The sequence below is a fragment of the Amycolatopsis sp. NPDC059657 genome, from assembly GCF_042734395.1.
Classification (GTDB): Bacteria; Actinomycetota; Actinomycetes; order Mycobacteriales; family Pseudonocardiaceae; genus Amycolatopsis.
Genome location: NZ_JBHWEB010000005.1, coordinates 1 through 111043 on the forward strand (window position 1 = coordinate 1; position 111043 = coordinate 111043).

A 111043-nucleotide genomic window follows, 5' to 3' on the forward strand; every position below is an offset into this window, starting at 1 on the left:
ACCACCAAGCGCATCAAGGCCGCGACCGCGAACTGCTCACTGGAAAACCACCAGCAGAGCGGGGAATGCCACGTGCCCGCGCCCGCGATCCCGGCGGGCGAGGCCCTGGCGGCGATCGCCGCCTGGTGGGGCACGGACAGGACGGCGACGGCACCCGCACCTGACGCGCGGCTGGTCGCCGACGCGCAGGCCGCCGCCGCGACGCGGCGTCGCAACGGAGGTGAGCGACGATGAGCTGGTTCGCCCGCAGAAGGCAGGCTCGCCAGGCCGCCGCACGGCCCGCGTACGCGCGAGCCAGCGAGATCGCCGAGACCGCGATCGGCCGATACCTGGAGTTGCTCGTGTCCGGAATGGACCGAGACGCGGTTGTCGACTTCAGTGACGAGGACGCGGACCCGGCGATCGCGCGCAGCGCGGTGGCTTCGTTCGACGACGCGCTCAACGCCGGGGTGCCGCTGGAGACCGCCCGCGTGGGCGCCGTCGCCGAGGCGATCGCTACCGCCGCGCTGGAGGAGTTCCAGCGGGTGCGCGGCACACTCGGCGACGCCGCAGCCATCGAGGCCGTGAGCGGCTCGTCCTCGGTCGCTCGGAACGCGGTGACCAGTTTCGTGTCGGCGACCAGCGAGGACGTGCCGCCCGCACTGGCTGCCGTTACCGCGAGGACGACCGCGGCGATCACCGCCTTCGAGGAGTGGGACGCGCACCGCGAGGACGGTTCCGCACCGTATTCGTTCGACGATGAGCACGTCGGCGAGCCCGACGTCGACGACGGCGTGAACTGGGATGTCCGCTCCAGGACCGACATTCCCGAACGCGCGCCGGAGGCGGGCAGCTGGATCGACCGCAACCTCGGTCATGTCGCCGACACGTCCGAAGTCGCGGCACCGGGCCAGCCGCAGCACGTGCTCGCCGACGAGATTGCGTACGCGGCTATCGGCCGGTATCTGGAGCTGCGCGCGGACGGCGTGAGCGCCGACGACGCCGCGCACGCACCCGACGTGGTTGCGCATTCCCCGATCGCACGGCAGGCGGTGAGCCGGTTCGACTGGGCGGTTGAGAGCGGCATGCCCGTCGAAGCCGCTCGGGTCAACATCGTCGCCGGGATCGTCGCGCAGACCGCCATGAACGAATACCAGGCACTGCGCGACGGAGGCCTCGACGCCGAGGAGGCCGCGCAAGCGGCGGCGGGTGACTCACCGATCGCCCGCGACGCGGTCGAAACCCTGCTGGCACGTCTCGACATCGGCTGGCCGCTGGCCGAGGCGGAGGAAGCGGCGGCGAACAACGCGGTCTACAACGCGATGGCGCTGCCGGACCGCGAGCCTGTCGTCGAGCCGCTGCGGCTGTCCGACTTCACCGACGCCGATCTGGGCGCCGACGCGTGGGACCCGAACGCGACCGAGGTCGTCACCGAAGCCGCCGAGGCAAGCCACGCCGAGTGGTGGGCCGCCGTGCACGACCGGTACGAGCAGCTGGTCGACACCAGGATTGATGAGGCAGCGGCAGCCGACGACGCGTGGGAGCAGATCACCGCCGAGCGCGGGCCCGAGCCGCCGCGTCGTCCTTTCGGCGTGCACACCGACGACGACCTGGTCGGCGAGGCCGACGTCGACGACGCCGACTGGGCTTCCACGCCGCCGCCCTTTCCTGAGGTTCCCGAACGCGCCCCGGAGGCGGGCAGTTGGATCGCCCGCAATCTCCCCGACGCGCCGTCGCTGGCGGTGCCGGAGGACTACGAACCCGACGTGCTTTCCGCCGAGGACGACGAGTCAGAGCAGCTTGCCTACGACCGCGGTGACGACGATGCGGGTCTGTACATCGGCGGGGCCGACGCCATGACGGTGCGGGCGAGCAGGTCCGAGGCCGCGTTCGAGGTAGGCGACATCGTGCGCAACCGGCACACCGGCGAGGAGATGCGGATCAATTTCCGGCCGCAGGACTTCGAGCCGTTCTATTACGAGCGGGTCAGCCACGGCAGCAACGACGAACCCTTGCGCGAGCGCGACGCGGGCGATCGCTTGCAGGACATGATCGAAGCGGCCGATGACGAGGAGTCCGATTCCGACGATGACGCGGACAGCGATCCCGCTGGGCCAACGACTTCTGTGCCCGACGCCGACACGACGGAGGCGCTGCTCGGCCGGATCGACGAGTTGCTCAGCTCGCCGGAAGCGGAAGCCGCGAGCGGCATCGATGTGGAGCAGTTCGTGCCTGCCGCCGTCGGCGAGTCGAGCGGTGCACAGGCCTCTGCTGGCGCACTGGCGGCTGCTCGGCGGCTGCGTAGCGCCGAAGCCACGTTTTGGGCCGACGTCGACGGGCGCGAGCAGGCGCTGGTCGCCGAAGGTGCCGGGAAGGTCGATGCCGAGAACCGGGCCTGGAGCGACGCTCGCGACAACTGGCAGGCCGAGCCGTGGTCGGCAGTCCTGCCACGCAGGAACGACACCGCGGCCAAGGTTCCGCAGCCGGTCGAACGGTGCGCCCGCGCGGTCGATGACGCCGTCGTGGCGGTGTCACGCGTCGAGGTCGTCGACGACGAAGACGAGCACAGCGAACGCCTCGCGCGCTGGAGCGCCGAGGACGCCAAGGCCATCGACGCGGTCGACAGCGAGAGGGAGTGGGGGCAGTGATGGAAGCCAAGCAGGACCGTCCGGCGCGGACGGTGTGGGTGGCGGGGTTTCTGGTCGCGCTCGGCGCGGGAGTCGCCACGGCCCACGGCCTGTACGAGGTTTCGGCCGCAGCGAAGGTTCCGTCCGGGATCGCATGGCTCTACCCGCTGATCACCGACGGACTGGCACTGGTCGCCTACGTCTCGACGGCGAGGTTGTCAGGCTCAGGTCGCGCGTACGCCTGGTTCGTGGTCGTGCTCGCCGCCGGGCTGTCCGGACTCGCGCAGGCGGTGTACCTCGCTGGCGGGGTGGACGCCGCGCCCGCTGGTTTGAGGTTCGGTGTCGGCGCGTGGCCGGCGATCGCCGCCGCGATCGTGGCGCACCTTCTGTTCCTCCTCACCACCCACGGCGGCAAGGACGTCCAGGCGTCCAGTGGTACGGGAGCCGACACCGTCCAGCCGGAGCCTGTTCAGGCCGACGCCGTTCAGTCGCCGACCGTACAAGACTCGACTGTTCAAGACCTTCGGCTGGACGCGTCCGTCCAACCTTCGCGTCCAGCCGAAGGCGTCGCGGAGGTCGAGTCCGTACAACCGGAATCTGACGTCTCGGCGGAGCCGCACCCGTCAGATCCGAAGCGCGCCGCGGTGTCGCTGGCGTCGCCCGCGAAGGACCGAGCCCGTACCGCTGCCCGTCGCCACGCCGCGCACCACGGCGACCTCCCGACCGTCAGCCAGCTCATGGAGCTGGCCGAAGTGTCCCGAGGCACCGCAGGAACCGCCCTGCAGGAACTTCGCGAACAGCCCGCACAGCTCCACATCATCACCGAGAACACCCAGACCAGGAACCACCTATGAAGACCACCGACACCACCTCACGAAACGTCACTAAGAAGCCACCAATCAAGTCATCACCTCATCCACGCACCTCACGACACAGCCCCAAGACAAAGCCAAAGAAGAACGCACACCTATGCATCACGATCCGACGGGCCGGTGCGCCCTGGCGGGCGCCCGGTTCGCGACCCCCGCTGTTGATCTTGAAATCTGCCGAGTTGATCTCCGTTGGGGGTGGGACATGCTGACTGTGGCGAACGGATATTCGGTCCGGTACCTCACCGACGAGGTCGCCAAAGGCCGCGAGAGCTACTACACCGACGCGGTCACGGCGGGCGAGCCGCCGGGCCGCTGGTATGGCGGCGGCGCGGAGAAACTGGGCTTGACGGGGCTGGTCGACGAGCAGGACATGCGCGCGGTCTACGAGCAGTTCGTCGATCCGCGCGACGAGGCGTTCAAGGATCCGGCGCGGTGGGCCGAGGCGTCCACTTTGGGCCACACCGGCCGGAACTATCCAACGCAGGACGAGCTGTACACCGCCGCGTTGGACGCCGAGCCGGACGCCACCGGTGAACGCCGCGAGGAGTTGCGGTTGGACGCGGGCAAGCGCGCACGGAAAAACGTGGCCTTTTTGGACGCCACGTTCAGCGTTCAGAAGTCGGTCACGGTGTTGCACACTGCGTTCGAGGCGCAGCAGGTGAAGGCTGAACGAACGGCTGAACGCCTGGACGCGGCGCTCACGTCGGCGATGTCCGATGTGGACACCGACCCGGCGACGCTGGCGGAGTTGACGCGCCAGCGCGACGACGCGGCCACGGCGGCGGCGTCGTGGCGGGCACACCGCGACGCGGTCGAGGACGCGATCTGGGCGGGCAACCGCGCGTCGTTGGACTACCTGTCCGAGCACGCCGGGTACTCGCGCATCGGGCACCACGGCGGCGCGGCGGGCCGGTTCATCGACGCCCACGATTTGGTCGTCGCGTCGTTCTTCCAGCACGACTCGCGTAACCACGATCCGCAGCTGCACATCCACAACGCGATCCTCAACCGCGTGGAAGGCGCAGACGGCGTGTGGCGCACGCTCGACGGGCGCGCGCTGTATCTGCATCGCGGCGCCGCCGCCGCGGTGGGGGAGCGCACCACCGAGGAGCATCTCGCCAAAGCGCTCGGCGTGCGCTTCGCGACCCGCCCGGACGGCAAGTCCCGCGAGGTCGTCGGGATCGACGCGCAGGTGATGGATCTGTTCAGCTCGCGTCGCCGCGCGATCACGCGCAAGACGGCGACGCTGGTCGAGGCGTTCGAGGCGAAGTTCGGCCGCGAACCGAACAGCCTGGAGCTGGACCGCTTGCAGCGGCAGGCGACGTTCGCCACGCGCAAGGCGAAGTCGCATGACGGTGAGACGGTCGAGCAGCGGTTGCAGCGCTGGGACACGGAGTTGCGCGCGGAGGTCGCCGGCGGGCTCGCCGGGGTTGCGCGCGGCGTGCTCGATCTCGCGCACGAACCGCGCGAGGCGGCCGAGTGGTCACCGCAGGAGGTGCTCAAGACCGCGCTGGCGGACGTGCAGTCCACCAAGTCCGGGTGGACGGCGCCGGATCTGACGCGCGCGATCTCCGACGCGCTGCCCGATCACCTGGGCGACCTCGACGGTGCGCAGGTGTCGGCGCTGCTCGATTCCCTCACCGCCGAAGGCGTGAAGCTGGCGACACCGCTGGCCACCGACCGGCCCGGTGTCGCGGTGCTGCCCGAGGAATTGCAGCTGGCCAACGGCCGCTCCAGCTATGACGCGCCGGGCCGCACGCTGTACGCGACACCGGAGCATGTGCACACCGAGCGCGCGCTGGTCGCGTCCGCCGCGCGCGGCGGCGCGCCCGCGCTGGACGTGTCCGGTGTGGACGGGTTCGTCGCCGCGCTGGCCGAGGCGGGCGTGAACTTGGGCGTGGATCAGGCCGCGGCGGTGCGCGGCGTGCTCACCTCCGGCGCGGCGGTCGAGTCGCTGGTCGGCCCGGCGGGCACCGGCAAGTCGTTCGTGGTCGGTGCGCTGGCCAAGGCGTGGCAGGACCCGGAGCTGTGGGCGGGCACTCAGCGGCGGGTGGTCGGGCTGGCGGCCAGCCAGGTCGCCACCGACGTGCTCGCCGCCGAAGGGCTGACCGCGCGCAACATCACGCGCTGGCTGTCCGCGCAGGCCAAGCTCGCCGAGGGCTCCACTCACCCCGAGCACGAGGCGTGGCGGTTGAACGCGGGCGACCTGGTGGTGGTCGACGAGTCGGCGATGGCCAACACCGCCGATCTCGCGCGGATCCACCGTCATGTCGCCGACGCGGGGGCCAAGCTGCTGCTGACCGGGGACCACCGCCAGCTCGCCGCGGTCGGTGCGGGCGGTGGCATGGAACTGGTCGCCACAGCGGGCGCCGCGCACGAGCTGACCGAGGTGCGCCGGTTCACCGCCGAGTGGGAGCGGGCGGCGTCGCTGCGCCTGCGCGACGGCGACGAGGCCGTGCTCGCCGACTACCACAAGCACGGCCGGATTCTTGACGCCGGAACTCGCGAACAGGCCGAAGCCGCCGCCGGGAAGGCGTGGCTGGCCGACACGCTGGCGGGCAAGCACTCGATCCTGATCGTGGACACCAACGAGCAGGCCGCGCAGCTGTGCGCCGAGCTGCGCAACGACCTGGTCCGCCTGGGCAAGGTCGCCGACACGGGTGCGCCGCTGGCCGCGCAGGGAACCTGGGCCGGGGTCGGTGACCTGGTGCAGGCCCGCAAGAACGGCTGGGACCTGGCCGGTGTCGAGGGCAACCGGGAGGTGCCGATCAACCGCAAGCAGTACCGGGTGCTCGGCACCCGCGAGGACGGCGGCCTGGTCGTCGCTCGCGTGCAGGGACGCGAGGTCGGGAAGGAGGTACTGGGACAGCCGATCCAGCTGCCCGGCGACTACGTGGCCGAGCATGTCGCGCTCGGCTATGCCTCCACTGTCCACAGTGCACAAGGGTTGACGGTGGACACCTCGCACGCGGTGGTGACCGAGGCGACCGGGCAGGAAGCGCTCTACGTCGGCCTCACCCGAGGCCGCGACGGCAACACCGCGCACGTCACCACCGTCGCCGTGCCCGCCGACGCACCCGAGGGCGCCGCGCTCGCCGCGGTCCACCGGACCCCGGCGGCGGTGCTGGCCGGGACGTTCGAGGGCGCGGGCCCGCAGCGTTCGGCACTTCAGGAGGCCGCCGAGGACGCGGCCGACGCCGAGGCGATCCGCACGCCGGCCGAACTGCTCGCCGACGCCGCCGAGCTGGCCACCGCCGGGCGCACCGCCCGCTGGCTCGACGAGCTGGTCCGCGACGGCAAGCTCACCGACAACCAGCGGGCCTGTATCGCCGCCGAGGACGGCGCGCCGACGCTGGCGCGTCTGCTGCGCCGCGCGGAGCTGGCCGGGCACGACCCGCGACAGGTTCTCGAGGAGGCGGTCACCGCGCGCGGGTTCGACGGCGCCCGGCAGCTGACCAACGTCATCCACGGCCGCATCACGAAGGCGCACGAGTTCGACCCGGTGGGCGACACCTTCACCGAGTGGCTCCCACGCGTCGACGACGCCGCGTGGTCGACCTATCTGCGGGAGCTGGCAGCGGTCGCCGACCAGCGGCGGAGTCTGCTCGGCGAGCAGCAGGCCGACAATCCGCAGCAGTGGGCGATCGAGGCGTTCGGCCCCGTCCCCGACGACCTGGCCGAGCGCGCCGACTGGGCGCGCAGGGCCGGGATCGTGGCCGCGCACCGGGAACTGACCGGGCACGAGGACCCGGAGGCCGCGCTCGGCGCGGCACCGAAGTCCGGTCAGGTCGAGACCTACGCGTCGTGGCGCTCGGCGTGGCGCGCGCTCGGCCGCCCGGAATCCGGCCGCGACGAACTGGAGATGTCCGACGGGCAGCTCCTGGTGCGGGTGCGCGCCTGGGAACGGGAAAAGGCGTGGGGCCCGGAGTTCGTTGCCAACGAACTCGCCGGAACCCACCAGGCGCTCGACCAGCGTCGCCGGGACGCGGCGATGCGCCGCGCCGAGGCCGACGCCGCCGTCGACGACTCGGAGCGCGAGCGGCTCTTGCAGGAAGCCGACGAGGCCGACGCGCTGGCGGAGGTGCTCGCCACGCGGGCGACCGAGCTGGAGGCGGCCGACGAGGTGCGGGCCCAGTGGTACGCCCACACCGCCGAAACCCGCGCCGCCGCGGACCGCGCACGGGCGCAGCTCTCGGCCCGCGCGATCGGCGACGAGCCGGTCGAGGTGGTCACCGCCGAGGAATGGCTCACCACGCACGACGAGCACATGACCGCCGAGGACGGTTTCCGTGAGGTCACCGCCGAGCACGACCTCGCCGACGTGGCCGCCCAGCGCGACGTCGACACGAAGACCGCCGCCGAGCAGCACAAGGAGGACATCAGCGGCGAGACAGTCGAAACCGGTGTCGCTGACCTGCGTGACGTCGCCGCTTCCGAGGAGCCTGTGCTCGACTCGGAGCAGGTGCGGGTGCCCTCGGCGGCCGAGACCGCCGACACGGTCGACCGCGCACAGCGCGCGTTGCGGGAGATCGAGGCCCGCAGCGCCGCCGAGGCGGCGCAGTCCGCGGAGGAAGCGCAGGCAGGCGAGATGTATCGCCGCCAGGCCGTCGAGGCGGCCGAGGCGGCGCAGGTCGACGACCGGGTAGCGGTGCGATGACGCCGGGGTCAGCGCGTGGACTGCGCGGTGGCGTCGGCCATCGAGCGCACGTGCTGCCAGTACCGCAGGGCATCGCTTTGGGCCTGGTCGCGGTAGGACTGCTCGGCGGTCTTCCACGCCGCGGTGTCCCGCTGGTCCGGGGGCACCGCGACGTGCGCCCGCTCGCGGGGCACGCCGGCCGCGCGGTGCCACGCACCCTGCACCGGCCAGTCGTCGCGGACACCGAGCAGCCACGCCAAAGCGCGCCACGCGCCGTAGGCGAACTCCTGCTCGACCGGCAGAGCGGGCAGCGGGGACGCGCCGAGCCGCTGCCAGTCCAGCTCGGTCGGCGGCGGCATGGCCGCCGCCGCGCACAGCGCCACCCAGCTTTCCGCGCGGGCGTGCTCGAAGGTGACCGGCCAGCCGGTGCGCTCGGTCAACGGCGCGGACTCACCGAGCACCAGCCAGTCGAACACCGCGAGCGCGCCACGCTCACGCTGGTCGGCGAAACCCGCGCGGGCCAGCCGGCCCGCTACCCGGTAGCACTCCTGGATCGCGTCGACATCCGGCACAACCCAGTGCGGTAAGTCGTCGCTCGTCCCATCCATTGCCGCGGCCATGTTCTCGATGGTGACACGGACCACCGACAAAACAGCCGCTTCGGACGTGCCAAAAACCTGACAAACACCGCCCTCTGCGGGCGGAACTCGGAGCCGCCTGCGGCGGCGCTCTGCTGGACCGCTTCGCGGCCCGGCTTAGCACGGCCCATCTCACGGTAAAGGGGCGCATTCCGAAAACTTTTCGAGCGCGAAAAGCGTGCGCTCAAAAACTTTTCGGCCTGACCCCTTGACCGCGAGCCTCTCGGGCCGCGCACGGCGCCTAAGAGCGGTGACGGGGCAAGCCCGTCGCCCGCATATCGGGCCACGAAGAACAAAACCCCGACCAACCGAACCGATCACTCGCGAACGGGAGTCGACATGGCAACACCGAAGAAGACCAAAGAGCAGATCGCAGCCGAACAGTGCGGCATGACCATCGAGGAATGGCGGCGGGCCAAGCAGCTGGCGACCGCCGCCAAGGGTCGTGGCCGGCGTCCGGCGGGAACCGCTGGTGCCGAGACCAAGCTCGCGGGCTGGGGCGACGTCGATGGCCAGGCACAGCTGTTCGCGTGCGACGAGCAGGTGAACTGACCATGGGAATCTCGTATTGGGGCCCGTTCGCGGACGCTATCGGCGGTGGCGACGACCACGAAGGTTTCGCGAATCGGCAGATGCGGGACGGCCAGTGGTCCAACGGGGAGTGGTCGTCACGATTCCCGTCCGACGCGCATGTCGGGTTCCGCGCTGAGTGCACGTGTGGCTGGCACGGCGAGGAGCTGTTCCCGCCGACCGACGAAGGCGAGGAAGCCGCCGACGACGCGTGGTCCGAACAGCACCTGCAAGGCCTGATCGACGCCGAGGCACGTAAGCACTCGGTGCGTGCCGATCGGCTCCTGCGGTGGATGAAAGACGTCCGTCAGGCCGCGCTGAAGACCGAGCCTGATTCGAACGTGCTCGGCGGGGAGCGGCTGACGGAGAGGTCGCGAGGGTTCGGCGACGCACTGGAACAGCTCGGGAAGTTCCTGGAGCAGCAGGCACGGGAGCAGCGGTGAGCGCCCGTGCAGGGGAAGTGGCCGCCGTGAAAGCGACCCGCGACGACTACAACCAGGCGCTGACCGCGCGCGGTCACGCGATGCGCTGGCGGCTCGGCACGAACGCACTTCGGCGCGGACACGCCTACTTCTGGGAAGGCCGGTGCGTGCACTGCGGTGCCGAGATGAGCATCGGATCCGCCTGGAGCAGCTGCGGCGGTGTTCGCGACGCCCGCGATGTGGCGTGCAGCGGACCGGGAACCGCCGTGCTGACCGAGATCGAAACCGGCCGTTCCGCCGACTTGGTTGCGGCGGCCGTCGGCGAATTCCTGTGGGAGACCTCGCTATGACCGGACGATTTCGCGTGTTGGTCACCGGGTCACGTACCTGGACCGACACCACCGTGCACGGAACGGACTGACCTCCAACTTTCGAATTCCCAACCACAGAAAGGCTTTCCGATGTCCTTCACCAAACTCACCACCTACCGCAAGATCTTCATCCCCGGCGGCTTCGCGTTGCGTGGCGGTCTCCAAGTGACAGCGTCTGCGGGCACAAGCACGGTCACGATGGACTTGCCTCTGCTGTTCCTGTCCGACACCACGGCGATCGCACCCGTGGTCACCGGAGGTGAGGACGGGCAGAGCGTCAGCGTCCGGCTCGATGCCTGGCAGGCCGTCTACCTCCACGACACGACCATGGTGCTGCTGCCGCTCGTGGTGGCAAGCCAGGAACTCGCGGTGCGCATGCTCGTGGACTTCCAAGCTGACCAAGCCATGACGTGGACAGCGCCGACGGAACAGATCACGGCGTGGTGCCAACGCTGGGCCGACGCGCTCGCCCGCGAGCTGGCCTCGACTCCCAATCCTTCGTGCTAACCGAGAAGGACATTCGCAATCGGGCCAACGAGCAGCAAAGGAGGTGAACCCGATGATCCGCCAACTGCACCGACGTCTCGTGATCACGTTCCTGAGCGTCTGCCCGGAGGGCTGCTACAAGCATTTCCGCAATGGCAAGTGGGTCTGCTGCAAGTGCGGCGACGGCGCCTGATCGACACGGGTGTGGGGTCAGCGCCTATCTGACCCCACACCCGCCACCCAGCCTACGAGACCGCTTCGACCAGAAAGGACAGCCGATGATGTCCACCCTTACCGATCCCGAGCGGCAGTTCCTCGGCTGCCTCATGCGACTCCCGGCCGACAAAGCACGGCACCTGCTGGCGGGGATGCGCGCCGACGACCTGGCCGACCCCGTCGCGGAGTTCGTGCTCCAGCTCGCGATCGAACTGGTCGCGGCGGGCCAGCCTCCCGCCCCGGTCGCCTTGTTCGTCCACGCCGTCGACACCGGCCGCGCCGTCGGCGAGCACCGGCAGACCTGGCTCGGCGGATGGCTCGGCGAAACCTACAGCGATACCACCACACCCGCGCTCGCCCCGTGGCTCAAGACCGCCGTCCTGGAAGCTGCATGGCGCCGCGCACTCGGCACCCACGCCCGCCGCCTCGCTCACGCCGTCGACGGCAGTTCGGCCGACGTGCTGCGCGACGTCGCGGACGACACGGCCACGGTCGACGAACTCTGGGCCCGCTACCAGGCCGCGCTCGACCAGCCGACGCGACTTGAGTCCGCACCCGACCTCGACACGGAGGCCGCCTGATGAACCGCCCCACCCTGCCCGCCGAAGGCTGGCATGAACTGCGCGATCTCACTCGAACGAAAGGCATGTCATGACCGACTACAACCCGCCTGCGCAGCTGACCTGGACCCAGGAAGCAGAGCGCCTGCACGTCGCCGAGCACGACGGTGTCGTGTGGGCACTGGTCGCCCACTCCGTTCACCGCGGCAAGTCCGGCTGGTCCGGAACCGACGAATGGAATTTGCACCGCGCGCACCCCGACCCCGAAGACGTCGAGGCGACCATCGGCGACATGTCACTTGATCACGGCCGTTGGGTCGCCGGGCCACGGAAGATCGCCGCTGCGAAACGGATCGCCGCGTGGATCGCAACCAACTCCGCAGCCGCCGACCGCATGGTCCTCGACGAGATCGCCGCCGCCGCCGGAGTCGAAGGGACAGTCCGATGACCTTCACCCTCTACGACGAGTTCGCCGGGTTCGGCGGCTCCTCCCAGGGCGCGGCCGCGGTGCCCGGTGTCGAGCTGATGCTCGCAGCGAACCACAACCCGCTCGCCGTGGACGTGCATGGCATGAACTTCCCCGACGCCGACCACTACTGCGGGGACATCGCCAAGGCCGACATCGCCGGGTTCCCGCGCGCGGACCTGTTCTGGTCTTCGCCGTCCTGCCCGCCGTGGACGGACGCGCGCGGCGTGAAACGCGACTTCGACCGCTCGACCCAGGGCGTGCTGTTCGACTTCACACGCGGCCCGGTCGCCACCGACCCGAACGTCGCGCGTGCCCGCGCGCTGATGGAGGAAGTACCCCGCTACCTGCAGGCGATGCGCCGTAAGGGCAAGCCGGTGCTCGCCGGGGTCGTCGAGAACGTGGTGCAGGTCCGCAAGTGGGACGAGTTCGGCCGGTGGCGCCGCGAGATCGAGGCCGAGGGCTACCGCACCCGCCTGGTCGCCCTGAACGCGATGCACGTCCACGGCCCGGTCACCGGGCGCGTCGCTCAGTCCCGGAACCGGTTTTTCATGCCGTTCTGGCTCGCCGAACTCGGCCGCGACCCGGACTGGGATAAGTGGCTGCGCCCGCGCGCGTACTGCCCTGGCTGCGATCGCGTGGTGGACGCCATGCAGGTGTGGAAGCGGTCGGGCGTCGAGATGGGTGTCTACGGTGCCCGCAACGGCCAGTACGTGTACCGGTGCCCGAACTCCACGTGCCGTAACCACGTCGTCGAGCCCGAGGTGCTTCCCGCGGCGACCGTCATCGACTGGGCGCTGCCGCCGGGGCAGCGGATCGGGGAACGCGTCGACGGCAAAGGCCGCCCGGACCCGCTCGCCGACGCCACCCTCGCCCGCATCGAAGCAGGCCTGGCCAGGCACATGCGTCCGCTGATCGCACCGGCCGGTGGCACGTGGCGCCAGCACGCCACCGCGGTCGACGAACCCCTGCCGACCCGCACCACTACCGAAACCGACGGCCTGGTCGTGCCGCCGCTGGTGGTGCCGGTGGCCAAGCGCGCCGGAGTCGACACCGCCACCACCGTCGAGCAGCCGCTGCGTACCCAGACGTGCCGACGCGAGACCGCGATCGTCGTCCCGCCGTTCATCTCCCTCATGCGCGGCGGCGGCTCGAAAACCACCGCCTACCCCGTCGACGGGCCGCTGCCCACCGTCTCGGCGCAGGGCAACCACCACGGGCTCGTCGGCCCGCCGTCCGGGTTCGAGCACATGCTCGTCCGGCAGAACACCGCGCGCGGCAACCCCGGTCAGATGTGCACGCCGGTCACCGAACCTGTCCGCACCATCACCACGGCCGGACACCAGTCCCTCGTCGGCTGGCCCACCGACCGCGCCGTCGTCGACGACTGCACGTTCCGCATGCTCGCCACCCACGAGATCGCCGCCGGAATGGGCTTCCGCAGGGACTACAAGGTCAAAGGCTCCAAACGCGACCAGGTCCGCGGCTACGGCAACGCCGTTCCACCAGCCATGTCCGAAGTCCTCATCTCCGCACTCGTCGAAGCCATCAGCGGCGAACCGCTGAAGTAGTGAGCGTGACGCCTGGCGAAAGACAGTCAGGCGTCACGCTCAGTTCAGCTAGAAGAGCCTGAGCTGCAGCGGGTTTGGCGCCCCGTCGAGGCACCTCTTGCAGGTCACGGAGCTTTCAGTCGGCTGGATGCTACGAGGGTCCCATCCATTGAGCCCTGCGCCACAGGCGGGCAACTCTTTGTTGGTCATGAAGTGGACGGTGCCGGTGCGAGTCCGTCCCCGGGTGCTCGGCCCGACCTCGGACCCACCTGTCAGCGGCCCGGTCGGTGTCGTGGACGGGCTCGGTCGACGATGCGCGAGGTGACGGCGGAACGTCTCCAGCGGTTCCCGGTGGCTCGTGCGGGAGCTGCCAGACTGGTCGATCTCACGGGGGTGCATATGAGGAGCCTTTCCGTCGGGTACGGCAAGGCCCACCGTGACCGGTTTCACCCGATCTACCAGCATCAACCGGGTGAAACCGGTTGACATACCCCCGGCGAGGGGGATAACTTGAAGGTGACAAATCTGCAAGGCTGTACGGTGGGTTAGACTGTGTCTACAGTCCTAACCGCTCACTGTACCTGAACGTGCCTCACCCTCGCAAGGGGTTGTAGGCACGTTTTTTTGTTCCGACCTTCCGCGGCCTTGGCGCGGACTAACACCGACCACCATGCGTTAGAGATTTGGGCATGCACGGTCAGCCGATCGAAGCAGGAGCGCTGCGGTCGGCGAGCTGATACGTGATGGTCACCGTGCCTTGTCGAGGTCGACTGGGGTGAACCGCGTGCGGCTTGCTTGGTAGATGAATGGTCCGGGCACATCGAGACACTTTTCGATGTCACGCCATCGGCACATCACCACCTCAAGTTGCTCGAACTTTCCGTGGGCGTCAGCGCCGGCCAGGACAACCATCCGCACACGGTGTTCGCGGACTGCAGCAATCTCCCGGGTGTGCTGCTGGATGTTGCGATCTCGGGTGATCACAATCCACTGCCGACGGGCGATCTCAGGAAGCCACTCGACGTCCTTGGCGCCGGGTTGGATGGGGCATGGCAGCCGTCGCTTCTTGAAGCTGATGCCGCCCGGGTCGCCCGGAAAGGTGACGTCAGTGCGGAGGCTGGCCAGGACTCTGGCCAGGCCGAGCAAGTCAGCGTCGATGTAGAACCGAACCGTCGCCGCCTTAATACGCGGACTCACGCGGCAGGGGCGCTCTCGTAGCTAACCGCCCACCGGACGTCGCTGACGCTGATGCCGAAATCCTCCGCGACCTCGTTAATCGAGGCGCCCGCGTCGACCTGTTCCCACAGGACCTCAGTACTGATTCCCGCGACCGCCGGTTTGCCGAACCGGACGTCCGGCTGGATGAGAACGCTGGACTTCGGGTCGTCGTGTGGGCGCCAAGCTGAGACGATGCCGCTAACGTAGCGGAGCCGCTCGTAGTAGTCCTCGCCCGGAGCGGTCAACATCATCTGCCCGCCGACTGGCGCGACCAGGTAATACTCCAGATCTAGGTCAGCCGCTTGCTGAGCCTCTACGATCATCAGCTTGCCCTCGTGGGCGAACGCCTTTGCGTGCGCGAGGGGGTAAGGCACCCCGAGCTTTTCGCGCAGCTGCGCGATGAACTCGCGCAGTTCCTTCATCGGCACCTGGTGCTGGCGGCGGTATTGGCGGAGCCAGGCGCACTCGACGAACTCGGCCCAGGTCACGGGGAAGTGACCGCCCTTCCGGGTCTCGCGAACGATCGGCTCGTACAGCTTCCCTCGGCGTACACCGCCCTCGAGCCAGTAGTGGAGTGTGGTCGGCGGCACAGCGAGTAGCCGGGCCGCTTCAGCCTCGGCGTACATCTCCTGATCCAGAACCGTCACGCTCACATCGACAGAATCGCACAACGCGACGACCTGTGACTCTGCTATCGCTCGGATCACCCACACGGACTATGTGTCCACGACTGTCGAATAGACTAAAGCCCTGGTCAGGGCGCGGTTCGAGTGGTGTCTGCATCCGCCTGCCCATGAGCCTCAACCAGGTGCTTCCTGCCCGCCTCTTCGGCCTTGCTGACCCATCGTCCGCTGACGATTCCGCTGGCCCCGCATGTGCAGGTCCACTCACACTCCGGGTCCATCCGGTCAGCAAAGTCGTTGCCGGTCAGGTAACGGCCTGCGCTGATGGTTTGCTGCTCAGTCATGGTTGATCAGTCGCTCGAGCATGCTGGAGCGCTACGCGCCTGGGGCACGTGCCGCTAGGCGGCAGGGATGCATCGGGGTCCTCTGGTTAAGTTGGGCTTCTGGCTGAGGGGCGTAGGCGATCAATGGGGGCCACGATGGGTGCGAACGGCCATCGTGAATATCCAGGCAAGCCACTCCAGACACGTGCAGGGTCATGGCGACCAGGCATGGACGCTCAGAGTGGCGCCGACCAGCACTTTTGCAAGGCGGGGGTCAGGGGTTCGATTCCCCTCAGCTCCACTCGCACAACGAGCGGGATATGTCGGCACAATGCGCCGACATATCCCGCTCGTTTTGTTTGCGCAGACCTCAGCGGATGATCATGAACAACTGGTCGGCCGGGTCGACCTTGGCCATCAGGCGAGAGCCCGGTCGCAGGTCGGGTTCGGTCGCGCACTGGACCGTGGCTTCGAAGGGGACGAGGCCGGGGGCAGTCAGGCGAAGGTGGAGTTCGAGACCCTGAGATTCGGCCAACCGGATGGGGATGGCCGAGAGAATCTCGACCATTGCCGGGATCCCGGATTCGTGGAGATGGCGGACTTCGCGGGCTTGGCGAACGACCGTTTGCCGCATGACTCCTGGCGATCGGGATCGCCAGGAGTGTTGCCGCGCCGGCGACGATGGTCGTTGTCAGGTCGAGGCTGTCCGTGATGATGGCAGCGAAGAAAATACCGGGACCGATGAACAAGACCAGCGTGCCCAATGCGTAGACGACCGCTCGGGTGGCCAGGCTGTTCTGGGCACCGAGTCTTGTCGATGATTTCTGGGCGTAGCGGGGCATTCGCCGAAGCTACTGGCCGGGACCGCGGGTGCGGGACGGCAAGAGTGTCGTACCTGGCGGGCACAATGCCAGGCATGTCTCGACACCATGCCATCGACTACATCGAAATCACCGTCACCGACCTCGCCGACGCCAAGCGGTTCTATGGCGAGGCGTTCGGTTGGGAGTTCAACGACTATGGGCCCGGGTATGCCGGTATCCGCGGCGCCGAGGGTGAGGTCGGCGGGCTGCGGCAGGACGAAGAGACCAAGGCCGGTGGTCCGTTCGTGCTGCTCTACTCCGATGAACTCGACAAGTCCGCCGAAGCGGTGCGGAGTGCCGGCGGCCAGGTGGTGAATGGGCCTTACGAATTTCCCGGTGGCCGCCGGTTCCACTTCACCGACCCGAGTGGCAACGAGCTGGGCGTCTGGGCCGAGGCGTAGCCGTCACTTCGCAAACTGGGCGAGGTGGTTGTCGGAGCCGTCGAAGGTCCGGGTGCCGGTCAGGCGCAGTGAGTTGGCGGTGGTGAACGCCGGGGTGCCGCCGCCGAGTGCGATCGCGCCGATGATCAGGTGCAGCTCGTCGACGAGGTCGGCGGCGAGCAGGTCGTTCCAGAGGGTGTGGCTGCCGAAGACCAGGATGTCGCCGCCGTCGCCGCGCTTGAGGTCGGCGATGTGGGCGTGGGCTTTCGCGCGGGCGATGACCTCCGTGGTGTCGGTCCACGCTCCTGTCGGTTCCAAGCCCAGGGAGTCCGAGACGACGAGCTTGTCGATGGCGTTGTCGAGGCGGGAGATCTCTTGCTGGACCGGGCCGAAAGCCGGGTTGTCCGCGACGGCAGGCCAGAAGCCCTGGAACATCTCGAAGGTGCGGCGACCCAGCAGCAGAGTGTCGGCGGCGCGGAGGCGCTCGGCGTTGTAGGCGTCGAAGGCGCCGTCCATCGGGAGCGCCATGACGTTGCCGCCGGAGCCCTCGAAGTAGCCGTCGAGCGAGACGATGTTGGTGACGATGAGCTTGCGCATGGGGTTCTCCACTCTCTGCGGTGTGCTTACGAAGAGGTAGAGACAACGCTCATCGCGGATTCATCGGTCTCGTCGAAATCAGTCCGAAAAGATTTCTGGGAGGTCGAAGCCGGCGAGCACCTCGGGGCTGAGGAAGCTGGAGATCTCGGTGATCAGGCCGTCGCGCAGGCTCAGCACGTTGATGCCGCCGAGCGCGAACACGCCATCGGGACGGCGCATGTAGCCGGCGATCGCGAGCTGGCCGTTCGCGTGGATCGGCACCAGACGCCAGCTGTTGGCGAAGATGCGCTCGACCAGGAATCGGGTGACGTCTTCGCGTCCGTCGAACCAGACAGGAAGCGGCGGCATGGTGAAGCGGACGTCCTCGGCGAGCAGGTTGACGATCGCGTTGACGTCGGCTTTTTCCCAAGCCGCGACGAAGGCGTCGATCAGCTCGCGTTGCCCGTCTGGGCCAAGCGTGGACAGTTCGGCCTGCTGACTGCGTTCGGGGACGCGCTCTTCGACGGCTTTGCGAGCGCGTTGGAGTGCGCTGTTGACCGCGGCTGGGGTCAGCTCCAGGATTTCCGCGGTCTCGGCGGCCGAGTACTCGAGCACCTGACGCAGGATCAGCACCGCGCGCTGGGTGCTCGGCAGATGCTGGAGCGCGGCGATGAACGCCAGCTCGACACTTTCGCGTCGCAGGTAGCTCGCCGATGGGTCGTCTTCCCATGGCTCCAGCCACGGGCCGGGCTGCGGTTCGCCCAGGTCAGCGGTCTCGCGGCGGGCTGGGCTGTGGTCAGGGGACAGCACGCGGGGTGGACGTTTGGCGCTGAGCCTCAGGCAAGCGTTGGTGCAGATCCGGTACAGCCAGGTGCGCAGTGAACTCCGTCCTTCGAAGCTCGACAGTCCGCGCCAGGCGCTGAGCAGCGACTCCTGCAATGCGTCCTCGGCGTCGTGCGGTGAGCCGAGCATGCGGTAGCAGTGCGCGGTCAGCTCGCCGCGGAACTCCGCCACCAGCTGGTCGAACGCGTCACGGTCGATGTCCACGAGCGCCGATCCTAGCGAAACTATTTCGTTATCCAACCCGGGAACCTCCGTGGGGGACGGGCGTCTTTATGGGTGTTGAAGCGCTGAGGGGGAAAGCGCCGAAACCGCCAAAACTGGGGAAATCCAATTCATGCGGGGCTACCCGTATGCCTATTAACTGGGGAATTGAAATGATTCGCAAATCTGTCGTCATTGCCGGTATGGCCGCTGGCTTCGCTCTGCTTTCGCCGGTCGCGGCGTTGGCGGGCGACCAGGGCGTCGACCACAAGCTCACGATCAGCGTCAGCGGTAGCACCATCACTTTGCACGGCACCTGCGCCAAGCCCAACGAGCACGCCGAGGGCAACTACGGTGTTCCGAACGGCCACGAGCCCTTTGGCGCCGGGACCATGAAAGCGAATGGCATCAAGCAGAGCATTTCCTTCAAGGGAGTCAAGCCGGGCAAGTACATCGCGTGGATGTTCTGCGACAGCGACGGGGAAGGTTCGCAGGGCACGATCAACTCCAAGCAGGTCGCCTTTACTGTTGCCGCGCCGAAGCCGGCCGCCGAGACCAAGGCTCCGCAGGTTGCCGAAAAGCCCAAGGGTGCTCCGCAGACCGGTGGTGGCGCGGAGGCCGCCAATGACGCCGGAATCGGCACCGCCGCCTTGGGTGCCGGGGCCGCGCTGGCGCTTGGTGGCGGTGGTTTCTTCGCGCTGCGCAGGCGTGCCAGCCGTCGTTGAGTCGAAACACAGAGAAAAGCCGCCCGGAGCACGGGCGGCTTTTTCTTTTCTATCGATGCGCCGATAGCCGTTCGAAAGAGTGCTGCGCGACCCTCGGTTCCCTAAGCGCGGGAAGGAGGGAAAGGCCATGGGACTGCTGCGCATCCTCGCGGAGGACCTGCGGACGGTCGTCGAACGGGATCCGTCCGTCCGGCACCGTGGCGAGGCCTTCCTGCACCCCGCGCTGCCCGCCGTGTGGACCCACCGGGTCGCCCATCTGCTGCATCGTAAGGGCCTGCGGCTGACCGCGAGGTTCCTGATGGTGCTGGTCAGAGCCTTCACCGGGGTGGAGATCCATCCCGGCGCGGTGCTCGGGCGGCGGGTCTTCGTCGACCATGGGGCCGCTGTCGTGATCGGGGAGACCGCGCGGATCGGCGATGACGTGACGATCTATCACCAGGTGACGCTGGGCGCGGTCGGCTGGTGGCGTGACAACAAGCGTGCCGAGGGGGAGCGGCGGCATCCGGTCATCGGGGCGCGGGTGGTGCTCGGCACGAACGCGACCGTGCTCGGGCCGGTGACCGTCGGGGATGACGCCGTGATCGGGGCGCAGGCGCTGGTGGTCGATGACGTTCCCGCCCGTGCGCTCGCTCTCGCGCCCGCCGCGGTCACCCAGGCGACTCAATTACGGAGGAAGGCGTCATGACCAGTTTGCTGTCACCCCAACGTATCGCCAACGGGATCGAGGAGCTGGTCGGTGGCACCCCGCTGCTCCGGCTGCCCTCGACCGGCGCGCAGGTGCTCGCCAAGCTGGAGTCGGCGAACCCGCTCTCCAGCATCAAGGACCGCGCCGCGCTCTTCATGCTTCGCGGTGCGGAAGCCGATGGCCGGCTGAAACCCGGCGGCACGGTCATCGAGGCGACGTCCGGGAACACCGGCATCGCGCTGGCCGCGTTGAGTGCCTCGCGGGGCTACCGCTGCGTGATCGTCTTGCCGGACAACGCGACCGCTGAGCGCATCGGGCTTCTTAAGGCTTTGGGTGCCGAGGTCGTGTTGACGCCCAAGGAACTTCGCTACCAGGGCTGTATCGACAAGGCCGAGGAACTGCACCTCGCGACGCCGGACTCGTGGTTCCCGCAGCAGCACGCGAACCCCGACAACGTCCGCGCGCACCGTGAGACGACCGGGCCCGAGATCTGGGCCGATACCGCTGGCGCCGTCGACATCCTCGTCGCCGGGATCGGGACCGGCGGGACGTTGTGCGGCTCTGCCGACTTCCTCAAGACGCAGAACCCGTTGCTGCAGGCCATCGGCGTCGAGCCGGACGGTTCGCCGCTGCTTTCGCGTGGTTACGCGGGCACGCACTCGATCTTCGGGCTGAATGGCGGATTCGTCGCCGAGACCACGGATCCCGAACTGATCGACGAAGTCCTCACCGTCACCGACGACGAGGCGCTGGACACCGCACGCTGGCTCGCGCGCAGTGTCGGCGTGCTCGCCGGCGTCTCGTCCGGGGCCGCCGTGCATGGCGCGCTCCGGATCGCGAGCCGTCCGGAGAACGAGGGAAAGACCATCGTCACCATCCTGCCCGACACCGGTGAGCGCTACCTGAGCGTCTGGGACGGGCCTACCGCGAAAGGAACGGACCGATGAACCTCCTCCTGGTCGGCGCCAACGACGAGTGGGTGCGCAAGGCGAAGGACCTCGGCTTGACCGTGCTGCTGCTCCAGCACCCGAGCAAGCTGACCCCGCTGCAGGAAGAGCTCGCGGACGTCGTTCACGTGCTCGACTACACCGAGTGGGCCGAGGTCGAGCCGGTCGCCAGGCGGCTGCGGGCCGAGCCCGGCTACGAGGTCGCGCTTTCGCTGACCGAACCGGGACTGGACAACGCGGGCCGCATCAACGATCTTTTCCGGCTCGGCGGAACCGGCTTCGAGGTCACCAAACGCTTCCGCGACAAGCTGACCATGCGCAAACACCTCGCCGCGATCGACCCGAACGCGGTCGGCGCGCAGACGCTGGAGCAGCGCGAGCAGCTGGACGCTTTCGGCGCCCGCTACGGCTACCCGTTCATCGTGAAGCCGAATGACGCCACCGCCAGCATCGGCGTGCACCAGGTCAACTCGCCTGCCGACGCCGACGCGATCTGGGCCGCGGTGGAACGCCTTCGCGGCACCAGGACCGACCGCATCTCGACGCTCATGCTGCTGCAGGACTTCCTGATGGAGGAGTTCGTCGAGGGGCCCGAGTTCAGCGTGGAGACCTTCAGCTTCTCCGGCAGGCACGTGGTCGTCGCGATCACCGAGAAGTTCACCGACGACGCGCATTTCGCCGAACTCGGTCACGCCGTGCCCGCTCGGCTGGACGTGGAGACCCAGGATGAGGTCAGTGCCGCCGTCGGCAGCTTCCTTGACCTGATGGGTTTGCGCGATGGCGTGTCCCACACCGAGATCCGGATCGGCGCACGCGGTCCGCAGGTGATCGAGAGTCACAACCGCGGCGCGGGCGACGCGATCACCGATCTCGTGCAGGGTGCTTACGGCATTGATCTGATCAGCTACGCGCTCGGCTGGCCGTTCGGTCTGGTTCCCGAGCTGCCGGGCCGCCCGGTGCCGAAAGCCGGTGCCAGCACCAGATTCATCGTCGGTGTGCCGGGCAAGGTCGAGTCGATCGACGGCGCCGACGAGGCACGGGCCCAAAAAGGTGTGCTGGACGTGCGGATCAGCGCGAAGGTGGGCGACACCGTCCGCACACTGCGCGACAACTGGGACCGGCTCGGGCTGGTCGCGGTCGTCGGCGCCGACACGACCGACGCGATCCGGCGCGGCGCGGAGCTCATCGGCGAAACCATCCGCATCAAGGTCGCTGGCGACGATGGTGAGACCCGGTTCGCGCATGTGGCCGAGGTGGCGTGATGACGCTTCTCATCCTGCACCGGAATCCGCTGGAGCCGTTCCCATACGACCGCTGGCTGGCCGATTTCGACGGTGACGTCGTGATCCTCGCGGCTCGCGACAAGTTCGAGTCATTCGCCGAGGAGATACCGACGACGAACCTCGGCTACGCGCACTTCGAGACGATGGATTTCCGTGACGACGCACTGGTGCTCAAGCGGGCGCTGGAACTCGCCGCGGAATTCGGCACGAAGTACGTCATCGGGCATCACGAGGGCGACGTCGACAACGCGGCGCGTGTGCGCGAGGAGCGCGGATTGCCTGGTCCATGGACCGCAGACGTCTATCCCTTCCGCGACAAGGCGTTGATGAAGAAGCTGGTACAGAAGGTCGGCGTCGAGGTCGCGCCGCACACTGTGCCCCAGTCGCCCGCAGACGTGCGCGAGTTCGCGCGGGAGCACGGATTTCCCTTGGTGTTCAAGGACAGGGCCGGGTTCAACGCGATCGGCCTGCGCATCCTGCGCGAACAGGCCGAGCTCGACGCCTACCTCGAAGAACCGCTGGGCGACGTGCTGCTGGAGGCGTTCGTCCCCGGCAGGATGTGCCATGTGGACGGTCTCGTCGTCGGCGGTGAGACCGTGCTTTCCTGGCCTTCGCAGTACCAATACGACCTCGCGTCGTTCGGCTCGGACCCTGGCGCGCGCGTCGACGTGACGCTGGATCCGGACGACCCGTTGACCGACCGGCTGATCGCGCTCACGGACAAGACACTGGCGGCGCTGCGTACTCCCGGTCTCCAGAACCATGGCTTCCACGCGGAAATCTTCCACACCCCGGACGACCGCTTGGTGCTGTGCGAAATCGCGAGCAGGCCCGCCGGCGCGAAAGTCCGCGAGGTCTTCAAGACCTTGTTCGACGTCAACCTCGCCGAATACGCCACGCGGTTGCAGGTCGGCCTGCCGATCCCCGCGATCGATCGCACGCCGAAACGCATGTCCGGTCAGGTGCTCATGATGAAACGCCCCGGCGTGATCCACGAAGTTCCGCAGACCCCCGAAGACGCGTGGGTCGAGTACTTCTGGCTCTACGCCAAGCCGGGCCAGGTCGTTCCGCCCGCAGGCGGGTCGAGCGACTTCCTGGTGGCCGCGGTCGCTTCGGCGCCGACGAGATCGGAATGCGAGCGCAGGCTGAGGGAACTGGGCGCGAGGTTCGTCGCACAGACCAAGATCGGGGACGTGGCATGATCACCGCCCAGGTCAGGTACATGCTCGGCATCACGGTCGACGCCATGGGCAGCGGCATGTACGTGCCGCTTTCCCTGCTGTACTTCCATCACCTGACCGGCATGCCGCTCGAACAGGTCGGCGTCATCATGAGCGCGGGTGCGTTGCTCGCGCTGGTCAGCAACCCGATCGCGGGCGTGCTCGTCGACCGGTACGGCGCGCGGACGGTCGTCGTCGGCGGCTATCTCGTGCGTGCGGCCGGGTTCTTCTGCTATCCGTTCGTGGACTCGCCGGTGCCGATGTTCCTGGCCGTGGCACTGGTCGCGCTCGGCGACGGCTCGTTCCCGCCCGCGATCCAATCTTTCGTCGCGGAAATCGCGCAAGGTGACAGCCGGGACAAACTCCTTGCCGCGCAACGCAGTCTCCGCAACGCGGGGCTCGGCGCCGGCGGGCTCATCGCCGGCGCCGCGCTCGCGCTGGGCAGCGATGCCGCGTACCAGGTGATCGTGGTGGTCAGCGGGGTCGCGTTCCTCGCGGCGGCCGGGTTCATCGGCACCATCCCGAGCACGCACGTCGCGAAGCCCAAGGCGGAACGGGTGCGCGGTGGTTACCGCGAAGTGTTCCGCAACCGGACATTCCTCGCGCTGACCGTCGCGAATGTGCCGACGGCGTTCGGATACATGGTGCTCGCGGTCAGCCTGCCGGTGTACATCACGCAGGAACTCGGCGCTTCGAGTTCGCTCGTCGGTGTGCTCTACGCGGTCAACACCGTGGGGATCGCGTTGTTGCAGATCCCGGTCACCAGGATGCTCACCCGCTACCGCCGGACACGAATGGCCGCACTCGGCGCGGCCGTTTTCTCGCTGTCGTTCTTGGCGTTCGGCTTACTGGGGGTGTTCTCGACCGGCGCCGTCCTGATGACCGGGATATTCGCGGCGACGGCGTTGTTCACCGCCGGCGAGCTTTTGCACGGCGCGACCGCGTCCGCGCTCGTGGCGAGCGCGGCGCCCGAAGCCACTCGCGGTCGTCATTTGTCCGTCTATCAGCTGTCCTGGGCGATTCCGATCGCTTTGGCACCCGCTCTGCTGACCGCGTTGCTCACCTGGTCGGCGGTAGGCATGTGGGTTTTGCTCGCTACCGGTGTCGCCGGTTCGGCACTTGCGATGCTCAAGCTGGAACCGCGTTTGCCGGAAGCCGCTGTTCGTTCACGACTTTCGTTGATACCGAGTGAATAGATCTTCACGCTAGCGTTTTCGAGATGCCTTCCGAAAACGGGCTTTCCCGTCGTAAAGCGTTAGGCCTGCTCGGCGCGGGCGCGGCAACCCCACTGCTGGGAACGGACATCGCCGCCGCGGCGGCGCCCGCCTTCGTGCTGACCCCAGGCGCGGCGGGCGCACCGCCGGTCGTGGGCCTGCATCTGACCTTCGGGTCGGACCCCGCGCGGCAGATGATCGTCTCGTGGATCACCGACTCGCCGGTGCGCAATCCGCGGGTGCTGTTCGGCGGGCTGGACACCGGGTTCGGGGCGTGCGCGCAGGCGCGGACCCGCACTTATGTGGACGGTGCGTCGAATCGGACCGTCTACGTGCACCACGCCCGGCTCGAGCGGCTGCGGCCGGACACGTCCTACGTGTACGCCGCGCAGCACGACGGCGCGGGCCCGGACGCCGGGACGTTCCGGACGGCGCCGGGTGGGCGCGCGGCGTTCACGTTCACGAGTTTCGGCGACCAGTCGACGCCGCACGCCACCTGGAACGCGGAAGGCGCGCCAGCGCTGACCATCGCGGGCGCGCCGGCCGCGGCGGACATCGTGGCAGGCATCGAACGCGTGGCGCCGCTGTTCCACCTGCTCAACGGCGATCTCTGTTACGCCAACATGGAACTCGACCGCATCCGAACCTGGAACGGTTTCTTCCAGAACAACGCCAGGTCCGCGCGCTTCCGGCCGTGGATGCCCGCGGCAGGCAACCATGAGGTCGAAAAGCTGAACGGGCCGATCGGATTCCACGCGTTCCAGACGTACTTCACGGTTCCTGACGGTGACACCGATCCCGAGCTCAACGGGCTTTGGTACGCGTTCACCGCCGGTTCCGTGCGGGTCATCGTGCTGCAGAACGAGGACAACTGCTTCCAGGACGCTGCGGAGTACTACCTGCACGGCTACTCCGGCGGCCGTCAGAAGGCATTCCTGGAACGGGAACTGCAGGCCGCGCGCGCGTCGCGGGACGTCGACTGGATCGTCGTCGCGATGCACCAGGTGATGATGAGCTCGGCCGACGCCAGCGGCGGCGACATGGGACTGCGTCAGGCATATGGGCCGCTGTTCGACAAATACGGCGTCGACCTGGTCGTCTGCGGGCACGAACACCACTACGAGCGCACGCTCGCGGTGCGTGGGGTGGTCTCCGGAAGCGAGACGCTGACGCCGAATCCGTCGTCCACCGCCACCGACGTGGTCGACACCTCGCAGGGGACGGTCCACATGGTCCTCGGCGGCGGCGGGGTTTCGCGGCCGACGAACCACCTGTTCTTCCCGCAGGGCAAGGCGAAGGTGATCACCGGCGTCGGCGACCCTGGCCCGAATGGCAAGCGGCCGTCGAAGTATGCGTTCGAAAGCGCTGTCTGGTCAGCGAAACGCGACGCCGAGCATCCGTACGGCTTCGCGGCTTTCACCGTCGATCCCGGGCGACGGCCTGGCGATCTCACCCGGATGCACGTGACCTACTACAACGTGAACAAGCCCTACGGCGAGCTTTCCGTCTTCGAGCAGTTCACGCTGCAGCGGCCACGTGCGGATGGCTAGAACCTCGGGATGGCGATGACGTCGAACGTGGTGTCCGGCGTCTGAGGCGAGCTGAACCGCGCGTTCGGCAGGTAAAGCCTGCCCGCGAATGGGGCCACGGTCGTCGGCACGTCGAACCGCGGATCGGTCGCCTTCTTGAGCAGCTTCCCGGAGGAGCCGGTGCGGTCGAGCGCGAACTTCGCGACCGTGTTGAGCCGGTTCTGCACGACGTAAAGCGTGCTTCCCTGGCGCAGCAGGCCGTCGCCGTTGGTCAGCACCTCACCGCCGAGGTCGGCCACCGTGGTCGCGCCGGTCTTCGGGTTGACCTTGAGCAGCTTGCCGTCGGCGACGACCAGCAGCGACTTGCCGTCCGGGCTGGTGACGATGCCGTTGCCGAATGACGCCGTCGGCAGGCCGGTGCCGGTCAGCGGCACGGTCACAGACTGGGCGGGCAGTGAACCGTGTCGGTCGAGTGGCAGTTTGTAGAGCACCGGCGACCGTGTGTCGGTGAACCAGGCCGCGTCCTCGGTGAGGATGACGTCGTTGATGAACGTCGAAGCCGCAGTCGTGAGCTGGTAGGTCTTGATGACCGCTCCGGTGCGCGCGTCGACGATCCGGGCCTGGCCGCTGGCCGCGCCGGACACGAACAGCCGTCCGCGGTCGTCGAGCTTCATCCCCAACGAGGCCGAGCCAGGGCCCTTGCTGAAGAACTCACCTTTTCCGTTGAGCAGGTTGATGCGGTAGAGCGAGCCGTCCGCGCGCGAGCCGAGATACGCGGTGTGGCCGCCGATCTCGATGCCTTCCGGCATGAAACCGTTGGGCAGCGGGATGGTCGCCGGCAGGTCGTGAGCCTGTGCGGACGGTGTGGTGAACAAGGACAGTGCGAGTGCGGCAATTGCCGCGAAAACCCCGAATCTCCTGGTCATCTCCGCAGTCTTGTGCCGCCGGGTGCTCTTTGACCAGGAACCTCAGGGAATCGACAGGAACTCGGCGACCGCGTCCCGCCCAGCGTGACCCAGTTCGCGGTTCTGGATGGAGTGCGAGGCGCCCTTCACGATCACGACCTTGCCCTGCGGCGCGACCTTGGCCTCCTCGAACGCCCATTCCATCGGCGTCGACAGGTCGTGGTCGCCGTTGAGCAGCAGCGTCGGGACGTTGGGCAGCTTCCCTGCCGGGTTCGAGCTCGGCCGCTCCGCGGGCCAGTTCAGGCAGGTCTGGACGAAGCCCTGACCGGTCGCGACGGCCGGGCTGAACGGCCAGGTGTCGCGCGTGGTGAGCCGCTTTTCTGCGATTTTCAGCAGTGCTGGCCGAATAAAGCTCGGCGTGGCGGCATTTCCCCACGGGAAACGTTGGTCCGCGCACAAAGTCGCCGCATGGAGGCCTGCGCTGAAGTCGGCGACAGGATCGCCGCCGGACGCGAGATTCCGCAGCAGCGAGTCGAGTTTCGCGGTGTCGCCCGCGCGTGCCGAGTGCAGTGCGGTGATCAGGTCGGTGCCCATCACCGACGGGTCGCGATAGCTCGGGTCGACGAACTCGTACGTGACGATCATGTCGAACAACGCCACCCCTGCCGCGGTGTCACGGTTCTTCACGAGCCACGCGAGGTCGTCGGCCGGATCGAAGCCACAGGCGGGCGGGGCGGCGCAGGCGTCACGCAGCACGCGCGCGTGCGCTCGGAGGCTGACCAGATAAAGCGAATCCTCGGCCGTCGTGTGGTGCGGGAGCACCGAGTCGAGGATGACCTTCGAGACGTTGGCCGGATGCGCGATCGCGTACCTCGCGGCGGTCAGCGAGCCGTACGAGACGCCGTCGACCACGATCTTGCGCGCGCCGAGGGCTTCGCGGAGCCGATCGAGGTCGGCGGTCGTCGAGTCGCTGCCGTAGAACTGCGCCGTGTCGCCGAGTATCCGCGCGCACTCGGTGACCGCTTCCGGGGTGGGCGGCTCGATGTCCGAGCTGCCGACCTGCGCCTGCAGCTGCGGGCAGTCGATCGCGTTCGTGCCGGTGCCGCGCTGGTCGATCATGACCAGCCGGTAGTCCTTGAACACCTCGGGCATGCGGCCGCTGATCTTGGTCGTGAACGGCGCGCCGGGCTGACCGGGCCCGCCGGTGAGGAACAGCAGCGCACCCTTGGGCGCGTCGACGTTGTTCGCGGTCGCGACCTGGAGTTCGAGCGCGCCCGGCCGGTGGCCGCGGTAGTCGAGCGGCACGGTCAGCGTCGAGCAGGTGAACCGCGCGTCGTGTGCGCACGCGTGCGGATCTTCCAGCCGCGGGCCTGCCGCGACGGCAGGTGCGACGAGTCCGGTCGACAAAGCGACGACTCCGGCGAGTACGAGCAGCTTCGATCGCATGACCCGATTCTGCACCGGCACACCGACAAAAATCCGCGATACTGGCGAGATGGACAAGCTGCGTGCCTGGTGGGCGCATCGGCAGGGCCTCGACGGGGTGATGCAGGCTGCATCAACGGCCGACGTGCTCGCCGCGTCCGGCTGGATGCGCTCGGTCGTCGACGCCGAGGTCGCCGCGCTACGCGGCTAAGGCCAGAGCAGCTCACGAACCCAACGGCCGTCTTCGAGCCGGTATCGCAGCCGGACATGGCGCCGGTCGATCGCGCCTTGCCAGAACTCCACGACGGTCGGCACGAACATGTAGCGCTGCCAGGAAACCGGACGCAGCTCCGGGCTTTCGCGTAGCGCTCGCTCGACCTCCGCGCCCGCGCGGACGAGTTCGTCGTGGCTCTCCAGCACTTCCGACTGATGGCCGAGCAGCACTTCGGCCTTGGACAGTGGCGAGCGGTTGTCGAAGTCGTCGGCGCTGGCGTCTTCCGATGCCCGTGTGACCCGGCCGCGCAACCGGACCTGACGGCCGCGGCCCGGCCAGAAGAACGTGAGCGCCGCTCGCGGATCCCGTTCCAGCTGACCGGCTTTCGGGCTGTCCAAGCTGGTCGAGAACGCCCAGCCGTCGTCGTCGACCCCGCGCAGCACGACCACGCGCGCGTCGGGCCCGTCTTCGTCCACTGTGGACAATGTGACCGCGTGCGGGGCCAGCACGTGCTCGCCCGCTTCGGCGACCCAGTCCAAGAAGAGGGTGTGCGGCTTCTCGAGCGCGGTTTCGGTATCGAACCCCGGCAACTCGTCCGGAAAGGACGGCCAGCGGAACACGTCAGTAGCCATGTGGACGCTGGGGTGGCTGACCCTGCCAACCAGGTTGTTGTTGCTGCCACTGGAGCTGCTGATAGACCTCGGCGGGTTGCGGGAAGCAGAAGGTGAGCCTGGCGTTGACCGATCCCTGCACGGCCGCACCCCAGAACTTCCCGCCGACGAACGCGTACATCGCGCCGGCGCTGGTGTCGACGGCGACCATCCGCGTCTCACCGCCGAACTGGTTACTCGACTTCGCCATCGCCGCCTGCGCCGCGTCCGGGTACACGCGGGGGCTGACCAGCCCGGCGATCACCACCGACGCCGCCGTCCAGCCGACCGTGCCCAGCACGTTCGCGCGGGCGTGCTGGGTGGCGCGGCCGGTGAAGTCGTAGAGCGCGGCGGCACTGACCTCCGGCACCGCGGCGGCCACCACGCAGTAGTTCATCGTCGACAGCATCACCGACTCGGTGAAGAGCCCGACGACGGCGACGGCAGGCCCGATCTGCACGGTGTTGAGCCGTCCGCCGGTGCGCTGGATACGCTCGGCCACCGCACCGAGGTACTGCTCCGGGGTGAGCACGCGTGTCCTCCTCGCCGACTCGAATCTCGGCTCATCGTCGCACGCGTGCCCACCCCGAACCGGCCTAATGCGCGGTTTCAACCCTCTCCGGATGCCGCTTGAGCACGCCCTCGAGTGCCCACTTGCCGTTGCCGAGGAACGCGATCAGCAGGAACCCCCAGCAGAAGACCGCCGCCAGCTCACCGCCGTTCGCGATCGGCAGCAGGTTCACCGGCTGGTGCGCGGTGAAGTACGCGTACGCCATCGAACCCGAGCAGATGATCGCGGCGCCCCTCGTGCCGATGCCGAGCAGCACCAGCCCGCCACCGACGAACTGGATCAGCGACGCCCACCAGCCAGGCCAGGCGAAGGCCTCGGCGGCCGCTTTCGCGCCGAAGATGCCAAAGAGCTTCGCGGCGCCGTGGATGAAGAAGAGGAAGCCCAAAACGATTCTGAAGAGGCCAATGACGTGCTCACGCCCTTGGTCGAAGAGTTTCACTGTTGCCTCCATGCAGGGTGAAGGAACCAACAGGGTAAAAGTGGTGAACATCACAGCTCGACACTTTGTGTGATTGATCCGATACTCGCCGGTTGGTGAACCAACCCGCACCTTGCTTCGTGTGTCTGTTAAAGGCCACGACGTCGCATTGGGGGATTCGCGCTGGTGAGCGGCCCTTTGGTGCGCTGACGGCCGAGAGGCGGCGACTCCGGTGGAGTGTCGCGCGTCACGTCGCCTGCGCGTCGGCCAGTCGTGGTCTACTCCCGCCCTATGCGACGCCTCTTCCTTCTCGCCGCGGCCGCCGCGATGACCGCGGGCTGTTCGCCGAGCACGCCCGCCGAGACCGCGCCGGCGACGTCTTCGAGCCCCGCGCCGCCGGCTTCGGCGGCCCCGGAAATCCCGCCGGAGCCGAAGCCGTCAGCTGACGGTCCGTGTCCGTTCCTCGAAAAGTCCTTCGTCGCGCAGGCCAACGGGCAGCAGGTGTCGAAAATCCGGGTATCGGCGGACAAACCATATCCGACCTGCTTCTTTTACGCGCTGAGCGGCAAGCTCCAGCTGACCGTGCGGGTCTACACGGGCGATACCGCGGTGGCACGGGCGCTGGTCGACCAGGCGGCGCCGGTTGCCACGAGTAATCCCGCGAGTGAGCCCGCCGGCTGGAACGGCGGCTACCTGTCTACTGACAGTGGTGCCGTGTACGCCGTTTGGAAGCAGGGGTCCGCCATTGTGGTGACCACGAATCAGAAGCAAAGCGTCAAGGCGCGTACGGTGGCCGTGCAGGCTATCGGCAGCCTGAAGCTGTAAGTAGTGGCCTCCACACGTAAGAGTGAAGTTGATCTTGTACTAACCTGTGCCTCCTCCCCCGTGTACTTCGATTTATCAAGAAGGAACGTTTCGTGGCTGACACCTTGAAGGAAATCCTGCTCGACTCCGCTCGTCGCCCGCAGGTCGTGAGCGACTTCGAGACCCTGATCGACCAGGAAGTCTCGGACAAGGGCGGTGTCTCCGGCGCCGTCGTCAAGACCGGTTTCGCCGCGATCAAGAAGATCAAGCCGGGCATCATCCCCTCGGCCGTCGACAGCCTGCTGGACGACTTCTCGCAGTCGCTCGAGCCGTTCTACGCCGCGTTCAAGGCCCAGGGTGGTGGCGACTTCGGTGCCTACCTGGCCGGCCGCTCCGACGAGGCTTCGGACGCGCTGCTGACCGTCACGGACGCGCGCGCCGAGCGCAGCAGCCGCGACAGCATCAAGTCCGTCTACAAGAAGCTTCGCGGCGGCGCGAAGAAGAACGTGGAAGAGGCGCTCCCGCGCGTCGGCCAGCTGGTCGACAAGCACGCCGCCACCGCGTGAACTGATTGAGCAAAACGAAAGGCCCGGGAGTTCGACTCCCGGGCCTTTTCGTGTCTTGAGCTACTTCTTCTCCGCGCCAGACTTGGTCTCCGTCTGCTGACCGTTCCGCTGAGACGGCGGGGTGGCCGGCTTCGGCGGAGCGGGCTTCGCGGCCGGGGGAGCGGGCTTCGGAGCCTGCGGCGGAGCGGGGGCCACCGGGGGCTCCTGCTTCGACTTCAGGACGTAGGCCGTACCGGCGGCGACGACGCCCAGGCCGAGCACCCACGGCCAGCGGCGGCGCCTGCGCCCACCCTTGGCAGCGGTCTTGGCCTCGATCAGCGCGGCCTTGAAGTCCTTCTTCGCGCTCTTGAAGTCCTTCTTGCCACGACGCTTCGACTCGCCGGCGGCCTTGGCAGCCTTGATCGCGGCCTTCTTGGCCTTGCGGCCCGGCTTGCGCATCTCGGCGAGACGCGCGATCGCCTCCTTGCGGGCGGCCGCCGAGCTGCGCTTGAGCTCCTTGCGGGTCTTCTTGGTCTTGCTCGCGAGCTGCTTGCGTGCCTTGCGACCACGCACGCTGGCCTCTTCGGCGGCGGCCTCGACGACCGGCGCGATGGCCTCGGCACCTGCCTTACCAGCCTCGATGGCTTTTTCACGCAGGCCGAGCAGGCCGGTCTTCACCGACTCACTCACCGAATCCGCGGCCCGAGCCATGGCCTTCACCTCATCATCCGTTGGGTATTCGTTGTGTTGTCTGTCTGTTGTCCTCAACCTATCGTGCCCCTTTCCCCCGGATTTCGCCGCAGATGGCACCATGAAGCGCGTGACTGACTCGTTGAAGGCCACCCTGCACACCAACAAGGGTGATATCCACCTGAACCTGTTCCCAAACCACGCGCCGAAGACTGTCGAGAATTTCGTCGGTCTGGCGGAGGGAACCAAGGAGTACTCGACCGAGAACGCCACCGGCGGCTCGGCGGGCCCGTTCTACGACGGTTCGATCTTCCACCGGGTGATCGACGGCTTCATGCTGCAGGGCGGTGACCCCACCGGCACCGGCCGCGGCGGCCCCGGCTACCGCTTCGCCGACGAGTTCCACCCGGAGCTGCAGTTCAGCAAGCCGTACCTGCTGGCCATGGCGAACGCCGGGCCCGGCACCAACGGCTCGCAGTTCTTCATCACCGTCGCGAAGACGCCGCACCTGAACTTCAAGCACACCATCTTCGGTGAGGTCGTCGACGAAGCCTCGCAGGCCGTCGTGGACGCCATCGGCCGCACCGCGACCGGTCCCGGCGACAAGCCGCTCGAGGACGTCGTGATCGAGAAGGTCAGCATCACCCGCTGATCGTGAGCATCACGCGGTGATCACGGGATTACGGGTAGGTTGGTTCGTATCGTGAGCCAGCCCCCGTATCCCCAGATTCCGGAGTCTGCCGCGCTGCCTGGCTGCTGGTGGCATCCCAAGCGACAGACCGGTCTCAGTTGTGTCCGCTGTGGCCGTCCGGCCTGCCCGGACTGCCTCCGTGAGGCCGCCGTCGGCTTCCAATGTGTCGACTGTGTGCAATCCGGTCAGCGCGTCGACAAAGACCAGCGCAAGCAGTACGAAGCCGCAGGCTACGGCCAGCGCACGGTGACCGGCGCCAGGATGCCGAGACGCATCGTCGTCACGCCGGTCCTGATCGCGCTCAACGTGCTCGTCTTCCTGCTGACCGTGGTCCAGTCCGGCAGCATGACCAACAACAACGGCGGTTCCAAGATCGGGACCGGCGGCTGGCTCGATTCCGTGCTCGTCGCGCACGAGGGCGAGTACTGGCGGCTGTTCACCAGCGGTTTCCTGCATGACGGCCTGCTGCACATCGCGGTCAACATGCTCTCGCTGTGGATGCTCGGCCGCGATCTCGAGCGCGCGATGGGGCCGGTCCGCTACACGGTCGCCTACCTGGTCTCGCTCTTCGGCGGTTCGGTCGCCGTGGTGCTCTTCGCGCCCGACCGGCCCGTCGTCGGCGCCTCCGGGGCCATCTACGGCCTGCTCGGCGCGATCCTCATCGCGCTGCTCCGGCTGAAGCTCAACCCGACGTCCGCGCTGGTGATCATCGGCGTGAACCTCGTGCTGAGCGTGTCGATCCCGGGTATTTCACTGTTCGCCCACCTCGGCGGCCTGGTCGCGGGCGCGATCGTGATGGCCGCGATGGTCTACGCGCCTGAGAAGAGCAGGGCCGCTTGGCAAGCGGGCATGACCGTACTGGTCACGGTCGCGCTTATCGGCCTGTTCGCCATCGGCAACGCCAGGCTGGGCGACCAGACCTGCGGGGTGGCGCCGACGGGCGACCACTACGTCTGCTCAGCCAGCTCGTAGCGCCGAGAGCACGTCCAAGACGTCACGCGGGTCCTCGCCGAGGTCCATCCTGCCGAACACCAGCAGCCGGTCCTCGGCTTCGATTTCCAGCGTCACGCCATCGCGCCCGAGCCGCCTGGTGGTGCGCAGCCGCACCCGCGTGATGCCCCAGGGCAGCAGAACAGAGCCCGTGAGCGTCTTGGCCCTGATGCCCCGGCTGTCGGCGCTCAGTCGCGGCCTGACGAGGGTGGAGTGCAGTGCGAACGCCCCGGCGACCAGCGTGACGAGCCCGAAAAGGACCGCACCACGTGGGTCACCGCCGACCGCGATCGCGATGGTGCCGACCGCGGCCAATGCGGTGATCAGCCATTCCGCGGCGAGTACCGCAGGGGCCGGAGCCCAGCTGGCCGGTGAGTTATCCACAGGGGTTGTCCACAATGGGGATGGAGTCACACCGATGTAATTCGGCGTCAAGCCGCCATTCGGGGTAACTGTGACCGGTACGGGTCAGCGCCACTTCATGGTCATGAACAGCCCGGCGATGATGAGCGCGAACCCGATCGCGAAGTTCCAGTTGCCGAGCTCGGTCAGGAACGGGATCTTGGGTCCGGCGATGTAGTTCAGCACGAGCCAGACCAGCCCGATCACCATCAGCCCGAACATCACGATCAGGTAGAGGGGGTGCGACGGCCCGGCTGCCTTGATCTTCACCGGCGTACGCCGGTCGGCGGGCGGGGTGTACGCCGTCTTCTTGCGGACCTTGGACTTCGGCATGGGTCAATCCTCGCGTGGTGATCGTCTCGGCTGGTGGCGATGACCCGCATGCTTGTGGGTGCACCGTCGGGTGCGCAACCAGCGCCACGTGCACACGTTAACGTAAATGACCGCGTTAGAGCACCGGGGACGATCGGTTGATTTCCCGCACTGTGACAATCGAGTCACAGAGGGTTCATGGCGGTGCCTGAGAGGAGCTGTGCGTGCCTACGCGAGATGACGGAGACCGGGACTACGAGGGCCCGGACTCGGCTGGAGCCGTCGCGACCGCGGGTCGCAGGCCCGGTGGCGGTGCGACCGCCGTCCGCACGATCGGCGAGATCCTCATAACCGCTGGTCTGGTGGTGCTGCTGTTCGTCGTCTACGAGCTCTACATCACCGACATCTTCTCGGCGAACAAGCAGGCCGACGCCAACACCGTCCTCGACGACGAGTGGAAGAACGACCGCACGCTGCACCCCGACCTCGTCGAGGGCCAGGCGTTCGCGCGGATGTACATCCCCGAGTTCGGCGCCGACTACCACTTCACGATCCAGGAGGGGACCACCGAGAAATCCCTCGTGGTCGGCCCCGGGCACTACACCGGCACCCCGCTTCCGGGTGAACCTGGCAACTTCGCGGTCGCCGGGCACCGGGTCGGCAAGGGCGCGCCGTTCAACGATCTGGACGAGCTGCACTCCTGCTCGGCGATCATCATCGAGACGCACACCGACTTCTACGTCTACAAGGTGCTGCCGTACGAAGACGAGCAGAAGGGCTGGGAGACCGGCAAGGGCCAGCAGCCGGACTGCCGAGGGGTGTCCACCCTCCGCGACCCGAACCAGGCCGACGGTGGCGCGTACGGCAAGACGGTCGGCCGCAAGGTCGTCGCGCCGAACCGCGGTGACGCCACCAACCCGGTGCCGTATCGGCCGAAGGACATCCTGCCCGCCGCCGGCCAGGTTTCATTGCTCACGCTGACCACCTGCCACCCGCAGTTCTCGGCGCGGGAGCGGCTCATCATCCACTCAGTGCTGACCCGCCAGGTTGCGAAGACCGAAGTCGGCACCATCGCCGAGCTGACCGAGAAGCTCAAGACCGCCGGGGAGACGCGCTGATGTACGCCTGGATCTGGCGGGTTCTGCCAGGAAACGTGGCTGTGAAGGCCGCGCTGGCCGCCGTGCTCATCGCCGGAGTGGTGGCGCTGCTGTTCTTCGTCGTCTTCCCGTGGGCCGAGCCGCTGCTGCCGTTCAACGACGTCTCGGTTCAGTGAGGCGCTTCGGCGTCTTCCTGATCAGCGGCCGGTTCCCCGGTCAGAAGGACGCCGAGGTCCTGCGCCGGACGGTGGCGGCGATCGAGGCCGCCGAGCGCGCGGGCTTCGACGACGTCTGGCTGGCCGAGCACCACTTCATGCCGTACGGGGTGTGCCCGTCCGCGGTGACGCTGGCGGCGCACGCACTCGGCCGGACCAGGCGGATCGTCATCGGCACCGCGGTGAGCGTGCTGTCGGTGACCCATCCGGTGGCGCTGGCCGAGCAGTGGTCGACGCTGGACGCGGTGTCCGGCGGCCGGTTCCGGCTCGGCGTCGGCCGCGGCGGGCCGTGGCAGGACCTCGAGGTGTTCGGCACCGGGCTGGATCGCTACGAGCGTGGTTTCGAGGAGGCGCTCGACCTGCTGCTGCGCGCGATGCGGGGTGGCGAGGTCGAAGCGCGGGGCGAGCATTTCTCGTTCCGGCCGGTGCCGATGGTGCCCGAACCGGACCGCCGCGAGCGGCCGCCGGTGCTCGTCGCCGGTTCGCCGAGGCTGGCCGCCGAGCGTGGCCTGCCGATGCTGCTCGGGCTGGACCGTGACGACGAGGAGAAGGCCGCGCTGGTGGCCGAACACGGTTCGCCGGACGGGCACGTGTCGACCGTGCTGTGCCAGGTCGGCGAAGACGCGGGCGAGATCGTCCGCGCGAGGCTGCCGGGCTGGCTGGACATCGGGCTGGCGGCGCACGTGACCGTCGACGGCAGGGCGCGTACCAGGCGCGATCCTTGGGAGTACACGGAAAAGCTGTGCCGGATCCACCCGGTCGGCAGCCAGGACTACTGCATCGCGCGGCTCGAAGAGGGGATCCGCCGTACCGGTGTCTCCCACGTGATCATGATGGTGGAAGCCACCGGCACGACGGCCGGAACGGTGGAGAACATCGAGCGCATCGGCGCTCAGGTCTTGCCGTTCTTACGGGCTAACAGTCCCGCAGTTCCGGGCTCTGGTTGAGCAGCTGACCACGGGCGGAGATGAACGCGCGGTAGCGATCGCTGTCCACCTCGGCCAGCCGGAACGCGCCGACGCGGTGGCAGTTCTGGAACGCGAGCTTCACGCCGAAGTGCCGTTCGAGTCCGCCGCGGATGGCGTCCGAAGCCAGCGCGCGCAGTAGCTGACCACGCTCGGCCTCGCTCGGCGGTGGGGTCTCGTGGTCCGCGAAGCCTTCGGAGGAACCCTTCAGGTCCGCGATCACCGTGGTGATCACCTCCCAGGCGTAGGGCAGCGATTCCTGCACACAGGCGACGAACTCCGCGTCGTCCACTTCGCCACGCTCGGCTTTTTCCAGCAGGGCGGGGGAAACATCCAGCGACATCGAACCTCCATGATCGAAAAACCGCGGCGCGCAGCGCCTCCGTTGAGGGTGGTGGCGGGCGACGGGTGGGCAACTACCTGGCTACTCGGTGGCTGGCACACCCACAAGAGAAAACGATGATCATCACCACTTTGGCGGATGTCATTACTCCCAGCGGAAGACCTTCGCGGCGAGTGCCGCGGTGCCGATGGCCGCACCCGCCAGCGCCACCAGCTGGAGTGGCTGCGCGCCGGCACCGGTCCATGACTCTTCGAGCGCCTGGATACCCGGCGGCAGGTAGGCGCCGATCCGCTGGATGACCTCCGGCAGGAACTGCCTCGGCACGTAGACGCCGCCGAAGAACATGATCGGGATGAACGCGAGCATCGCGATCCCGCTCGCGGTCTTGGCCGTCTTCGCGAGCGCGGCCGAGAGCAGTCCCAGGCTGAACACCGAAACCGTGCCGAGCACGAGCGCGAGCAGGAAGCCGAGCGGATGACGCGGGCCGGGGATGTCGAAGACCGCCGCGCCTGCCACGATCAGCAGCCCGATCCCGAGCAGCGCGGTCGTCACGTGCACCACGAGCTGCGCGATCAGCAGATACGCCGGATGCACCGGAGTGGTCGCCATCCGGCGCAACACCCCGGTTTCACGGTAGGTCGCGACGGCGGCCGGGATCGCCTGCAGGCCGAGCATGGCGAGCGCGACCACGATCATCGACGGCGCCCAGCCATCGATGAAGCGGCGGCCGTTCTCCACCGCGCGCATGCCGGGGATCGCGCCGATCGCGAGCAGCAGTACGGCGGGGAAGAACAGGCCGAACGCCGTGTAGAGCGGGGCGCGCAGCGCCAGTTTCGCTTCGGTGGCGGTGAGTTTCGTGAGCGCGGACATCAGTTCCTCCCGGTCAGTGCGACGAACGCGTCGTCAAGAGTGGTTTCGCCGGCGGCGGCCATCAGGCCAGCCGGGGTGCCGGTGGCGACGACGCGGCCGTTGTCGAACACGGCGACGCGGTCACAGAGGCGCTGCGCCTCGTCCATGAAGTGGCTGACCAGCAGGATCGTCACGCCGCGCTCGCGCACGCCTTCGATGACCTTCCAGATGTCGCGGCGGGCGTGCGGGTCGAGTCCGGTGGTGAGCTCGTCGAGTACCGCGATCTCCGGATCGCCGATGAGCGCCAGCGCGATCGACACGCGCTGCTTCTGGCCGCCGGAGAGCTTGCCGAACTTCCGCTCGGCGAGGTCGGTCAGGCCGAGCTGGTCCAGCAAGGCCACCGGATCGGCGGGTTGTCGATAAAACGACGCGTACAGCTCGAGTGCTTCACGGACCTTGAGCTTCTCGGGCAGCTTGGCTTCCTGCAGCTGGGCGCCGATTTTTTCCTTGGCTGGCACGGAGATCGACCCGGCGTCGGGGTGGCGGAGGCCGAGCAGGCATTCGACGGTCGTCGTCTTGCCCGCACCGTTCGTGCCGAGGATCCCGAAGATCTCGCCTGGTTCCACGTGGAACGAGACGTCATCCACGGCGACAGTGCCCGAGTAGCTCTTGCGGAGGTTCTTGACTTCGACGATTGGCATGGGGAAAACGCTATTGACCAGGCGTTTCTCTTGGAATCCGCTTGTCTCCCCGACGGGGGTGGACCTAGGCCCACCCCGAATCTGAACCTGCGCCTACTGCGCCCGAGTGCCCCGCCGGGCAAGAATTCAGCGGTGACCCGCTACCTGATCGCACTCCGGCGCGGCTTCGTGCTGGCCGGACTCGCGCTCGTGGGGTTGATCCCGCTGGCGTGCGTGCTGATCGCGCTGGTCTTCATCTGCACGGGCGTGCTCATCTGGTTCGCCCCGCCGGTCATCGAATACAGCAGGCGCCACGTGAACCGGATGCGCCGGGTCGCCGCCGAGCTGACCGGCGTCGAGCTGCCCATCCCGTACAAGCCCGAACCTCCGGAGCCAGAACGCGAGGCCGACGGCTGGTACCGCGAAGGCAACTCGCTCTACCGGACATCGAAGTGGGTCCGGGTGAATCGCCGGATCGAGTGGGTCTTCGAGGACCCTGCCACGTTCCGCGATGGCATGTGGCTGGTGTTGAACCCGTTTGTCGGCCTGCTTTTGCCGCTCGCCACGCTCTTCACCGGCCCCGTCGCGGTGCGCGCGTACGGCCGCTGGCTGCACGGTCGGCTCAGCCGCACAACCACGTTCCAAGGACTGCGCTGGCTTAACAGGCACGGCGAAGCCTTTGGACACCTGATGGGCTTCTTAGCCGTCTCGATTCTTCAGTTCCTTTTCGGGCTTTGCGTGCTCTGCACGATCATCACGCCGATAGGCGCCGGGACCACGGTGGCGTACCGCAAGTTCGTCAACATGCTGCGCGACGCCACCGGCAAGTGGAGCGGCGTCGAGATCGAGGTCCCGTACCTGCCGGAGCCGCGGTTCCCGGTCGCCCGCCCGGATGGGCTGTACCAGCTGGGAAAGCAGCTCTACGAGTCGCCGTGGTGGCCGGCGCTGGTCAACCGCATGGTCTGGGTGCAGCGCGACAGGGCGACTTGGCGTGATCTCGCGGCGGGTGTGCTGATACCGCTGGTCTCGCTGGCGGCGGTGGCCGCGCCGTTCGCCTTCGTCACCGTGGCCTGGTGGCCGCCGTTCGACCCGGCCTTCCCCGTCTGGGCGCGGATCGTGCTGCCGTTCGTGCTCACAGGGCTGGGGTTCGCCTGCTCGCCGCCGTGGCTCGCCCGCGCGGTCGCCCGTTTCGCACGGCTGCTGCTCGGGCCGACGGAGGCGTCCCGGCTCGCCTTGCGGGTCGAACGCCTTGAGCGCACGCGCACCGACGCCAGTGCCGCGCAAGCCGCCGAGCTACGCCGGATCGAGCGCGATCTGCACGACGGCGTCCAGTCTCGGCTCGTCGCCATGGGGATGAAGCTCGGCGCGTTGGAGGCGCTGATCGACCGCGACCCGGAGAAGGCCAAGGAAATGGCGGCCGAGCTGCGGCGGAACTCATCGGACACGCTCACCGAGCTGCGTGATCTGGTGCGCGGGGTGCACCCGCCGGTGCTGACCGAACGCGGACTCGGCGACGCCGTGCGGGCGTTGGCGCTGGACAGCCCGCTGCGCGTGGAGGTGAGCGTCGAGCTGCCAGGACGCGCCGAGCCGCCGGTCGAGGCCTGCGCCTACTTCGCGGTGAGCGAGCTGCTGGGCAACGCCGTCAAGCATGGCCAGGCGGAGCGCGCGACGGTCTCGCTGGGCTTCGAGCGCGGCAGGCTGATCGTCGCGGTGACGGACTCCGGCCGCGGTGGTGCCAATCCCGCGCGTGGCTCCGGACTGCGGGGAATCGAGCGTCGGCTGGGTGCTTTCGACGGTAAGTTGACCGTCGAAAGCCCGCCTGGCGGCCCGACCGCGGTGAGACTGGAGATTCCGTGTCAGCTCGAACCGTCATCGCCGAGGACCAGTACCTGCTCCGAGACGGACTGACCCACCTGCTGACCGCGCACGGCTTCGACGTCGTCGCGGCCGTCGCCACCGGACCCGAGCTGCACACGGCGTTGCTGGAACACCGCCCGGACATTTCGATCGTCGACGTCCGCATGCCGCCGACCAACACCGACGAGGGCCTGCAGGTCGCGCTCGCCGTCCGCCGCGAGATCCCCGCGCTGCCGATTCTCGTGCTTTCCCAGCACGTCGAGCAGCTCTACGCGCGCGAGCTGCTCGCGGATGGCACCGGCGCGATCGGCTACCTGCTCAAGGACCGCGTGTTCAACGCCGACCAGTTCATCGACGCCGTCCGCCGCGTGGCCTCCGGCGGCACCGTGATGGACCCGGAGGTCATCGCGAAGCTGGTCGCGGGCAACAGCACCGACCCGCTGGGTTCGCTGACCCCGCGCGAGCGCGAGGTGCTGGGGCTCATGGCCGAAGGCTGTTCCAACGCGGCCATCGCGTCACGCCTGTTCTTCAGCGAAGGCGCGGTCGCCAAGCACACGGCCAACATCTTCGCCAAGCTCGGCATCAGCGCCTCGGACGACACCAACCGCCGAGTCCTCGCGGTGCTGACCTACCTAGGCGCGTGAAACCCGCAGCATCTCGTCGCGCTCGACGACCTTGACGCGCTCGCGGCCCTGCGGCTCGCCGAGCGACTTCTCGTGCGCGTCCAGCTTGCCCCAGCCCTCCCAGGTGGTGAACGGGATGCCGCGCTCGTTCAGGAAGTCGATGACCGCTTCGGGCTCGGGCCGGACCGGGCTCGCCAGTGTGTCGACGTCCGCGAGCAGGCTCGTGATGGTCTCCAGCGCGTCGCCCTTGGTGTGGCCGATGAGCCCGATCGGGCCGCGCTTGATCCAGCCGGTGACGTAAACGCCCGGCAGCTGGTTGTCGTCGAGGTCGAGCACTCGCCCTGCCTGGTTCGGCACGGTCCCGGAGGTGTGGTCGAACGGAACTTCCGGCAGGTGCGAGGACAGGTAACCGACGGCCCGGTACACGGCCTGGACGTCCCAGTCGTGGAACTCGCCGGTGCCGCGGACGTTGCCGTCGCCGGTGTACTCCGTGCGTTCGGTGCGCAGTCCGACGACCTTGCCGTCGTCACCGAGCACCTCGGCAGGCGAGTGGAAGAAGTGCAGGTGCAGCCGCTTCGGCCGGTCGCCCTGGTCGCGGATCGCCCAGTCCTGCAGCGTCTTCACGATCATGTCGACCTGCTTGGACGCGCGCAGCGCCGCGATGCTGCCCTCGTCGAACTCCATGTCCTCGGCGTGCACGATCACCTCGACGTTGGGCGAGTGGTCGAGCTCGCGCAGCTCCAGCGGGGTGAACTTGGCCTGGGCCGGGCCGCGGCGGCCGAACACGTGCACGTCGGTGACCGGGCTGGCCTTGAGTCCTTCGTAGACGTTCGGCGGGATGTCGGTGCTCAGCAGCTCGTCCGCGGTCTTCGCGAGGATGCGCGCGACGTCCAGCGCCACGTTGCCGACGCCGAGCACGGCGACGCTGGTCGCGGTCAGCGGCCAGGTGCGCGGCACGTCGGGGTGCCCGTCGTACCAGGACACGAAGTCGGCCGCGCCGTGGCTGCCGTCGAGGTCGATGCCGGGCAGGTCCAGCTCACGGTCGGACGAGGCGCCGGTGGAGAAGATGACCGCGTCGTAGAACTCGCGCAGGTCGTCGAGCTTGAGGTCGGTGCCGTAGTCGATGTTGCCGAGCAGCCGGATGTTCGGCCGGTCGAGCACCTTGTGCAGCGCGTTGACGATGCCCTTGATCCGCGGGTGGTCGGGCGCGACCCCGTAGCGGATCAGCCCGAACGGCGCCGGCATGCGCTCATACAGGTCGATCGTCACGTCGGCGTCGGACTTGTCCAGGATGTCGGCTGCGTAGATGCCGGCGGGACCGGCGCCCACGATGGCTACACGAAGAGATCGGGTCACACCCTCCAACGTAAGTTAGGTCGTCCTAACTTTCATGGTGATAAAGCGCACGGTCCACGCTCTGGGACCCGGTAAGCTCGCCTCATGCGCGTTCTGGTGGTCGACAACTACGACAGCTTCGTCTACAACCTGGTCCAGTATCTGGCCCAGCTCGGTGCCGACTGCACTGTGTGGCGCAATGACGTCGTCGACCTCGACAAGGTCACCGAGTTCGACGGCGTGCTCGTCTCGCCCGGCCCCGGTACCCCGGAACGCGCTGGTCAGAGCATGGACGTCATCCGCAAATGCGCCGAGGCGAAGGTGCCGATGCTCGGCGTCTGCCTCGGTCACCAGGCACTCGGCGTCGTCTTCGGCGCCACTGTGGACCGTGCGCCCGAGCTGCTGCACGGCAAGACGAGCCAGGTCCGCCACGTCGGCCGCGGCGTGCTCGCCGGGCTGCCGGAGGAGTTCACCGCCACTCGCTATCACTCGCTGACCGTGCTGCCGGAGACCATCCCCGCTGTGTTCGAGGTCACCGGGCGCACCGAGTCCGGCGTGGTCATGGGCATGCGTCACCGCGAGCTGCCGCTCGAAGGCGTCCAGTTCCACCCTGAGTCGGTGCTCACCGAGGGCGGCCACCGGATGCTGGCGAACTGGATGGCCTCGGCAGGCCACCCGGTCTCGGAGTCCACTGTGGAAACGCTAGAGCGCGCGACCAAGGCCTTGCAGAAGGCCGCCGTTGCGTGATCCGGCTGCTGGGGGTCGGCAAGAGCTACGTACGGGGTAGGCCCGTCCTCGACGGGGTCGACCTCGAAATCGGCCGTGGCCGCATCGTCGGCATCCGCGGCTCGAACGGCTCCGGCAAGTCGACACTGCTCCGGATCATGGCCGGTGTTTCCCGGCCGAGCACCGGCACGATCGAGGGCCGTCCCGTGGTCGGCTATCTCCCTGACAGGTTCCCCGCCGCGCAGCGGATGAGCGCGCGGGCGTACCTGCGGCACATGGGGCGGATCCGCGGCATCACCGATCTGTCCCTTGTGGACGAGCTGCTCGACCGCCTCGCGCTGGTCGGCGGCAAGAGCACTCAGCTGCGACAGCTGTCCAAGGGAAACGCCCAGAAAGTCGGCCTGGTGCAAGCGATTCTCGCTCAGCCGGACCTGCTCATCCTGGACGAGCCGTGGTCCGGTTTGGACGTCGAGGCGCACACCGTGCTCGGCGAGATCGTCGAGGAGACCAAGGCACGCGGCGCGAGCGTGGTCTTCACCGACCACCGCCCTGACGTCGTGCACGAGCACGCCGACGACGTCCACCTCATCATCGACGGCAAGCTCACCACCGAGACCAGGCGTCAGGCTTCGGTCCGCATCGTCCTGTCTGGCCCGAACGGCGAACGTGTCGAGAAGGTCGTCGACGCGCCCAGTTCCGACGCGGTGCTGCTGGCCGCGCTCAACGACGGCTGGTCGGTCCAAGAGGTGATCCAGTGCTAGCGGTCGCGCGGTACAACTTGGCTCTGCTGGGCCATTCCCAGCGCTACATCCCGGCGTCGATCCTGCTGTTCGGCGTGCTCGGCATGCAGTACACCGAGCGCAAAGCCCCGGTTCTGCCCGAGTTCGCGGTGAGTGCGGGCGCACTGCTTGTCGTCTCCTGCTGGCTGACCATCGCGCTCATCGACGTCGAAGATCCCGTCCAGCGCCTGATCACCTTGAGCCACGCCAGAAAGCTCGCACCGGTGCTGGCAGGCGCGATCTTGACCGTGCTCGTCTGCGCCGCGGCGCTCACCGCGATCTCCGAGACCTGGGCATTCGCCAGCCACCTCGGCAACGTTTCCCTCGGCCATCTGGGACTCGGCGCGCTGGCGCACCTCGCCTGCGCGTGCGCGGGCATCGCGATCGGCCTGCCCTGCTCCCGCCTGCTGGTCGGCAGGATCGGCTGGACACTGGTCGCGGCGCTCATCACGCTCATCGTCGTCATGCTGACCCACTGGCTTCCCATCGTGAACCCAATGCTCCGCGCGCTGGCGGCCGACGTTCCACCAGGTCCGGGCCCGGTCTTCGCCGGCTTCGCCGCCTCGGCGATCGCATTGCTGCTCAGTGCCGGTGCGGTAGGGATTCTGGTCTACCGCCGGGCGTAAGCTGCAATCTGCAAATTGCATCTGGCGCGAGGAGGACCTGTGGTGTCTGGAACCGTGGTGATCAGCCTGACCGGCTCCGGTCACGAACTCCTCCATCTCGCTGGGTGGTTGCGAGGCGAGGATGACCTCCGCCCCGGCGTCACGATGGCCGACGACTCGATCGAGGTGGTCGTGAACAGCGGATCGATCGCGACACTGTGCACTTCGGTCTTCGACTGGCTCGGCCACCGAAGAGAGATCGACTCGGTTTCCCTCAGCATGAGAGCCGAGAAGGCTTAGCCCTGAGAAACGACGAAGGCCCCGCGAGTGTGACTCGCGGGGCCTTCGTTCGTTCACTGCCGATCAGGGAAAGCCGGGCACGCCCGTCTTCGACGACGTGGTCGGCTGACCACCGCCGTTGTTGGTGTACACCGTCATCGTGACGTCCTGCTTCTGCGTGATCGTCGAGCCGCCGGTCGGGTCGGTCGACGCGACGGTGCCGATATCGTTCGGGTTGAAGGTGCCCTTGGTCTTCTGGATGATCTTGCCGCCCCAGCCGGACCTGCGCAGCTTGTCCAGTTCGGCGTTCGCCTGATCCACCGTCATCCCGACCAGACTCGGCATCTGGAACTGGGTCTGCGAGCCGTTGGAAACCTCGAGCACGATCTGGGTGCCGACCGCCACGTTGCCGCCGTTCGGCTTCTGCGAGACGACCTGGTCCTTCGGCTTGTCGGAGTCGACGTCCTTGCGCTGAACGTTGAACCCGGCGGCGGTGAGACCGGCCTTGGCCTCGGCGAAGGATTTGCCCGTGTAGTCGGTGACCGGCTTTTGTTCCTTGGTCTTGCCTATCTTGATGGTCACCTGGGTGCCCTGCTCGACCTGCTTGCCCGCGGCCGGATCCTGTTCCTGGACCTTGCCCGCCTGCGTCTGGTCGTCAACGTCGACCTCTTCGACGTTGGGGTTCAGGGTCAGGCCCTGCGCCGCGAGTGCGTTTTCGGCCTCGGCGCGCGTCTTGGTCGCCAGGTCGGGTACCGCCACCTTGCCGGGGGCGACGCCGACGGTCAGCTTGAGCTTGATGGTGGTCGCCACCTTGCTGCCCGCCGCCGGATCGATCGCGATGACCTTGCCGATCTGCTCGGTCGTGCAGGGGACCTTGGCGGTGCTCTGCGCACCGCAAGGGACGGGAATCCGCTCGAAGGTGAAACCCGCGGAGCGCAGCTGAGTGCCCGCTTCGGCTTCGGTCATCCCGACGACGTTGGGGATCTGGGCCTCGGTGGTCGTGTCCTTGAACGCGCCCATCAGCCACATGATCAGCAAGGCCGCGGCTGCGACGAGGACACCGGCCACGACCGCGATGATCGTGCGGCGGCGGCGCTTCGCGCGCGGGTCCTCTTCGTCCATGGCCGCGGCGAACTCGTCGTAGCGCTGCGACTGGCGGCGGTCCGAGTCCATGACCTGGGTGCGCTCGTCCTCCGACATGACCATCGGTGCGGACGGGCGCTGCCCCGACAAGGTGCGGACCAGGTCGGACCGCATTTCGGCGGAGGACTGGTACCGGTTGGCCGGGCCCTTCGACAGTGCCTTGAGCACGACAGCGTCGAGTTCCGGCGAGACCGCCGGGTTGACCGAGGACGGCGGCTTGGGGTCTTCACGGACGTGCTGGTACGCCACGGCAACGGGGGAGTCGCCGGTGAACGGGGGCTCCCCGGTGACGAGTTCGTAGAGCACGCAGCCCGCGGCGTAGACGTCGGAGCGGGCGTCGACCTGCTCGCCGCGTGCCTGCTCGGGGGAGAGGTACTGGGCGGTGCCGATCACGGCCGCGGTCTGGGTCATCGCGGACTGGCCGTCGTGCATCGCGCGGGCGATGCCGAAGTCCATCACCTTGACCGCGCCGTTCTTCGTGATCATCACGTTGGCGGGCTTGACGTCACGGTGGACGATGCTGTGCCGGTGCGAGAAGTCGAGTGCCGCGCAGACGTCGGCCATGACCTCCATGGCCCGCTTCTGCGACATCGGGCCCTCGGTCTTGACGATGTCACGCAGCGTCCGGCCTTCGACGTACTCCATGACGATGTAGGGCAGCGGGCCGAACTCGGTGTTCGCCTCGCCGGTGTCGTAGACGGCGACGATCGCCGGGTGGTTGAGCGCGGCGGCGTTCTGGGCCTCGCGGCGGAAGCGTTCCTGGAACTGGGGGTCGCGCGCCAGATCGGCGCGCAGGATCTTGATCGCCACTTCGCGGCCCAGCCGCACGTCATGGCCGTGGTGAACCTCGGACATACCGCCGTAACCGAGCGTGTCTCCCAGCTCGTACCGGTTGCTGAGCAGTCTTGGTGTGCTCATTTCTGCGTGCCGTTCCATTCCGTCCAAGGTGTGCTCATCATGCCCTGAGGGCCTTCAGCCGGCTGTGTGGGTTCATAGGCCGACCCGGTCGGCCGCACGTCCGGTTGTTCATTCGCCGGTGGCCGGTCTCCGCCGCCTGCCACCTTCACGATCACCAGCACGGCGGCCGTCACGATCAAGACCAGGACCACCACCAGCGCGACCCACAGCCCGGTGTGACTTCGTCTCTGCTGAGGCAGCCCGCCGGATGGCGGCACCGGCATCAGCGCGGGATGCGACGGCGGCCCGATCGGGGCCATCGGGTTGTGCAACGGCACTGGTGCGTAACCCGAGTTCAGCATCTGCTGGGGAACCGGCAGTGGGTGCCCGGCCTTGACCGCGGCGATGGCGGCCGCGAACTCGCCGCCGTTGTTGTACCGCTGCCTCGGGTCCTTCACGAGTGTGGCCTCGATGACGGCCCGCGCGTGCGGCGGGACGTCCGGTGGCAGCGGCGGCGGAATGTCGCGGATGTGCATCATCGCGACGGTCACCGCGTTCTCCGACAGGAACGGCCGGTGCCCGGTCAGGCATTCCCAGCCGCACACCGCCAGCGAGTAGACGTCGCTCGCCGGCTCCGCGCCGTGGCCGAGCGCCTGCTCCGGCGCGATGTAGTGGGCGGTGCCCATGACCATGCCGGATCGGGTCACCGGCGCGGCGTCGGCGGCCTTGGCGATGCCGAAGTCGGTGATCTTCACCTGCCCGTTCTTGGTGACCAATATGTTGCCCGGCTTGATGTCGCGGTGCACCAGGCCTTGCTCGTGCGCCGCCTGCAGCGCGTTTCCGGCCTGCTCCAGGATGTCCAACGTCGCGTCCGCGGTGATGCGGCCCTGTTTCGCCAGAATCCCGGCGAGCGGGTCGCCTTCGACGAGCTCCATCACCAGGTAGGCGATCGACAGCTCGTCGGCGACGGTCTCGCCATAGTCGTGTACGGCCGCGATACCCGGATGGTTCAGCGAAGCCGTCATCCTGGCCTCCGTGCGGAACCGGTGCAGGAACTCGGCGTCCCCGGACAGCTCCGCCTTCAGCACCTTCACCGCGACCGTGCGGTCCAGCCGGGTGTCACTGGCCTGCCAGACCTCGCCCATCCCGCCGACGGCGATCCGGTGCGTCAGCTTGTAGCGCTCGGCGAGCAGTTGACCCGTGGACAGCATCCGCTATCCACCCCCGAGCTTCGCGTTGATCGCGGCGCGCCCGATCTCGGCGGCGACGGTGCCGCCGGTCGCCTCCAGGCCGCGGTTACCACCGGACTCGACGATGACCGCGACGGCGATCTGCGGGTCGTTGGCGGGCGCGAACCCGGTGTACCAGGCGTGCGGCGGGGTGTTCTTGGGGTCGTTGCCGTGCTCGGCGGTGCCCGTCTTCGACGCGATCTGGATGTCGTTGCGCTTGCCGGCGCCCTTGGTGAAGCCCTCCGACGCGAGCATCATGTCGCGCAGGATGTTCGCGTTGGCGTTGCTCAGCGCCGGGGTGCCGGTCAGCTCCTGCGGGTTGATGTCCTGCAGCGTCGAGGTGTCCGGCGCCAGCAGCGCCTGCACGAGCTGCGGCTTCATGGCCATGCCGCCGTTGGCGATGGTGGCCGAGAGCATGCAGTCCTGCAGCGGGCTCAGCAGCACGTCACGCTGGCCGATGCCGCTCTGGTAGAGCGCGGCCTGCGATTCGAGCTTGCCGAGCGTCGAGGTGGCGACCTTGGTCGGGATGACCAGGTCGTTCTGCCCGATGCCGAAGTTGGCGGCGACCTTGGTCAGCTTGTCCTTGCCGAGCTTGCCTGCGAACTCCGCGAACGGGACGTTGCACGAGTGGGCGAGCGCGTCCTTGAACGTGGTGCCCGCGCACGCGGCGCCGCCGTAGTTCTCCAGCGTGGTCTGCGTCTGCGGGAGCTGCACGTTCGGCGCCGAATTGATCGGGGTGTCCGGGCCGTTGCCGTCTTCGAGCGCGGCGGCGGCGGTGACCAGCTTGAACGTCGAACCGGGCGGGTAGATCTCCTGGATCGCGCGGTTCAGCATCGGCTTCTTGGGGTCCTGGGAGTAGGACGTCCAGGCCTGCTCCTGCGCCTTGCCGTCGTGTGAGGCCAGCTTGTTCGGGTCGTACGACGGGGTCGAGACCATCGCGAGGATGCGGCCGGTCTTCGGCTCCATCGCGACGACCGAGCCGGTGTAGCCCTTCTGCATCATCAGCTCGTACGCGGCCTGCTGGACGGCGGGGTCGATGGTCAGCCGGACGTTGCCACCACGCGGGTCGCGGCCGGTGATCATGTCCGAAAGCCGCCGCACGAACAGCCGGGGGTCGGAGCCGTTGAGGATGTCGTCCTCGGCACGCTCCATGCCGCCCGCGCCGTAGCGCACCGAGTAGTAGCCGGTGACCGGCGCGTACATCGGGCCGTCGACGTAGGTCCTGGTGAAGCGGAACTTGTCGGCCGACTCGGTCACGCCCGCGACGATCTTGCCGCCGACCTGCGCGACGATCTGACCGCGCTGGCGGGCGTACTCGTCGAGCAGCACGCGCGCGTTGCGGGAGTCGGTGCGGTAGTCGTCCGCCTTCACGACCTGGATGTAGGTGGCGTTGCCCAGCAGCAGGAGCACCATGACGAGCATGGCGACGCCTACCTTGCGCAGAGGTGTGTTCACTTGGGTCGCTCCACCATCACCGTGTGTGCCTCGGCCAGCGGAGCCTGGGGCTGCTGGGGCTTGGGCCGCGCCGCCGGCCTGCGTGCGGCGTCGGAGATCCGCAGCAGCAGTGCCACGAGTACGTAGTTCGCCAGCAGCGAAGAGCCGCCCCGCGAGAGGAACGGCGCGGTGATGCCCGTCATCGGGATCAGCTTGGTGACCCCGCCGACGACCACGAAGATCTGCATCACGATGGCGAACGAGAGCCCGCCGCCGAGCAGCTTGCCGAAGGTGTCACGGACGGCCAGCGCGCTGCGCATGCCGCGCATCGCGAGCAGCAGGTACACCATCAGGATCGCGGCGAGGCCGATGAAGCCGAGCTCCTCGCCGATCGCCGCGGTGATGAAGTCGGTGCTCGCCTCGGGGACCATGTCCGGCCGCCCAGCGCCGAGCCCGGTGCCGCCGACGCCGCCGGTGCCGAGCCCGAACAGGCCCTGCGCGATCTGGTAACCGCCGCCGGGGTCGTCGTAGGTGGCCAGCGGGTCCATCCAGTTGGCGACGCGCTGCTGGACGTGCGTGAACAGGTTGTACGCGATGATGCAGCCGCCGAGGAACATGCTCACGCCCAGCACGACCCAGATCACGCGCTCGGTCGCGACGTAGAGCATCACCAGCACGACACCGAAGAACAGCAGCGACGTGCCGAGGTCTTTTTCGAACACCAGCACGCCGATGCAGGCGCCCGCGGCGATCAGGATCGGGCCGAGGTCACGGGCTCGCGGCAGTTCGACGCCGAGGAACTTCTTGCCCGCCACCATGAACAAGTCGCGTTTGGACACCAGGAACGCGGCGAAGAAGACCATCAAGAGGATCTTCGCGAACTCACCTGGCTGGATCGACATGAAGCCGAGCTTGATCCACACCTTCGCGCCGTTGACCTCGGACAGGCTCTTCGGCAACACGGCGGGAAGCGCCAGCGCGATGATCCCGATCAGCCCTGCCGTGTAGCCGTAGCGGGTCAGCGTGCGGTGGTCCTTGACGATGATCAGCACGGCGAGGAACAACGCCAGCGCGATGACCGTCCACAGGATCTGCTTGGGCGCGTCCGGCGAGAACGCCTTCCCGTTCTGGATCGCCCGCTCGGCCGACGCCAGGTCGATCCGGTAGATCATCACCAGGCCCATGCCGTTGAGCAGCGCGACGCACGGCAGGATCAGCGGATCCGCGTACGGCGCCCAGCGGCGCACCGCGCCGTGCGCGACACCGAAGACGGTCAGGTACGAGAGCCCGTACCAGAACACGGCGGCCGTGAGCTGATGGTCCTGGTTGGCCTCGACCAGCACGAAAGCCACCGTGACGATGAACGCCGCGAAGGCGAGCAACACCAGTTCGGTGCCTCGCCTCGTCGGGAGTTCACGCTGAGGATTGGTGGTGAACGCCCCCGCTGCCGGGTCTGCCAGTTGCGGACCCATCAGTTACCGCCTCCTGGCGACACGGATGTCGATGAGGTCGCCTGGCAGTCCCTCCTCGGCTGTTCCGTGCCGGACGGGGCCGAAGAAGTGGTCGTCGGGGTGCCGCTCGGTTGCTGCGACGAAGACGACGGCGGCGGCGAAGTGTTGGTGGGGCAGGGCGGCGGGGTGAGCACCTTGTTGGAGCGCAGGAAGTCGTCGATGTAGCGGCGGGCCTCGTCGAGGCTGTCCTTCTTCACGCCGTTCTTGATCGCGACCCGCGCGTCCTCCTGCAGGCTGGACAGCCGCAGCGGCTCACAGGCCTGGATCTGGCACGAACCCTGCTCCTGCGTCTGCAGGTCGATGCCGAGGATGCTGCCGGGCACACCGCGGAAGATGACGACCTCGTCGTTGGCGCCTTCGCCGACGTAGTACTGGCTGAGCACGAAATACCGGGTGGTGATCGCGGCGGCCGCGAGCACGATGAGCACCACGATCCCGCCTACCAGCCAGCGAAATCGCTTCCGGCGTTTGGCCTTCGGGTCCTCTTGCGGCTGCGGGAGCTCGGGGCGGGGCTGGGGCGGCGGCTGCGTGAGCGCGCGTGCCCTGGCCGCGGGCGAGTCCGCCTGCGGGCGTTCGTCGCTGCCGTCACCGGCAGCGCCTCCCACGATCGGATGATCGTCGCCGAAGTCGACGTCGACCACGTCGGCGATGATCACCGTGACGTTGTCGGTGCCGCCGCCGCGCAGCGCGAGCTCGATCATCCGGTCCGCGCAGTCCTGCGGGTCGCGGATGAGCATCGCGTCGGCGAGCGTCTCGTCGCTGACCATGCCGGACAGGCCATCGGAGCAGATCAGGTAGCGGTCGCCAGCCCGCGCCTCGCGCACAGTGAGCGTCGGCTCGACCTCATGCCCGGTGAGCGCCTTGAGCAGCAGCGAGCGCTGGGGGTGGACAGCGGCCTCTTCCGGCGTGATCCGGCCCTGCTCCAGCAGCTCGTTGACGAAACTGTCGTCACGGGTGATCTGCGAGAACTGGCCGTTGCGCAGCAGATAGGCGCGCGAGTCACCGACGTGGACCATGCCGAGCCTGGAGCCGGAGAACAGCACCGCGGTGAGCGTGGTCCCCATGCCTTCGAGGTCGGGGTCCTGGGAGACGAGCTCGGCGATGGCCCCGTTGCCGTTACCGACGGCTTCACGGAGCTGGGCGAGCAGGTCATCGCCCGGCTCGTCGTCGTCGAGCGGCGCGAGTGAGGCGATGACGACCTTGCTGGCGACTTCACCGGCGGCGTGACCGCCCATGCCGTCGGCGAGTGCGAGCAGGCGCGGACCCGCGTACACCGAGTCCTGGTTGCTGGAACGAACCAGGCCACGGTCGCTGCGGGCCGCGTAGCGGAGTACGAGAGTCATGGGCGAAGCTCGATCACCGTCTTGCCGATTCGGATGGGGACGCCGAGTGGGACTCGGAGGGGTGCAGTGACCTTAGCCCGGTCGAGGTACGTGCCGTTCGTCGAGCCTAGATCTTCCACGTACCAGTCCTCGCCACGCAGGGAAATCCTGGCGTGGCGGGTCGACGCGTAGTCGTCGTCGAGCACCAGTGTCGAGTCGTCGGCGCGGCCGATCAGGATCGGCCTGCCGTCCAGCGCGATCCTGGTCCCGGACAGCGCGCCGTGCGTGACGATGAGCTGCTGCGGCGACTTCCCGCCGCGTGGTCTCTTCTCCGCCTTCTTCTTCCGGCCGAACGACGGGATCGCGACGCGGAGCCCGGAGGCCGCGTACAGGTCCGAGCGGACGACTCGGAGCGCGGCGAACACGAACAGCCAGAGCAGCACGAGAAAACCTGCTCTGGTCAGTTGAACGACAAGCTCTGGCACGTGTTGTGTCCGCTCCCGACTCTTTACGCAACTCCGTCACGCCAACCTGCGACACGGCGTGCGTCGCAGGTCCCCCCGCAACGCAATTGTGCGGGAACGGCTCGAACCTCCTGAAATCAGCCCTGTGTGCGGAAGACCAGCGACGAGTGACCGACCCTGATGACGTCGCCGTCGGCGAGCTGCCAGGTCTGCACCGGAGTGCCGTTCACCGTGGTGCCGTTGGTCGAGCCGATGTCGGCGAGCGTCGCCGACTGGCCGTCCCAGGTGATCTCGAGGTGACGCCGCGAGACGCCGGTGTCCGGGAGCCGGAAGTCGGCGTCCTGGCCACGGCCGACCACGTTGCCGCCCTGCTTCAGGGAGTATGTCCGGTTCGATCCGTCATCGAGCTGCAGGCTCGCCGCGAGCGCGCGGTTTCCGGCAGGCGGTGAAGGCGGCGCGTAGCTCTGCTGGGCGTAGCCACCCTGCTGCTGGGCGTACGGGTCGGGCTGGCCGTAACCACCCTGGTCGTAGCCGGGCTGCGCCGGGGGCTGTCCGTACTGGTCGTAACCGGGCTGCGCGGGCTGGCCATAGCCACCCTGGTCGTAGCCGGGCTGCGCCGGGGGCTGTCCGTACTGGTCGTAACCGGGCTGCGCCGGGGGCTGGCCGTAACCACCCTGGTCGTAGCCGGGCTGCGCCGGAGGCTGACCGTAACCCTGGTCATAGCCGGGCTGCTGCTGGCCGTAGCCCTGGTCGTAACCGGGCTGCGCGGGCTGCTGCTGTCCGTACTGGTCGTAACCGGGCTGCTGACCGTAACCCTGGTCATACCCCGGCTGGCCACCCTGCTGCTGGCCATAGCCCTGGTCGTAGCCGGGCTGCTGACCGCCCTGCTGCTGTCCATAGCCGTACTGGCCCTGCTGGCCGTACGGGTCTCCCTGGTCATATTGGCCGTAGCCACCGGGCTGGCTCATTGCTGGGTCTCCTGCGTTGCTGGGTGGTGCTGACCGTCCAGAACGGCCGGCGTCTTGCGGTTTGACGTCGGGATCGACGGACGAGCGGGTCTTGAACTGTCCAGTATGCAGCGCCTCGTTGCGCTCGAGCGAGACTACGACGTCACCATAGGTGTCCCAACCGTGCTCTGCGAGATGTTCCGAGACCGCCTGGGCGAGAACTTTCGTGACCCGCTGTTCGTCTCCGGCCATCCGGTCATGGTCGGCCTGCCCCAAAGCCACGATGTAGTGGTTGGGGGCGAGCAAACGACCGCCGGCCAGCTCACGAACGTTGTCCTCACTTTCCCGCTCAAGCGCCACCGCCACTTCCTGCGTGACGACGTTGCCACCGAACATCCGCGCGAAGGTGTTACCGACCAGGTGCTCGAGTCGCCGATCGAACTTCTCAACCCGGCCCACCTGGACAAGCCTCCTTCATGGTCTCTGCTTCCCTTCGATCCTATCCGGGCCGGAGCCCACCTACACGGCCCCCGGTGAAACCCGCTCAAACGGGCTGCTAAGCTAGCTCCGCTGCACAAGCAACTCGGGCGAGTGGCGGAATGGCAGACGCGCACGGTTCAGGTCCGTGTGTCCGAAAGGACGTGGGGGTTCAACTCCCCCTTCGCCCACCAGCAAGGCCCCTTGGTGTTAGACGCCAAGGGGCCTTTTCTGTTGCTTGGATATGACCCGGCTCACTTGAAGCACAGCGGCAGGCTCGCCGGTCCGCGCAGTGTCACGGTGGGAGACCAGGTCGGCAGGGCCGTCTGGTGGAACGAATGCGCACGTTCGGTCAGCGCGAGCAGTAATGTCTTCGCTTCCAAACGGGCGAGCGGTGCGCCCAGGCAGAAGTGAATGCCCTGGCCGAACGCCAGATGCCTGCCCGATGGCCGCTTCAGGTCAAAACGATCCGGGTTCTCGTGCGAGCGCGGGTCCCGGTTGGCGGCGCCGATGAGGATGACCGCGTCCGTGCCCTTGCTGACAGATAGGTCACCGATGGCCGTCGGCGCCAGGGCTGTCCGCATGGTCAGCTGGACGGGGGAGTCGTACCGGAGCACCTCTTCGACCGTTTGCGCTGCTAGCGAACGGTCGGTGGTGAGCGCGTGCAATTGCTCCGGATGGTCCAGCAACGCGAGCACCCCGTTGCCGATCAGGTTGGTCGTCGTCTCGTGGCCGGCGATGAGCAGCAGCATCACCGTGATCACCAGCTCGCCCTCGCTGAGGCTGTCGCCGGAGTCGGAGACCGCGACCAGGTCCGACAGCAGATCCTCGGTCGGCTCACGACGGCGTTCCCCGGCCAGTTGCCGGAAGTACGCGACGAACTCGCGCCTGGCGCGCACCGCCTCCAGCCGCACGTCTTCCGGCAGGAGGAACGCCGGGTCCAGCGCCCGCGCCATGGCATTCGACCAGGCGGCGAACCGGTCGCGGTCGGCGAGCGGGACCCCGAGCAGCTCACTGATCACGATGACCGGCAACGGCTTGGCGATCTCGCTCATGAGATCGGCCTCACCTTTTTCGGTCGCGGCGTCGACCAGCTCACGGGAGAGCGCCTCGATACGCGGGGCCAGCCGCTCGATGGTCCGCGGGGTGAACGCCTTCGAGACCAGACGGCGCAACCGGGTGTGGTCCGGAGGATTGAGCCCGAGGAACGAACGGATGACCTTGCCGTCGGCGTCCACCGGCTCGTTCTCGTCCGGATCGGGCAGTACCTCTGGCTCCGTATGGCCGAACGCGGGATCCCGCAGCACCGAAGTCGCCTCCTCGTGCCCGCTCACGACGACGAAGTTGTCGTGCAGCGCCAGCACTTCGCCGCGAGCGCGGACCTGCCGGTACATCGGGTACGGGTCGGCTCTGGTTTCCGGGGCGAACAAGGTCTCGAGCATCTACCCAGACTGCCTGAGATTCCCTAGTCGCGAGGGAAGAAAGCCGACTTCCCGAGCGCGCCGTGCCAGTCGGACGGGCTGACGACGGTGTTCTGCCCAGTGACGATGTGATGCGCCGGGACGTCCATGGTGACCGTCGCGCCCGCACAGATGTAGGCGCCGGTGCCGATATTGATGCCGCCGATCAGCGTCGCCCCCCACCCGACGAACACGTTGTCCTGAAGGCGGGGCGAGCTCTCCTCGGCCTCCGGGGCGTCCCAGGGGAGCGTCGGGTCGAGCTGACGGTGGATCAGGTCGCCGAAGACCCGGCAATTCGCGCCGATGTGGCTGCGCTCGCAGACCAGCGAGCAGCCGATGATCGACCCGTCGCCGATCTTGGCCTTGGCGCCGACCGAAGCGCGATGCGTGAGCAGCACGTTCTTGCCCAGCGTGACGCCGCCTTCGAGATGACAGTAGGTATCGAGGATCGAGTCGTCGCCGATCTGCGACTCCTCCACCACGACGCAGAACGGGCCGATGTCGCAGCGGGCGCCGACCGTCGTCTTCCGGTCCAGCCGGTCCCAGTCACCGACCTGCAGGCGCCGGTAGGGGACGCCGATTTCTGCGGTTGACGCGACTGTGGCGCTGCTGTCGATCTGTACGGCCTCGTAAACGGCCATGGGTCTTCCTCTCGCGAGTCTCCCCGACCGCACTGAGATCGAGAGAGTCTAAGGCGGTAGTGAGCGAGGTGGCGCACAAGTCCCCCAGTCGGGATCGCCAAACGGCGAGGTCCTCGTGCCAGGTATGCAGATATACGGACAGCGCGCGTGCGTCGATCGACGCACGCCTGGCTTCCGCCGCTTCGAGCGCGATGGCCGCTTCGAGCGCGGTGATCGTGGGGTCGCCGCAGGCGATGCCGTCGGCGGTCTCGGCGATGAGCTGTCGGCGTCCGTCGAGAAAACGGTCCCAGAATTCTGGGGTCCCGGCCGTCTCCTGGGGAAGCAAGCTGTGGGCGAGTTCCATAAGTCCCTCGGCGAAGACGTCCCCGAACTCCTCGCCGACGGCCCGCGATGGGCGCGCGAACGGGTCATAGGGGAGTTGCCGCACCGAGCCGGTCCGGCCGACGCGGCGGCGCCGGACGCTCGGAGACAGGAACAGCCAGTCTTCGTTGTAGATCTCGGGAAAGAAGGAGTAGACGCGGTTGGCGTCGACCAGCAGGGCCGAACCGCTGACGAAAGTGTCCTGCTTGGCGCCCGCCAGCCGGTTCGCGTGGCAGACCACGGAGTTGTCGGGGAAGTCGCGGACCTCGAGGCCGACCATGTCGAGCGGCCCGAGCGCGGCGGCGGCCCGCCGGAGTTGCGCGGGCACGAGACCGGCGATGTCGTCGTCGAGAAACATCAGCCGTCGCCAGCCTGCCAGTTTCGCCAGTACGAGGCCGAGATTGCGTTTCGTGCTGAGATCGCCGAGCCTGGCCGCCTTCGCCTCCTCGATCCGTGAGGTCGCGAAGTCGAACAGCGGATGCCGGTATCCGGCAGGCAGGTCGACGGCCAGCCAGCGCAGGTTGGGGATCCTGGCGGCGAGGTGGCCGAAGTCCGCCGCGGTCGCGGACCTGCTGCACAGCACGACGGCGAGCGAGCCGAGCTTGGCCGCGACCTCGGCGGTTTCCCGCAACCCTGCCGCACGTCTGGTCGCGGACACGACGATCGCGTCCGGCGCCGCGTAGCCGAAGGGCACCGGGCTCAGCAGCTCCCGGTGGGAGCACCTCGCTGGAACGAGTGCTGTCGCCATCACCCCGCCGGCCATTCGTAGAGCCGGGAATCGGGATTGTGCAGGTCCGGGGTCGCGGGCATGGCGCCGATCACCGGCACCCGCATCAGCAGGCCGAAGTTCTCGATCGATCCGAAGCGGGTCTTCGCGTAGTCGGTGTTGCGGTCGCCGACGGCCGCGTCGGTGAAACAGCGGACCGCGCCGAACACGCCCCTGGTCATCACGCCGCCACAGATGGTGAGCGTGCGGGCCACGTTGTTCGGGTTGGGCAGGCGGATGAACAGGCCGACGTCCTCGACCACCTCGGCCCGATGCTCGTCGGCGAACACCGCGTCCACACGGCCGCCGCCGGGGATCTCGAACCACTCGCCGTTGGGGATCTCGGCGTTCGCCGGCACCTGGGAGACCGGGAAGTCGGCCTGCCGCACCACATCCCTGGTCGTGTCGTTCAGCGCGGCGCCGCCGAGCAGCACGAGGTGGGCCTGCAGGTCGTCCGGCTCGGCTGTCAGCTTGTGCTGCACATCCGAGTGGGGGTTGAGCGCCCGGATATGGCTGAACAGTTCGACCATCGCGTCGAGGTCCGCGTAGGCCGAGAGCCGCATGAAATTGGCGTTGGCCGGATCCGCGTACTCCGTCTTCTCGCCGTCCGGCAGCTCGCCGCAGATGATGCGGACCGGGCCACCGTCGGGGAAACGCCACAGGTCGGGCAGCTGGTCGAGGTCATCGGGATGACGACCGGTCGCGGTGGCGTGCAGGTGCAGCAACTCACGGCGGAGGCTCTCGAACTCCGTGTGTTCCTCGCCTGCGAAGAAGCGCGCGTAGTCCGTGACCCGGCGCTCGCTGGGTGTCTTCTTGCCGTTCTCCCACGAGGAGACGATGGAGACGCCGACGCCGAGCGCGTCCGCGATCGCCTTCTGCTTCAGCCCGGCGGCTGTGCGAAGTTCGAGCAGACGGGCGGACAGGTCCACGCTGGCTTCCTCGCTGTTCACCGAAGTTCACCCAGGCGGTGAAGTGATGGCATCCAACCACTCGGATTCCGTGGTGGCAAATGAAAACCCGAAAATGGGCGTTGACCTGGAGATCTGTCGCGCCGTACCCTCAATACACCGGACTACACCACAAGGAGAAAACTTTACCAAACTGGTGAACTTGAGCAGAGGGGCGCGCCATGAACCTGTCAGCTTCGCAAGCCGAAATGTCGACACAGTCGCTCGGGTCAGGGTTGCTGGCCGGTCTGGTGGTCGCGCTGGTGGTCATCGCGCTCGTGCTGGCGCGGATCATGCGGCACGTTCTCGACCTGGTGAAGCCGATCGTCGCGCCGCTGCTCTCCACGGTCGGGGTCCTCGTGCTGGCCACCGTGGTGCTGGCGATCACCGTGTTCTCCGCAGGTGAGGCCGCTCCGCCGCCGACGGTCCAGAATCCGCCGGCGCCGGTCATCGCCGCGGTCAAATAGAAACGGCGGGCACCCAGGGGTGCCCGCCGTTTTGGCTTGTCCGAGTCAGTTCACGCCCAGCAGGTCCACGACGAAGACCAGCGTCTCGCCGGGCTTGATGACGCCGCCCGCGCCGCGGTCGCCGTATGCCAGGTGCGGCGGGATGACCAGCTTGCGCCTGCCGCCGACCTTCATGCCGTCGACGCCCTGGTCCCAGCCGGGGATGACCTGGCCGTGGCCGAGGTTGAAGTCCAGCGGCTCGCCACGGTTCCACGACGAGTCGAACTCCGCGCCAGTGGAGAAGGAGACTCCGACGTAGTGCACCGAGACGGCGTCGCCCGCCTTGGCTTGCCGGCCGTCGCCGACGGTGATGTCGGTGGTTTCGAGCGCCGCGGGCGGGTTGCCTTCGGGGCGGTCCACGATGGGCTTTTCCAAACTCATGCCGAACACCGTACCGAGCGTTCATCGATCCTGCTCACGGCTACGTGCTACTCCATAGGGGCAGAGCGAAGGTGAAAAGTCTTCACAATTGGCGGCCGGTTAACTAACGTGCGCTGCGTCACGTCTGCGAAGGAGCAACTGGCATGCCTGGTCGCATGAAAATCCTCGTCACGCTCACCGCGCTGACGGCCGCCACAGTCATCACGACCACTCCCCAAGCCAACGCCGCACCACTGATCGCGCCCAATGACTACTGCCTGGGTCAGTGCAACGACATCGTGCCGCCCGGCGAGAACGGCAACGCCACGCTCGCCGACATCCTCGCCCACAAGGCGTTCGGCACCCGTCCGGCGCACGCGTCCGATCAGCTGCCGAAGTACGCGGGGCTGGCCGACGGCTACAAGACGCTCACCACGTCGACGATCAGCAAGTTCTTCAACGACTCGTCGTTCGGTGTGCCCGCCGACCAGGTGGAGAGCACGACCAAACCACGCGCGGACGTGACGATCACCCGCGACAAGGCGACCGGGGTGCCGCATATCGTCGGCACCACCCGCGCCGGCACGACGTTCGGCGCCGGCTTCGCCGCGGCGCAGGACCGGCTGTGGCTGATGGACGTGATGCGTCACGTCGGGCGCGGGCAGGTGACGCCGTTCGCCGGCGGCGCCCCGTCCAACCGCTCGCTGGAGCAGTCCTTCTTCTCGGCGGCGCCGTACACCGAGGCCGAGCTGCTCGACCAGATCAACAAGGTCGCCGCGGCCGGGCCGCGTGGTGCGCAGGCGCTCGCCGACGCGCGGTCCTATGTCGAGGGCGTCAACAAGTACATCACCGACTCGCACGCGGGCCGGTACTTCCCCGGTGAGTACGTGCTGACCGGGCACATCGACTCGATCACCAACGCAGGCAAGATCGACCCGTTCACGCTGACCGACCTGGTCGTGCTCGCGTCCGTGGTCGGCGCGCAGTTCGGCGCCGGCGGCGGCGGAGAGGTCCAGCAGGCCGTCGCGAAGATGGCGCTGCAAGAGAAGTACGGTCTCGAGCAGGGTGAGAAGGTTTGGCAAAGTCTGCGGTCCGAGGACGACCCCGAGACCGTCAAGACATTGCATGACGGCCAGACGTTCCCGTACGGCAAGACGCCTGCGAACCCGCAGGGCCTCGCGATGCCGGACAAGGGCACGGTTTCCGGGCAGCAGCTGGTGTTCGACCAGACCGGCTCCGCCGCGGCGCCCGCCACCGAGCGCGTCGCCGCGCCCAAGGAGCTCGAGCCCGCGCGTGGCATGTTCGACAACGGCGTGCTGCCCGCGAACCTGCTGACCGAGAAGCACGGCATGTCCAACGCGCTGGTCGTGTCCGGTTCGAAGACCGCCAGCGGGCACCCGGTTGCCGTGTTCGGTCCGCAGACCGGCTACTTCGCGCCGCAGCTGCTCATGCTGCAGGAGCTGCAGGGACCGGGCATCAGCGCACGCGGCGCCTCGTTCGCCGGCATCAGCTTCTACGTACTGCTCGGCCGCGGCCAGGACTACTCGTGGAGCGCGACCAGCGCGGGTCAGGACATCACCGACACCTACGCGCTCGAGCTCTGTGACCCGAGCGGCAAGCCCGCGACGAAGGAGTCCAACTACTACCGGTTCAAGGGCCAGTGCGTGCCGATGGACACCATCGAGCGCAAGAACGCGTGGAAGCCGTCCGTCGCCGACTCGACGGCGGCCGGTTCGTACACGCTGCGCAGCTACCGCACCAATTACGGCCCGGTGACCAGCCGCGCGCTGGTCGGCGGCAAGCCGGTGGCGTACACGTCACTGCGCTCGACGTTCTTCCACGAGGTCGACTCGATCGTCGGCTTCCAGGAGTTCAACGACCCCGACTTCATCCACGGCGCCCAGGACTTCCAGCGCGCCGCGCAGGACGTCAACTACACGTTCAACTGGTTCTACGCCGACTCGAAGGACGTGGCGTACTACAACTCCGGCAGCAACCCGGTTCGTCAGTCCACTGTGGACCCGAGCATGCCGGTCAAGGCGGACGCCGGTTTCGACTGGCAGGGCTGGGACCCCAACGGCAACAAGGCGAACTACACGCCGCCCGCCCAGCACCCGCAGTCGATCAACCAGGACTACTACGTCAGCTGGAACAACGCGCAGGCCAACGGGTATGCGGCTGGCGGCGCAGACAAGTCGTCCGTGCACAGGGCCGACCTGCTCGACGTGCGCGTCAAGCAGCTGATCTCCAGCGGCACCAAGGTGACCAGGGTCAACCTGACCCAGGCCATGGAGGAAGCCGCGCTGACCGACCTGCGTGCCGAAAAGGTATTGCCGCAACTGCTGCGAGTCATCGAAAAGGCACCGGTCACCGGCCCAGCGGCGGACGCTGTCGCGAAGCTGAAGGCATGGCTCGCCACCGGCGCCAAGCGGTCGGAGACCACGCCGGGCAGCAAGACGTACGCGTACGCCGACGCCATCCGGATCATCGACGCGTGGTGGCCGCTGCTGGTCGCCGCCGAGTTCAAGCCCGGCATGGGCGACGCCGCGTACAAGGCGATGACCGACGTGCTCCAGATCAACCAGAGCCCGTCCGGCTGGCAGAACGAGGAACCCGGCCAGCACCACGGCCAGCCGCACCAGGGTTCGGCGTACCAGTCCGGCTGGTGGGGCTACGTCCACAAGGACATCCGCTCGATACTCGGCGACCAGGTCGCCGGTCCGCTCGGCGCGAAGTACTGCGGCGGCGGGGATGTCACGGCGTGCCGTCAGGTGTTGCTCGACTCGCTCGCCGCGGCGGCCGCACAGCCCGCGACCACGGTGTACCCGGCGGATGGCACCTGCTCGGCCGGTGACCAGTGGTGCCTCGACTCACTGGCGCACACCGCGCTGGGCGGCATCACGCACGACAAGATCAGCACCCAGAACCGCCCGACCTTCCAGCAGGTCGTCGAGTACCCGTCAGCACGAGGCGTCGCCGTGTCCAACTCGGCCGCCAACAAGCTGGCGAGCGCGACCAGTTACGAGAAGGGCTGGTTCAACCTGCCGCCTGCCAACGCCGTCGACGAGAACCAGTCGACGCGCTGGGCCAGCGACTGGAACGACCAGCAGTCGCTGACGGTCGACCTGGGTTCGGCGCAAGCGGTCTCCCGCGTCATCATGCGCTGGGAGGTCGCCTACGGCCGGGCGTACAAGATCCAGCTTTCCGACGACGGCCAGAATTGGCGGGAGGCGGCGTCCATAGTGGACGGTGACGGCGGCATCGACAACGTCAGCTTCGCGACGTCGACCGCCCGGTACGTCCGCATGGCCGGGGTCCAGCGCGGCACCAACCACGGTTACTCGCTCTACGATTTCGAGGTGTATTCGCGCTAGTCATGGCACGATCCCGGGCATGATTACCGGTGCCCACGTGATCCTGTACAGCAACGACGCCGACGCCGACCGCGCGTTCATCCGTGACGTGCTCGGCTACCCGCACATCGACGCGGGCGGGGGCTGGCTGATCTTCAAGCTCCCGCCCGCCGAGGTGGCGGTCCATCCCACCGAAGGCAAAGGCCAGCACGAGCTCTACCTGATGTGCGACGACGTGCATGCCACGGTCGCCGAGCTGACCGCCAAAGGCGTCGAGTTCGCCCAGCCGGTCACCGACCAGGGCTGGGGGCTGCTGTGCACCATCCGCCTGCCGGGCGGCGGCGACCTCGGCCTCTACGAACCCCGTCACCCCAAGGCGTACGAGCTTTAGCCACGCAACGTGAGACTCGACTCGCTGCTGACCAGCGGTTCGGCGGTTACCGTGATCGAGTGGACTCCGAATGGTCAGCTCGTACCCGTGCCGTAGCCGCAGGCCGTCCCCACGGCCCCGGTGAGCCGCTGAACACCCCGATCGTGCCCGCCAGCACCTTCTACGCAGGCGGCGACCGCGACTACTCCCGCGAAGACGGCACTCCCACCTGGGAGGCGCTGGAGCAGGTGATCGGCGAGCTCGAAGGCGGCCACGCCACGGCGTTCGCGTCGGGCATCGCCACGCTCGCCGCGATCATCGACATCACGCCGGTCGGTGCGAAGGTCGCCGTGCCGACGTTCAGCTACGCGGGCTCGCGTGGCCTGCTCGCGCGCGCCCATCGGACCGGACGCCTGGTCGTCACCGAGCTACCGCCGGAGGACACCGACGCGTGGACCGGCTCCGACGCGGACCTGCTGTGGCTGGAGTCGCCGACCAATCCGACACTCGACCTGATGGACATCAAGGCCATCGCGGCCGCCACCAGCGGACGGGTCGTCGTCGACAACACCTTCGCGAGCCCACTCGCCCAGCAGCCGCTCGCCATGGGCGCGGACGTCGTCGTGCACAGCGCGACCAAACTGATCGGCGGCCACAGCGACCTCCTGCTCGGCCTCACCGTCGCCGCGGACCCCGCGCTGGCGAAGGAACTCCGCGACGCACGCACCCGCAACGGCGCGACCCCAGGTGCGCTGGAGGCTTACCTCGCGCTTCGCGGGCTGCGCACCTTGCCGGTCCGCCTGGCCGAGCAGACCCGTACGGCCGCGATCCTCGCGGAGCGGCTGGCCGGGCACCCTGCTGTCACCAAGGTCCGCTACCCGGGCGAGGGCATGATGATCGCCTTCGAGCTCCCCGACGCCGAAACCGCCGACGCGATGACCGCCCGCCTGCGCCTGATCCGCCGTGCGACCAGCCTCGGCGGGGTCGAAAGCGTCGTCGAGCGCCGCGCCTGGCTCGCGGGTGACGCCCATGTCCCCGCCGGGCTCCTGCGGTTCAGCGTCGGCCTCGAAGACCCCGAGGACCTGTGGCACGACCTGCGAACCGCCTTGGAGGGGTCGTGAGTGTTTACGCCGGTTAGAACCGGCAATACCGCTCACGACCCTCGGCGAGAGTCTCTAGCCGACACCCGAGCTCGGGTAAGGGAAGCCGCGCGGCGCTTCGGCATCGATGTCGACCCAACGCCGCATGCCAGCGTCACAAGCCGCGTAACCCCAGTTGATCAGGCGTTCCTGCACGACCTTGGGCATCCTCGTCAGCCGCGTGGCTGTCTCGGCGAGTGTGTGCGTCCGATCGACCGGGGCGGCCAGCGCGTCGGACAACTCGAAGTTCGAGATGTCGCTGTAGCTGCCCCAGTAGGTCCCGCTCATCTCTTTGTCCACATAGGACTTCAAAAGCGCGCCGGTGCGCAGCTCGCGGACCTGGTTGTCCACGATGTCCAGTACTCGCAGCAGCTGACCCGGCCAGCTGCGCTTGGGCGTGCCCGTGCGGGTCATCCGCTTGCCCGCGTCGCTGACCAGCACGGTCGCGTGCTGGTCTTCGACGGGATCGAGGCCCAGGTTGTCGTAGACGCCCGCGTCGCTGAGCACGATCTCGCCGCTTCGGTCCTCGCGTGGATCGGGGACGAGCACGGGGGACAGGAACGGCGGGAAGGCCGAGGACGCCGCGACGGCGGTCGCGAGCGGGACCTGGCCGTAGGGCCCTGATTGGCGGAAGAACCACCAGAGCGCGCCGTCCTGCAGGTTCGTCGCGGTGAACACGAACCGGGGGCCGCTCGGGTCGAGCTGGTCGAGGCGGCGGTCGCCGAACAGATGCTTGGCGTAGGCGTCGGCGAGTTCCTCACCGACACTGCGGCCGGGCTTCAGCATGCCGCGCAGCACGATCGGGATGTCGAGCCGCTTTCCGGCGAGCCTGCGCAGTGGCGCGACGACCTCGTCGCGGAAGTTGGCCGCGACACCACCGCTGAACCGCAGCTTCGGCCACGCGTGCGCGAGCGTGCCCGCGGCGATCGAGCCGCCGGAAACGCTGGACACGCAACAGAGTTTGGGCAGCCAGCCGAGTTCGTTGAGCCGCCAGAGCGCGCCGGTGTGGAACAGCATGGCGCGGTAGCCGCCGCCGGACAGTGCCAGGCCGACCCCTTCGCGTTTGTTCTCCCCCTGAGACATGGAATCAGGTTAGGAGTGGGGTCTCATCCCAAGTCTTCCCTTTCGAGCAGCGCTTCGAGCAGACCCCGCTCACCTTCCGGGACATACTCGGCGTAGTTGTCGTACAAAGCCTGTTTCGCCAGTCGTGACGCGCGGGCGCCGTCGCCGTCGCGGATCGCGTCGAGCACTTCGCTGTGGTGGGTGATCCAGGTATGCATCAGCTCCGTCCGGTCCCTGGCCTTCTCCAGCCGGTCTTCGATCAGCTCGAGGAAGACGTTGTGCACCGCCTCGCTACTGAACACCAGCAGCGCGTTACCCGTGGCGCGCGCGATCATCTCGTGGAAGAGAATGTCCGCGAGGCTGTACGTCGCGTAGCTCTCCTCGGCGCCGCGCCGCATCGCGTCGAGCGCCTTTTCGAGATCACGAAGGTGTTCGTCGGTGCGCAGGCGTGCGGCCAGTAGATGCGCCGAGCCGTCGAGCACCATCCGGAACTGCAGTAGCTCGGCGAGCCCGAGGTGATCCGCGCGCGCCAGCCGGTGCATGGACTTCTTGAGCGCCGCCGGCGACGCGGCGAGAATCTCCGGGCCGCGCGGGTCGCCGGGCTTGGACCGGACGAGGTCACCCGCCTGCAGTACCCGCAACGCCTCCCGCACAGTGGACCGGCTGACCCCGAACTGGGTCATCAGATCGCGCTCGCTCGGCAGCCGTTCACCCGCCTTCAAACGGCCGCTGACCACGGCTTCTTCTATCTGCTCGACCACGCGCTCATAGGCACGCACCGGTGCGACGCGCTCGAACTCCATCTGTGTTCATCCTTGACTCGCGGCTGGCTTTCTGGGTTACTGGTCTGACCAGCATACCGCCGGAGGAGGGACCATGAAAGCCCGGACCTACGCCACAGCGCTCGTCGCGCTGCTTGTCGTGTCCGGCTGCTCGGCGGGCTCCAGCGCGACGGTCGCGACCGGTGGCGACTCCTTGTCTATCGGCTTCACGGCCGAGCCGCAGAACTTCGACTTCACGCGCACCGATGGCTCCGCCATCCCGCAGGTGCTGCTGTACAACGTCTACGAAGGCCTGGTGAAGCTGGACGCGAGCGGCAAGATCGTGCCGCTGCTGGCGAAGTCGTGGAAGATCAGCGAAGACCGCAAGACCTATGACTTCGAGCTCCAGCAGGGCGTCCGGTTCGCCAACGGAGTCCCGTTCACCGCCGCGGACGTCAAGTTCTCGCTGGAACGGGTGAAAACGGACTGGAAGATCTCGCTCAAGTCCAAAATGGACGTTGTCGATCATGTCGAGGTGGTCGATCCGGCACATGCCAGGGTCGTGCTGACCAAGCCGAGCAACGGCTGGTTGTTCGACCTGACCGGCCGCGTCGGCGCGATGTTCAGTCCCAGCGGCGTCGCCGATCTCGCGAACACCGCGGTCGGCACGGGTCCGTACACGATCGCCCAGCGTCGGCGCGGTGATTCGATCGTCCTGAAGCAGAATTCTGCGTACTGGGGCCCGAAACCCGCGTACTCCACGGTGTTCTTCAAGTACATCAAGGATCCGACGGCGTTGAACAACGCGCTGCTCAGCAACGGGATCGACGTGATCTCCGCGATCACCGCGCCCGACTCGATTCCGCAGTTCCAGAGCGACGACCGGTTCACCGTGGTCGAGGGCACCACGAACAGTGAGGTCACCCTCGCGATCAACAATGCCAGGCTCAAAGACGTCCGGGTACGCCAGGCGCTCACCTACGCGATCGACCGCAAAGCACTGCTGGACACGGCATGGGCCGGGCGCGGCACGCTCATCGGCAGCATGGTCCCGCCGACGGATCCCTGGTACGAGGACCTTTCCGGCAAGTATCCCTATGACCCGGCGAGGGCGAAGGCACTGCTCGCCGAGGCAGGTCAGCCGAATCTCAGCCTCCGGCTGCGGATCCCCAACCTGCCGTACGCGGTTTCGGCGGCGCAGGTGGTCGCTTCGCAACTGGACGATGTCGGCGTCCGGGTCACCATCGAGCCACTCGACTTCCCCGCGGTGTGGCTCAAACAGGTCTTCACCGACCACGACTACGACCTCTCGATCATCCAGCACGTCGAAGCCCGTGACATCACGACGTTCGGGAATCCCAAGTTCTACTGGGGCTACGACAATCCCAAGGTCAAGGCGCTGCTCGCACAGGCGGACACCGGCACCGAGGACCAGCAGGTCACCGCCATGCGCGAGGTCGCCCGTCAGCTCAACGCCGATGCCGCCGCGGATTGGCTGTTCCTCTTCCCCAACGTGATCGCGGCGAAGACCAAGGTCACCGGGTTCACCGAGAACCAGGTGAGCGAGTCCTTCGACGTCACGGGATTGGGGAAGAAATGATCCCCAAAATCCTGCGGCGGACGGCGATCCTGCTGGTCAGCCTGTTCGCGGCGTCGATAGTGGTGTTCCTGTTCATGGCCGTGCTGCCCGGTGATCCGGCGCAGGTCGCGCTCGGCGTCAACGCGACCCCGGAGCTGCTCGCGAAGACCAGGCAGGACTTCGGCATCGACCGTCCGCTGCTCACGCAGTACTTCGACTGGATCGGCGGCGTGCTGCACGGTGACTTCGGCAAGTCGTACGTGACACGCGAGGCGATCGGGCCGCAGCTGCTCGACCGCTTCGGCGTGACGTTGTGGCTGGTCGGCGCCGGCATGGCGGTCGCGTTCCTGCTCGCGCTGCCGCTGGGCACCTTCGCCGCGGTCCGGCATCGGAAAGCCAGTGGCACGGCCGTTTCCGGCCTGTCGCAGGTCGGCGTCGCGATCCCGGCCTTCCTCGCCGCGATCCTGCTGGTCCAGATCTTCGCGGTCCAGCTGCGCTGGCTGCCGTCCGGTGGCTGGACCCCGCCGAACCAGGACACCGGCGAGTTCGTCCGCGGCCTGATCCTGCCCGCGCTTTCGCTCGGACTGGTGCAGGGCGCGGTGCTCACCCGCTATGTCCGGTCGGCGGTGCTCGACACGCTCGGCCAGGACTACCTGCGCACCGCGCGATCCAAGGGACTACGGCCGTTCCAGGCGTTGTTCCGCCACGGCCTGCGCAATGCCGCCGTCCCGGTGGTGACCGTGCTCGGTTTGCAGCTCGCGACACTGCTGATCGGCGCGGTGGTCGTCGAGCGGGTGTTCGTGTTGCCCGGCCTGGGAAGCATGCTCCTCGACTCGGTCGCCGCGCGTGATCTGCTGACCGTGCAAGGCATCGTGCTCGTGCTGGTGGCCGGCGTGCTGCTGATCAACTTCGTGGTCGACCTGCTCTACACCGTGCTCGACCCGAGGCTGCGAGGTGCGTCGTGAACCGGACGCTGACCATCGGGAGCGTGCTCGTCGGCCTGGTGCTGCTCGCCGCGCTGGTGTCCTTCATCTGGACGCCCTACGACCCGACCAAGATCGACGCGGCGCACCGGCTGCTCGGGCCGAGCGCCGAGCACCTCTTCGGCACCGACCGGTTCGGCCGTGACGTGTTCAGCCAGCTCATGGTCGGCGCGCGCACCACGTTGTACGTCGGCGTGGTCGCGGTCGGCATCGCCGCGCTCATCGGCACCCCGCTCGGGGTGCTCGCCGGGCTGGCGCCGCGGTGGCTCGGTGAGTTCGTCATGCGGGTCAACGATCTCGTGCTCGCCTTTCCGGCGCTGCTGCTGGCGATCATGTTCGGCGCGGTGTTCGGTGCCGACACGCTCACCGCGATGATCGCCATCGGCATCGCGACCATCCCGTCCTTCGCCCGCATCGCGCGCTCCGGCAGCCTGCAGGTGATGAGCACCGAGTACGTGCTCGCCGCGCGCTCGGCAGGCCGGTCGCGCACGAACATCGCCACCCGGCATGTGCTGCCGAACATCGGCGGGCTGCTGATCGTCCAGTCCTCGGTCTCGTTCGCGATCGCCGTGCTGGCCGAAGCCGCGTTGTCGTTCCTGGGTTTCGGAACCAGGCCGCCCACCCCGTCCTGGGGCCGGATGCTCCAGGAATCGCAGGACCTGCTGACCGCGCATCCGCGGCTCGCGCTGGTGCCCGGTATCGCGATCGCGGTCGCCGTGCTCGGCTTCAACCTCCTCGGCGACGGGCTGCGTGACCGGCTCGACCCCCGATTGGCGGCGCGGCTATGACTCTCGTCGTCGAAGGTCTCGGCGTGTCCTCGCTGGTGCGGGACGTGTCGTTCGAAGTCGGTAAGGGCGAACGCGTCGGCTTGATCGGCGAGTCCGGTTCCGGCAAATCGCTGACCGCGTTGTCGATCATGGGCTTGCTGCCGGACGAACTGTCCGCCAAGGGGTCGGTGAAGCTCGGCGGCCGCGAGCTGCTCGGCGCGCCCGAGCGTGAGCTGTCCCGGTTGCGCGGCAACGAATTGTCGATGGTCTTCCAGGAGCCGATGACGGCGTTGAACCCGGCGATGCGAGTCGGCCGCCAGGTCACTGAGCCCGCGCGGCTACGCGGCAAGCGTCCTGACGCGGCCGAGTTGCTGGAGTCCGTCGGCCTGCCCGCCGACACGGTCCGCGCGTACCCGCATCAGCTCTCCGGTGGTCAACGGCAGCGGGTCGTCCTCGCGATGGCACTGGTCAACGACCCCGCGCTGCTCATCTGCGACGAGCCGACGACAGCGCTCGACGTCACCGTCCAGGCGCGAATCCTGGAGCTGATCCTCGCCGGCACACGGGAACGGGAGACCGCGCTGCTGTTCATCACGCACGATCTCGCGGTGGTGGCCTCGGTCTGCGAGCGCGTGCTGGTGATGCTCGACGGTGAGATCGTCGAGGCGGGCACCACCCGCGAGGTGCTCACCGCCCCTCGCCACGACTACACGAAACGCCTGCTCGAAGCCTCGGATCTGGAGGCGCCATGAGTCCGCTGATCGAAGTCCGCGACCTCGAACGCCGGTACAGCCGACGCGACGTCCACGCGCTGCGCGGAGTCTCGTTCGACGTCCAGCCGGGCGAGCGGTTCGGGATCGTCGGCGAGTCCGGCTCCGGCAAGTCCACTTTGGTCCGGCTGCTGGCCGCGCTCGACCAGCCGACGGCCGGTTCGGTCTCCTTCCGCGGCCGTCAGGTCACCGGCCTGCCCGAGCGGCAGCTGAAATTCCTGCGCTCCGAGCTGCAGATCGTCTTCCAGGACCCGATGGGTTCGCTCGACCCGCGCATGCGCATTCGTGACATCATCAGCGAGCCGCTCGGTCACCGCGACGGCAAGCGGGTCGCCGAGTTGCTCGAAGCCGTCGGCCTGCCCGCGGACGCCGGTGATCGTTATCCGCATCAGTTCTCCGGCGGGCAGCGGCAGCGGATCTCCATCGCGCGGGCGTTGGCGCCGAAGCCGAGTGTGCTCGTCGCGGACGAGCCGGTCAGCGCGCTGGACGTCTCGGTGCGCAAGCAGATCCTCGAACTGCTGGCTTCGCTGGTCGACCAGTTCCAGTTGACGCTCGTGTTCGTGTCACACGACCTCGCGGTGGTCCGGCACGTCTGCGAAACGGTCGCGGTCATGCGGCGCGGCGAGATCGTCGAACTCGGCGCGGTCGACCAGGTCTACGACGAGCCGCGGCACGAGTACACCCGCGAGCTCATCGCGGCCGCGCCCAGCCTGCGCAAGGCGCTGGCAGCACTGACGAAGGGGGAGTGAGATGCCGTACCCCGAAGGACTGCCGATCGGTGCAGGCTGGGTGTCCGCTGAGGACACCGCGCCGGTCGTCTTCCCGTTCAACGGAGACGTCGTCGGGCAGGCCCCGGTCGGCACGGCCGAACTCGCCAAGCGGGCGCTGGACGAGGCGGTCTCGATCGCCGACACGGTCGCGAAACTGCCCTCGCGGACGCGCCGCGCGCTGCTGCTCGCGGTCGGCGCGGCCATCGAGTCCCATCGCGAGGAGTTCGAGCGGCTGCTGGTCGGCGAGACCGGTAAGCCGCTGGCCGACTGCCGTGTCGAGGTCGCGCGCACGATCGTCACCTGGCACGCCGCCGCCGAAGAGGTCTCGCGGCTGCACGGCGAAACCGTGCCGCTCGACCTGCTGCCCTCGGGCGACGGGCTCGTCGGTTTCTGGACGCGCAGGCCGATCGGTGTGGTCGTCGGCATCGCGGGCTTCAACTACCCGCTCCTGCTGGCTTCGCACAAGATCGCCCCGTCGATCGCCGCAGGCTGCCCGGTCGTGTGCAAACCCGCACCGCAGACCCCACTCGCGACATTGTGGCTGGTCCACCTCGTCCGGGAGGCGGCGGCCGAACTCGGCGCACCCGCCGCGATGGTCCAGCTCGTCACCGGCGGCGCGGACGTCGGCGACGCGCTGGTCACCGATCGCCGGGTGGGCGCGGTGTCGTTCACCGGCTCCGCCGCGGTCGGGCACCTCATCGCCAAGAACGCCGCCCCCACGAAGACCCTGCTCGAACTCGGGTCCAACTCCGCGCTGGTCGTGGCCGAGGACGCCGATCTCGACGCGGCCGTCGACGCCGTGTTGCGCGGCGGCTTCTATGCGTCCGGCCAAGCCTGCATCTCGGTGCAGCGAGTGCTCGTGGTCGACGAGATCGCCGACGAGTTCGTCGAAGCGCTGCTCGCGCGGCTCGGCGAGATCGTCATCGGTGATCCGCGTGAGGAGTCGACGCGGGTGTCCGCGCTCATCGACCCGAAATCCACCGCCCGGGTGCTCGACTGGGTCGAGAAGGCCACCAAGGCAGGCGCGAAGGTCGTCGGCGGCGGTCTCGAGGGGACGGTCATCCGCCCGGCCGTGCTGCTCGAGGTGCCGGACGGCGTCGACTGCTGGGACGAGGAGATCTTCGGCCCGGTCGTCTGCGTGCGCACGGTGCCCGATGTGGACACGGCGTTCGACCAGGTCAACGCCTCGCGCTACGGGTTGCACGCCAGCGTGTTCAGCCGTTCGCTCAAGACCGCGTTCCACGCGCTCGACCGGTTGCAGGTCGGCGGCGTGGTGGTCAACGAAGTGCCGGGCTTCCGCTCGGACACCATGCCGTACGGCGGGGTCAAGGACTCCGGCATCGGCAGGGAAGGGCCGCGCTTCGCGGTCGAAGAGCTGACCGTGACCAGGATGGCGGTGATCAGGCCGTGAACTACGAGAACCTGTTCCGGCTCGACGGCAGACGCGCGGTGGTGCTCGGCGCGGGCAGCGGCATCGGCCGCGAGTCCGCCCGTGCGCTCGCCGCGCAGGGCGCCTCGGTGGTGTGCGCCGATCGCGACCTCGACGGCGCCAAGGAGACGGCCGCCCCGATCGGCGGCGAGGTCTACGAGATCGACCTGCTCGAAGCGGGCTCTGCCGAACGCGCGGCCGCCGAACTCGGCCCGGTCGATGTCGTCGTGCTGACGGCCGCGACCAATGTCCGCAAGCGTTTGCTCGACTACACCCGAGACGAGTTCGACAGGGTCGTCGCGCTGAACCTCGGCGCCACCTTTGAAGTCGTCCGCGCGTTCGGCGCGGGCATGGTCGAGCGCGGGCGCGGCAGCATCATCGGCTTCTCGTCGATCAGGGCCACTACTGTCGAGCCTGGTCAGGGCCCCTACGCGGCCACCAAGGCCGGGCTGGTCCAGCTGCTCAGAACGGCGGCCGCCGAGTTCGGGCCGTCCGGGGTGCGGGTCAACGCCATCGCACCCGGCGTGGTCGAGACACCGCTGACCGCGCCGATCAAGGCGAACCCGGACTGGTACCAGGCGTACGCGAGCAAGGGCGCGCTCGGCCGCTGGGCGCGAGCCGACGAGCTCGCGGGCGCGGTCGTGTACCTCGCGTCCGACGCGTCGAGTTTCGTGACCGGGGCCGTGCTGGCCGTGGACGGCGGCTGGACCGCGGTCGACGGCCGCTTCGAGCCACCGGCGTCGTAGAGAAGAGGCACCCGGATGAGTGACGCGCTGGATCTTTCGGCCAACGAGCTTCGCACGGCGTACGGCGCGGGCGCACTGTCCCCGGTCGAGGTGACCGAGGCCGTCTTGGCTCGCGTCGAAGCGCTCGAACCGGTGCTGCACGCGCTCTACGCGTACGACCCGGCTGGTGCCCGGCTCGCGGCCGAGGCGTCCGAAGCCCGTTGGCGCGCGGGCGAGCCGCTCGGCCTGATCGACGGCATCCCGTTGACGCTCAAAGAGAACATCGCGACCAAGGGCACCCCCGTACCGCTGGGCACGGCCGCGACCGAGCTGATTCCGGCGAAGGCGGACGCGCCGGCGGCCGCGCGGGTGCGCGAGTCCGGCGGCGTACTGCTCGGCAAGACGACCATGCCCGACTACGGGATGCTGACCTCGGGACTTTCGAGTTTCCACGAGACCGCGCGCAATCCGTGGGACACCGGCCGTACGCCCGGCGGCTCCAGTGCGGGTGCCGCTTCGGCCGCCGCGGCCGGATACGGGCCACTGCACGTCGGCACGGACATCGGCGGCTCGATCCGGCTTCCGGGCGGCTGGTGCGGCTTGGTCGGGCTGAAGCCCAGCTTCGGCCGGGTGCCGGTCGATCCGCCGTTCCTCGGCCGCGTGGCCGGTCCCATGACGCGCACGGTCGCCGACACGGCGCTGCTGATGGAAGTGCTCGCCCAGCCGGACGGCCGTGATCACCTGAGCCTGCCACCAGCGGAAATTCCTTGGCGCGACCTGGAAATCGACATCACCGGCATGCGGGTGGCGCTCCACCTCGACGCGGGGCTGGGACTCGGCGTCCACCCGGAGATCCGGGCGGCGATCGTCGACGCTGCCAAGCGTTTCGAGGCGGCCGGCGCTGTCGTCGAGTCGCTCGACCCGTTCCTGACCAGGGAAATGCTCGAAGGGCTCGACAAGTTCTGGCGGGTGCGTGCCTGGTCGGACATCTCCGCGCTGCCGAAGGAACGCCAAGCCCGCGTGCTGCCGTACATCGCCGAATGGGCCGAGGGGGGCGCCGAGATCTCCGGACTCGACACCTATCGCGGTTTCGCGCAGATCGACGCGATGGCCGTCGCGACTCTGCGCGCCACCGAACAATTCGACTTCGTGCTTTCGCCTACTTGTCCTGTGCCGGCGCCGCCCGCCGAATGGGCGTCGCCGACCAATGCCCCTGGCCTGCCGTTCGAGCACATCGGTTTCACCGTGCCGTACAACATGTCCGGGCAACCCGCTGTGAGCATCAATGCCGGATATACCAAGGAAAATCAGCCGATCGGGTTACAGATCGCCGCTCGCCGATTCGACGACCTCGGATTGTTGCGGGTAGCCGCGCTTTTCGAGCGGCTGCGGGCGGCGCAGCGCGAATTTCCCACTATTGCGTAGTCCTTTTCTTCAATCACCCCTGCCACGATTGTCCGCATGCGGATGGTGTTCATCGGTGCCGGGCCGGAAGATTTCGACAGGGCCCGGCGCCGGCTGCTCGACGAGTTCCGGGCCTGGGCCGAGATCCGCGGCCGAGCCGTCGACCCGGACGCCGTGGGCGCGGTGCTCGAGTATCGCTACCTGACCGACGGCATGCTCGGCCGCTGGACCGGCGCGGTGCTGCGCGAGGTGCTCAGCCACGAGTTCCCCGACGAAGACGCGACACCGGCCGCGATCGGCGCGCTCTTCGACTTCCTCGCCGACACCGATCTCTTCGACGACCGCAGCGATTCGGTCGAGTTCCTGCGTGAGGCGCTGGCCGACATCGCCGCCGGCTTCGGCGAGCGGGAGTGCCGTGCCCAGTTGCCACAGTTCTCCACCCCGGTCTTCGACCTGGCCGAGGAGGACGAGCTGCGTGAGCAGGCCGAAGGCACGGCCATGGTGCGGCATATGTACGGGTTCCTCGCGTGGCTGGACGCGGACCGCGTGCTCCCCGACGACATCGACGACTTCCCCGAGGGACGCAGGCTGTTCGCGCTCGCCGAGAGCATCGGCATGTTCCGTGAGGAGGGGCCACCGGACGAGCTGCTCGCCGACGCGCTGGCGCTCTGGACCGCGATGTTCGACCGGATGGACATCTGGGTGGGCGCCGAGTCGCCGTCCGGTTACCTCGACGGCGACGGCAAAACCCTGCTGGGCATGCTCGCGGCGATACTCGGCGGCCAGGGCCACGCATCGGAGGACCTCGTGTTCCGGTCGCAGTCCAAGGTCGTGAATGACCCGGTCGAACGCGCTGCGTTCGACCGCATCCGGACGCTCCTCTTCGACTACGGGCTCGCCGTCCGCGACGTGCGCACGACCCGTCACCTGCTGCCCGAAGCCCACGACGAGGACGAAGTCGCCCGGCCGCTGTACCGGCTCCTGCCGCTCGGCGTCCATGCACTGCACGGCGTGTACGCGCACGGTGGCGTCCACCTCACGACCTTCGAGGAGCTCACCCGCGAGACCCCGGAAGTGATGATCGCGAAGATGCTCGCCTCGGATCCAGCGCTGGCCGACCCGCTCATGGAGAGCTGGATCGCTCTGCACGCGCCCCGCGAGGCGCGCGCCGAACTGATCGAACTCATCGGCCGCACCGACGACTTCGAGCACCGGATGTTCGCACTCGACCTGCTCGGCAAACTCGGCCAGATCGGCACCGAGGCGATCGTCGCCCTGCGAGACAACCCGATCTGCGGTCCGTGCGTCGCGACCTGGCTGAGCCGCCACGGCATGCTCCCCGAAGAGGACATCTCAGAGCGCGAGCTGGTCTACGTCCGCCTCGACGTGCTCACATCCGGCCTCCGCCAGATGCCGGGCCGCACGATGGCGCAGTTCGCTGCGCAACCACGCCACATCCAGGTCTTGATGGTCGAAGACATGCCGGGCAGCGGTCATCCCTGCACCGGCGAGGTCCTCACCAAGATCGCCACCGATCACCCGGACGAATTCGTCGCCAAGGCCGCACGCCAGGCACTGGATCGCCTGCGTGCCGAATGATCAGCAGGGCACCGACGGCTGATAGGTCCGCACGGTGTTCAAGATCCAGCCGGTCACGTCGCTGTTCACGACCTTGACCTCGTACCAGTCGCCGAGATCGGTGATCCGCTTTTGGTAGACGCAGAGCGGAGTCTTGTCCGGCACTTTCTGGACGACCGGCCCGTTCGGATAAGCCTGCACCCGGCAACCGGCGACCGCGGAACACTCACCGCGATTGGCGGCGCCTTCCGCGGTCCCGGCTCCGGCGAAGACCAGCAGCGCGGCTGAAGACACGGCGACGAAGCGTTTCATGCCAACCCCCAAGTTGAATGAGCCTCAGTCGCCAGCTTTCCCGATCGCGTCGGCCAGCGCCAGTACGCGGCGTGCGTTGTCCACATGGAGATTTTCGATCATCCGACCGTCCACCGTGACCACGCCCCGGCCTTCGGCCTGCGCCGCCTCGAACGCCGCGATGATCTTCTCCGAGCGCTCGATCTCCTCGGCCGACGGCGCGAACACGCGGTTGCACACCTCGACCTGACCGGGGTGGATCAAGGTCTTGCCGTCGAAGCCGAACTGGCGGCCCTGCAGGCATTCCGCCTCGAAACCTTCGAGGTCCTTCACGTCGTTGTAGACGCCGTCGAGGATGACCTTGCCGGTCGCCCGCGCGGCGAGCAGTGCCAGCGAAAGCCCGCCGAGCAGGGGCGCACGGCCGGGCACGAACTCGGCGTGCAGCTCCTTCGCGAGGTCGTTGGTGCCCATGACCAGCACGGTCAGCCGCTCGCTCGCCGCCGCGATCTCCTCGGCGTGCAGCATGGCGACCGGGGTTTCGACCATCGCCCAGATCTTGGTGTGGTCTGGCGCGCCGCCGAGTTCCAGCGCGCGCTCGATGTTGTGCACCTCGGCAGCGGAGTTCACCTTGGGCACCACCACCGCGGCCGGCCCAGCCTGCGCGGCGGCACGCAGATCGGCGTCGTGCCAAGCGGTGTCGAGGCCGTTGACGCGAATGGTCACCTCGCGGCGGCCGTAGTCGCCGGACGACGCGGCGGCGCAGACGCGCTCGCGCGCGGCTTCCTTCGCGTCCGGCGCGACCGCGTCTTCGAGGTCGAGGATCAGCGCGTCGGCGGGGAGCCCCTTCGCCTTCTCCAGCGCGCGTTCGTTGGCGCCGGGCATGTAGAGCACCGAACGGCGCGGCCTGAGCTCGGTCATCGGACGGTGTCCTCCTCGACGATTTCGCGGTACGCGGCGGCCAGGTCCGCGTCGCGCGCGGCGAGTTCCTCGGCCAGCTCGGCGACCACGCGGCACTGTTTCACGGACGCGTCGTCCTGCATCTTCCCGTCGATCATCACCGCGCCGGTGCCATCGCCCATGGCGGCGATGACCTTGCGGGCCCAGCGGACGTCTTCGACGGACGGCGAGAAGACCTTCTTGGCGATGTCGATCTGGACCGGGTGCAGGCTCCACGCGCCGACACAGCCGAGGATGAACGCGTTGCGGAACTGGTCTTCGCAGCCGACGACGTCGCGGATGTCCCCGAACGGCCCGTAGTACGGCAGGATCCCGTTCGCCGCGCAGGCGTCGACCATGCGCGCGACCGTGTAGTGCCACAGGTCCTGCTGGTAAGTCGTCCGGCCCGCGGTGAGGTCCTCGCCGGTCGGGTCGGTGCGCACCAGGTAACCGGGGTGACCGCCGCCGACACGGGTGGTCTTCATACGGCGGCTGGCCGCGAGGTCGGCGGGCCCGAGCGAGATGCCCTGCATGCGCGGGCTCGCGCCGGCGATCTCCTCGACGTTCGCGACGCCGCTCGCGGTCTCCAGAATCGCGTGCACCAGCAGCGGGCGGGTGAGCCCGGCGCGTGCTTCGAGCTGGGCGAGCAGCCGGTCGACGTAGTGGATGTCCTGCGCGCCTTCGACCTTCGGGATCATGATCACGTCGAGCTTGTCGCCGATCTCGGTGACCAGCGTGATCAGGTCGTCGAGCACCCACGGCGAGTCCAGGCTGTTCACGCGGGTCCACAGCTGGGTCGAGCCGAAGTCGGTGGCCTTCGCGATCTTCACCAGGCCCTCGCGCGCGGCCTCTTTGCGGTCGGCGCGGACGGCGTCCTCGAGGTTGCCCAGTAGTACGTCGACCTTCTTCGCGATGTCCGGCACCTTCGCGGCCATCTTCTCGTTGCTGGGGTCGAAGAAGTGGATCATCCGCGACGGTGGCACCGGTATCTGGCGCAGCGGCTCGGGTGCCCCCACGGCGAGTGGTGCGAAGAAATCCTTCGGCGAGCGCATCGGTCCTCCAAGGCATGTGACTCGTCGGTAACCCTAAACCGGTGACATCGGGAACCGCTGCGGCGAAGGTCACCTCTTAGGGGTGTGGATTCTTCGAAACTGACCGGCTTCACCGAGCTCGAAGCGCTGGGCGAAGGCGCCTTCGGCAAGGTCGTGCTGGCGCGGCACGACGTGACAGGTCAGTTCGTGGCCATCAAATATCTCACCCGGATGGACGGACTCGCCGACTTCCGGCGCGAGGCCGAGACACTCCGGCACGTCGACAACCCGCACATCGCGCGGCTCTACGAGTTCGTCGAAGACGGCAGCAACGCCGCGATCATCATGGAACTCGTCCGCGGCATCTCACTGCAGCAGCTGCTGGCCGAACAAGGCACGCTGGCGCCGGAGGCCGCGTTGGCCGTGCTCAAGGGCTCTTTGCTCGGGCTCGCCGGCGCGCACGCGGCAGGCGTCGTGCACCGCGACTACAAGCCGGGCAACGTGCTGGTCGACGCCGAAGGCCAGAGCAAGCTGGTCGACTTCGGCATCGCCGTGCTCGCCGGGCAGAGCGGCGACCTGATCGGCACTCCCGCCTACATGGCGCCGGAGCAGTGGCGCGGCGACCGGGCCACCCCGTCGACCGACGTCTATGCCGCGACCTGCGTGTTCTTCCGCTGCGTCACGGGACGCCACCCGTTCACCGACGATCTGCGCGAGGCACACCAACGCGCACCGATCCCCGTCGCCGAGGTGCCGGAGCCGGTACGCGGCCTCGTCGTCCGCGGTATGGCCAAGGAGGCGCTCCTGCGCCCGGCCGACGCCGCGAAATTCGCCGCTGAGCTGGAGAAAGCCGCCAAGACGGGTTACGGCCGCGACTGGGAGGCCAAGGGCTGGCGGACACTGGCCGCCGGCGCCGCCGCGCTCGTCCCGTCGATGCTGACGCTCGGCATCGTCGGCTCGGCGCTGGCACCGGCGATCGGCGGCGCGACCGCCGGAGTCGCGGGCGGCGTCGGTGGCAGCGTGGGTGGCATCGGCGGCGTGGGTGGCGGCGTAGGAGGGTTGACCATCGGCGCGAAGATCGCGATCGGAGTCGGTGCGCTGGTCACGGCCGCCGTGGCGACCGTTGTGGTGGTGCTGTCCACCGGCGGCGACGAGAAGGAAGCGCAGCTTTCGACGACCCAGACCAGCACGCCGCTCGCGGTGAATGTCGCGCTGCGAGATCGGTCCGAGCACCTCACGGATCCGAAGTTCGACTTCAGGGGGCAGTACCCGGTCGTCACCGGGATAGCCGATCCCGCTCTCTCCAAACGGGTCAACGACGCGCTGGCCGCCCCACTCGACGGGCGTCGTAAAGAGATACACGACTTGCTCGCAGGCCTTGGCCCGGACTTCCTCTCCAACTACCCGGAGACTCCGACCACCATCACCAAGGCGGAGGTGATGCTCGGCGGTCCCAAGCTGGTCACCGTGCGGTACGTGCATTCCACCGAAGGTCAGGTGCTCGGGCACGCGTCGTGGCAAAGCTCGGACATGGTCACCGTCGATCTGACGAGTGGACGCGCGTTGACCGCGCAGGACATCTTGAAGCCATCGGTGATGACCTCCGACAGCCTGCGCACCTTGATCGCGAAGGTGCGCGCGGCGGATTCGAACCAATTCTGCGGCGAGGACGCCATCCGCTATCCGCTGACGCCCGACATCTTCGCTCGTTATGGCCACCGGGAGGCCGTGAAGATGGCGGCTTCGCCGAATGGCCTCACGTTCGTGGTGTTCACGCCCGCGATCGGCAACTACGCCGAGGCCTGTGGCGAGCACACGATCGTGGTTCCGTACGAAAGGATCAAGGAATTCCTGCGGCCGGAATTCCTGGCCCTCATCTGAGTTGTCCACAGTGGATTACGCCGTTCAGTCGAACCCATTGGGCCGCTTGACCATTTTGTTACCTGCGCCACCGTGATCGTTCGGTTACACCACTTAGCTCTTGGTCACTCGGTTGGCGGCACGGTCGGACCGAAGTCCGGTGACCGCTTGCCGACCGGTCACCGACCGCTGGGCGCCGCCGATCGCAGCCACTCCCGTTACCCGGCGACCGGGCCGTCCCGCACTGGTACTCAATTAACGTGCCCTTTTGCGTTCGGGGCGGACGAGCTTGAAGGAGGCGGACCAGTGGCGGCAACACCCGCATCTCAGAACACCGCGATCACGGGCGGTGCGAAGAGCAGCCGATCGCTGCCCAGTCGCGTGGTGCCGCCCATCGAGCTGCCCGCGCCCGTCGCGGAGCTGGCCCGCGGCGGCGCCGCCCAGCTCGGCTGGACCGGGGTCGTGCTGCCCGAGATGACGATGCTGGGCCGCAAGGTCACCGTCGTCGCCAGGCTGCGCACGGACGTGCACGCCGAGCGGATCGCGATGGGCATCGGCCCGGTGACCGACCGTGCGACCGTCGACACCTGGACCTGGCCGGAGCTCGCGAGCTCGGCGCCCGGCTCCGCCGCCGAGATCATCGGCGTGCTGGCCGTCGGCAGGCACTGGCGCACCGCGATGGCGTCGGCCGTCCCGTTCGCTCGCTACGGCGAAGCCGCGATGGTCCTGCCGTCGCCGTCGACCCTCACCGAGGACTACGTGGCGAACTGCCTGCCGCGTGCGCGCGCCTACGGCCTCGCCGTGATCACCGCGGACCCCAACGGCGTCATCGACTTCGACCTCGAAGGCCGCACCGAGCGCATGCTGCTGGCCGAAGACCCGGTTTCACGCTGGGTCAACGAGATGGTCTACGCCGAGCTCCTCGCCACCACTGAGGTGCCCGTCGACGTCGAGTGACTTAGGCTCGTGATCATGCGAGTCGTCATAGCCGGTGGACATGGTCAGATCGCGTTGCGGCTTGAGAAGCTGCTCGCCGCACGCGGAGACCAGGCGGTCGGAATCATCAGGAAGCCCGAGCAGACCGGCGATCTCGAAGCGCTCGGCGCCGAGGCCGCCGTGCTCGATCTTGAGAAGTCCGATGTGGACACCGTGGCCGGTGTCCTTTCCGGAGCGGACGCGGCGATCTTCGCCGCGGGCGCCGGTGAGGGCAGCGGCACCGACCGCAAGGACACCGTCGACCGCGCCGCAGCGGCCTTGTTCGCCGAAGCCGCCGAGCGCGCCGGGGTCCGGCGCCACATCCAGGTCGGCTCGATGGGCGCCGACCGCTGGGAAACGCTCGACGTCTCGGACGATTTCCGGCTCTACCTCAAGGCCAAGAAGGCCGCAGAGGACGACCTGCGCGCCCGCGATCTCGAGTGGACGATCCTCCGTCCCGGCGCGTTGACCAACGAACCCGGAACCGGACTTGTTTATGTCGCCGAGTCGACCGGACGCGGCTCGATCCCGCGTGACGACGTCGCCGCGTTCCTGGTCGCGTTGCTCGACAACCCGGGCACCGCACGCAGCACGATCGAACTGATCTCCGGCGACACGCCGATCGCGGACTCGCTCTAAGCGGGTCCGAGCACTCGATCGAGGTAGGCGTTCGAGAACACCCCGGCCGGGTCGACCTCCTTGCGCACGGCGAGGAAGTCGTCGAAACGCGGGTAGAGCTTTCGGAAGTCGTCGGCGCCGAGGTCGTGCATCTTGCCCCAGTGCGGGCGGCCACCGACCTTGGCGACGATCGCCTCGAAGCCGGCGAAGTACTCGCGGTACGGCATGCCGACGAACTGGTGGATCGCGATGTACGCGGAGTCGCGGCCGTACGCGGTGGACAGCCAGATGTCGTCGGCCTGCGCGACGCGGATCTCGACCGGGAACATCACCGGGTTCTCCAGCTTCGGCACGAGCGCGCGCAGCTCGGCGAGCACGTCAGGCAGAGCTTCGACCGGGACCGCGTACTCGGACTCGACGAACCGCACACTGCGCGCGGTGACGAAGACCTTGTGCGAGACGTCGCTGTACTCACGGGCGGACAATACGTTCGACGAGAACTTGCCCAGCGGGCGAACGAGTTTCGGGACCGCGCGGCCGAGGCGGCACAGCGCGCCGAACGCGACGTTCTCGGTCAGCTCGTAGTCGATGTACTCCTTCACCCGGCTGAGTGGTTTCGTCGCGGTGCCCGACGGCAGGCGGTTGTTGCGCTTGACCAGCGCCTTGTTGCCGTAGGGGAACCAGTAGAACTCGAAGTGGTCGTTCGAGGCGACGTCACGCTCGAAGTTGGCGAGCACGTCCTCGAGTGGTTCGGGCCGCTCCTGCGCGGCAAGTGCGTACGACGGCTCGCACTGCAGGGTGACGGTGGAGATGACGCCGAGCGCGCCGAGCCCGAGCCGGGCGGCGGCGAACAGCTCCGGCCGCTCGTCAGCCGAACAGGTGACGATCGAGCCGTCCGCCAGCACGAGTTCGAGTGCGGCGATCTGCGTGGTCATCCCGCCGAACTTCGCGCCGGTGCCATGGGTGCCGGTGGACAGCGCGCCCGCGATGGTCTGGTCGTCGATGTCGCCCATGTTGGTCAGGCCGAGGCCGAGCTTGTCGAGCTCGATGTTCAGGTTGTGCAGTGTGGTGCCCGATCGGACCGTGACCAGGTGTTTCGTCGTGTCGACGGCCGCGATGCCGGTCCAGCCGGTGAGGTCGATCGCGTCGGAGTCGGCGGCCGCGATGGCGGTGAACGAATGCCCGGAACCCCAGGCGCGCACGCGGCGCCCGTCGAGCGCGACGCTCGCGACGGCTTCGGCGATCTCACCGGTGTCACGCGGCTGATGCACCCGCTGCGGGGTCGCGGTCGCGGTACCTGCCCAGTTGGTCCACTGCGTCATGCGTCACCACCATAAGTGAAAGAGATTCGCGTTTCAAGGGTTTTTGTCGTACCGTGAGCAGCGTGAGCACTGCGACGAAGTACGACTTGGCGACGAAGGATCTCGACGCGCCGTTCGCCATTGTCGACCTCGAAGCGTTCGACGCCAACGCGGACGACTTGCTGCGGCGCGCCGCGGGCAAACCGATCCGTGTCGCCAGCAAATCCGTACGCAGCCGCTTCCTGCTCGAGCGCGTGCTCGCGAAGCCCGGCTTCGAAGGCCTGATGGCGTACACGCTGGCCGAGGCGTTGTGGCATGTCGAGATGGGCACCACCGACGACCTCCTCGTCGGCTACCCGACCGCCGACCACGCGGCGCTGCGCGCACTGGCCGCGTCCGAGCGTGCCCGCGCCGCCATCACCATCATGGTCGACTCGCCGCAGCACCTCGACGTGGTCGACGCGGCGCTCGGCTCCGACCACCCCGAGATCCGCGTCTGCCTTGAGCTCGACGTGTCGTGGCATCCGCTGCCCGGCGTGCACATCGGCTCGCGCCGCTCGCCGGTCTTCACCGCTCACCAAGCCGCCGACCTCGCTCGCGCCATCGTGGCGCGCAAGGGTTTCCGGCTCGTCGGCATGATGGGCTACGAAGGCCAGATCGCCGGCCTCGGCGACACCGCGGGCAGCGGCGCCAAGAACGCGATCGTCAGCTGGATCCAGCGCAAGTCCGCCGCCGAACTGAGCGCCAGGCGCGCCGCGGCCGTGCGTGCGGTGCGCGCGATCGCGGACCTCGAGTTCGTCAACGGCGGCGGCACCGGCAGCATCGAGTCGACCGGCGCGGAAAGCGTCGTCACCGAGATCGCGGCAGGCTCCGGCCTGATCGGCCCGACCCTGTTCGACGGCTACTCCCGCTTCCAGCCCCGCCCCGCGGTGCTGTTCGCGCTCCCGGTGGTCCGCCGCCCCGCCAAGAACATCGCCACCCTCTTCTCCGGCGGCTACATCGCGTCCGGCCCGACGGGCCCGTCCCGTCAGCCCGAGCCTTACCTGCCCGAAGGCCTCTCGCTGACCGGCATCGAAGGCGCGGGCGAAGTCCAAACCCCGGTCACCGGCAAGGCAGCCCGCACCCTCCGCATCGGCGACCGCGTCTGGATGCGCCACGCCAAAGCCGGCGAGCTCGCCGAGCGCTTCGACACCTACCACGTAGTCGTCGGCGACCGCGTCGAGCGCACCATCCCCACCTACCGAGGCGAGCACAAAAACTTCGGCTGAGCCCGTTTCGACTTCCCCCAGTACTTAACTAACCCCCCGCCCGTCCCTGGGGGCTCCGCCCTGCACCAGTCTATCGGCCCACCCCGACGCGACCTGGTCGAACCGGACATTTCGGCGCGGTTGTCCACAGTTGTGGACCCCTGTGGACAAAATCTGTGGATAGGGGCAAAATCGCAGGTCAGAGGCGGTTTCGAGCTGTGGTCGGTGCTGGTCCGGGCGAGTGGAGCCTTTGCTGCGCCTAACGCAGCAAAGCTTCCACTCGCGCTGCCCGAACCAAAGCGGCAGCCGGGTATCAGGACTCGCCGAATTTGCGGGCCAAGTAGCCCTTCACCAGGAATTTTGTCTCCGCGACGATGTGCTCGTCGCCCATCGGGTCGCGGCGGAAGGCGAGCTTGAGGAGTGCGTCCGCGACCTCGTTGGCGATCGTGATCGCGAACTTCAGGTCGTCGACGGGGGTGGACAGGTTGGGGGACAGCACGCCGACCAGCGAGTCGACGATGACCGTGTTGTTGTCCCGGCTTTCGTCGAGCAGCTGGGTGTCGACCACGTCGCCGAAGTGGACCTTCGAGAAACCGGGGATCTCGCGGTGCATCCGCAGGTAGATGTCGAGAATCGAGTCGACGACGTCCCACCAGTGGCCGGAGTCGATCGACTCGAGCCGCTGGGTGATCTGCTGGATGAAGCGCTCGAGGTTGCGTTGGGTCAGCGCCTGCACGACGGCGCGTTTGTCGGGGAAGAACTGGTACAGCGAACCGACGGCCACGCCCGCGCGCTTCGCGATGAGCGTCGTCGTCAGTGCTTCGTAGCCGAGTTCGTCGATCAACTGGGCGCTCGCGTCGAGCATCTGCTCGACCCGCTTCGCGCTGCGCTGCTGGACAGGCTGACGGCGAAGGGGCGTGTCCGTCCCCTTCGCGGCCTGGATGTCGGGCACGTCGGCTCCTCCTCTGCTGATCAGCGACTTTATCGTGTCGGCAGGCTTCCCCACCGTCGAGTGAAGGCCTAGTATATGAGAAGTTTTCACGTTCCCGTGATGGAAGGTGTGCCTGGAGTGGAAAATCTGAACTTTCCGTCCGATTTTCTCTGGGGAGTGTCCACTTCGGCCTTCCAGATCGAGGGCGCGACTCGCGAGGGCGGTCGCGGACCGTCCATTTGGGACACATTCACCGAGACCGAAGGCAAGATCGCACGGGGGGAGGACGCCAAGGTAGCGGCGGATCACTATCACCGCTACCCGGAGGACATCGCGCTGATGTCCGAACTCGGCGTCGGCGCCTATCGGATGTCCCTTGCCTGGCCGCGAATTCAGCCTGACGGCAAAGGCGCGCCCAACAAGGCGGGCCTCGATTTCTACGATCGACTCATCGACGCGGTGTGCGAAGCGGGCATCGCGCCGACGGTCACGCTCTACCACTGGGACACCCCGCAGGCGCTCGAAGACGCCGGCGGCTGGCTCTCCAGGGACACCGCCGACCGGTTCGCGGAGTACGCCTCGATCGTCGGTGAGCGTTTCGCCGATCGGGTGAAGATGTGGATTCCGCTCAACGAGCCGATGGTCATGTCGATTTATGGCTACGCGATCGGCGAGTACGCACCGGGTCAGTTCCTGATGCTCGACGCGATTCCGACCGCGCATCACCAGAATCTCGCGCACGGACTCGCCGTGCAGGCATTGCGCGCCGCGGGCGCGACCAACATCGGCACCGCGAACAACCATTCGCCGATCTGGCCCGCGAACGACACCGACGAAGACGACAAGGCCGCCATCTGGCTCGACGCGCTGCTCAACCGGCTCTTCGCCGATCCGATGCTGCTCGGCAGCTATCCCGAACAAATCCTCGATCACCTGCCCGCGAATTACGCCGAAGACCTTGCGGCCATTCACCAGCCGCTCGACTTCTACGGCGTCAACTACTACGAGCCGCAGGGCGTCGCCGCGCCGGGCGAGGGAAACCCGCTGCCGTTCGAACTTCGCCCGATCGACGGATTTCCCATGACCACCAACGATTCCCCGATCGTCCCGCACGGGCTGCGTGAACTGCTGGTCTCTTTCCACAACCGTTACCAGGAAAGTCTCCCGCCGATCCAGATCACCGAGAACGGCTGCAGTTTCGCCGACACGGTCGCCGAAGACGGCGCCGTGCACGACCCTGAGCGCATCGATTTCCTCAACGGCCACCTCGGCGCGGTCCGCGAGGCGATGGACGCGGGTGTCGACGTCCGCGGCTACTTCGTCTGGTCGCTGCTGGACAACTTCGAGTGGTCCAAGGGCTACGCGCCACGGTTCGGCATCGTGCACATCGACTACGAGACCCAGAAGCGCACGCCCAAGGATTCGTTCCGCTGGTACCAAAAGCTGATCAGCAATGACTGACTTACAGGTCCCCGAAGCACTGGCGGAACCGCAGACGAAGGTCCGCGGCGGCTGGATGACGTTGTTGGTGCTCGCGAACATCGCGCTGTGGCTCGGGATTTACGCCCCGATCCAGGTGCTGCTCCCAAAGCAGGCCGAACTGCTCGACGCCGCGAACAAGGTCGCCGTCTTCAGCATCGTCAGCGCGATCGGCGGTGTGGTCGCGCTCATCGCCAACCCGGCGATCGGCCTGCTGTCGGACCGCACCTGTTCACGCTTCGGCCGTCGCCATCCGTGGACGGTCATCGGCGCAGGCGTCAGCGTGCTCGGGTTCGTGGTGCTGGCCGCCGCGCCGAACGTCGTCGTGATGACGCTCGGCTGGTGCCTGGTCCAAGGCGGGTTGAACGGCATGCTCGCCGCGCTCATGTCCGCTTTACCCGATCGGGTGCCGGTGCCGCAGCGCGCGATGGTCGGCGGACTGGTCGGGATCAGCCAGATGCTCGGCACCGTGCTCGGCGCGGTCGTCGTGGTGGTGGTGCTCGACATGGCGGGCGTGCCGACCGCTTATCTCGTCTGCGCGGTCGTCGTCGTGCTCGGCGCGGCGGCGTTCGTACTGCGCACACCCGACGCGCCCTTGCCTGCCGAATTCCGCCCGCGCACCGATATCGCCGAAATCCTGCGCGGCCTGTTCACCCCGCTCCGGCACGCGGACTTCGCCTGGGCGTGGGGCTGCCACTTCATGATCAACCTCGGCAACGCGCTGGGCACGCTGTACTTGCTGTTCTTCCTCAAGGACGCCGTCCACTACGAGGACCCCGAGTCGGGGCTGCTCGTCATGATGGGCCTGTACGCCGTTGCGCTGGTGGTCGGTGCGCTGGTCACGGGACATTTCTCCGACAAGTCCGGCAAGCGGAAGCCGTACGTCTACGCCTCTTCGATCGTGATGGCGATCGCCGCGCTGGTACTGGTGTTCTGGCCGAACTGGACCGCTTCGCTGATCTCGGCACCGCTGCTCGGCGTCGGGTTCGGCATGTACATGTCGGTCGCGCTGGCGATTCTCACGCAGGTGCTGCCCGAAGCGAAGGACCGCGCGAAGGATCTGGGCATCATCAACATCGCGAACTCACTGCCCCAGGTCGTCGCGACCACGGCGACGGTTGGGATTCTGTCGCTGCTCGGCGGCTATGCGGGGCTCTTCACCGCCTCCGCCGTGGCGACGATTCTCGCGGCTGTGCTCATCACGCGAGTGAAATCAGTGAACTAGCTGGAAACCGCGGGCCCCGTGCCGGTCGGGGGAGGGGGAGTGCAACGGCACGGGACCCGCGGCGTTCGGGGCCGCATTCTTGAGGGCGGGGGTACTACTTCAAGGAACCGAGGGAGGCTCGTCACGCTCGGGGGGTACGGACGAGCCTTCCTCGGTTAAAGGTGAGATTCGGCGTCAAACCCTGATGGGGGCATTCAGGTCCGCCGCGCTCACCGGCCTGGATTTACGGTGTCGCGGCGATAACGTGCCGCGACGGCGGGATCAGCGCGTGACGTCCGGTCGTCTCCGCGGGGGTCGGGGAACTCCCTCGGTTCTGACTGGGCACACTCTTCCGCCGTCCCTGACGCCGCAGGTCGTGCTGCGGAGCCAGGCCACCGGCGACCAGGTGTTCATGGGCGACCTGCCAGACAGAGCACGGTGCCTTGCACTTGTGCCAGCGGGTCGAACAGGTGGGGCAGTCGCCGCGCTCGTCGGGCATGTGCGCCTGGAGCATGGCGCGCCAGCCTTCGGCGAGGCGAGGCAGTTCGGAGCGGGCTACCGAAACCAGGGAGTGGGCATCAGCCCGCTGTGCCAGGTCGGAGAGCATGTCGAGGCGTTCCCATACGGCATCACGGAGAACCTGCCCAAGGACTTGATCCACTTGGAACTCACCGTCACCTTTCCGCCATCTTGGCGGCTTCGTTGAGCGCGGCTCTGAGCTGACCGAGCTGGCCAGTGGTCAGCCGCGCTGTCTCTCCCGGCGGTGAAACGAGAACCACCTGGTTGTCTTCGACGAAAACCGTCACGGCGCGTTCCCGGCTGATCAGGTCGCCACACTGCACACGCCAGACCAGCTGGCCGCCTTCGTAGCGGCGCAGGCCTGCGGTGCGGGGGTCCACGACCGGAGCGGGCACAGGACGGGCCACCGTCATGGGACGCACGGTGCGCGTGGCTGTTCCAGCGTGTGCTGGCATCGCGTCCACGAACTCCACGAGGCTTCTCCGCTCTGTCGGCTGGCGCATCTTGCAATCGGCACTGCGGTTTTCGGTAGCTCTCCGTGATCGCGGGCCGTACCCGGGCGGTCACGGAGAACTGATGACTACATTGCGACCAAACCGGAGTCGATAGAAGGTCGAAACCGCGTCATAGCGGCGACTGGTCCGGGTTCCACGGTAAGCGGTCAGAGAAGTTCGCCCGGACCGATCAGTGGCCACTACCGGGGTTTAGCACGGTTGAATAGCTTTACCTACGCTGAATGACAGACGCCCGATCGGACTGTGAGGGGGCGCAATGGACGCCACTGGTTCCGGCCAAGACGGCCGGCAGGGTCAGCAGCTCATCCCCGCGGATGCCTGGGAGCACCCGGAGATGCGCGAGGCCCTGTCCAAAAGAGAGATCAGCTCGGTGTACCGGCTGCTCCGCAAGCACGGCGTTTCGCAGCGTCAGATCGCCGCGATGACCGGCCAGTCACAGTCCGAGGTGTCCGAGATCCTCAAGGGTCGCCAGGTCATGGCCTACGACGTCCTCACCAGGATCTCGGACGGCCTGGGTGTCCCTCGTGGATACATGGGTCTCGCCTATGACGAGGCCACAGCGATACGGGTCGTCGGTGCTGCCGGCGGCCAGCAGGCAGAGGAGGACGAGTCCGTGAAGCGACGGAGGTTCCTCGCGCATGCCGCACAGGTGACGATGGGTGCGGCGGTGTTCGGTCCCGAGTCGGGGACGTGGTCGGCCAATCCGGCGCGCACCCCGGCACCAGGCCGGATCGGCATGACGGACGTGCGGCAGGTCGAGGCCGCGACCAGGGCGCTACGCGCGCTGGACTACCAATACGGCGGCGGGTTCTGCAGGGACGCGGTCGTCGCGCAGCTGTCATGGGGACAGCAGATGCTCGAGTCGAACGGCACCGACATCGTCAAGGGCAGGCTGTACGTCGCACTCGCCGACCTGCACAGCCTGGCAGGCTGGACCTCGTTCGACACCGGGCTCATGGATTCCGCGCGCGGGCATTTCGCCAACGCGCTCGACCTGGCCAAACAGGGTGAGAACCACCCACTGGTGGCCAACGTGCTCTACCGCATGGGCCGGGTCTACCTGCACCAGGACGCGCCGAACGACGCGCTGAAGCTGTTCCAGCTCGGCCAGATCGCCGCTCAGGAATCCGGCTCCGAGCTGGCCGTCTCCGTGCTCTGCGCCAACGAGGCGTGGGCCTACGCGATGATGGGCAACGACGACATGGCCGTGAAGCTGCTGAACCGGTCGAAGGACGAGTTCGGCCGCGCGGACATCGACAAGGCCGAGTCCTGGGTCAAGTTCTTCAACGAGACCGACGTCTACGCGATGATCGGCACCGTCCACACGGTACTGGCGCAGGAAGTGAGCGCTTCGCACACGAAGTTCGCCATTCCCGCGCTGACCAAGGCCGTCGAGTCCTACGACGACGACATGGCACGCAGCAAGACCTTCATGCTGGGCGCGCTCGCCACGAATCACCTGCTCGACGGCGATATCGACCAGGGCGCGAAGGTCGGAGGCAAGGCGCTCGACTGCGCGGAAGGCATCAAGTCCGCGCGAGTGCGCGACCGCCTGAAGCCGCTGCAGGTCGAAGCCGAGCAGCGCCGGAACAACCCGGACGCCCGCGACCTCGCCGACCGGCTGCACGCGTTCTTCGCGGCCTGAGGCGCCAGCGGTTATCCGGGGGGACTGACACCGTCTTGGACGGTCGCTTCACCAGAGAAAAACTCGAAGAAGTCCTGATCAGCGCCTGTGAGCTGCTCGGCTTCGACGCCAAGGGCGCGCGGCTTCTCCGGTTCACCAACAATGCCGTCTACGCGCTGAACGGTGCCCGCGTAGTGATCCGGATCGTCGGCTCACGCGCCCTGCGTCACCGCGTCGGCAAGGTCGTGCGGGTCGCCGAGCATTTCGAACGCCACGACGTGCCCGCGATCCGCCTGCTGCCCGGCGTCCACCAGCCATTGTGGATCGCCGGGCACCTGCTCACGGTGTGGACGGAAGTGCCGGACACCGGGCGTGAGCCCACCGCGGCCGACCTCGCCTGCCTGCTCCGTCAGGTGCACGCGCTGCCACCTCCCGACGACATCCCCGACTGGGCGCCGCTCGACGCCGTCCGCGCCCGCGTCTCCGACGCCGAGGAACTCGGCGACCGCGACCGGCGGTTCCTGCTGCGGCGCAGCGCCGACGTCGAGGCCGAGCTGGCCGAACTGGAGTTCGTGCTGCCCAAGGGGCTCGTGCACGGCGACGCGCACACGGGAAACGTCATCTGCGGGCCGGACGGCCCGGTGCTGTGCGATTTCGACTCGGCCTGCCTCGGCCCGCGTGAATGGGACCTGACGCCGATGGCCGTCGGCCGTGAGCGGTTCGGGGACTCCGAGGCGCGCTACCGCGAGTTCGCCGACGCCTATGGCTTCGACGTGACGTCCTGGCCAGGGTTTTCAGTGCTGCGAGCGGTCCGTGAGCTCAAGCTGACGACCTCGGTGCTGCCCATCCTGCGCAGTCATCCCGATGTGCGGGACGAATTGCGGAGAAGGCTGGATGATCTGCGCGAAGGCCGCACCGATATTCGATGGAACCGGTACCGCTAAAAGGCCTAGGACATGATTGTTCTCGGGCATTCACCGAACCGTAATGACCGCTCGTCGTTTCTGGGGTGAACAGCGTATTTGAGTAGTCAATTCGGCCGAACTGATCACCCTGGACGGTCTAGTTGCAAACCCACATGCGCAAGTTGCAACTACTCTCCGCCACCTTACTGGGTGACGATCATGCTTTCGCGCCGGGGGTCACAAACCGGCGAGCCGATTCCGTAACACATCGGCTTCAGGGCGGCCCAAGCCGACCAGGATGGGTAACGCCTGGTCGTAGAGCCGCTTGGCCTCGTCGACATCACCTGCGGTCTCCGCCACCTCGCCGAGCGCCTGCAGGGTCCTGGCCTCTTCGAACTTCGAGCCGCGGGCCCGCATGACGGTCTGCGCGCGGCCGAGCTCCTCGCGTGCGACCGCGAACTCGCCGGTCAGCGCCAGTGCGCGGCCGAGCTCGATGCGTGCGCGCGCGTCGTTGTATTCGTCGCCCTGCTCGGACAGCAGCGCGCTCGCTTCTTCCAGGTGGGCGATCGCCTCGGCGGGCCGCTCGGCCTTGGTGAATGTCGCGCCGAGGTTGATCAGCGCGAGGCCGACGTCATGCGTCCGCTCCTGGGCCCGGCTCATCCGCAGGTTTTCGGTGAACGCCTCGAGCGCGTCCTCGACCCGATCCTTCGCGAGTGCGACCAGGCCGAGTCCCTCGACCGAGCGAATGGCCACGACCTGGTCGTTCGCCGCGCTCGCCGTCTCGTAGCCGGACCGGTAGTGCCTGACGGCGTCGTCGTACCGGCCGGTGCCGCGCGCCGCGGCGCCACTGCGGTTGTGCATCAGCGCTTCCGCCGAGTGGTTACCCCACCGGCTGGCGCATTTGACGCCGAGCTGACTGACCCGAAGGAAGTCCGGGTAGTGCTTGTGAAGCAGGAAGAGCGGCCACATCGCGGCGGCCAGCTGCCAGCCGAGCTCGTACATCTGCTGTTCGTAAGCCGTCTCGACGGCGGCGATGAGGTTCGCTCGTTCCAGCTCGAGCCAGGCGAGCGACTCCTCGCGCGACTCGAAGGTGACGCGGGTCTTCGGGCGGTACTCGTAGGTGTACTCGATCTGCTTCTGATCGGGCACGGTCAGGTCGGCCGTCGCGCTCGCGGCGTACAGATACCACTCGAGCATGCGGCGAATGGCGATCTCGCGGTCGCGCTCGTTCTCGTGGCCTGCCGTCTTCTCCCTGGCGTGCAGCCGCACCAGGTCGTGGAAGGTGAACCGCTCACCGTCGCCGTGCCGGTCGATCAGCAGGCCGTCGTCGACGAGCTGGTCGAGCAGGTCCTCGGTGGCCTCGGTGCTCTTGCCGATGGAAGCGGCCGCGACCCCGACCCCGAACTCCGGACCGGGGTGCAGCCCGAGCGCGGCGTACAGCGCGGCCGCGTCCGGCGGTAGTGCGTCATAGGACAGGTTGAAGCTGGCTTGCACCGAAGTCGCCTCTTTCGTCAGCACCGCGAGTCGTCGATGCTCTAGTTGTAGCTCAGATGCGACCTTCGCGAGCGGCATGCGCGGCTTGGCGGCGAGTTTGGCGCTGATTGTCGACAACGCGATCGGCAACCCACTGCAGAGCCGGACGATCAAGCGGGCATGTGCGGTCTCGGAGCTGACCCGGTTCTCACCGATGGTCCGGCTCAGCAGTTCCTCGCTGTGCGCGGAGTTGAACGGGTCGAGCTGCACGAGGTTGACCAGGTGCTCGGCCTGCAGGGTCCCCAGCGTGCGCCGGGACGTGACGATGACCAGGCTGTCCGCGCTCGCCGGGATCAGCGGCCGGACCTGCTCGGTGGTGCGCGCGTTGTCGAGGAACACGAGCAACGGCTTGTCGGCGGTGACCGTGCGGTACAGGTTCGCCAGCTCTTCGGGATGTCCGGGCAATCCGTTCGGCGGCACCCCGAGCGCGACCAGGAACCGGCCGAGCACCTCGGACGCGGCGAGCGGGCCAGTGGTGCTGTAGCCACCGAGGTCCGCGTGCAGCTGACCATGCGGGAAGCGCCCGCTGACGCTGTGCCCCCAGCTCGTCGCCAGCGCGGTCTTGCCGATCCCGCCCTGCCCGCTGATCAGCTGGATGGCAGGAGTGTCCCGCTCGCGCTCGATCAGCCGGTCGAGCAACTTGACCTCTTCGGAGCGATTGGTGAAATGCGCGGGCACCGGCGGCAGTTGCTTCGGCCCTGACGTCACCGGCCTGACCGCTCCCGCCCCGGTACGCGGCTGGGGCACTTCCACCTTGCGGTCTCCCGGAACCGGGCCACCCATCGACGAGCTCCTCCTCCACACGGGTTACCCCAGAGAACGCGCCGAGCATCCCCTGTGACGCGCTCGCTGGTAACCGGTTCCCGCTAAAAGGGGCCGTTTGGAGTAGCGACCGTCAGGTTCATCCGCCGGAGGTACTTCAGCGCGCTGATCGCCGACGTGCCGACGGCGAGCACCATGTAAGCGACGAGCCACCAGGTGAACTCGGGTGGCTGCCGGTTGCTGGTGAGCAGGTCGAGTACCAGCGGGACAGCGAAGTAGGCGGGCATGGCCAAGTAGCCGTCTTCGATGCGCAGGGCAGTGTCGACCGCCTCTGAGGTCTTGTCTTCGGCGATGACCGGTGCACGCCAGGTCCCGACGAGGATCACCGCGGTGCACACCTCCGACCAGCCCAGCGCGCCCAGCCAACTCCACGCATAGGTCTGCGCGGGGGTGGTGAAGTGCATGGCCGCCGCGAGCGCCGCGCCACCGGCGAAGGTGATCAGCAGTGAGGCCAGATACCAGCCGCCCAGTGCCTGCTCCCGTGACCGGATCGCCAGCCAGAAACCGACCACCATCGCGCTGACAATGAAGTAGAGGACCTTGCTCTCGGTCATCTCGACGCCACGCACACCGGGCAGGTACTGCAGACACTGGTAGGCGATCGACAGCAGGATGCCGATGAGCCCCGCGCCCGCCGACCAGCCGGCCATGGCGATCCTGCCGCCTCGGAAGTTGCGGGCGCCGAGGCGGACAGAGAGCAACCTGGCCGGGTCGCACACGCTGGCCGCCGCGAGAAGGTTGTCTCGCGGAATCAACTGATCGAGACCGGGGCCCTGGTCAGCACCACGGCGAACCCGAACGCCAGTCCCATGATCGTCAGTTCGAGCGTCGCCCAAGCCGCGAGCGCGGTCCGGTTGTGCCGGATGATCTGCGGCATCAGCCGCCAGCGGGCATGCGCGCCGAGCAGCGCGATCGCGCCGGTGCACAGGACCTTCAGTATCACCAGCCGCCCGTACGGCGTGTTGAGCAGGCCGTCCCAGAAACTCAGCGTCGGGTTCAGGTAGATCTCGATCAGGCCGTTGAACAACCCGGTGGCCGTCGAAAGGATCAAGCACAGCGTCGCGAGTTTCGAGAACTTCGGCAGTGCGTGGGCGAGCAGTGTGCGGTTGCTCGCCAGCAGCACGGTCATCGCGCCGAGGCCGCCGGTCCAGGCGACGGCGCTCATCACGTGCAGTTCCATCGAGATCATCGTGTAGTCGTGATAGTTCCAGTTCGCCGCGTGCCCGGTGACCGGCAACGGCAACAGCGCGAACAAACCCAGCCCGACCCGCACTTCGGCAGGCACTTTTTCGCCGTGGCGCAACGACAAAATGCCCAGACCCGCGTGCAGCAATGCGAGCACGGCGACGATCAGCAAAGCCTTGCCCGCGCCGAATTGCGCGATGTACGCACCGACGTCGTTCATGCCGATTTTGGCGGCGCCCGGCCGGAATTCCGCCGTCTGCAACACCAACGCGACGAGCGCGGCCGCCGCCCAGACCAATGCGGCGGCGACGGCGCCGGGGCGGGCGTGGCGCATCACGGGTTCGCTCAGCTTCGGCCGGTCGTAGCCGACCAGCACCGACAGCAGTGACAACCCGATGGTCGTGACGGCCGCGATGTCGAGCAGCACCCGCACGATCGGGATGCCGACCGAGACCACCCCGCCTGCCTCCTGGACACCGGGGACCGGTGTCGTGGTGGTCAGCGCGACGCCGATGAGCGCGCCGATCAGGCCGGCCGTGACCACGCACAACAGCGTGGAATAGCGGATATTCGAGGTGGTCTCGGTCTTGGTCATGCCTTGGAACCCGTTCGCAGCGCGACGGTCAGCCCGACGCCGAGCAGTACCACGGCACCCGCGATCCACACCCAGATCGGCACTCCACTGTCCGATGTGGACTCAGCGGTGGCCTGTCCGGTGCCCTTGGCGGCCTCGGCGCTCGCCGGAGTGCCGGTGCCGGCCTTGGCGAGGGTGAACGTGGACTCGCCGGTCACCGCGTGCCCGTCCGCGGACAGGATCCGGTAGCCGATCTTGTACTCGCCAGCCGGGCCGAGCGGGCGCAGCGGCACGGAGACGACGCTGCCGTCGACCTTGACCTGGCCTTCGGCCCACTGGCCGCCACCAGGTCCGGTCACCGCGATCTGGTTGACGTCGGCGTTCTGCACGAACTGGTCGAACGTGAGCGTGATTTTCGCGGGCCCGGCTTCGATGGAAGCACCCTTCGCCGGGTCCGTGGAGATGAGCACATTGTGTGCCAGCGCCGGGGACGCCATGGCGAACATGGCGGCCCCGACGATGGCTAGCGCGGTGAGCGCTTTACGCATCAGTTGGTTCCCTTGCCTGCTTTACGTGCACGGATCGTCGCGCCCGCGCCGACACCGAGGCCCAGCGCGCCGACGGCCAGTCCGGCGCCGGCGAGCCAGCGGGCCGTGCTGTCACTGGCGGCCGCCGCTTCAGTGTGCTCCGAAGTGTCGGTCGCCGTCGCGCCGCCGTGGTGGTCGCCTTCGGCCTTCTTCTCGGCCAGCTTGACGGTCGGGGCCGGGTGTTCCGGCTCCTCGCCACCGGCGGGCGCCTTCTCGTTCCAGTTGACGACCTTGTTGCCCTCGTAGGTCTGGGCCGCGGGGAACTCGATCTCGTCGAGCTTCGGGAGCGCGCCGATGCTGATCTCGAACTCCGCGAACTCCGAGGTGCCCGCGGCGATCTTGTTGCCGGGCTCCGCTGTCCAGCTGACCTTGGTGACGACCTCGGTGACGTCGGCGCCTGCCGCGTTCTTCACCGGGGCAGGCAGCTTGGACTTGGTGACCTGGGCGGTCCAGCCAGGCACCTTCGTGGTGCGGACGGTGCCGATCGCGTACTCCGGCTTGATCTCGACCTCGACCTTGACGGTGCCGACGGCCGGGTCCTCGTTGGGCACGCGGAAGAAGATCGCGCCGTAACCGCCCTTGGTCGGCTGAGCGCCGTAGACGTTGGCGGTGACGTGGGCCGAGGCGATGCCGGTGCTCATGAGACCGAGTACGCCGACGGTGGCGGCCAGGAAACCGGCGCGCTTGAGAGACTGTTTATAGGACACGAATACTCCTGAACAGGGGTGTGCCAACGAACCGGGGGATTCGTTGGTGGGTAAGGGGAAATGAAGGTTCAGGAGTAGGCGGGCGGACCGCGGCGCGCGTGCTGGCGGCGCAAGGTTATTCGCGTCAGATGCCCGGTGGCAGGCGGGAATGCCAGCGCGCGGGCGGGGGCGACCGGAACGGGAACTGGCCGCCAGACAACGGGAAGCAGCAGCCGCAGCGCCGCCACTGCCGTGAGCAGAAGGGTGTCCGCGTGCGCGAGGAGCAGCGCGGTGACCAGCGTCGCGAGCGCGTGCGTCGCGAGCATCGGCCCGCTCGGCAGCAACCCGGAGCCGCCGCTGTGCAACTCGGCGTGCGTGACCAGCGTGGTGAGCACGGTGTGCATCACGATCTGCCCGGCGCCGAGCACGGCCAGCGTGCCGAGCACGCCGCGGCTCTTGGCCGCGAGCGCCGTGGCCGTCCAGCCGATGAGCGTGGTGAGCAGCAAGGTCAGCGCCGCGTCCGGCACGCCGCCGTCCGCGATCGCATGCGCGCTCACCGCGAGCGCGGCCGAAGAAACGGCGAGCAGGGCACCACGAACCAAGCGCAAGGCGCTCTGCTCGTTGGTCCGGATGCTCACGCGGCTCACTCTATGGGACGAACCAGGCCCAAAGCGACAGCTTCTCGCGTGGTGAGCATGACAACGGTGGGTGTCTCACACGAATGGCATCTTGACAGTCATTATCGCTGGTCAGCGGGCTGATCAGGCGTCCAAACCGGACACGAAGGTTGCCGAACCCCGGTGAATAGGCAACGGTTGACGCACGTTCGGCGGTGGGAGTTCCCAAGACAATGAACATTCTCGAATACGTGTCCGACCGGTGGGACCGGCTGTCCCTCCAGGCATTACTGCATGTCAGCGCGGTGGTGCAGTGCACGATCCTGGCCGCGATCATCGGGGTGCTGATCGGAGTCGCGGTCTATCGCAGCCCAGTCGGCTCCGCGCTGGCCACGGCGCTCGCCAGCACCATCCTGACCGTGCCGTCCTTCGCGCTGCTGGGCCTGCTGATCCCGGTGCTCGGCCTCGGCGCCGACACCACGGTCGTCGCACTGGTGCTCTACGCGCTGCTGCCGATCGTGCGGAACACGATCGTCGGGCTCGGCGGCGTCGATCCGGCGATCAGCGACGCGGCCAAGGGGATCGGGATGAGCCGCTTCGGCGTGCTGACCAGGGTCGAGCTGCGACTGGCGTGGCCGGCGATCCTCGCCGGGATGCGCGTCGCGACCCAGATGCTGATGGGCATCGCGGTCATCGCCGCCTACGCCAAGGGCCCCGGCCTCGGCTCGGAGGTCTTCTCCGGCCTGTCCAACGCCGGCAGCGCCAACTCGCTCAACCAGGCCATCACGGGCACGGTCGGCGTGGTCATCCTCGCGCTGCTGCTCGACGGCGTTTACGTCCTGATCAACCGGCTTACTGTTTCGAGGGGTGTCCGTGGCTGAGAACGAGGTCTCCGGGGTCGAGATCGAACTGGAGAACGTCACCAAGCGCTACCCCGGCACCCGCGAGCCCGCGGTCGACGACTTCTCGATGGTCGTGCCCGCAGGCAAGATCGTGGTCTTCGTCGGTCCGTCCGGCTGCGGCAAGACCACCACCATGCGGATGATCAACCGGCTGATCGAGCCCACCTCCGGCAAGATCACCATCGGCGGCGAGGACGCGCTCAGCATCGACGCGGACGACCTGCGCCGCCGCGTCGGCTACGCGATCCAGCAGGCCGGGTTGTTCCCGCACTTCACCGTCTCGCAGAACATCGCCGTGGTGCCCGGCCTGCTCGGCTGGGACAAGAAGCGGATCAACGATCGTGTCGAGGAGATGATGGACCTGGTCGGCCTCGACCCGGCCGACTTCCGCGACCGCTTCCCCCGCCAGCTCTCCGGTGGCCAGCAGCAACGCGTCGGCGTCGCTCGCGCGCTCGCCGCCGACCCGCCGGTGCTGCTGATGGACGAGCCGTTCGGCGCGGTCGACCCGATCACCCGAGGCAATCTGCAGGACGAGCTGTTGCGGCTGCAGACCGAGCTGAAGAAGACGATCGTGTTCGTCACGCACGACTTCGACGAAGCCGTGAAGCTCGGTGACAAGATCGCTGTCCTTGGCGACAAGTCGACAATCTTGCAGTACGACACGCCTGAGTCGATCCTCGCCAATCCGGCAGACGACACGGTCGCCGGTTTCGTCGGCGCAGGCGCTTCGCTGAAGCAGCTGACCCTGCTGCGTGTCCGTGACGTCGAACTCCAGCAGGAAGCGCTTACCGCGGAGATCGGCGAGTCGCCCGCCGACGTGCGCGAAAAGCTGGTCCAGCGGAACAAGCACTTCGTGCTGGTGCTCGACCAGCGCCGCCGTCCGGTGCGCTGGGTGCACCTGCGTCAGCTGGCCGCCGCGAGTTCGCTGGCCACCGCGGGGAAACCGTTGCGCGACATCGTCACACTGCAGTCGACGCTGCAGGACGCGCTCGAGGCGATGCTCGCCGAGGGCGGTGCGGTGCCCGTCACCGGCGCGCGTGGTGAGTACGCCGGGACGATCGAACTCGACACCGTCATCGCGACCATCCAGAAGCTTCGCGAGGACCACAACGGGGACGTGGCGCGATGACGGCTGCCGTAGACACAGGGTTCTCCACGGAGTCCAGTTCCAAACGCGCGGAGCGGGTCCGGTTGTTCGCCCAGCCGGCCGCGGTGCTGCTGATCGTCGGCGGGGTGCTCGCGGTGGTGTTCGCGAGTGACCTTTCCGCCACGGAGAAGGAAACCCTCAACGCGAGCTCGTTGTTCGCCGCACTCGGCGACCACCTGCTGATGACGCTGGTGGTGACGGCGATCGTGGTGGTCGTCGCGGTGCCGCTCGGGGTGATGGCGACCAGGCCGTGGGCGCGCTGGGCCGCGCCGGTGCTGCTGGCGATCGCGAACATCGGTCAGGCCGCGCCCGCGCTGGGTGTGCTGGTGCTGTGGTTCATCGTCACCGGCGCGACCGGCGGGCTGTGGGTGGCCGCGTTGCCGCTGGCGTTCTATTCGCTGCTTCCCGTGCTGCGCAACACGATGGTCGGCCTGCAGCAGGTCGACCCCGCGTTGATCGACGCGGGCCGCGGCATCGGGATGTCCTCGTCCGGCGTGCTGTGGCGCGTCGAATTCCCGTTGGCCATCCCGCTGATCCTGGCCGGTCTGCGCACCTCGCTGGTGCTCGCGGTCGGCACCGCGACGTTCGGCATGTTCGTCAACGCAGGCGGTTTCGGGCTGCTGATCGACACGGGCTACAAGCTCAACCTGACCAAGGTGCTGGTCACCGGCTCGGTGCTGGCCGTCGGACTGGCACTGCTGGTGGACTGGCTGGGCGCGGTCGCCGAACAGCTGCTCGGACCGAAGGGACTGCGATGAAGGTTCGGGCACTCGCCGCCGTGGCGCTGGTGACGTTGACCAGCGCGTGCGGACTGGACGTCAACACCTCGCTCCCGTACACGATCCATCCCGGCTCGATCCAGCCGATCCCGGAGCTCAAGGACGTCAAGGTGACGGTGGGGTCCAAGGACTTCACCGAGAACATCCTGCTGGCATACATGGCCGAAATGGCGCTCTCGGCGGCAGGCGCGGACGTACGCGACCTGACTGACATCAAGGGTTCCAACTCGTCACGGCAAGCCTTGCTGGGTGGCCAGACCGACGTCACGTGGGAGTACACCGGCACCGGCTGGATCAACTACCAGGGCAACGAACTGCCCGTGCCCGGCGGCGAGCAGGCCCAGTACGACGCGACGAAGAAGGCCGACGAAGAGAAGTTCGGCGTCACCTGGCTGGACTACTCGCCGCTGAACGACCAGTACGGCTTCGCTGTCACCGAGGCCTACGCGCAGCAGAACAACCTGAAGACCACGTCGGATCTGGCCGAATTCCTCAAGAAACGACCGGAGCAGGCGGTGTTCTGCCTGGAGACCGAGTTCACCAGCCGCCAGGACGGTTTCCCCGCCGCGGTCAAGGCATACGGCTTCCAGTCGCCCGTGGTGAAGAACTTCGGCATCGGCACGATCTACTCGGCCGTGTCGAGCGGAACCTGCCCGATCGGCGAGATCTTCACGACCGACGGCCGCATCGCGGGCCTCAACCTCAAGGTGCTCGACGACGACAAGAAGGCGTTCCCGCAGTACAACGCCGTCGCGACGCTGCGCTCCGACTTTCTCAAGCAGCACCCGCAACTGCGCGGGCCGCTCGAAGCGGTCAGCAAGGCCATCGACAACAAGCAGATGATCGAGCTGTGCAAGCAGGTCGACGTCGACGGCCGCGACCATGGTGAGGTCGCGCGGGACTGGATGGTCGCGAAGGGCTTCGTCAAGACTGACTAATCTGACCCGTATGGGGGAATGGATCAAGCTCGGCGAAATCACCTGTCCGTCCGGTGTGCTGGTGATCGGTGACGGCGGCCATCTCGGGATCTGGTCGGGTGAGCGGCCGCCGTCCGAGCTCGACCAGGAGTTCCTGGACGTGCACCCGGCGCGGGTGGCGGAAGAACCCAAGGTGCCGCACGCCGAGCGGGCCAGGCAGTGCGGTGACGGCGAGTTCGCTGTCTTCGGCCTGCCGATGGTGGCCGTCGGCGGACTGCCCGTCGACAGGTCGCTGACGGTCGACGGAATCCGGTCGCCGGACGACGAATACTCGTGGGAAAGCTTGCGGCTGGCCGTCTCCGACGCGCCGGTGGTCCGTAGCGTGCGGCTCGGCACGATCTGCGTCGACTGGGCGAGACTGTTCTTCGGCGATGTCGACGCGTTGAGCCATTGGGAACACCACGATCCGATCGACGGCCTGGCCGATCTGATCTTCTGGGGACGCGACTGCGAAGCGGCCGCCGCCGAGTTCGGCGCGACCCAGCCCGGAATCCCCGGCGAGGAAACCAGCTGGGGCTGGGTCGATCTGAGCATGCGCGAGGCCGTCGAGCGCGGACGCGCGATCGTCGCGTGGCGGCAGGAGCACCCCGAGTACCTGATGAAGCTCGACTTCCGGCCGCACTCGCACCACTGGCAGGTGATGGCCCAGGTGCGCGCCACCGCCGAAGAAGCGGGTGTCGTCGAGGTCGGCGGCGCGCAAGTGCTGTTCGCGATGACCAGCTGGGGCGACGGCTTCTTCCCCGTCTATGCCGACTACGACGGCGGCGACGCGGTCGCCGCCGTCCGTGTCGTCCTAGACACCGAGCCGGTGCAGTAGCTGGCCTTCCAGCACATCCAGCTCACCCGCGACCGCGTGGTGGGCGGACTTGCGCCGCGGCGCGGGCATCCGCTCGGCGGCGCGCACCGACGCGGCGAGCTGTTCCAGCGTGCCCTTCGTGCGATCCGCGAACTCCTTGTCGGCGGCGGTCGCCTTCGACGACATCGAAAGCTCGACGAGTCCGTCGGCCAGACCCGAGATCCGGGCGTGCAGTTTCGCGCCGCGCCCGGTGAACTCGGCGAGGCGGGAAACGTCGACACCGAGCTTGCGTGCCTGGTAGCGGTCGTACGCCTCGCGTAACGCACCCGCCGCCTGCACCGCGTACGGGGCCACGACCGGGATCACCGCGGGCGCGATCACCTTCGCCACGCCGAGTGCGTTGCGTGCGTTCTTCGGGGTGAACTTGCCCTCACCCGCATCCTTCTTGACCTTGCGCGCCATGGTCTACCTCCGGGAGCTTGGTCACGAACTTACTGGCACCGGTGACCGCGAGCATGTCGGTGTCCGGCATCTTGCATAGAGTGACCTCTATGGGACCGGATGTTCTCCTCGATGCTGGCGCGGTCAGCCGCTGCCGCCGTCGTGTGCATTTGGACCACGACCCGGCCATGCGTGACGTCCCGCTGGCCCCGCCGGACCCCGCGGCCGAGCAGCGCATCGCCGACGCGACCGCGCACCGCAAGGAGATCGCACGGCAGCTCGAAGAGGCGGCGAACGCCGGTGACGGCTGGGTGACCATCGCGCGTGACCAGCCGGCGGCCGAGCGCGTCGAGGCCACGGAGAGTGCGCTCGCGGCCGGTGCGCGCTACATCTGGGGTGGCCTGCTGCCCGCCGATCGCGTCGGGCATCGGCGTGGTGGCTCGGAACTGCTGGTCCGGACCAATCAGGGCTATCTCCCGGTGCTGGTCGTTCGGCATCGAATCACCGACCGCGGCTCCGGCGCGATGACCACCCCGATGCTCGACCTCGACGCGGCGAACCAGCAGCCGGACCCGGCACGCAAGGTCCGCTCGCAGCCGCGTGATCTGCTGCGGCTGGTCCACCTGCGCAAGATGCTGGAGACGCTGGGCCACGCCGAAACCGGCCGCGCGATCGGCGGGGTCATCGGACTCGACGCCGACGTCGTCGTCTGGCATGACCTCGCTTCGCCGACCTGGCCGGGCGGCCGCAGCGCGCTCGCCGAGTACGAGACGCGGTTCGCCGACCGGCTCGCGATCGCGACGGCCGCGTCGAACGGCGAGCCCGCGCTCGCGGAGCCGTCGCGAGTGCTGGAATGCCGCCGGTGCCCGTGGTGGCCCACCTGCGAGACAGAGCTGAACAACACGCGCGACGTCAGTCTCGTGGCACGCGGTGAGGACGCGGCCGAGCTGCGCAAGGCCGGAATCTCCACTGTGGACAAACTGGCCGCGATGAACCCCGACGAAGAACCGCCGATGCCATGGACCGGCCCGAGTTTCGCCGACGCGGTCTACCTCGCGCGCGCCTGGCTCGCCGACCTGACGGTGGTGCGCCGCACCCGCGACGTGTCCGTGCCGCGCGCGGACGTCGAGGTCGACGTCGACATGGAGAGCTTCGGCGAAGCCGGCGCGTACATGTGGGGTTCGCTGCTGACCGGCGCCGACATCGGGCTGCCGCAGGGCTACCGCGCGTTCGTCACCTGGGACCCGCTCCCGACAGCCGACGAGGCGCGCTCGTTCGCCGAGTTCTGGGCCTGGCTGACCGAAGTCCGCGAGCGCACGGCCGCTGCCGGGCTGACCTTCCGCGCCTACTGCTACAACGCGATGGCCGAGAACCGCTGGCTCTTCGGCTCGGTCGAGCGGTTCGGCGAATACCCGGGAATCCCGACCAAGAAGGACATCCAGTCCTTTGTGGACTCCGAAGAGTGGGTGGACCTCTTCCGCAGCGTCGTCGACCAGTTCCTGTGCTCCCAAGGCAAAGGCCTCAAGGTGATCGCCCCGGTAGCCGGCTTCACCTGGCGCGACCCGGAAGCGGGCGGCGAGGCCTCGATGAGCTGGTACCGCGACGCCGTCGGCATGGACGGCGGCCTCCCCGACGCCTCCCAGCGCGACCGCCTGCTCCGCTACAACGAAGACGATGTCCAAGCCACCCGCGTACTCCGAGCCTGGATGTCCGGCCCCGCCATGGCCGACGTCCCCTACCTAGGCGACCTCTAGCCCGGGAAAAAAATCCCAATGTGGCATTGGTCAGCTCTGAGCACGCCAATGTGGCTTTCGTCAGGTGATATCTGACGAAAGCCACATTGGGATTTTTTTCCCTAGCGAGGAGCCATCCGCAGCGAGCCGTCCATGCGGATGACCTCGCCGTTCAGGTAGTCGTGGTCGATGATCGCCAGCGCGAGCTGGGCGTACTCGTCCGCGCGCCCGAGGCGCTTCGGGAACGGCACACCGGCGGCCAGCGAGGCGCGGAACTCCTCGGAGACCGTCGCGAGCATCGGCGTCTCGATGATGCCGGGCGCGATCGTCATCACGCGGATGCCGTGCGAGGCCAGGTCACGCGCCGCGGGCAGGGTCATCCCGACCACGCCGCCCTTGGACGACGCGTAGGCCACCTGCCCGATCTGGCCGTCGTAGGCGGCGACCGAGGCGGTGTTGATGATGACGCCGCGCGCGTCGTCGGCCAGCGGCTCGGTCTTGGCGATGGCCTCCGAGGCCAGCGTCAGCACGTTGAAGGTGCCGATCAGGTTGATCTGGACGACCTTGGCGTACAGGTTCAGGTCGTGCGGGCCCTTCTTGGACAGCACGCGCCCGGCCGGCCCGATGCCGGCGCAGTTCACCACGGTCCGCAGCGGACCGGAGCCGGCCGCCGTGTCGACGGCGGACTGGACCTGCTCGGGATCCGTCACGTCGGTCTCGACGTAGGTGATGCCGTCGACCTTCTCGGCCTTCTCGATCGAACCCGCGAGGTCGAGCGCGAAAACCCGCGCGCCCTTCGCGGCGAGCGCCGATGCGGTGGCGAAGCCGAGACCGGAAGCGCCACCCGTGACGATCGCGGACGTGTCGGTGATCTGCATGTTCATCCCTTCATGACCTGCGTGAGACCGAGAACAGGTTAACGCTCGTTCGCACATTCGTCGCCAGTGTGCTGCCTCACCTGTCGTGAGGAGTACTCGGGGAGGCCCACCTTTGTTAGTTTCGCGGTCAACTCGGGCTGAGACCTTCGCAACCATGACCGCAGCTCGGATCGTGGTGGTGGGGACCGGATACGTCGGCTTGACCACGGGGGCCTGCTTGGCCAGCCTGGGTCACCGCGTCACTTGTGTGGACGTCGACCAGGCAAAGGTCGCGCGGCTCTCGGCAGGCAGGGTCGACATTCTCGAACCCGGTTTGTCCGAATTGGTCGCCAGGGGACTGACCAGCGGACGGCTCACCTTCGTCGTCGGCGCCCGCGCGGCCGTCCAGGACGCCGAGGGCGTGTTCCTCTGCGTGCCGACCCCGATGGGCGCGGGCGGGTCGGCCGACCTGCGCGCCGTCGAGGCCGTGACCGAAGAGATCGGCGACGTGCTGCCGTCCGGCTGCGCGTTGATCACCAAATCGACCGTGCCGGTCGGCACCTCGCGGCGGATCCGCGAGATGGTCGGCCGCTCGGACATCCCGGTCGTCTCGAACCCGGAGTTCCTCCGCGAGGGCACCGCGGTCGTCGACTTCCTCAACCCCGACCGCATCGTCGTCGGCTCGGACGACCGCGAAGCCGCCACCTGGGTCGGCTCGCTCTACGAAGACCTCGCTTCGGCCACCGTCGTCTGCGACGCCGCCAGCGCGGAGCTGGTCAAGTACGCCGCGAACTGCTTTCTCGCGGTCAAGCTTTCCTACGTCAACTCGATCGCCGAACTCTGCGAGCGCCTCGGCGCGGACATCACGGTCGTCACCGAGGGCATGGGCTACGACCGCCGCATCGGCCGGTCCTTCCTCAAGCCCGGCCCTGGCTGGGGCGGCTCCTGCCTTCCGAAGGACACCAGCGCACTGGTCAAGATCGCCGAGTCGGTGCAGTACGACTTCGGCCTGCTCAACTCCGCGATCGAAGAGAACATCGCCCAGCGCGACCGCGTCGTCGCCAAGATCGCCGGCGCGGTCGGCGGCACCCTCAACGGCGCCCGCATCGGCGTGCTCGGCCTGGCCTTCAAAGCGGGCACCAACGACCTGCGCGACTCGCCCGCGCTCGCGGTCTCGTCGGTGCTCTGCGCACTCGGCGCCGAACTCACGGCCTACGACCCGGCCGTCGGCGGCGAAATCGCGGGCATGACGGTCGTCGACGACCCGTACCAGGTCGCCAAGGCCGCCGACGTGGTCGTCGTGTTGACCGAGTGGGACGAGTTCAAGCGTCTCGACTGGTCCTACATGGCCGAGCAGATGGACGGCGACACGGTCGTCGACACCCGCAATCTCCTTGACCCGCAAGCGATCCTGGACGTCGGCCTGTGCTGGCAGGGCATTGGCCGCCCCCGCGTCCGCCGTGAGGTCAACGCCTAGCGGAAGCGCCTCGCGGTCCACTCGCGCAGCCGCGCCGCGAGCGCGGGGTCCTCGACCTGCTCGGCGTGGTACCTCGCGGCGTCGACCAGTGTCTTCGTGTCAGGGGTCAGGTCGTCGCCGGTGATCGCGTCGAGGCAGCGGCGCACGACCTGATCGACCGTCGGCACCAACGCGGCCCACTCCGGGTAGTACTCGCCGATCCACCGGCATCCGTCGTACAAGAGCGCCCGCTGGGCGTCCGTGAACGCGCCGTGCTCGATCACCCAGAACTGGAGCCTGATCCACGCCTCGCGATCCTTCGGCTGGTCGCGGCTTTCGATCCGCTCACGGAGTAGCTGGAACTGCTTCAACCACCAGCCATACGGTTCGTCGACGTCCTCGGCCCACTGCTCCCGCGCCGCGTCGTCGAGCGGCATGAGGTGTTTCAGCACTCGCCACAGCGCCTTGTCCTGGCCCTTGTACGGGCGGGTCGCGATGAAGTTCGCCATGTCCGCGGACGAAATCGCCCACACCATGCCGTTGATGGGGTCGCCGTCTTCGTCGATCACGAAGATCGACACGTGCGCAGCGGGATTCCAGTACTCACGTGCGCCGAGGCCGGCGCCCTTGTCGACCTCGATCAGCTCGATGCCGCGGCGTTCCAGTTCCGCCCGCAGGACCTCGAACGGGAACTGCTTGTCGAACTTGCCGTAGCGGGCGCGGATCACCTTGCCCGCGGTCTTGTTCGGCTTCCGGCTCAGCCGGTGCACTTGGACCGTGAAATGGTGGCCCCACCAGCCGTTCCCGTCCGGCCGCTCCAGCCACGAGAACTCGACCAAGCCGTAGTCCCTGGTCATCGCGTCGTGCCAGTGGTTCTCCGCGTAGTCGCCGAGTACCTCGCCGATCTTCTCCGGCGGCAGCTGGGGGTCGAGCCCGAGCACCTCGCCGGTCTCCACCACATCCGCGAGAAAGGGCAAACCACGCATGATCCGCAACGCTAGCGGAGTGTCACTTCGTGCTCTGCTGAATTAAGGTCTCGGCATGTCCGTAACCCTGCGACCTGCGACTTCGGCCGACGCGCCCGCCGTCGCCAAGATCTGGCGCGACGGCTGGCGCGACGCTCATCTCGGCAACGTCCCCGACGGACTCGTCGAGGTCCGCACCGACGAGTCGTTCGCGACCCGTGCGTCCGAGCATGTCAACGAAACGGTCGTCGCGGTCGTCGGTGGGGTGCTTGCCGGGTTCGTCATGGTGATCGCCGATGAGGTCGAGCAGGTCTACGTCTCCTCCGAGCACCGGGGAGCCGGGGTGGCCGCGGTGCTGCTCGCCGCGGCAGAGCAGGTCGTCGTGCGCAACGGCCACAAGCGGGCCTGGCTCGCCGTTGTCGAGGGCAACACCAGGGCGCGACGGTTTTACGAGCGGCAGGGCTGGGTCGACGAGGGACCTTTCGATCATTACGCGCCGAGTGCCGATGGGCTGATTCTCGTGCCCGCTCATCGCTACGTGAAATTCGTTAGCAACGCGTAGTATCTGGGACGTGTTCACGACCAGGCCGGAACTCGCCGGTACCCACGGCATGGTGGCATCGACGCACTGGCTGGCTTCGGCCACCGGCATGGCGGTGCTCGAAGACGGCGGCAACGCCTTCGACGCGGCCGTGGCAGCCGGGTTCGTGCTCCAAGTCGCCGAGCCGCACCTCAACGGTCCCGGCGGGCAGGTGCCCGCGATCTTCGTGACCGCGTCGGATCGCACGCCCCGCGTCCTCGCGGGCCAGGGTGTCTCGCCGGCCGCCGCGACGCCGGAGCACTTCGCCGGACTGGGCCTCGATCTCATCCCCGGCTCCGGGCTGCTGGCCGCGACCGTGCCAGGCGCGTGGGACGGCTGGCTACTCATGCTGCGCGACCACGGCACGAAAAGCCTGCGTGACGTGCTCAAGTACGCGATCGCCTACGCCCGCGACGGCGTCCCGCTCGTCGACCGCGTCACCGAGACGATCGCCGCGGTGTCCGATCTGTTCCGCGACCACTGGACGTCGTCGGCCGAGCTGTGGCTGCATGCCCGTCCCGGCGAACTGCACCGCAACCCCGCGCTGGCCGCGACCTGGGAACGGCTGCTGCGTGAGGCCGAGTCCGTCAACGACCGCGACGCCCAGATCGAGACCGCGCGCCGTGCCTGGTCACGAGGGTTCATCGCGGAGGCGGTCGACGCGTTCAGCCGTCAGGCGTTCCGCGACGACTCCGGCCGCGACCACGCGGGCCTGCTCACCGCCGACGACCTCGCGAACTGGGAAGCCACCTACGAAGACGCGCTGATCACCGACGTCGGCGACTGGGGGCTGGTCAAGCTCGGCGCCTGGACGCAGGGACCGGCGTTGGCTCAGCAGGTGTTGCTGCTGGACGGTTTCCGCGACGAGCTGTCCTATGTGGACGGCGTGCCGACCGCGCGCACGGTGCATCTCGCGACCGAGTGCGCGAAGCTCGCGTTCGCCGACCGCGAGGCCTGGTACGGCGACACCGAGGTCCCGCTCGACCTCCTGCTCTCCGCCGAGTACACGGCCGCGCGCCGCGCGTTGATCAGCGATGAGGCGAGCGCCGAACTGCGGCCGGGCAACGGCGGTCGCCTGCCCGCGATCATCGAGAAACTCCGTGGCGCGCAAGCGGGTTCCGGCGCGACCGGTGAGCCGACCGTCGGCCCGCAGGGGCAGACGCGCGGCGACACCGTGCACATCGACGTCGTCGACGCCGCTGGCAACATGGTGTCCGCGACCCCGTCCGGCGGCTGGCTGCAGTCGAGCCCGACGATCCCCGAACTCGGCTTCTGCCTCGATTCGCGCGCGCAGATGTTCTGGCTCGAACAGGGCTTGCCCAACTCGCTGCGTCCCGGCAAACGCCCGCGCATCACGCTTTCGCCGTCAATGGCGCTGCGTCATGGCGAGCCGACGATCGCGTTCGGCACGCCGGGTGGTGACCAGCAAGACCAATGGCAGCTGTGTTTCTGGCTCGCCCACACGCTCGGCGGGCTGAACCTCCAAGAGGCCATCGACTCGCCTGCCTGGCACACCACGGCGTTCCCGAGCTCGTTCTACCCGCGCTCATGGACGCCCCGTGAGCTGGTCGTCGAGTCCAGGCTTGGCAAGTCCACAATGGACGAACTCGCCGAGCGCGGCCATCAGATCGTCGACGCGGGACCGTGGTCACTCGGCCGCCTGTCGGCCGTGTCCCGCGACCCGGCCACCGGCATCCTGCGCGCCGCCGCCAACCCACGGGGCGCGCAGGGTTACGCCGCCGGCCGCTAGGGCTTGCGCCAGAGCCAGAACTCGATGCCCTGGTCATCGGTGCAATCGGCGGTGTCGCCATACGGGTGGTTCTCGATCTCGCCCGGCTGCCCACCCTGCGCGCGAACTCGGTCGAGTGCGGCGTCCAGGTCATCGACGGCGAACATCAGCTTCCAGCCGACCTGACGTTGCCCGCCCCAGAGCCCGCCCGGGAGTCCAGGCCCTTCGAAGCCCCAAGCACCTTCGACACTGCCCGCCGAGAACTGCCAGCCGAGCACCGCGCTGTAGAACGTCTTCGCGAGCTTGTCGTCCGGGGCCTGGAACGTGAAGTACATGGCCTCGCCGTGCTTGGCAGGCTTCTGCCCTGGCGCGGTCGGCGCCGCTGCCTGCGACACCAGCCACCGCTGGCCGAAGGGGTCACGGAACGCCCCGCTCGTGCCATACGGCGACGCCGTCACCGGGCGGATCACCTCGGCGCCCAGCTCCACGGCCTTGTTGAAGCTCGCGTCCACATCGGACACCTCGACCCGCACCGACGCCCCACCGGCCGTCGAGGCGACATGCCCGATCTCGGGGTGCTCCTCGGCAAGCATCAGCACGGAATCACCGATGGCCAGTTCGGCGTGCCCGATCTTTCCGTCCTCCATGACGATCGGGTCGCCTCGCCGGGTGGCGCCGAACACCTCGACGTAGAAGTCAAGCGCCGCCCGCGCGTCGGAAACGGCGAGGTAGGGCGTGAGCGAACGGGTTTCGGCGCGCGACGGCGCCTCGGTCGTGGTCATGTCTTCTCCTCGCAACACGGCCTCGCGAAGCCGCGTCAGCAGCTCCTCGGCGAAGTCCGCGTCGGGTTCGATGGGCTGCGGAGGACGGCGAAGCGCGTCGAACGGATCAAGCATCGCTGCCCTCCTTCTCCTGATAGGCCTTCCGAAACGCCGTGCGCGCCCTGACCAGCAACGCCTCGGTCGCGTGCACGCCGCGTCCCAAATGCGCGGCGACCTCCGGCACGCCGAGCCCGTCGACATAGCGCAACGTCAGCGCGGACCGGTGATGCGGACCGAGCGTCGCGAGCGCCTGCCTGGCCAGCAGCGCGTCGA

113 protein-coding genes and 1 tRNA gene (1 of these 114 cut by a window edge) are annotated in these 111043 nt (G+C 68.0%); 64 read left to right on the top strand and 50 right to left on the bottom strand.

Features of this window, described 5'->3' with window-relative positions; all coding sequences use genetic code 11:
• From ACFV15_RS04035 to mobF, 4 genes are all read left to right on the top strand, one after another.
• Window positions 1-234, top strand: a 234-nt coding sequence (locus ACFV15_RS04035; RefSeq protein WP_378348640.1) for a hypothetical protein, incomplete at its 5' end; no start/stop codon positions are given.
• Window positions 231-2627 (top strand): hypothetical protein, encoded by a 2397-nt coding sequence (locus ACFV15_RS04040; protein WP_378348641.1) that lies wholly within the window; start codon window positions 231-233, stop codon window positions 2625-2627. The genes ACFV15_RS04035 and ACFV15_RS04040, both read left to right, overlap by 4 nt.
• Window positions 2627-3460, top strand: coding sequence for a hypothetical protein (locus ACFV15_RS04045; protein ID WP_378348642.1), 834 nt, complete (start codon window positions 2627-2629; stop codon window positions 3458-3460). Before ACFV15_RS04040 ends, ACFV15_RS04045 begins: the two co-directional genes overlap by 1 nt.
• Before the next feature lie 220 nt (window positions 3461-3680).
• Window positions 3681-8135 (top strand): MobF family relaxase, encoded by a 4455-nt coding sequence (mobF, locus tag ACFV15_RS04050; protein ID WP_378348643.1) that lies wholly within the window; start codon window positions 3681-3683, stop codon window positions 8133-8135.
• Between the two features lie 8 nt (window positions 8136-8143).
• Here the strand turns inward: mobF and ACFV15_RS04055 are convergent, their stop codons facing one another.
• On the bottom strand, window positions 8144-8734 hold the full coding sequence (locus ACFV15_RS04055; RefSeq protein ID WP_378348644.1) for a hypothetical protein: 591 nt from the start codon (window positions 8732-8734) through the stop codon (window positions 8144-8146).
• Between the two features lie 357 nt (window positions 8735-9091).
• On the opposite strand from ACFV15_RS04055, the gene ACFV15_RS04060 reads away from it, so the two are divergent.
• The 7 genes from ACFV15_RS04060 to ACFV15_RS04090 all read left to right on the top strand — a co-directional run bounded on the left by ACFV15_RS04060 (window position 9092) and on the right by ACFV15_RS04090 (window position 13414).
• Window positions 9092-9304 carry a hypothetical protein gene (locus tag ACFV15_RS04060; protein WP_378348645.1) on the top strand — a complete coding sequence of 71 codons (213 nt, stop codon included), beginning with the start codon at window positions 9092-9094 and terminating at the stop codon, window positions 9302-9304.
• Window positions 9305-9306: 2 nt separating this feature from the next.
• Entirely contained in the window at window positions 9307-9765 is a 459-nt protein-coding gene (locus ACFV15_RS04065; protein ID WP_378348646.1) for a hypothetical protein, read from the top strand.
• Complete coding sequence (locus ACFV15_RS04070) at window positions 9762-10094, top strand: hypothetical protein (RefSeq protein ID WP_378348647.1); 333 nt, start codon at window positions 9762-9764, stop codon at window positions 10092-10094. The genes ACFV15_RS04065 and ACFV15_RS04070 overlap by 4 nt, the downstream gene beginning before the upstream one ends.
• Window positions 10095-10205: 111 nt before the next feature.
• A complete protein-coding gene (locus ACFV15_RS04075; RefSeq protein WP_378348648.1) occupies window positions 10206-10622 on the top strand; it encodes a hypothetical protein in 417 nt (138 codons plus the stop codon).
• Window positions 10623-10879: 257 nt separating this feature from the next.
• Complete coding sequence (locus ACFV15_RS04080; protein ID WP_378348649.1) at window positions 10880-11398, top strand: hypothetical protein; 519 nt, start codon at window positions 10880-10882, stop codon at window positions 11396-11398.
• A 70-nt stretch (window positions 11399-11468) separates the two neighbouring features.
• Window positions 11469-11825 carry a hypothetical protein gene (locus ACFV15_RS04085; RefSeq protein ID WP_378348650.1) on the top strand — a complete coding sequence of 119 codons (357 nt, stop codon included), beginning with the start codon at window positions 11469-11471 and terminating at the stop codon, window positions 11823-11825.
• Window positions 11822-13414 carry a DNA cytosine methyltransferase gene (locus ACFV15_RS04090; protein ID WP_378348651.1) on the top strand — a complete coding sequence of 531 codons (1593 nt, stop codon included), beginning with the start codon at window positions 11822-11824 and terminating at the stop codon, window positions 13412-13414. Before ACFV15_RS04085 ends, ACFV15_RS04090 begins: the two co-directional genes overlap by 4 nt.
• Window positions 13415-14140: 726 nt before the next feature.
• On the opposite strand, the gene ACFV15_RS04095 is transcribed toward ACFV15_RS04090, so the two are convergent.
• The 3 genes from ACFV15_RS04095 to ACFV15_RS04105 form a co-directional block, all read right to left on the bottom strand.
• Entirely contained in the window at window positions 14141-14590 is a 450-nt protein-coding gene (locus ACFV15_RS04095; protein ID WP_378348652.1) for a hypothetical protein, read from the bottom strand.
• Entirely contained in the window at window positions 14587-15264 is a 678-nt protein-coding gene (locus tag ACFV15_RS04100) for a DUF433 domain-containing protein (protein WP_378348653.1), read from the bottom strand. The genes ACFV15_RS04095 and ACFV15_RS04100 overlap by 4 nt, the downstream gene beginning before the upstream one ends.
• Window positions 15265-15927: 663 nt before the next feature.
• Window positions 15928-16191: a hypothetical protein gene (locus tag ACFV15_RS04105; protein WP_378348654.1), complete on the bottom strand. Its 264-nt coding sequence runs from the start codon at window positions 16189-16191 to the stop codon at window positions 15928-15930.
• Window positions 16192-16473: 282 nt separating this feature from the next.
• On the opposite strand from ACFV15_RS04105, the gene ACFV15_RS04110 reads away from it, so the two are divergent.
• A complete protein-coding gene (locus ACFV15_RS04110) occupies window positions 16474-16821 on the top strand; it encodes a VOC family protein (protein WP_378348655.1) in 348 nt (115 codons plus the stop codon).
• 3 nt (window positions 16822-16824) lie between these two features.
• Here the strand turns inward: ACFV15_RS04110 and ACFV15_RS04115 are convergent, their stop codons facing one another.
• On the bottom strand, window positions 16825-17397 hold the full coding sequence (locus ACFV15_RS04115) for a dihydrofolate reductase family protein (RefSeq protein ID WP_378348656.1): 573 nt from the start codon (window positions 17395-17397) through the stop codon (window positions 16825-16827).
• A 78-nt stretch (window positions 17398-17475) separates the two neighbouring features.
• Window positions 17476-18423 carry a sigma-70 family RNA polymerase sigma factor gene (locus tag ACFV15_RS04120; protein ID WP_378348657.1) on the bottom strand — a complete coding sequence of 316 codons (948 nt, stop codon included), beginning with the start codon at window positions 18421-18423 and terminating at the stop codon, window positions 17476-17478.
• A 170-nt stretch (window positions 18424-18593) separates the two neighbouring features.
• Here ACFV15_RS04120 and ACFV15_RS04125 point away from each other — a divergent pair, with 170 nt between their 5' ends.
• From ACFV15_RS04125 to ACFV15_RS04155, 7 genes are all read left to right on the top strand, one after another.
• Window positions 18594-19145 (top strand): hypothetical protein, encoded by a 552-nt coding sequence (locus ACFV15_RS04125; protein ID WP_378348658.1) that lies wholly within the window; start codon window positions 18594-18596, stop codon window positions 19143-19145.
• 127 nt (window positions 19146-19272) lie between these two features.
• The gene (gene epsC / locus ACFV15_RS04130; protein ID WP_378348659.1) at window positions 19273-19830 is read left to right on the top strand and encodes a serine O-acetyltransferase EpsC; all 558 of its coding nucleotides are present in this window, start codon (window positions 19273-19275) and stop codon (window positions 19828-19830) included.
• Complete coding sequence (gene cysK / locus ACFV15_RS04135; protein ID WP_378348660.1) at window positions 19827-20777, top strand: cysteine synthase A; 951 nt, start codon at window positions 19827-19829, stop codon at window positions 20775-20777. The genes epsC and cysK overlap by 4 nt, the downstream gene beginning before the upstream one ends.
• Window positions 20774-22039 (top strand): ATP-grasp domain-containing protein, encoded by a 1266-nt coding sequence (locus ACFV15_RS04140; protein ID WP_378348661.1) that lies wholly within the window; start codon window positions 20774-20776, stop codon window positions 22037-22039. Before cysK ends, ACFV15_RS04140 begins: the two co-directional genes overlap by 4 nt.
• Window positions 22039-23262 (top strand): hypothetical protein, encoded by a 1224-nt coding sequence (locus ACFV15_RS04145; protein WP_378348662.1) that lies wholly within the window; start codon window positions 22039-22041, stop codon window positions 23260-23262. The genes ACFV15_RS04140 and ACFV15_RS04145 overlap by 1 nt, the downstream gene beginning before the upstream one ends.
• Entirely contained in the window at window positions 23259-24476 is a 1218-nt protein-coding gene (locus ACFV15_RS04150; RefSeq protein WP_378348663.1) for an MFS transporter, read from the top strand. The genes ACFV15_RS04145 and ACFV15_RS04150 overlap by 4 nt, the downstream gene beginning before the upstream one ends.
• A gap of 23 nt (window positions 24477-24499) precedes the next feature.
• Window positions 24500-26044, top strand: a complete 1545-nt coding sequence (locus ACFV15_RS04155; protein WP_378348664.1) for a purple acid phosphatase family protein — start codon at window positions 24500-24502, stop codon at window positions 26042-26044.
• Here ACFV15_RS04155 and ACFV15_RS04160 read toward each other — a convergent pair.
• Entirely contained in the window at window positions 26041-26949 is a 909-nt protein-coding gene (locus ACFV15_RS04160) for an SMP-30/gluconolactonase/LRE family protein (RefSeq protein WP_378348665.1), read from the bottom strand. The two genes, ACFV15_RS04155 and ACFV15_RS04160, sit on opposite strands and share 4 nt — an antisense overlap.
• Before the next feature lie 42 nt (window positions 26950-26991).
• Window positions 26992-28374, bottom strand: a complete 1383-nt coding sequence (locus tag ACFV15_RS04165; protein WP_378348666.1) for an alpha/beta fold hydrolase — start codon at window positions 28372-28374, stop codon at window positions 26992-26994.
• Window positions 28375-28423: 49 nt separating this feature from the next.
• Between ACFV15_RS04165 and ACFV15_RS04170 the strand changes: the two genes are divergently transcribed.
• Complete coding sequence (locus tag ACFV15_RS04170; RefSeq protein WP_378348667.1) at window positions 28424-28564, top strand: hypothetical protein; 141 nt, start codon at window positions 28424-28426, stop codon at window positions 28562-28564.
• Here the strand turns inward: ACFV15_RS04170 and ACFV15_RS04175 are convergent.
• From ACFV15_RS04175 to ACFV15_RS04185, 3 genes are all read right to left on the bottom strand, one after another.
• Entirely contained in the window at window positions 28561-29199 is a 639-nt protein-coding gene (locus tag ACFV15_RS04175; protein WP_378348668.1) for a pyridoxal 5'-phosphate synthase, read from the bottom strand. The two genes, ACFV15_RS04170 and ACFV15_RS04175, sit on opposite strands and share 4 nt — an antisense overlap.
• Complete coding sequence (locus ACFV15_RS04180; protein WP_378348669.1) at window positions 29189-29749, bottom strand: hypothetical protein; 561 nt, start codon at window positions 29747-29749, stop codon at window positions 29189-29191. The genes ACFV15_RS04175 and ACFV15_RS04180 overlap by 11 nt, the downstream gene beginning before the upstream one ends.
• 64 nt (window positions 29750-29813) lie before the next feature.
• Entirely contained in the window at window positions 29814-30227 is a 414-nt protein-coding gene (locus ACFV15_RS04185) for a DoxX family protein (RefSeq protein WP_378348670.1), read from the bottom strand.
• 270 nt (window positions 30228-30497) lie between these two features.
• On the opposite strand from ACFV15_RS04185, the gene ACFV15_RS04190 reads away from it, so the two are divergent.
• Window positions 30498-31031 (top strand): DUF2020 domain-containing protein, encoded by a 534-nt coding sequence (locus tag ACFV15_RS04190; RefSeq protein ID WP_378348671.1) that lies wholly within the window; start codon window positions 30498-30500, stop codon window positions 31029-31031.
• Between the two features lie 92 nt (window positions 31032-31123).
• Window positions 31124-31576 carry a DUF6918 family protein gene (locus ACFV15_RS04195; protein ID WP_378348672.1) on the top strand — a complete coding sequence of 151 codons (453 nt, stop codon included), beginning with the start codon at window positions 31124-31126 and terminating at the stop codon, window positions 31574-31576.
• A gap of 60 nt (window positions 31577-31636) precedes the next feature.
• On the opposite strand, the gene ACFV15_RS04200 is transcribed toward ACFV15_RS04195, so the two are convergent.
• A complete protein-coding gene (locus tag ACFV15_RS04200) occupies window positions 31637-32266 on the bottom strand; it encodes a hypothetical protein (RefSeq protein WP_378348673.1) in 630 nt (209 codons plus the stop codon).
• 100 nt (window positions 32267-32366) lie between these two features.
• Between ACFV15_RS04200 and ACFV15_RS04205 the strand changes: the two genes are divergently transcribed.
• Both ACFV15_RS04205 and ACFV15_RS04210 read left to right on the top strand, forming a co-directional pair.
• Window positions 32367-32897, top strand: coding sequence for a peptidylprolyl isomerase (locus tag ACFV15_RS04205; RefSeq protein WP_378348674.1), 531 nt, complete (start codon window positions 32367-32369; stop codon window positions 32895-32897).
• 51 nt (window positions 32898-32948) lie between these two features.
• The gene (locus tag ACFV15_RS04210) at window positions 32949-33908 is read left to right on the top strand and encodes a rhomboid family intramembrane serine protease (protein ID WP_378348675.1); all 960 of its coding nucleotides are present in this window, start codon (window positions 32949-32951) and stop codon (window positions 33906-33908) included.
• Here the strand turns inward: ACFV15_RS04210 and ACFV15_RS04215 are convergent.
• Window positions 33894-34310, bottom strand: coding sequence for a PH domain-containing protein (locus ACFV15_RS04215; protein ID WP_378348676.1), 417 nt, complete (start codon window positions 34308-34310; stop codon window positions 33894-33896). The two genes, ACFV15_RS04210 and ACFV15_RS04215, sit on opposite strands and share 15 nt — an antisense overlap.
• An 84-nt stretch (window positions 34311-34394) precedes the next feature.
• A complete protein-coding gene (crgA, locus tag ACFV15_RS04220; protein WP_378348677.1) occupies window positions 34395-34661 on the bottom strand; it encodes a cell division protein CrgA in 267 nt (88 codons plus the stop codon).
• A gap of 203 nt (window positions 34662-34864) precedes the next feature.
• Here crgA and ACFV15_RS04225 point away from each other — a divergent pair, with 203 nt between their 5' ends.
• The 3 genes from ACFV15_RS04225 to ACFV15_RS04235 are packed head-to-tail and all read left to right on the top strand — an operon-like array spanning window position 34865 to window position 36899.
• Window positions 34865-35758, top strand: coding sequence for a class E sortase (locus tag ACFV15_RS04225; RefSeq protein ID WP_378348678.1), 894 nt, complete (start codon window positions 34865-34867; stop codon window positions 35756-35758).
• A complete protein-coding gene (locus tag ACFV15_RS04230) occupies window positions 35758-35913 on the top strand; it encodes a hypothetical protein (RefSeq protein WP_091288888.1) in 156 nt (51 codons plus the stop codon). Before ACFV15_RS04225 ends, ACFV15_RS04230 begins: the two co-directional genes overlap by 1 nt.
• Complete coding sequence (locus ACFV15_RS04235; protein WP_378348679.1) at window positions 35910-36899, top strand: LLM class flavin-dependent oxidoreductase; 990 nt, start codon at window positions 35910-35912, stop codon at window positions 36897-36899. Before ACFV15_RS04230 ends, ACFV15_RS04235 begins: the two co-directional genes overlap by 4 nt.
• Here the strand turns inward: ACFV15_RS04235 and ACFV15_RS04240 are convergent.
• From ACFV15_RS04240 to ACFV15_RS04250, 3 genes are all read right to left on the bottom strand, one after another.
• Complete coding sequence (locus ACFV15_RS04240; protein WP_091288890.1) at window positions 36868-37260, bottom strand: SCO5389 family protein; 393 nt, start codon at window positions 37258-37260, stop codon at window positions 36868-36870. The genes ACFV15_RS04235 and ACFV15_RS04240 overlap by 32 nt on opposite strands.
• 144 nt (window positions 37261-37404) lie before the next feature.
• Window positions 37405-38130, bottom strand: a complete 726-nt coding sequence (locus ACFV15_RS04245) for an ABC transporter permease (protein ID WP_378348680.1) — start codon at window positions 38128-38130, stop codon at window positions 37405-37407.
• Window positions 38130-38810, bottom strand: coding sequence for an ABC transporter ATP-binding protein (locus ACFV15_RS04250; protein ID WP_378348681.1), 681 nt, complete (start codon window positions 38808-38810; stop codon window positions 38130-38132). The genes ACFV15_RS04245 and ACFV15_RS04250 overlap by 1 nt, the downstream gene beginning before the upstream one ends.
• Before the next feature lie 132 nt (window positions 38811-38942).
• Here ACFV15_RS04250 and ACFV15_RS04255 point away from each other — a divergent pair, with 132 nt between their 5' ends.
• Together ACFV15_RS04255 and ACFV15_RS04260 are read left to right on the top strand one after the other, a co-directional pair.
• Window positions 38943-40697, top strand: coding sequence for a sensor histidine kinase (locus ACFV15_RS04255; protein ID WP_378348682.1), 1755 nt, complete (start codon window positions 38943-38945; stop codon window positions 40695-40697).
• Window positions 40643-41290: a response regulator gene (locus tag ACFV15_RS04260; protein ID WP_378348683.1), complete on the top strand. Its 648-nt coding sequence runs from the start codon at window positions 40643-40645 to the stop codon at window positions 41288-41290. The genes ACFV15_RS04255 and ACFV15_RS04260 overlap by 55 nt, the downstream gene beginning before the upstream one ends.
• Here the strand turns inward: ACFV15_RS04260 and ACFV15_RS04265 are convergent.
• The gene (locus tag ACFV15_RS04265) at window positions 41279-42598 is read right to left on the bottom strand and encodes an FAD-dependent oxidoreductase (RefSeq protein WP_378348807.1); all 1320 of its coding nucleotides are present in this window, start codon (window positions 42596-42598) and stop codon (window positions 41279-41281) included. The two genes, ACFV15_RS04260 and ACFV15_RS04265, sit on opposite strands and share 12 nt — an antisense overlap.
• Window positions 42599-42709: 111 nt before the next feature.
• On the opposite strand from ACFV15_RS04265, the gene ACFV15_RS04270 reads away from it, so the two are divergent.
• The 4 genes from ACFV15_RS04270 to ACFV15_RS04285 are packed head-to-tail and all read left to right on the top strand — an operon-like array spanning window position 42710 to window position 45014.
• A complete protein-coding gene (locus ACFV15_RS04270; protein ID WP_378348684.1) occupies window positions 42710-43351 on the top strand; it encodes an aminodeoxychorismate/anthranilate synthase component II in 642 nt (213 codons plus the stop codon).
• Complete coding sequence (locus ACFV15_RS04275; RefSeq protein WP_378348685.1) at window positions 43348-44091, top strand: ATP-binding cassette domain-containing protein; 744 nt, start codon at window positions 43348-43350, stop codon at window positions 44089-44091. Before ACFV15_RS04270 ends, ACFV15_RS04275 begins: the two co-directional genes overlap by 4 nt.
• Complete coding sequence (locus tag ACFV15_RS04280; protein ID WP_378348686.1) at window positions 44085-44735, top strand: hypothetical protein; 651 nt, start codon at window positions 44085-44087, stop codon at window positions 44733-44735. The genes ACFV15_RS04275 and ACFV15_RS04280 overlap by 7 nt, the downstream gene beginning before the upstream one ends.
• Before the next feature lie 42 nt (window positions 44736-44777).
• Entirely contained in the window at window positions 44778-45014 is a 237-nt protein-coding gene (locus tag ACFV15_RS04285) for a hypothetical protein (RefSeq protein ID WP_378348687.1), read from the top strand.
• A 63-nt stretch (window positions 45015-45077) separates the two neighbouring features.
• On the opposite strand, the gene pknB is transcribed toward ACFV15_RS04285, so the two are convergent.
• The 7 genes from pknB to ACFV15_RS04320 form a co-directional block, all read right to left on the bottom strand.
• Window positions 45078-47054, bottom strand: a complete 1977-nt coding sequence (pknB, locus tag ACFV15_RS04290) for a Stk1 family PASTA domain-containing Ser/Thr kinase (RefSeq protein ID WP_378348688.1) — start codon at window positions 47052-47054, stop codon at window positions 45078-45080.
• On the bottom strand, window positions 47051-48244 hold the full coding sequence (locus ACFV15_RS04295; protein ID WP_378348689.1) for a serine/threonine-protein kinase: 1194 nt from the start codon (window positions 48242-48244) through the stop codon (window positions 47051-47053). Before ACFV15_RS04295 ends, pknB begins: the two co-directional genes overlap by 4 nt.
• A gap of 3 nt (window positions 48245-48247) precedes the next feature.
• Window positions 48248-49717 (bottom strand): peptidoglycan D,D-transpeptidase FtsI family protein, encoded by a 1470-nt coding sequence (locus tag ACFV15_RS04300; RefSeq protein ID WP_378348690.1) that lies wholly within the window; start codon window positions 49715-49717, stop codon window positions 48248-48250.
• Window positions 49714-51168 carry an FtsW/RodA/SpoVE family cell cycle protein gene (locus tag ACFV15_RS04305; RefSeq protein WP_378348691.1) on the bottom strand — a complete coding sequence of 485 codons (1455 nt, stop codon included), beginning with the start codon at window positions 51166-51168 and terminating at the stop codon, window positions 49714-49716. Before ACFV15_RS04305 ends, ACFV15_RS04300 begins: the two co-directional genes overlap by 4 nt.
• Window positions 51168-52550, bottom strand: coding sequence for a PP2C family protein-serine/threonine phosphatase (locus ACFV15_RS04310; protein ID WP_378348692.1), 1383 nt, complete (start codon window positions 52548-52550; stop codon window positions 51168-51170). Before ACFV15_RS04310 ends, ACFV15_RS04305 begins: the two co-directional genes overlap by 1 nt.
• A complete protein-coding gene (locus tag ACFV15_RS04315) occupies window positions 52547-53014 on the bottom strand; it encodes an FHA domain-containing protein (protein ID WP_091288903.1) in 468 nt (155 codons plus the stop codon). Before ACFV15_RS04315 ends, ACFV15_RS04310 begins: the two co-directional genes overlap by 4 nt.
• A gap of 116 nt (window positions 53015-53130) precedes the next feature.
• Window positions 53131-54399 (bottom strand): FhaA domain-containing protein, encoded by a 1269-nt coding sequence (locus tag ACFV15_RS04320; protein WP_378348693.1) that lies wholly within the window; start codon window positions 54397-54399, stop codon window positions 53131-53133.
• 126 nt (window positions 54400-54525) lie between these two features.
• Here ACFV15_RS04320 and ACFV15_RS04325 point away from each other — a divergent pair.
• Window positions 54526-54611: transfer RNA gene (locus tag ACFV15_RS04325), tRNA-Leu, on the top strand.
• A 60-nt stretch (window positions 54612-54671) separates the two neighbouring features.
• Here ACFV15_RS04325 and ACFV15_RS04330 read toward each other — a convergent pair.
• Genes ACFV15_RS04330 through ACFV15_RS04345 form a run of 4 tightly spaced genes read right to left on the bottom strand, consistent with a single transcriptional unit; the run spans window position 54672 to window position 58594 of the window.
• Window positions 54672-55859, bottom strand: a complete 1188-nt coding sequence (locus ACFV15_RS04330) for a cytochrome P450 (RefSeq protein ID WP_378348694.1) — start codon at window positions 55857-55859, stop codon at window positions 54672-54674.
• Window positions 55860-55882: 23 nt separating this feature from the next.
• Window positions 55883-56518 (bottom strand): hypothetical protein, encoded by a 636-nt coding sequence (locus ACFV15_RS04335; RefSeq protein WP_378348695.1) that lies wholly within the window; start codon window positions 56516-56518, stop codon window positions 55883-55885.
• Complete coding sequence (locus tag ACFV15_RS04340; RefSeq protein ID WP_378348696.1) at window positions 56424-57626, bottom strand: hypothetical protein; 1203 nt, start codon at window positions 57624-57626, stop codon at window positions 56424-56426. Before ACFV15_RS04340 ends, ACFV15_RS04335 begins: the two co-directional genes overlap by 95 nt.
• Window positions 57626-58594: a helix-turn-helix domain-containing protein gene (locus tag ACFV15_RS04345; protein ID WP_378348697.1), complete on the bottom strand. Its 969-nt coding sequence runs from the start codon at window positions 58592-58594 to the stop codon at window positions 57626-57628. The genes ACFV15_RS04340 and ACFV15_RS04345 overlap by 1 nt, the downstream gene beginning before the upstream one ends.
• A 179-nt stretch (window positions 58595-58773) precedes the next feature.
• Between ACFV15_RS04345 and ACFV15_RS04350 the strand changes: the two genes are divergently transcribed.
• On the top strand, window positions 58774-59058 hold the full coding sequence (locus ACFV15_RS04350) for a hypothetical protein (RefSeq protein WP_378348698.1): 285 nt from the start codon (window positions 58774-58776) through the stop codon (window positions 59056-59058).
• A gap of 45 nt (window positions 59059-59103) precedes the next feature.
• On the opposite strand, the gene ACFV15_RS04355 is transcribed toward ACFV15_RS04350, so the two are convergent.
• Entirely contained in the window at window positions 59104-59478 is a 375-nt protein-coding gene (locus ACFV15_RS04355) for an FKBP-type peptidyl-prolyl cis-trans isomerase (protein ID WP_378348699.1), read from the bottom strand.
• Window positions 59479-59621: 143 nt separating this feature from the next.
• On the opposite strand from ACFV15_RS04355, the gene ACFV15_RS04360 reads away from it, so the two are divergent.
• The 3 genes from ACFV15_RS04360 to ACFV15_RS04370 are packed head-to-tail and all read left to right on the top strand — an operon-like array spanning window position 59622 to window position 64301.
• A complete protein-coding gene (locus ACFV15_RS04360) occupies window positions 59622-62831 on the top strand; it encodes a penicillin acylase family protein (protein WP_378348700.1) in 3210 nt (1069 codons plus the stop codon).
• Window positions 62832-62850: 19 nt separating this feature from the next.
• Window positions 62851-63201: a VOC family protein gene (locus tag ACFV15_RS04365; RefSeq protein ID WP_378348701.1), complete on the top strand. Its 351-nt coding sequence runs from the start codon at window positions 62851-62853 to the stop codon at window positions 63199-63201.
• A 59-nt stretch (window positions 63202-63260) separates the two neighbouring features.
• Complete coding sequence (locus ACFV15_RS04370) at window positions 63261-64301, top strand: trans-sulfuration enzyme family protein (protein ID WP_378348702.1); 1041 nt, start codon at window positions 63261-63263, stop codon at window positions 64299-64301.
• A 54-nt stretch (window positions 64302-64355) separates the two neighbouring features.
• Here ACFV15_RS04370 and ACFV15_RS04375 read toward each other — a convergent pair whose 3' ends face one another.
• Together ACFV15_RS04375 and ACFV15_RS04380 are read right to left on the bottom strand one after the other, a co-directional pair.
• On the bottom strand, window positions 64356-65402 hold the full coding sequence (locus tag ACFV15_RS04375; protein ID WP_378348703.1) for a patatin-like phospholipase family protein: 1047 nt from the start codon (window positions 65400-65402) through the stop codon (window positions 64356-64358).
• Between the two features lie 23 nt (window positions 65403-65425).
• Complete coding sequence (locus ACFV15_RS04380) at window positions 65426-66184, bottom strand: FadR/GntR family transcriptional regulator (protein ID WP_378348704.1); 759 nt, start codon at window positions 66182-66184, stop codon at window positions 65426-65428.
• A 73-nt stretch (window positions 66185-66257) separates the two neighbouring features.
• Between ACFV15_RS04380 and ACFV15_RS04385 the strand changes: the two genes are divergently transcribed.
• Genes ACFV15_RS04385 through ACFV15_RS04425 form a run of 9 tightly spaced genes read left to right on the top strand, consistent with a single transcriptional unit; the run spans window position 66258 to window position 76168 of the window.
• Window positions 66258-67742 carry an ABC transporter substrate-binding protein gene (locus tag ACFV15_RS04385; RefSeq protein ID WP_378348705.1) on the top strand — a complete coding sequence of 495 codons (1485 nt, stop codon included), beginning with the start codon at window positions 66258-66260 and terminating at the stop codon, window positions 67740-67742.
• A complete protein-coding gene (locus ACFV15_RS04390) occupies window positions 67739-68686 on the top strand; it encodes an ABC transporter permease (protein ID WP_378348706.1) in 948 nt (315 codons plus the stop codon). Before ACFV15_RS04385 ends, ACFV15_RS04390 begins: the two co-directional genes overlap by 4 nt.
• Window positions 68683-69492, top strand: coding sequence for an ABC transporter permease (locus tag ACFV15_RS04395; RefSeq protein ID WP_378348707.1), 810 nt, complete (start codon window positions 68683-68685; stop codon window positions 69490-69492). Before ACFV15_RS04390 ends, ACFV15_RS04395 begins: the two co-directional genes overlap by 4 nt.
• A complete protein-coding gene (locus tag ACFV15_RS04400; protein WP_378348708.1) occupies window positions 69489-70223 on the top strand; it encodes an ATP-binding cassette domain-containing protein in 735 nt (244 codons plus the stop codon). Before ACFV15_RS04395 ends, ACFV15_RS04400 begins: the two co-directional genes overlap by 4 nt.
• Entirely contained in the window at window positions 70220-70990 is a 771-nt protein-coding gene (locus ACFV15_RS04405; RefSeq protein ID WP_378348709.1) for an ATP-binding cassette domain-containing protein, read from the top strand. Before ACFV15_RS04400 ends, ACFV15_RS04405 begins: the two co-directional genes overlap by 4 nt.
• 1 nt (window position 70991) lies before the next feature.
• Entirely contained in the window at window positions 70992-72422 is a 1431-nt protein-coding gene (locus tag ACFV15_RS04410; RefSeq protein WP_378348710.1) for an aldehyde dehydrogenase family protein, read from the top strand.
• On the top strand, window positions 72419-73186 hold the full coding sequence (locus ACFV15_RS04415; RefSeq protein WP_378348711.1) for an SDR family NAD(P)-dependent oxidoreductase: 768 nt from the start codon (window positions 72419-72421) through the stop codon (window positions 73184-73186). Before ACFV15_RS04410 ends, ACFV15_RS04415 begins: the two co-directional genes overlap by 4 nt.
• A 15-nt stretch (window positions 73187-73201) precedes the next feature.
• Window positions 73202-74590: an amidase gene (locus ACFV15_RS04420; protein ID WP_378348712.1), complete on the top strand. Its 1389-nt coding sequence runs from the start codon at window positions 73202-73204 to the stop codon at window positions 74588-74590.
• A 36-nt stretch (window positions 74591-74626) separates the two neighbouring features.
• Window positions 74627-76168 carry a hypothetical protein gene (locus ACFV15_RS04425; protein ID WP_378348713.1) on the top strand — a complete coding sequence of 514 codons (1542 nt, stop codon included), beginning with the start codon at window positions 74627-74629 and terminating at the stop codon, window positions 76166-76168.
• On the opposite strand, the gene ACFV15_RS04430 is transcribed toward ACFV15_RS04425, so the two are convergent.
• The 3 genes from ACFV15_RS04430 to ACFV15_RS04440 are packed head-to-tail and all read right to left on the bottom strand — an operon-like array spanning window position 76169 to window position 78426.
• The gene (locus ACFV15_RS04430) at window positions 76169-76459 is read right to left on the bottom strand and encodes a hypothetical protein (RefSeq protein WP_378348714.1); all 291 of its coding nucleotides are present in this window, start codon (window positions 76457-76459) and stop codon (window positions 76169-76171) included.
• A gap of 24 nt (window positions 76460-76483) precedes the next feature.
• The gene (locus ACFV15_RS04435; RefSeq protein WP_378348715.1) at window positions 76484-77356 is read right to left on the bottom strand and encodes an HpcH/HpaI aldolase/citrate lyase family protein; all 873 of its coding nucleotides are present in this window, start codon (window positions 77354-77356) and stop codon (window positions 76484-76486) included.
• Window positions 77353-78426: an HpcH/HpaI aldolase/citrate lyase family protein gene (locus ACFV15_RS04440; protein ID WP_378348716.1), complete on the bottom strand. Its 1074-nt coding sequence runs from the start codon at window positions 78424-78426 to the stop codon at window positions 77353-77355. Before ACFV15_RS04440 ends, ACFV15_RS04435 begins: the two co-directional genes overlap by 4 nt.
• An 84-nt stretch (window positions 78427-78510) precedes the next feature.
• Here ACFV15_RS04440 and ACFV15_RS04445 point away from each other — a divergent pair, with 84 nt between their 5' ends.
• The 3 genes from ACFV15_RS04445 (at window position 78511) to ACFV15_RS04455 (ending at window position 81879) form a co-directional block, all read left to right on the top strand.
• A complete protein-coding gene (locus ACFV15_RS04445) occupies window positions 78511-80286 on the top strand; it encodes a serine/threonine-protein kinase (protein WP_378348717.1) in 1776 nt (591 codons plus the stop codon).
• Window positions 80287-80571: 285 nt separating this feature from the next.
• Entirely contained in the window at window positions 80572-81222 is a 651-nt protein-coding gene (locus tag ACFV15_RS04450) for a hypothetical protein (RefSeq protein ID WP_378348718.1), read from the top strand.
• Window positions 81223-81237: 15 nt separating this feature from the next.
• Entirely contained in the window at window positions 81238-81879 is a 642-nt protein-coding gene (locus tag ACFV15_RS04455) for an NAD(P)H-binding protein (RefSeq protein WP_378348719.1), read from the top strand.
• On the opposite strand, the gene ACFV15_RS04460 is transcribed toward ACFV15_RS04455, so the two are convergent.
• On the bottom strand, window positions 81876-83180 hold the full coding sequence (locus tag ACFV15_RS04460; protein WP_378348720.1) for a D-arabinono-1,4-lactone oxidase: 1305 nt from the start codon (window positions 83178-83180) through the stop codon (window positions 81876-81878). The two genes, ACFV15_RS04455 and ACFV15_RS04460, sit on opposite strands and share 4 nt — an antisense overlap.
• Before the next feature lie 62 nt (window positions 83181-83242).
• On the opposite strand from ACFV15_RS04460, the gene ACFV15_RS04465 reads away from it, so the two are divergent.
• A complete protein-coding gene (locus ACFV15_RS04465; RefSeq protein ID WP_378348721.1) occupies window positions 83243-84427 on the top strand; it encodes an amino acid deaminase/aldolase in 1185 nt (394 codons plus the stop codon).
• 292 nt (window positions 84428-84719) lie between these two features.
• Here the strand turns inward: ACFV15_RS04465 and ACFV15_RS04470 are convergent, their stop codons facing one another.
• Complete coding sequence (locus tag ACFV15_RS04470; protein ID WP_378348722.1) at window positions 84720-85358, bottom strand: TetR/AcrR family transcriptional regulator; 639 nt, start codon at window positions 85356-85358, stop codon at window positions 84720-84722.
• Between the two features lie 117 nt (window positions 85359-85475).
• On the opposite strand from ACFV15_RS04470, the gene ACFV15_RS04475 reads away from it, so the two are divergent.
• A complete protein-coding gene (locus ACFV15_RS04475; RefSeq protein ID WP_378348723.1) occupies window positions 85476-86798 on the top strand; it encodes a GH1 family beta-glucosidase in 1323 nt (440 codons plus the stop codon).
• Window positions 86791-88041 (top strand): MFS transporter, encoded by a 1251-nt coding sequence (locus ACFV15_RS04480; protein ID WP_378348724.1) that lies wholly within the window; start codon window positions 86791-86793, stop codon window positions 88039-88041. Before ACFV15_RS04475 ends, ACFV15_RS04480 begins: the two co-directional genes overlap by 8 nt.
• Window positions 88042-88264: 223 nt before the next feature.
• On the opposite strand, the gene ACFV15_RS04485 is transcribed toward ACFV15_RS04480, so the two are convergent.
• Complete coding sequence (locus ACFV15_RS04485) at window positions 88265-88681, bottom strand: hypothetical protein (protein ID WP_378348725.1); 417 nt, start codon at window positions 88679-88681, stop codon at window positions 88265-88267.
• 13 nt (window positions 88682-88694) lie between these two features.
• A complete protein-coding gene (locus ACFV15_RS04490) occupies window positions 88695-89012 on the bottom strand; it encodes a hypothetical protein (RefSeq protein ID WP_378348726.1) in 318 nt (105 codons plus the stop codon).
• A 298-nt stretch (window positions 89013-89310) separates the two neighbouring features.
• On the opposite strand from ACFV15_RS04490, the gene ACFV15_RS04495 reads away from it, so the two are divergent.
• Both ACFV15_RS04495 and ACFV15_RS04500 read left to right on the top strand, forming a co-directional pair.
• Complete coding sequence (locus tag ACFV15_RS04495; protein WP_091288936.1) at window positions 89311-90699, top strand: helix-turn-helix transcriptional regulator; 1389 nt, start codon at window positions 89311-89313, stop codon at window positions 90697-90699.
• Between the two features lie 35 nt (window positions 90700-90734).
• A complete protein-coding gene (locus tag ACFV15_RS04500) occupies window positions 90735-91622 on the top strand; it encodes a phosphotransferase family protein (RefSeq protein ID WP_378348727.1) in 888 nt (295 codons plus the stop codon).
• Between the two features lie 198 nt (window positions 91623-91820).
• Here ACFV15_RS04500 and ACFV15_RS04505 read toward each other — a convergent pair whose 3' ends face one another.
• The 6 genes from ACFV15_RS04505 to ACFV15_RS04530 all read right to left on the bottom strand — a co-directional run bounded on the left by ACFV15_RS04505 (window position 91821) and on the right by ACFV15_RS04530 (window position 97608).
• Complete coding sequence (locus tag ACFV15_RS04505) at window positions 91821-93899, bottom strand: ATP-binding protein (RefSeq protein ID WP_378348728.1); 2079 nt, start codon at window positions 93897-93899, stop codon at window positions 91821-91823.
• 83 nt (window positions 93900-93982) lie between these two features.
• The gene (locus ACFV15_RS04510) at window positions 93983-94693 is read right to left on the bottom strand and encodes a hypothetical protein (RefSeq protein ID WP_378348729.1); all 711 of its coding nucleotides are present in this window, start codon (window positions 94691-94693) and stop codon (window positions 93983-93985) included.
• A complete protein-coding gene (locus ACFV15_RS04515; protein WP_378348730.1) occupies window positions 94690-95718 on the bottom strand; it encodes a copper resistance D family protein in 1029 nt (342 codons plus the stop codon). The genes ACFV15_RS04510 and ACFV15_RS04515 overlap by 4 nt, the downstream gene beginning before the upstream one ends.
• Window positions 95715-96245 carry a copper resistance protein CopC gene (locus tag ACFV15_RS04520; RefSeq protein ID WP_378348731.1) on the bottom strand — a complete coding sequence of 177 codons (531 nt, stop codon included), beginning with the start codon at window positions 96243-96245 and terminating at the stop codon, window positions 95715-95717. Before ACFV15_RS04520 ends, ACFV15_RS04515 begins: the two co-directional genes overlap by 4 nt.
• On the bottom strand, window positions 96245-96925 hold the full coding sequence (locus ACFV15_RS04525; protein WP_378348808.1) for a YcnI family protein: 681 nt from the start codon (window positions 96923-96925) through the stop codon (window positions 96245-96247). Before ACFV15_RS04525 ends, ACFV15_RS04520 begins: the two co-directional genes overlap by 1 nt.
• Before the next feature lie 134 nt (window positions 96926-97059).
• On the bottom strand, window positions 97060-97608 hold the full coding sequence (locus ACFV15_RS04530) for a hypothetical protein (RefSeq protein WP_378348732.1): 549 nt from the start codon (window positions 97606-97608) through the stop codon (window positions 97060-97062).
• Window positions 97609-97820: 212 nt separating this feature from the next.
• Here ACFV15_RS04530 and ACFV15_RS04535 point away from each other — a divergent pair, with 212 nt between their 5' ends.
• From ACFV15_RS04535 to ACFV15_RS04555, 5 genes are read left to right on the top strand one after another with little or no spacing between them, the layout of a single operon-like run.
• Window positions 97821-98468, top strand: coding sequence for an ABC transporter permease (locus ACFV15_RS04535; RefSeq protein WP_378348733.1), 648 nt, complete (start codon window positions 97821-97823; stop codon window positions 98466-98468).
• The gene (locus ACFV15_RS04540; RefSeq protein WP_378348734.1) at window positions 98455-99618 is read left to right on the top strand and encodes an ABC transporter ATP-binding protein; all 1164 of its coding nucleotides are present in this window, start codon (window positions 98455-98457) and stop codon (window positions 99616-99618) included. Before ACFV15_RS04535 ends, ACFV15_RS04540 begins: the two co-directional genes overlap by 14 nt.
• Complete coding sequence (locus ACFV15_RS04545; protein WP_378348735.1) at window positions 99615-100394, top strand: ABC transporter permease; 780 nt, start codon at window positions 99615-99617, stop codon at window positions 100392-100394. Before ACFV15_RS04540 ends, ACFV15_RS04545 begins: the two co-directional genes overlap by 4 nt.
• Window positions 100391-101353, top strand: coding sequence for a glycine betaine ABC transporter substrate-binding protein (locus ACFV15_RS04550; RefSeq protein WP_378348736.1), 963 nt, complete (start codon window positions 100391-100393; stop codon window positions 101351-101353). The genes ACFV15_RS04545 and ACFV15_RS04550 overlap by 4 nt, the downstream gene beginning before the upstream one ends.
• A 10-nt stretch (window positions 101354-101363) precedes the next feature.
• The gene (locus tag ACFV15_RS04555; RefSeq protein ID WP_378348737.1) at window positions 101364-102209 is read left to right on the top strand and encodes a hypothetical protein; all 846 of its coding nucleotides are present in this window, start codon (window positions 101364-101366) and stop codon (window positions 102207-102209) included.
• Here ACFV15_RS04555 and ACFV15_RS04560 read toward each other — a convergent pair.
• Window positions 102186-102650, bottom strand: a complete 465-nt coding sequence (locus tag ACFV15_RS04560; RefSeq protein WP_378348738.1) for a DUF6474 family protein — start codon at window positions 102648-102650, stop codon at window positions 102186-102188. The two genes, ACFV15_RS04555 and ACFV15_RS04560, sit on opposite strands and share 24 nt — an antisense overlap.
• An 89-nt stretch (window positions 102651-102739) precedes the next feature.
• Between ACFV15_RS04560 and ACFV15_RS04565 the strand changes: the two genes are divergently transcribed.
• Entirely contained in the window at window positions 102740-104383 is a 1644-nt protein-coding gene (locus tag ACFV15_RS04565; protein WP_378348739.1) for a TM0106 family RecB-like putative nuclease, read from the top strand.
• Between the two features lie 101 nt (window positions 104384-104484).
• Here the strand turns inward: ACFV15_RS04565 and ACFV15_RS04570 are convergent, their stop codons facing one another.
• Complete coding sequence (locus ACFV15_RS04570) at window positions 104485-105240, bottom strand: SDR family NAD(P)-dependent oxidoreductase (RefSeq protein ID WP_378348740.1); 756 nt, start codon at window positions 105238-105240, stop codon at window positions 104485-104487.
• Window positions 105241-105394: 154 nt separating this feature from the next.
• Here ACFV15_RS04570 and ACFV15_RS04575 point away from each other — a divergent pair, with 154 nt between their 5' ends.
• The gene (locus ACFV15_RS04575; RefSeq protein WP_378348741.1) at window positions 105395-106696 is read left to right on the top strand and encodes a UDP-glucose dehydrogenase family protein; all 1302 of its coding nucleotides are present in this window, start codon (window positions 105395-105397) and stop codon (window positions 106694-106696) included.
• Here the strand turns inward: ACFV15_RS04575 and ACFV15_RS04580 are convergent.
• Entirely contained in the window at window positions 106693-107661 is a 969-nt protein-coding gene (locus ACFV15_RS04580) for a hypothetical protein (protein ID WP_378348742.1), read from the bottom strand. The genes ACFV15_RS04575 and ACFV15_RS04580 overlap by 4 nt on opposite strands.
• A 55-nt stretch (window positions 107662-107716) precedes the next feature.
• Here ACFV15_RS04580 and ACFV15_RS04585 point away from each other — a divergent pair, with 55 nt between their 5' ends.
• Both ACFV15_RS04585 and ACFV15_RS04590 read left to right on the top strand, forming a co-directional pair.
• Window positions 107717-108202 carry a GNAT family N-acetyltransferase gene (locus tag ACFV15_RS04585; protein WP_378348743.1) on the top strand — a complete coding sequence of 162 codons (486 nt, stop codon included), beginning with the start codon at window positions 107717-107719 and terminating at the stop codon, window positions 108200-108202.
• A 10-nt stretch (window positions 108203-108212) separates the two neighbouring features.
• On the top strand, window positions 108213-109970 hold the full coding sequence (locus ACFV15_RS04590) for a gamma-glutamyltransferase family protein (RefSeq protein WP_378348744.1): 1758 nt from the start codon (window positions 108213-108215) through the stop codon (window positions 109968-109970).
• On the opposite strand, the gene ACFV15_RS04595 is transcribed toward ACFV15_RS04590, so the two are convergent.
• Both ACFV15_RS04595 and ACFV15_RS04600 read right to left on the bottom strand, forming a co-directional pair.
• Window positions 109967-110845, bottom strand: coding sequence for a VOC family protein (locus tag ACFV15_RS04595; protein ID WP_378348745.1), 879 nt, complete (start codon window positions 110843-110845; stop codon window positions 109967-109969). The genes ACFV15_RS04590 and ACFV15_RS04595 overlap by 4 nt on opposite strands.
• Window positions 110838-111043: the end of an RNA polymerase sigma factor gene (locus ACFV15_RS04600; protein WP_378348746.1), read on the bottom strand. The gene runs 319 nt beyond the window's last position; the window shows 206 of its 525 coding nt (coding positions 320-525); the start codon falls outside the window, past its right edge; its stop codon occupies window positions 110838-110840. Before ACFV15_RS04600 ends, ACFV15_RS04595 begins: the two co-directional genes overlap by 8 nt.

Excerpts from the sequence above, each read along its gene's own strand:
- ACFV15_RS04040 (WP_378348641.1), top strand. The coding sequence starts at position 231 with ATGAGCTGGTTCGCCCGCAGAAGGCAGGCTCGCCAGGCCGCCGCACGG.
- ACFV15_RS04045 (WP_378348642.1), top strand. The coding sequence starts at position 2,627 with ATGGAAGCCAAGCAGGACCGTCCGGCGCGGACGGTGTGGGTGGCGGGG.
- mobF (WP_378348643.1), top strand. The coding sequence starts at position 3,681 with ATGCTGACTGTGGCGAACGGATATTCGGTCCGGTACCTCACCGACGAG.
- ACFV15_RS04055 (WP_378348644.1), bottom strand. The coding sequence starts at position 8,734 with ATGGCCGCGGCAATGGATGGGACGAGCGACGACTTACCGCACTGGGTT.
- ACFV15_RS04060 (WP_378348645.1), top strand. The coding sequence starts at position 9,092 with ATGGCAACACCGAAGAAGACCAAAGAGCAGATCGCAGCCGAACAGTGC.
- ACFV15_RS04065 (WP_378348646.1), top strand. The coding sequence starts at position 9,307 with ATGGGAATCTCGTATTGGGGCCCGTTCGCGGACGCTATCGGCGGTGGC.
- ACFV15_RS04075 (WP_378348648.1), top strand. The coding sequence starts at position 10,206 with ATGTCCTTCACCAAACTCACCACCTACCGCAAGATCTTCATCCCCGGC.
- ACFV15_RS04080 (WP_378348649.1), top strand. The coding sequence starts at position 10,880 with ATGATGTCCACCCTTACCGATCCCGAGCGGCAGTTCCTCGGCTGCCTC.
- ACFV15_RS04085 (WP_378348650.1), top strand. The coding sequence starts at position 11,469 with ATGACCGACTACAACCCGCCTGCGCAGCTGACCTGGACCCAGGAAGCA.
- ACFV15_RS04090 (WP_378348651.1), top strand. The coding sequence starts at position 11,822 with ATGACCTTCACCCTCTACGACGAGTTCGCCGGGTTCGGCGGCTCCTCC.
- ACFV15_RS04105 (WP_378348654.1), bottom strand. The coding sequence starts at position 16,191 with ATGCGGCAAACGGTCGTTCGCCAAGCCCGCGAAGTCCGCCATCTCCAC.
- ACFV15_RS04110 (WP_378348655.1), top strand. The coding sequence starts at position 16,474 with ATGTCTCGACACCATGCCATCGACTACATCGAAATCACCGTCACCGAC.
- ACFV15_RS04115 (WP_378348656.1), bottom strand. The coding sequence starts at position 17,397 with ATGCGCAAGCTCATCGTCACCAACATCGTCTCGCTCGACGGCTACTTC.
- ACFV15_RS04125 (WP_378348658.1), top strand. The coding sequence starts at position 18,594 with ATGATTCGCAAATCTGTCGTCATTGCCGGTATGGCCGCTGGCTTCGCT.
- epsC (WP_378348659.1), top strand. The coding sequence starts at position 19,273 with ATGGGACTGCTGCGCATCCTCGCGGAGGACCTGCGGACGGTCGTCGAA.
- cysK (WP_378348660.1), top strand. The coding sequence starts at position 19,827 with ATGACCAGTTTGCTGTCACCCCAACGTATCGCCAACGGGATCGAGGAG.
- ACFV15_RS04140 (WP_378348661.1), top strand. The coding sequence starts at position 20,774 with ATGAACCTCCTCCTGGTCGGCGCCAACGACGAGTGGGTGCGCAAGGCG.
- ACFV15_RS04145 (WP_378348662.1), top strand. The coding sequence starts at position 22,039 with ATGACGCTTCTCATCCTGCACCGGAATCCGCTGGAGCCGTTCCCATAC.
- ACFV15_RS04150 (WP_378348663.1), top strand. The coding sequence starts at position 23,259 with ATGATCACCGCCCAGGTCAGGTACATGCTCGGCATCACGGTCGACGCC.
- ACFV15_RS04155 (WP_378348664.1), top strand. The coding sequence starts at position 24,500 with ATGCCTTCCGAAAACGGGCTTTCCCGTCGTAAAGCGTTAGGCCTGCTC.
- ACFV15_RS04160 (WP_378348665.1), bottom strand. The coding sequence starts at position 26,949 with ATGACCAGGAGATTCGGGGTTTTCGCGGCAATTGCCGCACTCGCACTG.
- ACFV15_RS04165 (WP_378348666.1), bottom strand. The coding sequence starts at position 28,374 with ATGCGATCGAAGCTGCTCGTACTCGCCGGAGTCGTCGCTTTGTCGACC.
- ACFV15_RS04170 (WP_378348667.1), top strand. The coding sequence starts at position 28,424 with ATGGACAAGCTGCGTGCCTGGTGGGCGCATCGGCAGGGCCTCGACGGG.
- ACFV15_RS04175 (WP_378348668.1), bottom strand. The coding sequence starts at position 29,199 with ATGGCTACTGACGTGTTCCGCTGGCCGTCCTTTCCGGACGAGTTGCCG.
- ACFV15_RS04190 (WP_378348671.1), top strand. The coding sequence starts at position 30,498 with ATGCGACGCCTCTTCCTTCTCGCCGCGGCCGCCGCGATGACCGCGGGC.
- ACFV15_RS04200 (WP_378348673.1), bottom strand. The coding sequence starts at position 32,266 with ATGGCTCGGGCCGCGGATTCGGTGAGTGAGTCGGTGAAGACCGGCCTG.
- ACFV15_RS04205 (WP_378348674.1), top strand. The coding sequence starts at position 32,367 with ATGAAGCGCGTGACTGACTCGTTGAAGGCCACCCTGCACACCAACAAG.
- crgA (WP_378348677.1), bottom strand. The coding sequence starts at position 34,661 with ATGCCGAAGTCCAAGGTCCGCAAGAAGACGGCGTACACCCCGCCCGCC.
- ACFV15_RS04230 (WP_091288888.1), top strand. The coding sequence starts at position 35,758 with ATGTACGCCTGGATCTGGCGGGTTCTGCCAGGAAACGTGGCTGTGAAG.
- ACFV15_RS04240 (WP_091288890.1), bottom strand. The coding sequence starts at position 37,260 with ATGTCGCTGGATGTTTCCCCCGCCCTGCTGGAAAAAGCCGAGCGTGGC.
- ACFV15_RS04245 (WP_378348680.1), bottom strand. The coding sequence starts at position 38,130 with ATGTCCGCGCTCACGAAACTCACCGCCACCGAAGCGAAACTGGCGCTG.
- ACFV15_RS04250 (WP_378348681.1), bottom strand. The coding sequence starts at position 38,810 with ATGCCAATCGTCGAAGTCAAGAACCTCCGCAAGAGCTACTCGGGCACT.
- ACFV15_RS04270 (WP_378348684.1), top strand. The coding sequence starts at position 42,710 with ATGCGCGTTCTGGTGGTCGACAACTACGACAGCTTCGTCTACAACCTG.
- pknB (WP_378348688.1), bottom strand. The coding sequence starts at position 47,054 with ATGAGCACACCAAGACTGCTCAGCAACCGGTACGAGCTGGGAGACACG.
- ACFV15_RS04295 (WP_378348689.1), bottom strand. The coding sequence starts at position 48,244 with ATGCTGTCCACGGGTCAACTGCTCGCCGAGCGCTACAAGCTGACGCAC.
- ACFV15_RS04305 (WP_378348691.1), bottom strand. The coding sequence starts at position 51,168 with ATGGGTCCGCAACTGGCAGACCCGGCAGCGGGGGCGTTCACCACCAAT.
- ACFV15_RS04310 (WP_378348692.1), bottom strand. The coding sequence starts at position 52,550 with ATGACTCTCGTACTCCGCTACGCGGCCCGCAGCGACCGTGGCCTGGTT.
- ACFV15_RS04330 (WP_378348694.1), bottom strand. The coding sequence starts at position 55,859 with ATGCTCGAGACCTTGTTCGCCCCGGAAACCAGAGCCGACCCGTACCCG.
- ACFV15_RS04335 (WP_378348695.1), bottom strand. The coding sequence starts at position 56,518 with ATGGCCGTTTACGAGGCCGTACAGATCGACAGCAGCGCCACAGTCGCG.
- ACFV15_RS04340 (WP_378348696.1), bottom strand. The coding sequence starts at position 57,626 with ATGGCGACAGCACTCGTTCCAGCGAGGTGCTCCCACCGGGAGCTGCTG.
- ACFV15_RS04350 (WP_378348698.1), top strand. The coding sequence starts at position 58,774 with ATGAACCTGTCAGCTTCGCAAGCCGAAATGTCGACACAGTCGCTCGGG.
- ACFV15_RS04355 (WP_378348699.1), bottom strand. The coding sequence starts at position 59,478 with ATGAGTTTGGAAAAGCCCATCGTGGACCGCCCCGAAGGCAACCCGCCC.
- ACFV15_RS04360 (WP_378348700.1), top strand. The coding sequence starts at position 59,622 with ATGCCTGGTCGCATGAAAATCCTCGTCACGCTCACCGCGCTGACGGCC.
- ACFV15_RS04365 (WP_378348701.1), top strand. The coding sequence starts at position 62,851 with ATGATTACCGGTGCCCACGTGATCCTGTACAGCAACGACGCCGACGCC.
- ACFV15_RS04375 (WP_378348703.1), bottom strand. The coding sequence starts at position 65,402 with ATGTCTCAGGGGGAGAACAAACGCGAAGGGGTCGGCCTGGCACTGTCC.
- ACFV15_RS04380 (WP_378348704.1), bottom strand. The coding sequence starts at position 66,184 with ATGGAGTTCGAGCGCGTCGCACCGGTGCGTGCCTATGAGCGCGTGGTC.
- ACFV15_RS04385 (WP_378348705.1), top strand. The coding sequence starts at position 66,258 with ATGAAAGCCCGGACCTACGCCACAGCGCTCGTCGCGCTGCTTGTCGTG.
- ACFV15_RS04390 (WP_378348706.1), top strand. The coding sequence starts at position 67,739 with ATGATCCCCAAAATCCTGCGGCGGACGGCGATCCTGCTGGTCAGCCTG.
- ACFV15_RS04400 (WP_378348708.1), top strand. The coding sequence starts at position 69,489 with ATGACTCTCGTCGTCGAAGGTCTCGGCGTGTCCTCGCTGGTGCGGGAC.
- ACFV15_RS04405 (WP_378348709.1), top strand. The coding sequence starts at position 70,220 with ATGAGTCCGCTGATCGAAGTCCGCGACCTCGAACGCCGGTACAGCCGA.
- ACFV15_RS04410 (WP_378348710.1), top strand. The coding sequence starts at position 70,992 with ATGCCGTACCCCGAAGGACTGCCGATCGGTGCAGGCTGGGTGTCCGCT.
- ACFV15_RS04420 (WP_378348712.1), top strand. The coding sequence starts at position 73,202 with ATGAGTGACGCGCTGGATCTTTCGGCCAACGAGCTTCGCACGGCGTAC.
- ACFV15_RS04425 (WP_378348713.1), top strand. The coding sequence starts at position 74,627 with ATGCGGATGGTGTTCATCGGTGCCGGGCCGGAAGATTTCGACAGGGCC.
- ACFV15_RS04430 (WP_378348714.1), bottom strand. The coding sequence starts at position 76,459 with ATGAAACGCTTCGTCGCCGTGTCTTCAGCCGCGCTGCTGGTCTTCGCC.
- ACFV15_RS04435 (WP_378348715.1), bottom strand. The coding sequence starts at position 77,356 with ATGACCGAGCTCAGGCCGCGCCGTTCGGTGCTCTACATGCCCGGCGCC.
- ACFV15_RS04440 (WP_378348716.1), bottom strand. The coding sequence starts at position 78,426 with ATGCGCTCGCCGAAGGATTTCTTCGCACCACTCGCCGTGGGGGCACCC.
- ACFV15_RS04455 (WP_378348719.1), top strand. The coding sequence starts at position 81,238 with ATGCGAGTCGTCATAGCCGGTGGACATGGTCAGATCGCGTTGCGGCTT.
- ACFV15_RS04460 (WP_378348720.1), bottom strand. The coding sequence starts at position 83,180 with ATGACGCAGTGGACCAACTGGGCAGGTACCGCGACCGCGACCCCGCAG.
- ACFV15_RS04480 (WP_378348724.1), top strand. The coding sequence starts at position 86,791 with ATGACTGACTTACAGGTCCCCGAAGCACTGGCGGAACCGCAGACGAAG.
- ACFV15_RS04495 (WP_091288936.1), top strand. The coding sequence starts at position 89,311 with ATGGACGCCACTGGTTCCGGCCAAGACGGCCGGCAGGGTCAGCAGCTC.
- ACFV15_RS04505 (WP_378348728.1), bottom strand. The coding sequence starts at position 93,899 with ATGGGTGGCCCGGTTCCGGGAGACCGCAAGGTGGAAGTGCCCCAGCCG.
- ACFV15_RS04515 (WP_378348730.1), bottom strand. The coding sequence starts at position 95,718 with ATGACCAAGACCGAGACCACCTCGAATATCCGCTATTCCACGCTGTTG.
- ACFV15_RS04520 (WP_378348731.1), bottom strand. The coding sequence starts at position 96,245 with ATGCGTAAAGCGCTCACCGCGCTAGCCATCGTCGGGGCCGCCATGTTC.
- ACFV15_RS04525 (WP_378348808.1), bottom strand. The coding sequence starts at position 96,925 with ATGAGCACCGGCATCGCCTCGGCCCACGTCACCGCCAACGTCTACGGC.
- ACFV15_RS04535 (WP_378348733.1), top strand. The coding sequence starts at position 97,821 with ATGAACATTCTCGAATACGTGTCCGACCGGTGGGACCGGCTGTCCCTC.
- ACFV15_RS04545 (WP_378348735.1), top strand. The coding sequence starts at position 99,615 with ATGACGGCTGCCGTAGACACAGGGTTCTCCACGGAGTCCAGTTCCAAA.
- ACFV15_RS04550 (WP_378348736.1), top strand. The coding sequence starts at position 100,391 with ATGAAGGTTCGGGCACTCGCCGCCGTGGCGCTGGTGACGTTGACCAGC.
- ACFV15_RS04555 (WP_378348737.1), top strand. The coding sequence starts at position 101,364 with ATGGGGGAATGGATCAAGCTCGGCGAAATCACCTGTCCGTCCGGTGTG.
- ACFV15_RS04560 (WP_378348738.1), bottom strand. The coding sequence starts at position 102,650 with ATGGCGCGCAAGGTCAAGAAGGATGCGGGTGAGGGCAAGTTCACCCCG.
- ACFV15_RS04565 (WP_378348739.1), top strand. The coding sequence starts at position 102,740 with ATGGGACCGGATGTTCTCCTCGATGCTGGCGCGGTCAGCCGCTGCCGC.
- ACFV15_RS04570 (WP_378348740.1), bottom strand. The coding sequence starts at position 105,240 with ATGCAGATCACCGACACGTCCGCGATCGTCACGGGTGGCGCTTCCGGT.
- ACFV15_RS04575 (WP_378348741.1), top strand. The coding sequence starts at position 105,395 with ATGACCGCAGCTCGGATCGTGGTGGTGGGGACCGGATACGTCGGCTTG.
- ACFV15_RS04580 (WP_378348742.1), bottom strand. The coding sequence starts at position 107,661 with ATGCGTGGTTTGCCCTTTCTCGCGGATGTGGTGGAGACCGGCGAGGTG.
- ACFV15_RS04585 (WP_378348743.1), top strand. The coding sequence starts at position 107,717 with ATGTCCGTAACCCTGCGACCTGCGACTTCGGCCGACGCGCCCGCCGTC.
- ACFV15_RS04595 (WP_378348745.1), bottom strand. The coding sequence starts at position 110,845 with ATGCTTGATCCGTTCGACGCGCTTCGCCGTCCTCCGCAGCCCATCGAA.